Here is a 100,091-nt window from a genome sequence, read left to right as displayed (position 1 = left end):
AGAGGACAGATAGGGAACTAATCCCTATCTTCCTACTCGATTTTACATTCGTTGTTGAAATAAAGGTGAATATTGTAACAGGAGATGGGGTCAGTGAGATTATTAAAAATGCTGAAGATGCAAGCAACGCTAGGCCGTATCGGTCGAATTACTTGGATGGTGGTACTGCTGGCAGGTTTGCTGGTTTTTCCTGGCTTTGGGCAGGACGACGATATTTTCGGGATCGAGCGCAAGCTAAAAAGTAGAACCCGAAAGAGCGAAAGCGAGCTGGGAAATGTCTTCCGCAACATGATTGGCAGTATAGCTTTTGAATTAGGAACCGGCTCGGGTTTTCACGCCAATACCCTGAATTTTGGCAGCCTGGAGCCCAAGGAGTATCCGATTACCTCTGTCATTACAGAATCCGTCACGGATATTGGGTCGGAAGATACCCTGATGTTTCGGGGCGGAAATTTCACATTTCCTTTTCATGTCGGCGTCCGTCTAAACCTGTTTGACCTCCTCGAAGTGGGGGGCGGATACGGTCGGGAATGGGGATCCATGAATGCACTCAGGGTGCAGGATTACCGTTTCAACTTCGATAGCGATCGTTTCATGTTTGATAGGTTGTATGGCACAGTGGGGTTGGTTTTGTACGACGCGGGCAAAAGACGTTCATTTCTAAACTACCGCTACCGGAAGTATTCAGGCGCAAACCACTATATGCAATCCGAGCGTCGTCTTCGTATGCAACAGGATTATCCCTGGCGTTTTTTACTGGATGGCGAATTTGGCAGGCTTTTTTTGCGGCAATCCTTCGACCATCGATTGGAATCGTCTCTGCCTTATTATGCTGCAGGACTTCGCATTGAAAGGGAGTTTTCGGAGTACACGAAAATGTTTGTTCGTCCGGGTATTATGGTACGGGAGTTTGGGTATAACCCCGGATTGGAAAGTTTGGAGATGCAGGCATTGCGTCAACAGGTATTCACCGTTCAAGCAGGTGTGGCTGTTCGGCTACCTGCCACCAAGCGGTGCAAAGTTTCCGGATGTGGGGTTGTAATGAAACATATGCATAATGGCGTGGAGTACCGCGGAAGTTCGATTTGGCATATGCAAAACCGAAAAGTGGGACAGTGGTAATAATTCTAGGGTAATTTAAGTAGACCTTTCTTAAAAACTAACTAATTTAACTCCATGAATATAAATTAAATACCATGGTTTTTGCCTTTAAGTAAAATTATATTTTTTCAAAAACCATCATTTATGTGTATATTGCCATTTATTATTGAGATTAATTTTGATTATGGCTCAAGGAGAAAACGAGAACATTATTCCAATCAATATTGAAGAGGAAATGCGCGGTGCTTACATCGATTATTCGATGTCGGTGATTGTTTCCCGTGCGCTGCCGGACGTCAGGGATGGCCTAAAACCTGTTCACAGGAGGATTCTTTTTGGCATGCAGGAATTGGGGGTCACCCATAACAAACCCTATAAGAAGTCGGCGAGGATTGTAGGTGAGGTATTGGGTAAATATCACCCCCATGGAGACTCCGCCGTATATGAAACGCTAGTTCGGATGGCGCAACCTTGGTCGCTTAGGTATCCGTTGGTTGATCCTCAAGGAAACTTTGGATCTATCGATGGTGACAATGCCGCCGCCATGAGGTATACCGAAGCCCGCCTACGTAGGATTGCCGAGGAGTTACTGATCGATATAAACAAAGAAACGGTTGATTTCCAGCTGAACTTTGACGACAGCCTAAAAGAACCGGTAGTGTTGCCGGCAAAAATTCCCGCCCTTTTGTTGAATGGCGCCTCCGGCATTGCGGTAGGCATGGCTACCAACATGGCTCCCCACAACCTTTCGGAAGTAATAGATGGTATTGTTGCCTACATCGACAATCGGGATATTACCGTTTCCGAGCTAATGCAGCACATTACTGCCCCCGACTTTCCTACCGGTGGTATCATATATGGATACAATGGGGTAAAGGCTGCCTTTGAAACCGGAAGGGGACGTATCATTGTGCGCGGAAAAGCCTCTGTGGAACTAAAGGACAATGGAAAGGAAATGATTGTCATTTCCGAAATTCCCTATATGGTGAACAAAGCCGGGATGGTGGAAAAAACTGCCCAGTTGATCAATGAAAAGAAGCTGGACGGGATTTCGGCCATTCGGGATGAATCGGATCGGCAGGGAATGCGCATTGTTTACGAGCTCAAAAAGGACGCCGTACCCAACGTGGTATTGAACAACCTTTACAAGCATACGCAATTGCAGACTTCTTTTAGTGTCAACAATGTGGCACTGGTAAAGGGTAGGCCTTATACGCTCAATCTGAAGGATTTGATCGTTCATTACGTAAGCCATCGGCACGAAGTGGTGGTGCGGCGTACGGAGTATGAACTCAAAGAGGCAGAGAAACGTGCCCATATTCTGGAAGGCTACCTGATCGCGCTGGATCATTTGGACGAGGTGATTACGCTGATTCGGAATTCGAGGGATCCCGAGACCGCAAGAAATGGGCTGATGGAACGGTTTGCACTGTCGGAGATCCAAGCCCGGGCGATTTTGGATATGAGACTTCAGCGGCTTACCGGCATGGAGCGCGAAAAAATCCAGAAGGAATACGACGACTTGATCAAACTCATCGAAGAGCTTAAGGATATTCTGGCAAACCAGGATCGTAGAATGGAAATCATCAAGTCCGAGCTGGCGGAAATGAAGGAACGTTACGGGGACGAACGCCGGACTGCGATAGAACACAATGCCGAGGATTTCAACTACGAGGACATGATTCCCAACGAGGAGGTTGTGATCACGGTAAGTCACCAAGGCTATATCAAACGGACTGTCCTAACCGAATACAAAACTCAAAGCAGGGGTGGGGTAGGATCAAAAGGGGTTACTACCAAGGAGGATGACTTCACGGAATACCTGTTCACCGCGATGACCCACAATTACCTTCTTATATTCACCGATCAGGGCAAGCTCTTTTGGTTAAAGACCTATGCCATCCCTGAAGGTGGCAAAACATCCAAGGGAAGGCCTATTCAGAACCTGATGAATATCGAATCTGGTGATAAAATCCGTTCAATTATTCAGGTTTCCGACCTAAATGATGCAGATTATATCAACAATAACTATATTGTGATGATAACCAAAAATGGTATCATCAAAAAGACCACCCTGGAACAGTATTCCAGGCCTCGAACCAACGGAATCATTGCGTTGAATATTCGGGACGAGGATCAGTTGGTAAACGTAGAACTCACGAATGGAGACTCCCATATTGTAATAGCGGCAAGTTCCGGCCGTGCTGTCCACTTCCATGAATCGACGGTTAGACCTATGGGAAGGACGGCAACAGGCGTGAAAGCTATCAACTTAGAGGAGGGGAATTACCACGTTATTGGCATGGTTTGTGTATCCAGAGAGGATGCCACATTATTGGTGGTTTCCGAAAAAGGATACGGCAAGCGTTCTTACCTGTCGGAGTACCGGGTTACAAACCGAGGCGGCAAAGGGGTGAAAGCAATGAATGTGACCGAAAAAACCGGTGGACTGGTAGCCATCAAGGAAGTCGTTGACTCCGATGACCTTATGATCATTAACAAGTCGGGCATTGCCATACGTACACCGGTATCAGGAGTAAGGGTAATGGGACGGGCTACCCAAGGCGTGAAGCTTATTCGATTGAATGAGAACGACGAAATTTCCTCTATCGAGAAAATAGAAAACATTATGGAGGAGGGATTGGACGAAAACAACCTAGCGGATCAAAGACCAGACAATCTGCCAGATAATGATAACCCGGACTCCGAAGAAGCTTTAAATTAGAAATTTACTTAATAGTTAGTTAACCTTAAGAACCAATCGAATTAGATTAAAAACTGCAAACATGAAAAAGTTAATTTTATCATTAGCTTTGGTTGGAATAGCCACTACGCTAGCATTTGGCCAAAAGAAAGTAGTCAAATCCGCTGAACGCAATATGAAGCGGGGAAATTTGGAGCAAGCCTATGAGGAGATTCAGGCAGCGCTTGATGATCCGGAAACGGGGGATCTGTCCACGACATACCTCTTGAAAGGCAAGATCGAGACCCTGATGTTCGAAGCTGACTCTTCAAACACGATGCAGACGTTGGATTACGGTATTTCTGCCAAAGAAAGCTTTACTACCGTTTTTGACAAGGAGGGAAGGGATTCTACCACCAAAGTTGGGAAGGATCTCTTTAAGGAAGTGTTGCCGGATATGCCTGAGAATTTTCAGGGACAAGGCGTGTACCGTCTAAAAAGTGCTTCCTTCAATAAGGCAATAGAACGGTATGAAGACGAGGACATGGAGATGGCGTTTGAGTTTTTTGCGCTCGCAGCGGAACTGGATCCAAAAGATACATCGATCGTTTTCAACGCAGGATACGTAGGCAACATGGTAGGAGAGTCTCAGAGGTCGAAAAAATTCTTCACATCGCTGCTTGACATCAAGGAGTATAATAAGCTAAATGCGTACTACTTCTTGATCCAAATCGCTTCTGCCGAGGATAACGATCCGCAGGAGGCATATAGGCTAGTCTCTGAGGCGAGGAAAATCTACGAAGACGACAAGGGTCTGGCAGAATTTGAAATCCAGTTGTTGCTTCAGTTGGACAAGATGGATGAAGCCATGGCCTCCATTGAGTCGGCACTCGTAAATGACCCGGAAAATACGGCCATCCTGTTGAGATATGGATACTTGAAAGAGAAGTCAGGAGACATTGATGGAGCCTTGACAGAGTACAAGAAGACGGTTGCGGTAGACCCAGACTTCTTCGAAGGTAATTACTATGCGGGTGCTTTGTATTTGGAGAAAGCGCGAAATATCATCTCTGCGATCAATGACCTTTCGGATGAAGAGTGGGACAAACAATCTCCCATAATGGTGAAGGAGGCTGATGATCTGTATGCGGATGCACTTCCCTATTTTACCCGGGCGTCTAACTTGCGGCCAGACAATACCGATATCATGGAGATTCTTTACCAAATCCACTCTAGGTTGAAAAACGAGGCAAAAGTGGAAGAATACAACAAAAAGCTCAGCGAACTAATTGGTGCTGATTGGATGGAAAGGTAATAGATCGGCTTGATTCATCTATAAAACCCCTCTGGAATTACTTTCGGAGGGGTTTTTCGTTAAATTGGTTTTACATCCTTATTTTTCCAGGGCCACGATCGTCATGACCGAACGATTGGGAACCGCTAGTTCACTATTATTTTTATCCGCGGCAAAGGGTTTAAGATTAGATTGTTTGTCCGTGAGGTAGCAGGTAAGCTGGAAATTTTCTAGGTCAATAGATGAAAAATCGACCGGGATAGTAGTTTCCGCAGGATTGACGATTACGAAGACCATTTCCTTGGCCTCAGTGCTCCTAAACCCTGACACCATCAAGGTTTGATCGCCATGTTTATGCTGTGTTTCCACATCAAAACGTTGGAAGCCAGGCTTGATAAACCTACTATAGTTCCCCAGTACCCAGAGCATTTTGCTCTCGTAGATTTCACCGTCGTGTTCATTTTTGTCTACGTATATCAGACCATCCTTGTAGTCGTATGGGGAAACAGCCAGCCACCAGTGCCATGCCGAAGCGTTTGCAAGGGTTAAATCCTGGTGGATGACCCTTGCCATATACAAGGCGGCATCCATCCCTAGGTCGCGCTTGTTGCCCCTGATTTCTCCAGCGTTGTCACCGAGAATACAATATTCCGACATCCAGAAGGAAAGACCCGAAGCAGCTGAAATTGCGGATCGCAACTGCAACCTTTTGGCTCGGGAGTCCTCGGCTGGTGAGGTGGTGAAATAGCTATGCCCAGAGATTGACTTGCTTACCCGGGGAAGGTTGCCAAGGTAGAACTCACTTTCCGGTTGGAAAAAGGCGTTGATCTGATCGGATCTTCCCGGTCGATTATAGGTTTCGTACAGGTATTGGATTTGCCCTGCTTCTGCCAGATCAATCTGGGCAGTAAGGTTTTCCGTTTCCAGGGCGCTGTTTAGGGCGTGTGTTATGGAGGCGATTTCTTCATTCCAAAAAGGGGTTCCTTCCTGCCCTCCATCTTCCCAATCCCACTGAGGCTCATTTACCGGGCTAATGTATTGAACCGATAATCCCATGCCCTCCATACCAGCGATGGCTTTTGCCATATACGTCCCAAACTCGGCATGCTTAGATGGGGGCAGATTCGATTCGTTTCCCGAATCGGTATATGCCTTTCCATTTCTGGTTAGCCAAACAGGAGGGCTGTTTAAAAACACCAGTAGGTTTTCGACACCTCTATCTTTTGCTGCACGGGCAAACCATAATTGGCCTTGTTGACGGTCCGGGTCGAAGTCTCCGCGTTCATCCATTACCGATGGGGCCCTTCGCCAGGGATCCCGTATACCACTTGCCACACCTTGGGATGCACTACCCGCACCCAAGTTAAACCGCCACAACGAGAGCCCAATGCCTGTAGGGGAGCCGTCTGCTTCGAATGACCTGCTGAACAATAAATCGGCAATCCGATCCCTTTTCCCATCGGGCCAGTTCCCTACAAATTGACAGGACCAAGCATCCGAGGCACCAAAATGAGCGATGGTCTGATGGGTTTCCGATAGGTTGACCTGAATGACAACTGATTCCGACATGGGGTCATACGGATCTTTGCCCACCTGAAAGGAACAAGCGATAAAGGCCAACGAAAACAAGTAATAGGCTATCCTCATAACAGAAATATAGGGTAAATTGCATAAATGCTTAGCGCATCGAGTCTGGAAATGCATGCAAATCAATGCCCCACAACCTGGGAAGAAGGGTAAGGATTACGATGAATATCAACAAAACGGAGATAAGATTCATCCAGAATCCGGCACGCATCATGGCCGGGATGGTCAGAAACCCCGACCCAAACACAACCGCATTGGGCGGCGTAGCTACGGGGAGCATAAAGGCACAGCTTGCCGCCATTGTAGCTGCAACCATCAATCCGAAGGGATGAACGTTCATGGCCAAGGCTACCGCCGCCAAGATAGGTAGCAGCATGGATGCAGTGGCCACATTTGAGGTGATTTCAGTAAGAAAGTTTACCGACAGAATTATCAACAAAAGAAACAGCCAGAAACTGACGTTTTGCAGCAGCACAAACTGATTGCCTATCCATTGCGCTAGGCCCGTTTGCTGGAATCCGATTGCCAACGCCAAACCACCACCAAATAGGATCAAGATGCCCCAAGGAATGCTTTCAGCCGTTTTCCAATCCAGCAGACGAGGTCCTGAACCCTTCTTGGCAGGAATAACAAACAGCAATAAGACTCCCAACAGGGCTATGATCGTGTCGTCCAATACAGGAACAAGCTCCTTGAACAAAAAAGAGCGGGAGATCCACGATCCCGATACACCCAGAAAGATATAGAGCACCCGCCTCTCTTCTACCGTAATTTTGCCAAGTGTCTTTAGCTGCTGAACAATTTCCTCCTTTCCTCCCGTTACTTTTGCCGCTGGCCGGAGATCAAATGCAACGTAAACTAAGAAATACCAGCATACTCCCAGCAGCAGCAAGGAGAGGGGAAGACCAATCATCATCCAATCGCTAAAGCCAATCTCTATGCCATAGGTTTTTTTAATTACCCCTACCAGAATGATATTGGTGGGGGTGCCTATGATGGTGGCCATTCCTCCTATACTGGCAGAATAGGCTATACCCAGCATCAGGGATCGGCCCACCGTGTTTTCTGCATAGTACTTATCCGGCAGCTGGGTGGCCATCTGGGAAATTACAGCGACTGCGATGGGGAGCATCATGAGAGAAGTGGCGGTGTTTGATATCCACATGGACAGGAAGGCGGTAGCCAGCATAAATCCAAAAATGATCCGCCTCATATCCGTTCCCATAAATGCTATGATATTCAGGGCGATCCGCTTGTGCAGGTTCCATCTTTCGATGGTCACCGCGATCATAAAGCCCCCCATGTACAGCAATACCATGGGATCCGAATAGGCAATAGAGGTCTCCTTGATTCCCAGAATTCCTGTCAAAGGAAACAACACAAGGGGCAACATGGCAGTGGCCGCAATGGGTATTGCCTCCGAAATCCACCAAACTGCAATCCAAGCCGTTATGGCCAACAGGGAGACACCCTCTGAGGACAAACCGGCAGGTTGTACAAGGTAAGTAATCGCCAGGAATAATAGCGGACCCAAAACGAGTCCCAGTTGGGAAATTTTCATAGGAATTAAAAAATAAGGATAGGCACTTTTCGTGAAAATTCAAAGGTAACAATGGTCGAATACCCAATCCGGCAATATAATAGGTGTTGGAAAAAAGGCGAAATTATTCTACTATTGAAAGTTGGGCTGTATTGATATTCTGGAAACAGGTAAGTACAGGATGGTATTTCGAAAATATAGCCCTTTATTGGTGGCAGTATGGGTACCATTTCGGCTTGTTTATATACCAGACCACTGAATTTGGACCTGGCACAGGTAATGCAAGGGGAATACAATCAACAAACGGGATTTTCCGTACATCCTGCGCCATCGTACAATGTATACGACCATTGAAAACACAATTATAAACACATGAAGACAAAAATCAATTTGGTGAAGGGGCTGTCGCTTCTGTTCGTACTGGGCTTGCTGTTCAGCTGCGGCACGGAAGAGGAAACACTAGACCTTCGCAAAGATCAACATATCATGTTGATCGGCAATAACCTGGGTTCCCGTATGATGGAATATGGTCTGTTTGAAACCGAAATGCATGTTAGGTATCCAGATTCACTGCTTTACATCCGCAATATGTGTGTACCAGGGGATACGCCCGGCTTCCGTCCCCATTCGGGAAGGAATACCCCTTGGGCATTTCCTGGTGCCGAAAAGTTTCAAACAGAACTGGCCAAATCCTCCGGAAGCGAAGGACACTTGGACTACCCTGACCAATGGCTTACAAACCATAAGGCAGATGTGATCGTCGCCTTTTTTGGGTATAACGAGAGTTTCGGCGGACTGGATGCCCTGGAAACCTGGAAGGATGAACTTCAGGCATTTATAGACCATACAAAAGGACAAAGCTATAACGGACAGCTGCCCCCCCAATTGGCGTTGGTTTCCCCGATTGCCTTCGAAGATCTATCGGATCGGTATGACTTGCCCAATGGAAAGAAGGAGAACGAAAACCTAAAGCTGTATACCGATGCCATGAGAGAGGTGGCAGAGAGAAACCAAGTGTTTTTTGTCGACGCCTTTGAACCTTCCAAAAAATGGTACGACTCAAGCAGGGAGCCCCTTACGGCTGATGGGTTCCAGCTCAACGAAGAAGGGTATCGTAAGTTTTCGGTCTTTCTGGCCGACAAGCTCTTCGGAAAGACGAAGGCCCGCGCCGAAAAGCACCGCACTGCCATTCATGAAGCAGTAATGGAGAAAAACTGGATGTGGCACAATGACTACAAGATACCCAACGGCGTTCACGTGTTTGGCAGAAGGTACAATCCGTTCGGTCCGGACAATTACCCCTATGAATTGGAAAAAATACGTCAAATGACCGCCAACCGTGATCAGGCAATCTGGGCGGCAAACAGAGGGGAGAAATTTGATTTGATAGCTGCCGACGCCAACACAAGAGAGCTTCCCGAAATCGAAACCAACTACAATCCGGAGCGAAACGGTAGCCTTGAATACCTGTACGGCCAGGATGCGCTGGACAAAATTCAGGTACCGGAGGGCTATAAATTGGAGCTTTTCGCTTCTGAAGTGGAGTTTCCAGACCTAGCTAACCCGGTTCAAATGACCTTTGATACCAAGGGGAGGCTTTGGGTAGCCGTGATGCCCAGCTATCCGCACTACAAGCCTGGAGACCCGAAACCGAACGACAAAATTTTGATATTGGAGGATACCAATGGAGACGGAAAGGCCGATAAGCAAACAATATTTGCCGATGGGTTGCACCTTCCCATAGGTCTGGAAATTGCACCCGAGGGGGTCTATGTTTCCCAGGGGACAAATCTGGTTCTGCTGCGGGACCTGGACGGCGATGACCGCGCAGATACGAAGGAGATTCTGCTAAGTGGTTTTGACGATCACGATACCCACCACAATATCAGCGCCTTTGTAGCAGATCCTTCCGGGGCGATCTACATGGGGGAGGGCGTGTTCCTCCATACCAACGTTGAAACCGCCTATGGTCCGGTAAGGGCAACCAACGGTGGATTCTATCGCTATAATCCCGCAAGAAGACATCTGGAGCGTACAGCCCAATTGGCCATTCCAAATCCGTGGGGAATTGCGTTTGATGACTGGGGTCAGAATTTCTTTGCGGAGACCTCAGGGCCGGATGTCCGATGGATGATGCCGGGTTCGGTAAAGCCACGGTATGGTGTTGCCACGCATAAGGGACCCAACCTGATAGAAGACGCCCACCGCGTACGGCCCACTTCCGGGTTGGAGTTTGTATCCAGTAGGCACTTCCCCGATGAGCATCAGGGCGACCTCCTAATCAATAATACGATCGGATACCTCGGGATGAAGCAACATGCCATCGAAGATGATGGAACCGGCTACCATAGCCGACATCGGCTGGATTTGGTCAAAAGCGACGACCGCAACTTCCGCCCGGTAGATATGGAGTTTGCACCGGATGGATCGCTATATTTTATCGATTGGCACAACATCCTGGTAGGACACATGCAGCACAACGCGAGGGACCCACTTAGAGACCATGTGCATGGCAGAGTATACCGGATCACCTACCCATCCCGTCCCTTGGTAACCCCTCCCAAAATCCACGGGGCCTCCATCGACGAATTGCTGGAAAACCTGAAATTGCCGGAATTTAGGGCAAGGTATAGGACAAGAACGGAATTAAGGGGCAGAAATGCGAACGAAGTGCTCACAAAGATGAAGACCTGGGTGGAAGGCTTGGACAAAAATGATCCAAAGTACGAACACTATGTGCTCGAAGCACTTTGGGTTTCTTGGGGATTGAACAAAGTGGATCAGAATCTACTAAAGCAAATGCTTAATGCCAAGGACTTCAGGGCAAGGGCTGCCGCAGCGAGGGTTCTGCGGTATACGGGGCATCAGGTTCCTGACCAGGTCACGCTTTTAAAGCAAGCGGCAGCCGATGAACATGGAAGGGTACGGCTGGAGGCAATCGTAGCTGCTTCCTGGCTGGACAAGGAAAGTGGATTGGAGATACTTGCCGTAGCAAACGAACATCCCAAGGATGACTGGATGATCAATGCATTCGAGACGTCGCTGGCACACCTGAACGATGTATCCATCAGCGAGGTGATTATCAGTGCCTCCGGCAGCATCGAATTCAAAAGCAAAACACCTGAACCTGCAAAAGAAGCACCGAAGGCTGTCAATAACCTGTCCAGTGCTGATATGGCCCTTTACGAAAAAGGAAGAGTCATCTATGGCAAAGAAGGCTTCTGTATTACCTGCCATCAGGAAGATGGCAAAGGCCTCGCTGCGGCTGGATTCCCGCCATTGGCCGGAACCCGCTGGGTAACAGGCAGTGAAGAGAGACTGATCAAAATCATACTCAACGGGCTTATGGGTCCAATAGAAGTACTGGGCAAGGAGTATCCGGGCCAGGTTCCCATGACGCCCTATGGTGGCATGCTCAACGACGAAGACATTGCATCGGTGGCTACCTATGTGAGAAACTCCTTTGGAAACAACGCATCTCCTATAGCTCCGGCTAAAGTGAAAGCGGTAAGAGAAGCAACCAAAGGTAAATCCGGCTTCTATTCGCCCACGGAGCTATTGCAACAGCATCCGTTGGAAAACCGGAATACGCAGACGGCTAGTAGGTAAACAACACCTAACTGCTGAAATTGCATACAAACAACAAAGAGCTGCTTCAATCTTGACGCAGCTCTTTGCTGTTTTACTAGGGTATCGACTGGCAGTTCCCAAAGCTATTTTCCGGTTTCCGGATACTCATCGATGATATCCCCTTTTTCATTGATCATCAAAAAATGCTGGTGGGGGCCGTGTAAGGTTACGATGATTGCCGAATTTTCCTGGGCTGACTTCTGCAGGTACCAAACTTCTTCTGGCGTCTTGGGGTTTCGCTTAGACACCCCCCAAGAACCGTCCCCGATGTACACAATACCCTGTGGATCTACCTGGTCACCGCGGATGGGAAAGGTACGCTTGTAAGTATGGTCATCGTTTTCGAGGGCTACCCGCACCCCATGACTTTCAAATAGCGGAACCCAATTGCGAAGTACCTCCTCTGACCAAAACTGGTTTCTTTTTCCACCAGGCTGTACCCTCGACGAAGGATAGGCCGGTTTATGGTACACGGGTAGGAGATGGGGGACATGTGTCCTGTGTGCCAGTACCTGCTTGAGCCATGCGGTCTGTGTACCGCTGATCAGGTTGCTGTGCGAACTGTCCAGGATAATCAAGGAAAGGTAATCGCCAAAATCCAGCACGCCATAGCCCGGCTGTCCGGGAAACGCAAACAACCGGTAAAAAAAGGGGCCTTTGGTCAGGCGCGACTCATTGGTAGCTTCCTCCATGCGGCCCTGCCTTACCTTGGCGATAAAACCGGGCATACCGGATTCTTTGTTGTCAATCTGAGACTCGGATCCGGGGTAATGATGGTCAATCACATCGTGGTTGCCAATGCCCACGACGATGGGAATCACCCGACCTTCCGGGGAGATCAGGTCTGTTTTAACGCGGTCAAACCAACGGTGCCAGAGATCCACGTTTTCCGCCAAGCCGTTGGCATAGGCCAGATCACCTCCCCAGACGATGAAATCCAGGTCATACTGCATCACCGCCTCGTTCATTTGCCGGAACATATCCCCGTGGGAGGTATCGCCACCCGCTGCAAACCGTACTGGCTGGAAATTGTGCAAAGGAAGGGTACGGAAGGAATAAATACGGCTGTAGCCTTTTAACCTAAACTCATAGGTGGAGTAGGGGGTCAATTGATCCAATTCGACCCGATGGATGGTACGGTCGCTATGGGGAAATGGAAATTGCCTACCACTGGCGTCCTCCCACTCACCTCCGAGCGGTCTGACCTGAAGCAGGGATTCGCTTGGTTCGGAAGGACCGGTATGCCAGTCGATCGTGATGGTCGTACTTGGATCCTGCTGCCAGGTCAGGAAAATCCCCTTAGGCTCGTGCTGAGCCATAGAAGTAACGAAAAGAAGCAGCAGCAATAAGTGGGTAAGCAAAAGGCGTCTATAAACCATTTGGAAGGAAGCTATCATAGGGAAAAAGAATTGGTCGTACAAGTATACCCAATAATCGTCTGAATGGCCTATTTGGGGGGATAATTACAAGTGGGATGTGGGATGTGAGATGTGAGATGTTGGACATAAGACTTAAGACGCATGTACTTCGCAAAATTTACGACTCTACATCCTTTCCAAAACCATGAATCCAAAGCGACCCTTCCCTCCAGAACGTAACCCAATATATCGCCGGAGGCATATATCCACTTATTTCGCGTAGCATATATCATTCAAGATCAGGTAAGGAATCGACAAAAGGACGGAAATTAAGAAATAGGGGAGGTTGAAAGTTGGCCAGTTAAGATTCAAGATCAGATAAAAGGTAGTAAAGAACAACAGAAAACCTAAAAACAACGGTAGCGACAAACGGGTGGTTGTGCCCTTTTGAATAAATTGGTAAAAAATCGACACGACCAGAGGAGTCACGATAAGGATAAGTTTATCTCCCAGTAGGGTTGTTAAATTCGAATTGTATTTAATAGCGAAAACAATTAGAAGGACGTTTAATGAGACCTTGTATATTAGGTTTGTATTCATCGTATTTGGTCAAGCATGAACCCCATAAAATTTGTAGAAGCATGTACAATAGTGACAGAAATAAACGCATTCATACTCACATTATATTTAGCAATTAGGTAAAATATGGCGTATAGGATGCCAATCAAAGAGGCTGAACAAATGTAATATACATTGTAGTCGTGTGACATACCGAACGCAATTGCTGACACAGTTATTGGGATAAATAATGGGATATGAATCCATTTTCGGATGAATAGTAGTACTTCAATAATCAGAAATTGATAAAGGAAGGTCTCAATTAATGGTGCAAATACTACCGTAATGGCGAACACAGCAGTTGCTGACAGATCATCTAAATAATCAATATAAAATACACCATCTCCGGCAAAATAGCTAATAATTACTGAAGTTGATAAAGTTATAAAAAAACTTATTAAAACCATAAATACTAAAATAATTGATCTTTCCTTATACCTAAAAATATTAATTAAATATTCGGTTTTATAATTTGAATAAATCATAATTAACTACTTTTAAAAAACAATATTTGTACTAAATATTCCAAAAAACAAACATCGATATCAATTTTTGTTATCGATGTTTGTTGGAGATTATTTAGAATCCATAACTTCTTAGAGATCGACTACTCCAATATCCATCAGGAGTAGGGCTAACGGGACTATGTATTATTTCCTGAAAAAAATTTCTAGTTCTTGCGAGGATTGCTCCCGCTTTAACTCCCGCGTTATAAAACCAGCTATCTCCACCTTGTATAGAAAGGAGTTCTTGTTCTGAAAGAAAGGTAAGTCCATTTAATTCTCTTGTAGTTTCCATGGTTCAACTGAGTTATATCCATCTCTAAATCCTTGACCAAATTCATCTATTGCTTGTCCAATAGAAATAGTTTCGACACCTTTTCTTATCCACCGCCACACAGTGCCGATCCAACGAATACCGCCATTAATCTGCTGCATTTCGTCAAAGCTTAACTCTTTAAATTTGTCCATAATATAACTAATTTTGTCTATTTTTCCAACCTTTGCCGGGCATTGGATTTTCCCATTCTCGATCAACTCAATCTTATTAGCTAGCATTGAAAATTGCCGATCGATCATGGTTTAAAGTAAGGGTATTTCCGTCTAAAAAATTAGACGCTCGCAACAATTTCCCACCGTTCCGGCAACTATTTTTCTAGATTCTTCGAGCCCCAATACACGTATTGAAAAGCCAATAGAAATGCCATCACAATTCTCAAAAACAAACGAATTGATCCGCTTGGAATACCGGATTTTTGCGCCTTCATCTTTGAGCTCGTCCAGCATTAAATACAACTTGGCACGACTTACCCCGAGTCTACTCGCCAATTCATCCGGACTTCCGGTACGCTCTTCTTTGATTAGCTTGCTTAGTAGCTGAAATCGCTCGATTTGTTTTATAAATTCCATAGTTGTTGGTTATTCGTTTACAACTCTATAATAGATAAGATAGCTTCTCTATGAATAAATCGTTATGAACGAAGAATAAGCTGTTTTCGAACCATATCAAGGTACTTTCCTTCCCTTTCGAGTAACTCGGAATGCGTACCTTCTTCTATGAGTTTGCCTTTATCTAGGACAAAAAGCCTGTCAAAATCCTGCACTGTGGCTAATCGGTGGGTTATAAAAATAACCGTCTTTCCCTCTTTTGCTAACAATCGGATGGTTTGCTGGACAAATTGTTCGGAAACCGGATCCAATGAGGAGGTTGCTTCGTCAAGAATCAGAACTTCTGGATCCCGATACAGGGCCCTAGCAATGGCGATCCGTTGCTTTTGTCCCCCCGAAAGTGAAGCCCCGTTTTCTCCTAGATAGGTACCAAAGCCATTAGGAAGATCTTCGATAAAGTCCATCATGCCTAGTTTATTACAGATGTGAACAATCTTTTGCATGTCAGGTTGATAATCCCCTAAGGCAATATTTTCCAGTACATTGCCGGCAAATAGGTCAATACGCTGTGGCACGACAGAGACGATTTGTCTTAAACTGGCTTTAGCGATAAACTTGATATCGTATTCACCGATGTAAATATTACCTGATTGCAGGGGATAGAGATTTTGCAGAAGCGAAACGAGAGTGCTTTTCCCTGAGCCACTTTCACCTATCACTCCAGATACCTTTCCTTTCGGGAAAACCAATTCCAAATCTTCAAAGACGTTGGCTCTCGAGCCATATCGAAAATTCACACCTTTGAAACGAATGTCTCCAACTTCTTCCTTTTTGATTGGGAAGGTATCTTCCCCAGTTTCAACGTCCAGGTCCATGATTTCAAACAGTCTATCTGCAGCAATTAATGCGTTTTGGATAGTTTTGTTCATTCCTATTAGGCCGGAGACCGGTCCAGTCAAATAGCCCGTAAGTGCATAAAAAGACATTAACTCCCCGGGCGTGATTTCGTTTTTCAATACATACCCTGCACCCACCCATAGTAAAATAATCGTGAACACTCTGGAAATGGTTTCTGAAGAAGTCCCAGAAAAGATGTTATTCAGTCCAGATTGATATACCGTTTTAAGTAGGGAAACAAATCGAATTTCTGTCTTTATATTGGCATGATCTTCCGCACCAAAACGCTTTATAGTTCCCGCTGCAGTGATAGATTCAACCAGCTGGGACTCCAGCTCGGCAGATTCTTCCATTAATCTGCGCTCTATCTTCTTATTCAATCCGTTTGTGATCAAATAAAGGACAGCATAAAAGGGTATGACCAGTAGCATGACCAAGGCCAATTTCCAATAGAATGTAAACATCAACGCAAAAGAGAAAACAACAATGAACAGGTTGACCAAAAATCCAATAGAGACATCGTTGATGAATGCCCTGATTTTGACGGCATCGTTGATTCGAGAAATAATTTCCCCCACGCGCATGGTATCAAAAAATCTCTGGGGAAGGCTAAGCAGGTGTTTATAGTAACCTAAAATCAATCGAGCATCGATTCGCTGACCTACTTTGATGACAAATAGCGTTTGAAAGACCCCAATTACAATCTGGATGATCAGTAAGACAATCATTGTGACCGAAAGGAGATTTAGCAAATTCACATTTCTTCCGATAAAAACATGGTCGATGATCTTTTGCACGTAAATAGAAGTGGATAAACCTAAAACAGTAAAAATAATAGCTCCTATGAGTGACTGAAACATTATCCGTCGATGGGGACTTACCAAAAACCAAAACCTACTCCAAGTGCTCACTTTTTGGTTGATAGCTCTGAATTCATCATTGGGCATCATTAAAACCAAAACACCCGTCCACATTTCCTTGAAGGAATCAGAGCTCACTTTGTGCAGTTGGCCATCTCCAGGATCCATGTATTCGACCGTCCTCTCCGACACCCTATACAATACAACGTAATGATGCAGAACCTTTTTGACAATCACGTGTACAATCACCGGCATAGGAACTTGAATAAGTGCATCAAAGTCGCCTCTCACACCCTTAGCTGAAAAGCCCATTTTAGTTGCCGCTTCGATCAAGCCAAGGATGTTTGTTCCCTTTTGGTCTGTAGAAGCCATTTGCCTTATTCTAGCAACCGGCATCTCCAATTTAAAATGCGCAGCAACCGAGGCGAGACACGCTGCTCCGCAATCGGTTATATCTCTTTGCTTAATCTTGATTCCCATAATGATAAGAGTTAAGATGGCAATTGAACTTGCGGATTTATCCAATTATCGACTTTGTCATAAAGTAGCTGAAACAGAGACCTTCTTGCGATGACAAACCGAGCGTTGAAAGTCATACCTTTTTTTACATATCCTAATTGGCCACTGGGAAGCGTTAGGTAAGGTGCATCAAGTAAACAAGTGACCAAATACCCAGCTTCACGTTCGCTCAAAACGGTAAGGTCGTCTGCGATATCAATTACCTTTCCCCTTGCAACACCCCATTGGTTATAGTTGTATGCATCTATTTGAAAACTGACTTCTTGTTCCGTATCGATAAAAGCAATGTCGATGGGTGAAATATAAGTGATAGCAATTATCGTTGTGTCAGGAGAGATCTCAGCGAGTTTTTGCTGGGGATGAATAAAATCACCTTCATTTAAGTTTTGAACATTGATAAGCGTTCCATTGGTCCCCGCTATGATTTTAAATTGATCCATCTGTTCAGACAGGATATCAAGTTGGCTTTTCAAGCGGATACTCTCGTTTTGGTAATTGACTAAGTCCTGCCCCCATAAATTTACCTGGTGTTTTTCAAGCATTTCGAGTTGCGTCAATGCCTGTTTGTACTGCACCTCTACATTGTCAAATTCAGCAAAAGCTACAGACTCACTCTCGAACAAGATCTTCGCTCGCTCATAATCCCGCGTTAGTTTTTGTAGCGTAGCCGTATGGTTGGAGACTTTGGCTTGATATTCGAGATAGGAGGCTTGATAATAGTTGGATTTTAGGTCAAGTAAGAGAGAATTAGACTCCTCCATATTTAACTGTGAAAGCCGCCGCAGATCGGACATAAAATTGTGGATCAGATTTAACCTTTCCTCAACACCTTTAATTTCGAGCTGAACCTGTTCACTTCTTACAACCGCCAGGATATCACCTTTACGGACCTTTTGGTTTTCAAAAACATCCCATTTCTCTAATCGTCCGCCAACAGAACTGGTCAGGGTGTTTCGTTGAAGCGCAGATTGGAGAGTACCTCTAGACAGTATTGCAACATCCACATAAATAAATGGCAACGCAACCACCATCGATATAAATGAGGCTAAAAGGATTAAGTAAATAATATTAGATTTTACACTTATCCTAGATTCGTATACCTCGATAGAATGGTTGACGACTGTAGCGGGAAAAATCTTTTGATAGCTCATAGGTTAACAGCTTTATAAAACCAAACTAGGACATCGCATCAAAGTATTATTCTGTAAATTTAAGTTGGCTCACTGAAAAAAAATTTCAGTAGTGCCAAAAATATGCCTATTGTTTCTGGGTAGGTAGAACAAAGAATCCTAAAATTGGTGGTCATTCTGAAAGGGCCAATAATAGCTTATCAAGAATTTATTTTAAATGGCTAGGTCAACAGTTCGCTAAAAGAATAGAATGGGAGAGAAACAGGTTGGTTGTGTCAAATAAGGTACAGCAAACCTGGGGTAAATGTAAGAGTCTTGACTTATATTTAACATAATATAAATTATACAACAAATCGAATACTGTACGTATATCGCATACCCGGAATCATTCAAAAATCACTAATTTCGATAACTGATTAGAATCCGTTTCCCAAATTCACCTAAACAAAAAACGTGAAAGCCTCATCTCATGCAGATACCAAATAACAACCCCACAGAAAATTGGATGAGCGCAGCAATCGCCCTCGCCCAATACGGCATGCAGCATGGACAAGGCGGGCCGTTCGGCTGTGTGATTGTCAAAGATGGCAGGATTGTCGGAAAAGGTTACAACTCCGTACTCAGCACCAACGACCCCACCGCACATGCCGAAGTGATGGCCATACGGGATGCCTGCAAATCCTTGGGGTCTTTTCAGCTAACGGGATGCGACCTGTATACCTCCTGTGAGCCCTGTCCCATGTGCCTTGGAGCCATTTACTGGGCACGCCCCGATCGCGTATTCTACGCCTGTACCAAAGAAGAGGCGGCTGAAGCCGGCTTCGACGATGCTTTTATCTATAAGGAACTGGATCGGGCTCCCACTGAACGTAAAATCCCGTTTATTCCTCTCCGAATTGAAGCATCTGATAAACCCTTTCAGGATTGGAAAGAAAAGGAAAACCGTACAAATTATTGATTTCTCGCAAGCGAATTGCTCAAACTTTGCAGACCGAATCTTCTATTGGGTACAAAAACCTAAATAGGTATGATCCTGTTTATTGCTGGTCATTTATGGGGATCATCTGAGGCAAACAAGGTCTCGTAAACTACAAAAGCCCTCTTCTATCCACGGAAGAAGGGGGCTTTTTCTATTCATAGTTAATCTATTAATCCAAACCACCTAACCGCATTTTGGTAGAAAACTTTATCTACCACCTCTCTGGGCAAATCCAGCCCTTGAAAAGGCGTATCAATCAGCGAACTCTCCATCGTATTGGCGGTCACAAAAAACTCCCAATCCCTTTTCCAGTTTTCTTCCATGGCCTGATTGAGTTGTTCACGGGTTCGTTCGCCGTCGTCTGCCAAGTCTGTTCCGTACAGGATGCGATCCTGGTATTGGATAAAAAAGGTACGCACCTTTTCCCTATTCTTCGCTGTTTGGTAAAACACCTGCCCCATCCTAGCGGCCAAGTCCACCGTCATATTGGGGAAGCGATCCAGCCGCTTGGCCAACTCATCCACGTCATATTCCAAACTGCCCAGGTGGGCACCTACAAACTTCAGGTCTGGGTTTTTCTCCAATACCCGGTCCCTTCGTCCTATTAACTCCTCATGGGAGGGCATATCTGGTTGCAGGTACATGTGGTATTCGGGATGCCGCCCGTAATACCTGCGGTCGTTGTTGGTTGTCATTTCTTCCAGTGGCAACCAGCAGTTTTTGGGTTCGGCCAAGTGCCCCATCAGCACCTTGTCCCGATTCTGAATATGGCTAAAGATTGGATCAAACTTCGGGTCGTCGATCTGAATAAGGTTTCCCGCCGTGTCTCGGGATACCATGCCGATATTTTTCCACACCTTCACCCCTACCGCTCCTGCATCAAAGCAGGAATCCAGCCAAGCCAAGGTTTTCGACTCCCATGCAGGGTCATCCCAATCCGACACCGCAAAAGCAGTGACCATCTCAACCCATGCCGGTGCTGCCTGATGTTGCTTCAACCCATAGGAAAATTTACCATATACATCGTCCCAACCCTGCGTATATTCCAACGAAATATTCACCAATCGGAAATTTTGCACTTTGGCCAAATCCACAAATAGGTTACGCTCGGTCTCAAGGTGCACATGGACATCGAACTTCTTAACCTGAGAGTATTCATCAAGTTTGTAATTGGCTGATCTCTGATCGCAGGAACCAAACAACCATGAAAACAGCAAAACCGTTAGAACTATATTTTTAGAAACCACAGCGGGTAAATAAATGGATTAAAGGCCGGTAAGATAGCAAAAGTAATCCAAACACGAAAAAAAATTCTATCCGTCTCTTTTTCTGAACGATAGGAGTATAAAAACGAATAGGGTAAAATCTTTTATGCTACTAAAATAGTGGTAAATTTTAGTAAAATATTAATTAGTTTATAATTTTGACCCAAAGCTACCGAGGCATTATGGTAACGAAGGGTTTTTTGGCTTTTTTTTGTTTGCTAGGGGCTCATAATTTAAAAATTTGAATTTTGTTTTTTATTGACGATTTCCGGAAAAAATGGTAAAAGAAACGCTAGAAGAAATCCCTAGGCCTTTAAATCCTGTAATAGTTAAACCGAAGAGATTACACGTTCTAGACGTAATGCGTGGCTTTACGCTGTTTGGGATACTTTTGGTACACGCCTTTAATGATTTTTATGCGATCAGGGAGGCATTTTCAAGTAATCCGATCTGGAGTTTTCAAGATAATTTGCTTCGGGGAGCGATTACCTATTCCTCCTCGTAGGTTTTGTTTAGTATTTTTTCGTTTCTTTTTGGATTGAGCTTTGCGATTCAACTGAGGAGTGCCAGCCAAAAAGGTCAGACCTTCGCTGGCAGGTATTTATGGAGACTGTGTATTCTTCTGCTGATAGGTTATGCACATAGCCTGTTTTTTCCCAGGGATATTCTCCAGCTCTACGCCTTGTTAGGTATTGTTTTGTTATTTGTCAGAAACCTTAGCTGTAACGGATTACTTTGGTTTTCGGGGTGCTTCTTTTTAATGAGTTTGGCTCTTAGGCTAATCAGCGAGGAGTCGCTCCAACAACTTCTGTCCTTTTCGTCTTATGGCAGGGAGCTAATACTTTTAAAAATAGTTGGGCTTGCCAAGTTAGATTATCTGCTGGTTTCGGGGCGGCTATTTTCCGTTTTTTCCATGTTTTTATTGGGATACTATGCGGGACGGAAATCTCTCTTTTCTTCAACCAAAAATAATAGCCAATTTTTCAAACGGGTATTGATTGGCAGTTTTGTTGCTACGTCGGTATTCGGAATTTTTTATCTGATCGTGAAAAACGCTGCGATCGTTACAGATCGGGAGGTGGATGCCATCTTTGCGGTGCAGCGCATTACCCAGTCTTTTTTATATGTTGCATTGCTGGTAAAACTGTACGAGCTCAAGATCGTTGAAAAGTTGACAGCTTGGTTGATTCCTGTTGGGAGGATGGGTCTTACCGTGTATGTAACCCAATCCTTTTTCTTAGTCTGGTTTTTTTCTAGGGATCCATCCTATGTACTGGGGATTGGATTGGGAGGTGCTATGCTGGTCACTGCTTCGTTTTTCTTACTCCAAATAGCCTTGGCCTTGCTTTGGATGTCACGTTTTCACTATGGACCTTTGGAGTGGTTGTGGCGGTCGGCTACGTACCTACGCTTTTTTCCAATTCGGAAAAGGTAATAGGAAGAGATCCCTGAACGGTTTTACACCTTGAAAACCGCTGTTTTCGTTTGCACCGCTCATTTTTACCCAAGTGGTCTAAACAATTTTCAAAAATTCCCATAATTTAGCGTCATGGGGTTTCTGTCTAGAAAGCCTTTCGCAATGAATACACCTGTCTTTCTCGCTTTATAGTAATGAATTATTCAAAAATTGTCGTTTACAGCGTTTTCTTAACATTTTTCTTAATCATTTCCTGTAACAAACCTACCCGTCCCATCGAGGAGTCCCCATTGGCTCGGCTTGACCCAAAGCGTGCGGAGGCTCCTTTTCCCCAAATCCAGATTCCAGAAGGTGTAGATTTGGAGTCACCCAGATGGCAGGGAATTGACCTCTCGCCCGTGCCACCGGTGATGCCGCTTTCGGCTTCCCGGCAAAAAGAAACCTTCATTCTTAAGCCGGGCTATCGGATCGACCCAATCCTTACCGAACCGCAAATAAAGGAGCCTGCGGCCATACAATTTGATGGAAACGGCCGCATGTACGTGTTGGAGCTACGAAGCTATATGCAGGACATAGATGCCACCGGAGAGCTGTTGCCGATCTCCCGTATTTCCAGGTGGGAGGATAAGGATAACGACGGCTATTACGAGACGGGAGTTGTCTTTTTGGACAGCCTGGTATTTCCAAGGTTTGTGGTTCCTTTTGGCCCAAATACCATCCTGACCATGGAATCCAACGAAGACCATGTATATAAATACACCGATACGAACAACGATGGAAAAGCTGACAAAAAGGAGCTTTTTGCCACCGGCTTGGGAAGATCTGGCAATGTAGAGCACCAAACCAGTTTCCTGACCTGGGCGATGGACAACTGGATGTACAGTACGTACAATGCCAAGCGTATCCGTTGGACTCCCCAGGGTGTGATACAGGAACCAACCGGAAATCCGTATGGACAATGGGGCGTCACACAGGACAATTATGGGCAGGTTTGGTTTCAGGACGGAGCAGGCGGTGTGCCCCAAAACTTTCAGTTTCCGCTGGTTTATGGTAATTATCGAGTAGAAGGACAATTTCAGGAAGGTTTCCGTGTGCCGTACAGTTTGGTTAAGCTTGCCGACTTCGAACCAGGGATGCGTGAAACCAAGCCCGATGGGTCACTAAACAACGTAACCGGTGCTGCAGGGAACGATGTTTTCCGCGGAGATCGCCTACCAAAAGAATTGGTTAATCAATATTTTTATGGCGAGCCGGTTGGGCGCATTATTCGTCAGGTACGATCCGACAAGAAAGAAGGACTTACCTATGTTCAGAATGAATACATTGATTCGGAAAGTGAGTTTATCCAATCAACCGATCCCTTGTTTCGACCGGTAGATATTGCAACCGCGCCGGATGGGACCATGTACATTGTAGACATGTATAGAGGGATCATTCAAGAAGGAAACTGGACGCAGGAAGGCAGCTACCTACGTACTAAACTGCTTCAGTACCAAATGGATGACATCATAGAAAACGGTCGTATCTGGCGCGTTACCTACGACGGAATGCCCCGAAGCAAGGAAAAACCCCGAATGTACGAGGAAACCTCGGCCCAACTGGTCAGACACCTCTCCCACCCCAACGGCTGGTGGCGTGACATGGCGCAGCAGACCATCATCCTAAACCAGGATAAATCAGTCTCCAAAGAGTTGGAAAAACTGGTAAAATCTTCTGACAACGAGTTGGCACGTATCCATGCACTCTGGACGATGGAGGGTCTTGGGGTACTAAACGTACAACTTTTAAATGCCCTGTTGAAAGACAGAAGCCCCAAGATGCGGGTGCAGGCGCTTCGGGCCGCAGAAACGCTGTATAAATATGGCGAAAAGAGTTTAGAGCAGTCTTTCAAGGAATTGGCCCGTGATTCGGACCCAGAAGTGGCCATTCAAGCCATTCAAAGCTCCTATGTACTGAAAATCAATGGCTTGGAAGAACTTTTGAACACTACCCAGCTATCTGCTAAAGCGAAAGGACCAAAGCTAGTTGCTACCCAGTTATCGGAGCGCATGGAAGAAGCCAAAAAGCTGGCTGCCACCCAATATACTGCGGACGAACGATCCTTATTCGATCATGGAAAAGCTATTTTTGATAGCTATTGCGCTACCTGTCACGGCGTAAAGGGACTGGGAACCCCAACGGGAGCTACAGGGGAGCTGATTGCTCCTGGTTTCTCGGGTTCTCCCCGTATTATGGGACATCCCGAATACGCGGTCAAAACCTTGTTGCACGGGTTAACGGGAGCGATCGAAGGAAAGGAGTACGAGGGCGTGATGATTCCTATGGCGGAAAATGACGACAAGTGGATTGCCTCGGTAATTTCCTATATCAGAAACGATTTTGGCAACAAGGGAAGTTTCGTATACCCTGATTACGTGGCCGAAGTCAGAAAGAGCACTGCTAACCGAAAGGAGAACTATAGTTACGATGAGTTGGTGCAGGAAGTCCCAAAAGCCATGTTCCCACAAGATAACTGGCGGGTGACCGCAAGTAGTACGGCGTTGCAAGGCGTAGGGTCCACAAGGGATCCCTCCTATGCATTCACCTACAAAGGATGGAAAACTGACGGACCCCAGCGGGAAGGTATGTGGTACCAAGTAGACTTACCTTCCGCAGCCACCGTCACTGAAATTCAGTTTGATACAGAAGGAGATCAGTTTCCGATGTCCTTCAGCGTTGCGGTATCACCAGATGGGCAGTCTTGGCAGGAAGTGGCACAAACAACCGGATCCAAAGGATTGAATTTTCTGGCGTGGAATCAGGAAACGCCGGTAAAGTCAGTAAGAATCCGCTCCAAGCAGGATGGAGAACATCCCTGGGCCATGAAAAAACTGACGATCTTTGCGCGGTAACCGATCAATAGACGATTGCCGGATTGACCTTAGTTTAAATCAAGTAAACTAAGGTCATTTTTGTTTTGTGTTTCACCCGATAACAGTTACCTGGCTAAGATTGTATGATGTTTTTGACCCAGAGTTTGAACCAAAACGCATACAAGGAAGCTCTTAGTGGTATCACGAAACGCTCCGCCGTTACCATCATCCGTACGTCGGAAATAGAGACGCCTGCATCAACCTTTGCGTTCATCTGTGCCCGTATAGCACGCTTTTGGACATTAAAGATTTTTTCGTATTTAGCCCAATTAAGTAGCACTTGGAGTCGGTGACGCATGTGGGATGCTTTTTTTATACCGAATCCAATCTGTAACAATGCGTTCGTATTAGTCTGTAGGTTTAAGCGTTGAAAGGCTATCTGTCGCAGCGCCACCCCGTCTTGCTTTCGGTATTTACCGAGTTCATTTTTCATTTCCGATTTTGAAAAACGCCGCCTAGCAAAACGACCGGAACAGTTGTATCGTACAAAGTCGGAAAAATTATCGGGCTTCAAGTAGCCATCCCCCAGGTTGCCATTGTACGAGCGCTTGTCAAAAAGAATACAAGGACGCCCGCAAGCCATGGCATCGTATACGGATCGCCCTATCCCAATTACCAAATCGGCGTTGTTTATCTCCTTGTTTACCCTAAAGCTGGGATTTCGGTGTTTATTGATGGCGGTGAACTTCAGGTTTTCTTCCTCACAAATTTCCGACAGCCATTCGTTTGCTTCCTTGCTTTGACAAAGTGAGAGCACCCGCTGCGGTTTTTCAGAGATGGGTACTTCCTGGGTAAACGTATCCATATCAATTCCGTTGAGTACCACAGTAGATGGAAAGCCCAAAGAAGCCAAATGGGCTTTCACCTCCTCCGAAACTGCTATATGATAATCCGCCAAGGGCGAAGGCTGCTCCATATCCGGGATCGGGCCATGGCAAACCTGCAAAATCCGCCCCTGCCCGAAAAGAAAATTAACAGTAGTATTGTGGCTCGCAATAATCAGGTCAAATTGGCTGCCTGATTTAAACGGTACACCCAGTTCTTTTTCGATACGTTCAGAAATAATACCCTTGGAATGGGTAAAATACGATACTTCGTATTTCCTAAGCTTTTTTAACGCCTTGATCAGGTAAAAGGTATATAGCTCTGAACCTCCCACCGTCGCCAGGTGATTGCAAGCCACCAGAATTTTTTTTCTCCTTGGTGTGGTCATCCAATTGATAAATGGGTAAGTTTATTTTAACGTAGGTTGGCTACTAAAAGTTACCCACTTGATGCTATTGCTTCGAGCCAGACCAAGTGCCACTTAAGCCATTGGTCGCATTTTCCCAGGTTCCGTTGCCACTAGTGGCAGTTAATGTACCTGTAAAAGTGGTTCCGGTAGTGGCAGAACCAGCGGTGGCGTGGAAGTCCCCATCGTCAGAAACCGTTCCACTTACCCCGTAGGTTTTGGACATGGGTGTGGAAGTTGCGCTGCCCGTAATGGTACCGTCCTCGCGGATGGTGACCTCCCAAGTACCGCTGTCTACATTTCCGGAATAGGTGCCGGACCAAAGCCCTGTAAACCGCTCCACGCCTTCTTCCGGATCATTGTCTTTGACGCAGGAGGTAGTAAGAATTGCCAGCATGCCGTAAGCTGTAAAGATCATTATTCGGACAATAGTCGATGTTTTCATTCTATTTATCGGATAGGTTATCTACCTTCACATCGCCTACCGGCTTGTTTGTCATCAAAAAAACTTAAAAATTTTCGTTCGAAAGATCGCTATTTCGGTACAATTGAGATTCATTAAAACCAAAAAATCACGTTCCATGCCAGCAAGACTGATTATCTGCCTAGTTCTTTGCCTTTCCGTCCATCAGGTACATGCCCAGGAGCCTGCAAAAAATGACTCCATTATGATCACTATTTTCATGAAGCACCACCAGGACAAAAATATCGATGAGCTGACCGAAATACGGGAGCGAAATGGGTTTACCGAAAACTTTCCACCTGCATCGGCAAGGGTTATGTCCTGGTATGTCATGATGGGTATCGGACAGGTGGTCACTGTCAAAATTCCGGCATCGGAGCTTCGTAATCTGAACATTTCGGTTGAGCGAAGTGTATGGGGTGCCTTTTCTACGGAGTTTTATCCGACTTATGATCTGTATCCGGTGATTCTTGAAAATAAGGCGACGCTGAAGAAAGACTGAGAGGCTAGTGCATCTTCCCCTCCTTACTCAGCTCGTTCTTGATTGCCTGAATGATCTGGTCTTTTTTGATTTCGGTATCTCCGGCTGCGAGGGTTTTAAGTCCCACCTGTTGGATGATATTCACGATGTTGGCACCGCTTAGGGTAAACCTGCGGGCCAGTTCCTCTATCTCCAGTCCTTGTTCCCAAGGTATAGTCCGTGGCAGGTTGTTGTTCCACAGTGCATAGCGTTCCTTATAGCTTGGCATTTCAAAATCCACTACCGTCTGAAACCGCCGCAAAAAGGCTGTATCGATATTTGATTTGAAGTTGGAAGCCAGGATAACCAAGCCCGGATGGCTTTCTACTCGCTGCAAAAGATAGGAAACTTCTTGGTTGGCGTATTTGTCGTGGGCATCCCGAACAGATGTTCGTTTGCCGAATAAGGCATCTGCTTCATCGAAAAAAAGGATCCAATCTTTGTTTGCCGCTTTGTCAAATAGCTGGGAGAGTTGCTTTTCCGTCTCTCCTATATACTTGGAAACCACCAGCGATAGATCTATGCGAAACACATCCCTACCGGTATGTTTACCCAGTAGACCTGCCGTAAGCGTTTTACCCGTTCCGGGGGGACCAAAGAACATGACCCGATATCCGGGTTTCACAGCCCGACCCAAGCCCCATTCTGCCATCAATCGCTCGTGGTATTGAAGCCAATGTTCGATTTCACGGATTTGCTCCAAGGTCTTTTCAGGAAGTACCAGATCACGCCAGTTCAACTCGGTTTCGATAAGCTGAGCGGGGAAATGGCTATTGAAAGTTGGTCGCTGGATTCCTCCAAAAAGAATTCTTTCGGTGATTTCCCGATCAATTTTCAAGGGGCCGGCCAAAAAAGGCTCTTCTTCGGCAGCAGCACCGATCGAAAGGATCCCTTTCCTAAACAAAATAGAATGGGTAAACAAAGGGATGTATTTTGCTCTTAGGGTTGGGTCGGTTCCTGCCAAGACATATAAGAGGGTCTCTCCGGTGGGAATAATACCCCGGTGGCTTTTTCCCCGCATACCGCCAAATTCAGGAAGCTCCCCTCCTTTTGGGATGTATTGGCCAATTTTAGTTGAGAGGTATTGGGGGGCGATGTAGGGCAACAACGCAAGAAAAAGAATAAGCATATCCTGATTCTGTAGGTTATATTCTTCGATCAGCTGCGCGAGAGGTCCCTTTTTTTCCAAAACCACGTTGATGGTGGGCTTTTTCAATACCTCTGTCTTTCCAAATTCTTGGTCTAGCCGTGCGGTCAGGACAGCATCTATATAGGTCATTATTGCCTCCATGCTACCTCTGTTCGAGCTCTTCTATCTTTTTTTTGTAGGCCTTGGCTTTGGGGTATTCGGGTTTTACAGCCAATGCCCGGTTCAAATATCCAGAGGCTTCATCGAATCGCTCCAGGCTACATAACACCACTGCCAGGTCGGTCAGGATCTCATGGTCTTCTGGGAATAACCGGGAGAGTAACAGGTATTGTTTCAGTGCTTCCTCTACCCTGTTCATGGCCAATAAGTTTACCGCGTAAAAATTTCTGGATGCTTTATCGTCCGGATTTTCCGCCAATGCTCGCTTAAACGCCGAATCGGCCAAACCATGGTTATTCGATAGGTATTCGGCTCTCCCAATCTGAAACCAATGGGCCGTAGAAGGCTGGTTTTCCGCTAGAGGATACAGTATGCGCAGTGCATCCCCAAATCTTTCCAAGCGGATGAATACCAGAGCCATCTCAAAAAGGTAGATGGGTTGATTGGAAATACCTGTCAGCTGCTGGTAGCGGGCAGCGGCTTCGTCCAATCTGCCCTGATGCGTATAGAGCTTTGCAAGGGAGGATAATGCAGTCTCGTGGTTCGGCTGCATTGATATGGCTTCTAGGTAAAGGCTTTCGGTTTCGGTAAACATTCCCATCATGGCACGGGAGTTGGCTTCATTGACCAGATAAACCGGCTTCTTGTCCAATACATTGGCCTGTTGAAAATAGGTGCAGGCTTCCAAGTAGTTTTTTTGCTGGTGTGCAAGCAGTCCCAGATTGTTCCAAACCGTGGGATTCTTATCATCCAATTGCAGTGCCTTTTGGTAGCAGGCATGGGCTTTTTCCCAATCCTGCTCGAAAAAATGCGTTACTCCTTGGTTGTTCCAGTTTATTGCTTCTTCTGTCATTTACCCAAATAAGTCATTTTTAATCGATCGAGCAAGGCCCACAGCGGTATCTACCACCTGAATATCGGGATAAATAACCTGAATGTCATCCAACGACATGTCAAATGGTTCCCCTTCCTCGTAGTGAACGGGAAAAACGATACCAAACTGAATGTCCGGCCCCCAATTAAAGGAGGCAAGATTATGCCGCCAGGTTTCGGAAATGGAAAACCAACCAATACCCAAGGAGGCTCGGGCAAACGCATTAATATCAAAGGTAAACTTGGGATTAACCATGACACTGCCACGGGCATCTAAGGTAAGCCCCGATTGCGGCGTCCAATTTACATCTACTCCGGCGGCGGCCTCTCCTTCCAGCCCTAAGGTACCCGCTATCTCAATTCCGCCTGATAAACTGGCGATGGCGACGCTGATCCCAAGACCCAAATCGCCGCGAAGTGTCAAGCCGGCATCCGCTGGTATAACAAAGCTTCCACTGCCTCTTACGCTGGTTTCTTCCTCATGATCTGGATTATAGGTGATCTCAGCCGATAAATTTCGAAGTTGGCCGGGGCCAAAACCCGCTTTGAAGTCCAGTCCGCCACTTATCTGGGCCACCAGGCCTAAACTACGGGGGCCCAGCGGAATCGCAAAGAGAGGTATCTCTATTGTAGGTGCCCGAAACAGGTTTTTGGTATATTCCTTTCTTGGAAAAACGTCATACGTATCGGTTGCCAGTCGTGCGGTAACCTCCATTTCTCCGTTGGGAAGAAATTTCACGCCGGCAGTAGCGGCAAGCCAAGGGGTAAGCTGAAGGGTGAGCGTACCGCCGCCAAATACCCGCATGGTATCATCTGGATCCCCCGAGGGCTGACCGTCTTCCCCGATGGTTCGATTGGTAGCACCGACTTCCAAGGATCCGCTAAGCATACCCCGGGAATAGGCAGCGTTGCCCATAATGGTCAGTGCTCCATTTTCGTAGGTCACGGATAGGGTCGAGTTGACGCCGGGAATATCGGGTTGGGCCGTGCCGGAGACAAACACGCTGTACCCTTCGTCATCATTGCTTTTGGATACCCTGGCTTCGACGGTGCCGCCACGAATGCCGGGGACGTCACCACTGATAGCAAAATTACCGCCAATAGAAAACCCGTCGGCTCCGTAGGCAACACTCATGGATCCTTTTTCAATTCCGGGCAGGTCGAGTTCCGCGTCGCCCTCTGCACTGAACGTATTTTCAGTGTAGGTAGCGGTGATCGTAGCATTCTTCACCCCCCTCACCTTTCCCGCCGGTATGCCAATGGTACCACCGATTGTCCATACGTTGTCTTTATACTCCACATTTATTTCAGCAGGATCAAAAAGTTGGGAGTCAAAGTTGAATTTTCCGGCAAGTTCAAAACCACCGGAGGTAGAGGCAGAGGCACCTATATAGCCCTCCCCTACATTTTCTATCCCGAAATCAATCTGCCCCTCAATCCCCAACCCCTCAGTACCTGCAAAAACCGTCAAAGACGAGTTCTTTACCTGAAATGGCGATGGAACTTTAAATTCTCCTGTGTTAAACGTTTTGGAAATCCTTACGCTGTTTCCATCGATCAAAATGTCTATTTCAACATCTTCAATCACTGGCAAAGAAGCTTTTATAACACCAACGGCATAAATCCCTTTTTCTGGAATAAAATCAACCTGTGAGAATTCGATCGGACTGAGGTGTTCTGCTATAAGTTTATTCGCTTCGTTTCTTAGACTGCTGCCAGAAACCACTCCTCCGTATTCCACTATTGGAGAGGTAACCAAATCTATCGTTAAGTCTTTATCTTTTACAAATTTATTTCCTTGAAAGGCCCTGCCCGTAATGCTTCCTCCCTGCCCATGGGTATAATTGATAGCGGTTAACTGAAAATTTGAACCAATAGTTGCGCCACCACCTACATCCGACATATCTGTTTTTTGGGTCATGTCGGTTTCCCAGGGCACTTTCCGAGAGACACCTCCCAGACTGTTAAAAAACAGGACGATTTCATTAGGGCTTCCCCTTAAGGCAATCAATTCATCGCTGGTCAACGCTTCCAATCCTTCAACTCCCGTTCCCGCCAGCGCTTCTGATACATCGATTGTTTTTGGCGTAAACCCAGTTGGATCAGAAGATACGTTCTCAACCATGACTGTAAAATCATCGCCTCTCACGTCTTTTACAGCACTTGGAACTGTGACATCAAAAACGTTGGATTGTTTAGCTCCATCCAAAACCTTTTTGATTTGATTGTCCTTGTTTGTTTTTATCAATCGGCCGGAGTCAACGTTTGATTTTTCATCCAACAACCAATAGTTTGGGATATCATCCTCTCCACCTAACTGAATTTCTGTTTTATGATCAACGTGAAAACCTTGAAAAGCACCTGCAGAGTCCCAAAATGGTCTCAATATCCTGTTTTTTAGCTCACTTTTTGTTCCGATCAGATTGTACGGCACCGACTTTAGCTTGAGGTAGTACCTTGGTTCTGTGGTTGTACCGGTCTCAGCGGGAATTTGCGCTGATAGGATTTCATCAAGCTTTTCGGTTATACCCGTTTCGTTTTGCCTGATATGGGTATCCCACTTGTTTCTTTGGTCGGTATTTCTCTCGCTCTTAGGTGGCAATCTAAATGGGACTGATTTATGATATCCCGCATTCTTTTTAAAATCCGGTAACGGCAAATCTTTTATTTTTAGGAGCTTACTTGTCCCTCTTAAATCCAACTCCCCATCCTCCGAGACATAATGATTGGTTATCGTATTGTTCGGTGTATCCGCATCATCTTTTTGTACCAACCTCCTAACCGATGCCCCCTGCTGCAAGGTATGGGTCAGTTCGTGGGCCAGTAGGCGCTGCCCGTCCTTTGACCCGGGATTGTAGTTTCCTTCGTTAAAATATATGTCATTACCGTGGGTAAACGCCTCGGCTCCCAACTCACGGCTCATTTGGACCGCACGGCTATCGGTATGGATCGTTACACCGCCAAAATCAGCCCCAAAGCTTTGCTCCATCTGATGCTTTTCGCTGCTTCCCAAAGGGCTCCCACTTCCCTTGGTCGACTGTATGCCTTGTTCAACCGAAGGGCTTACCGGCCCACCGGATGACGCGCTGGCCTGAACAGGCTCCTCCTCCTCTTCTTGCTGAACCTGTTCTTCTGCCTCCATAAAGCCCTCCCCCTTCGTCTGAATTGCCGCTTCCTCCTCAGATGAATCACGTTGTACCGTGGGCTCTACGGGAGTTTCCTGCGGTTCCTCCACGTCCCTTTGAACGGGAACTTCCTCTTCCTTGCCAAGGGATTCAGCACCATCTGCCTTTGATTGAATGGACTCTTCTCCTTCATCCACCTCCCGCATGAGGGAAGTGCTGCCAAAGAAAGCACTATCGACCGGTTTTCGGGCAACAACCTGTTCTGCCGCTGCGTCTGCCTCCTGCTCGAAGGCATCATCAGGCTCATTGACCTCCATTTTGGCTTGTGGAAGAAAAAAATCCGGTGCACTACTACTCTTTCGAAAGTAATGTGAGCCTTTTGGTTTGGGTTGAGGACTGGACTTTTCCATGATTACGATCGATAAATCACCATTCAATAAATATCAACTTCTTCTGCCACGGCAATTTGACCACCCCTAACGAATAGGGCAGCCCCTCCAGCAGGATGTCCTGCGTTTTTCTCTCGACAATTAGACGGTAGTGGCCAGGTTCCTCCACTAACTTCCCTGAACGTTGTAAAAACTCAGCGCGAAGGGTGTCCTTACCGGTATTTTTCAACCTTTTCCAGTTTTTCAGCAATGATTCGAGCAACTTATCGGCCTTTTCACGCTGACTTTCCCTTAACACGACATTTCGGGTATAGGGATAGCCCTGCCTCCATCCTGTCAAAAACTTTTCAAAACCCAGTTCAAACTCATAGGGCTGATGATTCCCTGTGGCCACATAATTAAGCAGATGAACGGCTAAATGGGAGTCCACAAATTCCTGTTTCTCGTTGATTACACCGACATCGGAGAAAAAAGCCGGAAGAAATGGGTGAAGGAGGATAAGCCCGGCGTTTGAAAGCGGTAGCTGAGCCTGTATCCCTGTATCCTTATCAGATTCATTTTGGAGACTACTTTTTGTTCCCGAAACCTGATTTGGAAAATTGATAGACTCGTCAGATCGCCTATTAAACCCCTGTCCGGACACCTGTCCAAGGGAATCTAGCCACTTGGCGGTTTGGTCAAGTTCCGGTTTAAATGGTCGGATTTGAGGTAGTAGGTTCCAAAACCGTAGCCAGTTTTCTACCGAAATTGTAGGGATACCCAGTACCGGAACGATGCTTTTTAGTTCGGTGAGGCAATCGGACCAACTTCTACCTATCCCCTCCCTTCCGGCCCGTATCCATAGGAAAAAGAGAATCACCCGATTGATCCGTTGTAGGCTTGACTTAAAGCGACCGTTCAATCTGGCAAACTCAGGTAGATCCACGAAATCTCCCAATAAATGATACATCAGCAGGGTTACATCCTTTTGGCTATGTTGAAGGAAAAGCCTGCCAATCGACTCGGGTTGGCTCATTACGTTCGCTGTCAGATCCTTAAATTCGGGCAGTTGAATCCACTTTTCGCTGTTAGATGGAGGCATGAAATCAACGGCGGTCATATGCGCTGCAAACCAAGGTTTGGTACCGTGTCGAACAAAATGGAGCCACGCAAAAAGGGATTTTTTCTCGTCGGAAATTAATCTATATTCAGCTGGTTTACAATTATATAAATGGTTTGAATTTAAGTTATTTTTAGTACTAGGGCTGTCCCACCTATCAAGATACTCGATTGAGCTGGCTGTATCCGGGCTGTTTAAAAGCCGGTCTGTTTTACTTTTCAGAACCCCATGCAGCTGGGTTTCCAGCTGATCAATCCAGTCGAGTTCGGTGCTCTGGACGGAAAAGTCGAGTAGCGACGAAGGTGAGTTTACCTGAACCGTTAGCGAAAGTTCATCCAGTTGAAGGCTTTGATTTGGAGGTAATGACCACTTCTCCCTAAGTAGATCCTCCAATCGGGGGAAGACCTGTCTCTCTAAAAATTCATGGATGTTTTGTTCAACCGACCGACCTGCGTCCATCGTATGCGTGATGACTTCCACATTTACTTTTTGGATCAATATTTCATCACGATTTGCCTTCATAAAATTTGTTTTCTTCTATCTTTTTGCTACATTTATACCGCGGCGAGAGTCGATTTTACTGGCAGAGTTAAGCAGAGAGGGAAAAGGTCGGTACGTTCACAATCTGGGTTTTTGGCATACACGTAGAGCAGAGCATCAGGCGGTAAGTTCTTGACTTCAGGTGATAATGTGGCAGTAACAGACGGAAGTACAAGGAAGCATGCCCATGAGGGGTCATTCACTATCCGGAAATCAGGTGAATGGCCCCTTTTCATCTTCTCAGTGGGTTAGCAATCGCCGTCGCAGTGCCAGTTGATCCTGTGATCTGAATACGGGCGATTGTATCGATCAACAATACCCTTCTTCCTACTCTAGGACCATCGATATACATATCTACGGTCTCGGTGAGTGTACTTGCCAAGTTTTCAAAAAATTCCCGGTCTGCTTCCCTTCCAAGCACCAAAAACAGCGAGGCTTTGGTGGCTTGGGTTTTGTGGTGCAGGGTCTCTCTTATCCTCAAAAACCGGACAATTGGATCATTGGTATTTCTACTGCTTCCATACCGGGTGATCATCTCTGTGCTTACCCAGCTGCCATCCAGCCAATCACCGGTCAAAAAAAGCTGAAACGGCCTTCCCGTTGCATTCAGCCGATTAAACACGCCCGTAACAAGGGTTCGTACCGATGCAGGTAATTGATTTTGTCTGCTGATCAATCTCGGCGTTACCAGGGCATTGCCCGACCTCCCGAGCTGATCAATGAGTCTATACCACTCTGCCCATTTTCCCTGATATTTTCCAAAATCATCATCCTTGTTTTCCGGGGCAAATTCGGACTGCAACTGCCTGTAGGTACTTTCACGATACCTGCGACGCTCTTCGTTTCGGATCGCATTTATCCTAAACTGCCTGTCCGATCTAAACATGCCCTCCTCGGTGTAGGTAAACGCCGGTGCATTCAAGGAAAGCGTGGTATCCGCAAAGGTGATCCTAAACTGATCATCAAAAGCACGGACGATGGAAAACCGCTTCAATTGCTCATTAAAATCAAAAACAAGTCCTGCCGGAAACCGCCTGTTTAGGGCATCCGTGATTGCGTGCATCCTCCTGACCAAAATTTCCTCCAGTGGAACCAGCAGCTCGGTGATGCCGGCAATCTGTGATACACCATTGATGCTATATTCCCTTACTATCAGCCGATAGAACCGGGGCATGACACCTACTCTCCTTGGAGTACCCCGGAGGCTTCTTGCCAGGTTGTTGAGGTAACTAAGCGTACTGATCCAAGGGTACCGTGATTCAGCGACTTTTATGTGGCTGATCGCATTAACAGCTTGCTGTTCGACCACCCGGTAGCTCAATGCCAAATCGCCGATCACCTCGTTGCCCCTGCTCAAAAGTATCAGCGTACCCGACTTGGGAACGCCTGCCCGGTGCCTACAAGATCCATGGGACCGGAGGAACCTGGCAAATTCCCCGAATTGATCATAATCAAATCGATAGATCGTAAAATCCAGACCAAACTGCAGTTGGATATTGGTTATTGCCTGAAAGACATTTTCTGCATTTCCCCGTAAATGCCCGCCAAGAAAATAGAAGTCAGCATGCTCGTTTTCAATCAAAAGGGGATTCTCCCCTAGGTTATAGGAGTACCGTATGGCATCTACCCCCGGAGTTGTCGACCAATTCTCCCTAAGCCCTATAGTTGACTGGTAATAAAAGGGAATGCTGGGAACCAAGCCGGATGCTGGATGTTCCCCGGAGGGAACCAACCGTACTTCATTTGCATGGGTCAGGCTGAATGTGTCCAACATGAAACAGATCTTTCTCAGGTAACTGTTGATCCGGTGCTTCTTTTCCCGAAAATCCGAAATAGCTGGAGAAGGATAAAACCCATGTCGGAAATTGGTGCCTGCCAAGTCTCCCAAAAAAAGATGCTTTGGAAATGCCCGTATGGAAGGGTTCTCCAACCCCGCAAAGGAGGCCAATTCGCTAATTAACCGACGATAAACCTCCAATAAATCAGAAAGCAAACGGTATCGATACTGATTATATTGAAAGGGGGCATTTGCCGGAAACGAAAAGTGTTGGGAAAGCCTAGCTGCGAGTTGTTGGGACAACCGTTGGATATCCGAGTCACCCTCCCAAAGAAATTGGGTATTGTTTAATATCGTTGAAACAGCGTCAGTAAACTCAGCGATGCTGTTTCCCTGGATGATGGCGTCTCGGTACAATCTGTCCAACTGAACTGGTGACTGGGCGTTGGCCGCTGTTATCACCACATTCAATGGATACAGTGGCGTCAGGGCAGATACCGCAAGCCGCAACTGCTCGAAACGCCGGTAAATAGGGTCCGCATTCAACAGGTCATCAGCGACATCCCGATCAATAAGCAAAAAATGGTGTGCTGCTATCTGTTCGACTCCCTGGGTATCACAGTTGATATCTCCACATAGGTCTGCATCCCTGGAATAGCTTTCCAAATACAACATAAGCACCATGTCACCGCCATTAACCAACTGCTGGAGAGGCAGGGCTCCCTCTTCGGTAGGTCTACAGAGTTGCAGAAGAGGAACCGTTTGGATGCCGTTTTGGTGGAAAAGTGGATACCTCGCTTTGTCATCTTCAAAAGGGCGGTAATGGGAAAAGGAAAGCTGATCTATTTCTATTGATTTTTCTTTACGGTTGGCGTCGGGAATATCTGTCCGCAACGTAATCAGGTCGCCATCAGTGGTAATGCCATAGCCTTGGCTTATTTCTATAAACCGCTGAACTCCCTCCTGTCGCATCGAAACCGCTAGACCATTCACGATGCCAACGCCGATCAGTCCAATGCGCGTTAGCCTGTCCTGATCCTCAAAAAAGGCAATGCTTTCATTCAACTGGGTGTGCGTCAACACCTGATCTGCCTGGTATTGACGGTAATGGGTGAGTATAGAGGACAACTTGCTAGCCATGGCCATCGTCTGTTAAAGGGTTCCTAAATTTGTTCTGCCTAATATGATTTTTTCTTCCCAGCCGCTTTCGTCCTCTACCGAGCAATCAAAAAGGCTGCCCTCCGGATACACGGACCTAAGGTTGGAAAGCACGTCAATAAATGCTGCATTAGCAGCTTTGCTGCCCCTACCCAAATGCTCAAGAAAAGTCCGAAAGGAGTTCTCAAAGATAATCAAGGGGTTTTGGTCATCCGGTAGCTCGGGATTTGAAGCACCGATCCAGCAAACTTTCGCCAGGATGTGGCTGGGTAGCTCCTCCCGGATAAGGTTTTCGAGGTAGTCTCTAAAAACCAAATCCGCCAATCGGAAGCTGCTTCCCGGTAGCACCACGGAAACCCGAAATGAATAAGGGTCTAAGACACCATCCGGCTGACAATCTTCCGCACAGAACGGCAAGAAAGGAGAATCTGCCTCAGCGTCAAACGATGGCCTCAAGAGGATGTGCTCCACCAAAAACACTCCCTCATCCAAGGAGTTCTCGGAGATGAACGCCATAAACCGTAGGATTGCATTCTTTATGTTCTGTTTCGAATAATACCGGTACTGACTGGCAATTATTCTTCGGGAATCCCGGGGTCGTTGGATCGCCGGATTAATGATGCTAAAGGAATACCTTCCGGATGGCGACTTCGTGATCCGGAAACAACCCACGTCCTCTGTTTCGTATCCCGCCTCTTCGGTCTGTAGGAAATGGTTTTCGATTTGGTCTGTTGTCATCTGGAGCACTAGCTGCATGACCAGGTAGATTTCCTCATAGGCTTGGGAGGTGCTTCGGTAATTTTCGGTGGCCGATAGGATGATGCTCCTATTTCTTTCAAGCATCCTCCAACGGTATACCTGCTCGTTTCTCGAACTTGTAAAACGGTAAAGCTGTACAAAGGAACTGGAGAGATGCCTTCTGAGATAACTTCCAAACCCCGCCAACAAGGAAATCCTTTTCTCAAATCCGGAAACATTTGGACTGTCCCAAAGCTGTTCCGGCCGCTTCCTGTGGTAATCAAAGGCATTGCCCGTTTCATAGCTGATGGCACCGTATTCCCGTAAGAAATAGCTTTGTGACGCCAATACCTGAGTCTCCGCAGCGTCTCCATACCGTTTTTTCATCACGAATGCATATTCGCTAAAACGCTCTGAAAACCTGGCCAGTAGGTGGTCCAACAGCATCTTCCTTCGAGCCGCAGGCTGATCCATAACACCCATAAGCAGCTCCGTAAGGTCGGTATTGTCATACCAGTCGCCCAAGTATTCCCGGTTATCCTCCATATCCAATACAGCTTGGGTAAAATACGTCTTATCCCTAGCACCATCTATGGACAATAGATCCCGTACCTGTGACAAATGGCTAAAGTAGGATGCCATGATTTGGTCAAAAAATTGGAGATAGCCTTTCAACTGTTTTGCCTGTGATTTTCGAAGGGGCGATGCGGTCTCAGGAAGCCCGATTTTGCCTATGCCATAATTTTCCGGAAAGTCATTCCTCACACTGTAATAGCTATTTACGGCTGAGGGAATCGAAACCGGCAGCGAAAAACTATCTGTCGGGTTCCCAAACCTGCGGGCCAAAAAGGCCTGTTCTATCTGTGTCCTATAGGAGTTTACCTTATCCGCATCCACATTTAAGGGGAGTAATCCCTTGGAAAAATTGAACTTGCTCCTGTCACATAGGTAGGGCTTACAGCCGGATCTCACGGGAACAACCCATCTGCCCTCGTCGTTTGCCAGGTCGCAGTCCCCCAGCTGAATATCCTTTACGAGCTTTACGCCGGGAACATCCATGATCCTCCGGATGATATCGGAAAGCCTTACCTCCGTCCGAAGTCTTGCCTCTACTACCTCTACAGGATCCAAAAATCCATAACGTAACAAAGGGCCTTCAAATAGCTGATCTACGCTGTAGCCCTTTTCCAGCATCTCCGCCAGCGTGTATGAATTTACAGGAGGCGAAAAATAGCGTGCTATTACCGTTTCTATCTGCGCATGGATAAGCTCTTCATCAGCGGTGGGCTGGATTTCTATGAGGGCACACACCCTGATAGGATGTCTCCCTACTTCCACCACTTCCACCAGATCCTCGCAAATGTTCCGGTTTTGATGGTACCGCTGAGCTACTTCTCTGGTAACCTGAGCAAGCGGAACGCTGCCGTCCAAGTCCAGCATGATCCTGTAAAGACCTTTCAGTTCAAAAGATTTTTGGTCTTTGGGCTCCAACCCCTCCCAAATTGCGGCGTCATAGGACATTCGGCTATTCTTACAGTCCACAAATACCTGTTTTTGAAACGGGTTGATCCAAGCGTTACGTACACCACGGCAATCGATAAAGAGCTTTCGGTAGTCCAGTTCGGTAATCGCTTTTGCGGGAAGGATATTTTCAGCAAGGTGGAACTGCTGCTCCCAGCCTTGCTTCTGTTCTCCTGCCAGTAGCTGCTCCATCGGCAATGATAACCTATACTCCAAATCCGTTATCGCATAGCAGAGGGTTTCCAAAATGGTTATACCCGGATCGTGTGTATTGTAATCCGTCCATAATTTGGAGGACAGGGATTCGATATAGGCAATACCCCTCTCCCTCAAAAAATTGAAGTCTGTTCCGTCGTTTCGCCGGACATTTTTAGGTAAGGTTATTGGGTCTTTCTTGCTTTCCATGTCTTTTGGATCTTTAGGTAAGCAACGTTATGGAATGGGATTTACTGGAAACCAAGATATGCCTTGGACTGGTGGCCATAACGGCCTTGCGTACGGAAATGTTGTTTTTCAATAAAACCAGATCACTGATATATGCCACATAGGGAATACTCTCCAGAAAATGTATAAAAGGACTCTCGTGGAGAGATACCCCAAACTCAATCGAATTTCGTCTTTCTATAGCCCATGGAGAAAGGTAACCGATAATCGCCTGCTCCAATAGGTTACGATGGTGGGCAGGATCAAACCCCTTTCTAAACTTCACCCCCAGTCTTACGTGGATTTCTTCATAATTGGGGCTTTCCACGTGGAGGGTTAGGGACGGGGATATTTTGTCTACCAAATAAGCATGTATCTCATTCAACCGCCCGGTGCTAAAGCGAGGCTTAAACCGATCGTACACATTCTTATCTACGGTATCCGGAATAACAAGAAGCGTGACATGCCCCGGAGAAAAAAAACCACCCGGACTCACATGATTCAAGCATTTTACTTTATAGACATCCGGAAAGGCTTCCAACACCAAATGCTCGTAATCCCACAGACTGACTGCCCGGTTCTTGTGACGTAACCGTTCGCTTATCCGGGTGTAAAAGGACCGGTCACTTTCCTCAGGTCTCCCAGAAAAGGAATTAAAGGGCTGGAGGACTGATTTCACTCCCGCAACTCGTTCTACCATTTTTGAAATGGTCTTTGCCGGTAGCCCTTGATTCAGATGATCCAACCCGTTTTCATCGTTTTCAAAGGCAACCTCAAACGCCTGGGGCAATACGTCCATCAACTGGCAGGTGGAATCAAAGGGACTGGTAGAAACGGCACGAATCCAAACACCAGGTCCACCCATGCGAGTGTTTTCTTCAAATGCCGCATCCGGAATTTGCAAACGAAGGATTCCTGACCTGAGGAGGTTGTCGGTTCCATCTGCAATGATCTGCTGATTACCGAGTCTAACCCAATGATTTTTGATCAGAACCTCCCAGCGAATCCCATTTTGAGTAGTAAATCGGGAGTTTAGGGGATTTTCGCTACCATCCAGTACTTGGAATAACAGCGATATCAGCTGTCCTGGTACCAAATCCAGGATCTGTATCATCAATTCCCCACTCACCTGACGGGGAAAGGAGGTAACGAACACTTGTTGGGAAGTAGTTGGGAGATGTTGTTTTCGCGAAATATTTTCTTCGTAATAGCCGAAATCATCAGAAAGAAACAGCTTGAGCCGGTTCGGTTGGTTTAGCTGATAGGTTTCAGAAGTCTCGTAGCTCAGCGAAATCTGTTCGGCAAGAGGCGTGTAGGGTTCGTTGGGTATGAGCGTTTCGGGATGCTCGCTTGCCATAGCCATCGCATAAAACCTCGGAAACAGTTCGTGCAAGAAGGATTGGTTCAACGACAGCCGAATCCCCTGATTGATCTCCAATTTACTGGTGGATCCAAGCGTTAGCTTGGTTTTATAGGTTTCCCCTTCCTTTGAAAACAACACGCGTCTGCCGGGTTCCACCTTATTCCAGTTTACATTGTCCCGTGTATACAGGTCGTAGGTGAAATAGCTGTCGTCCTCCACGATCAAATTTGACGGGGCGACATTCACTTGAACCTTCGATTCCTGCAAGGCTTTGTTAAGCGCAAGGGGCGTCAACAGAACATTCTTGATATTGCCGATGGAAGTATGCTTGGCAACGAAATGCTGCGCAACATAGGAAACCTTACTGAAGTTTTGGCTGGTGAGATTTCGGTAGCCAAAGTATTGCTCTCTGAAGTTCTTCGGCGTATTTGCCCAGCTGATATCCACAGAAACCCTGGTGACGTTTTTTCCCTCCCAGGTGGGTTCGTGGATGTAAAAGCCACTTCCTTGTTTCGGATAGGAAGAAAAGGGCATAAACGGCTTAGTGGCCTGCAATACCCCCATGTCACTCTCAATTTTGGGTAAACGAATTCCCTGTACGATGGATCGAACTGTAATAGATTGGCAGGGGTTTTCGGCTAGTCGAAGCAGGAAATCAACAATCCGCGGATTAGACGCCTTAAATCCCAGTCGAACTAATGGTATACCGACTATTTCTACCTCCTCGTGTATTTTTGGATCAGCTTTGGCAATTCCAGGAAGAATTTCCTCCATGGTAAAGGCAAGCTGAAGTGTTCTGCCTTGACATCGACTGGCAAACCCTGCCGCTAGTTGGACAGGATTTACCTGCACCCATTCCTTCTCACAGGTCCAATCGGCTGAAATAGAATGGGTGAGTTCAGCAGGTGTCAAAACCGGTGAAAGGGGATTTCTAAAAGTGAACTCAATGGAAAAATGGCGCATCGTACCCGTTGGGCTAAGGAAGTTGGCATCTGCCAAGGTAATGCCAAACCTTGCCACATCCAGTCCTGGGTTCCCAAAGGGCCACCATCGCGGAAATCCGTCCGAAAATGGCTTTCCCTTTCCGTCTAAGGAATTCGCATTCTGACCTTGGAAGACTTTTTTTAGCGTATGGTCAATATATCTGTTCCTTAAAGTGCCTATCTTGGCTTGGTTTGCCGTAAATCCCTGTAGAGTCCGATAAACCCGCCTTTTACCAAGTGTATCCTTTCCACCATCAAACAGCGTTCCCTCAGGTAGGTGTACCTGAGGGATTTTTGCCAACTCCAATGTCAAGAAGGCGTGATCTGACGAAAACGATTTCTTTTTTAAATGGAGAATTCTTTTGTAATAAAAATCCAAATGACGCTTGGTCAACTGATTCATGGAGTCGGTTGGCCACCGCATAAGTTTCAAAAAAGCACAAAACAAACCCATGTGCGGTGACAGCTCTCCTGTAGTTTCAAATATCCGGATTTTGGTGGCAAGTTCATCGACTAAAACCCGGTAAGCTTCGGTTCGGCGATCCGGCAGTGTATCGGAAGGCAGCAACGACCCAAAAAACCTGCCCCAGTCCCCAATCACCTGATCGGGAAATTGCGTACTGAAGAAAGGGATATAGCTGGAAAAATTTCTCGCAAACAACAACCAATCTTCAGGAGTAAGATCCATCAGCCTCACATGAGACGGATCCAGCTCGGGTAGCCACCTATTTGCCTGCGTGGTGCCGGGTCTCCAAAATGGTTTTATTTTATCGAGTTGTTCACTACTCATGATCAAGTCATCTTGCGTTGGCCTCTATTTTGTAAAAGGGATACACCAGGTTTTTTCGGGAGTTTGTTGACCGAATGATATAATCCAACTCTATCAGAACGACCCCCGGTTGACCGGGAGCTTCTTGCATTTTAATTTTTTCCACAGCGATTCTTGGCTCGTGGTAAAGAATGGCCGTTTCTATCAGGTCGGATACATAGGTGACGGTAGTCCGGTTGAGGGGATTAAACTGAAGTTCATCCAATTGGCACCCATAGCTGGGCTGCATCACGCGCTCGCCCAGCTTGGTTGATAACAGGATCTCCAAACTGCTTTCGATATCCGCTTCTCCACTTAGTAGTTCGACCTCTCCCGTTCGGTGGTCAAACGTGGGAGGAAAACTCCATCCCCTTCCCAAAAACGCATATTCACTGTTCATACCGCAATATTTATCCGATTAAAACGGTGGGATCACCTCCTAAAATACTCCCTCCATGGGCCGTGCTATCTCCCATTCTGGCCGCGGGCATCCCGCCTATCAATACCGTAGCCGATCCTGCCACTATGCTATCCGGGGGTCCGGTACAGGTAGCGAGATCACCTACTCGTGCCGCAGGCATACCACCTATGAAAACGGTGGGTTCACCAGGAGGTAACACAGGACCTCCCACATGGGGCACTGTTCCTGTAACCATAGGGCACACGTGCATATCTGTAATTCTTGCTGCGGGACTTCCCATAAGCTCGGTTTTTTCAGTTTATTTGAACCAAAGATCCTTTTAGTACTGCAGTGCCGGAAGTGCTTACTTCAGCTCCGGCACCGCCTTCCATAGTGGCCTGCTGTTGCGCCTTTACCGTTACGTTGTTTCCCTCCAGGACGATATCTCCCGCAGATTTTACGCTTATGTCCTTTTCACTTTCCACCGAAATACCCGATTCCGACAAGACCACTTTGTTTCCGTGTTCATCCTCCATCGTTGCGATTCCTTCGTCTTCATTGACGTGGATCCGCTTGCCTCCAGGGGTTTCAAGCAGGATGGATTTCTTATCGTCGTCAAAGATAAGCCTGAGCCCATCCCTGCTTACATAGCCTTTTTCATGGTTATCGTCAGATGCAGGAACCGGCGTTGGGTTCGCACTGCTATGCACCATGCCAAGTACGATCCCCTGGTTTGGATCCTCGTTTATAAATCCCACGATAACTTCATCTCCTATTTCCGGTCGAAAAAAGGCCCCCCTGTCTTTGCCTGCATCCAGGCAAGTCAGCCGGCACCAAATCCCTTGTTCTTCTTCGTTGACGATAGGTATCCGGACCAATATCCTATCCTCTCCCTCTGGGTCATCCCCAAGCTGGGTAACCAGGCCTGTCTGCAAGCCCTTCACTGATGCATACAATCCAGCTGCCGGGGCAGAGTGGATTGCGTAGGTATCGGTAAACCATTCCGGATTTATCCCAAACTGAATATCAAGGATCCAACTACCCTCTGCATACCGATGGGAAACACCGGAGACGAAGACCTTGCCGCTAAATCGGTCTCCTACCCCCTCCAAGGCGATCATACTTCCGGGATTGACATGGGAAACCCCTTGAATCCGGACCCGTCCACGGATCTTGGCAAGCTGCTGGAACAACCATTTGGCATCCGCCCATTCCTGAAGCTGTGCTTCGCTTAACTTTCCTCCATGCCTAAGTTCCAATGTGCCGATTCCCATGGCATCGGCAATATCGGCAGCAGAGAGATTACCATTCAAGGCCAGGTTAGGGTCGGATCCCTCCTGTATGGTCACTTTCTGGTCTGCCAAGCTCCAGCCAATCGCATTAATTCCACTAAATTGGTTTCTACCATCCAGATCTGCATCAAACTCGAGTATGTTGTTACCAAATGAAGCGGTACCGAGGCTCTCCTGGGTTAAGTCAGGACCACTGATGGTTATTTTCCCTCCATCTACTGCGCATAGCATCCCATTTGCCTGTGCTCTAGCTACCATAAAATCCCAATCTGTGCAGTCAAATTGAACAAGTTCTGCATGGGCGTATCCCGTATCAGAAACTTCGGAAGCCAATCGGTTGCGTGTGATCAATGATTCGATCACCTCGCTGTCCTTACTGTCATAGTAATAGCCGCTTCTTTTTCTAAGCGTCATTTTGGTAGCCTTATCCCGGCATTCGACAAGTAGCTGACTTCCACCCTCTCGAATCCGAATACGTTGACTGGTAATTATACCCTTGAAGACGGTTTCTGTAGATGCGTGGTACCCCAAGGCTATTTCTATTTCCTGCCCGGGCAAAAAGATTGACTCATTGCTCAGGCTGAAATCGGCAGAGGCTGGATCCCCATCCAACACGGTAATCTTAGCATAGGGAATTCGGTTTAGCTCCTTTTGGATGGCTATGGAAGCGACCTGAACCGCAGCTGGCAACTCGGCACCTCCTACTTTGATCGTATGGGATACCAAGTCCATGCTTTGCTCCGCTGCCAGTGATCTTCCATTGCTCATGGTAACTTATTTTTGAATCGGAGGAAAATAGATCTCTTGGCCTGGCCTTAGGTTCCTGAAGTCCATCAGCTTATTTGCCTTTGCTACTTCAAGGTAATAGGAGGCATCGCCATAGATCCGAAAGGCCATAAGTGGAAGGGTATCACCTGCGCGGACTATTCGGAAATGGGTTAAATCGGGGGATTGGTTGTTTTCCCTGGCAACTCTCAGATCATCCTCGACAAATCCCTTGAACTTGGCTTTTGCGACTGCCCTTAAGGGGGTACCATCGGGACGAAAGAGCTTAAATTCCACATTCATCTCCGTCAGTGAGCCTTTAAATAGAAGGCTACCCCAAGAGATCATCACATAATTAGGCTTATGCTGATCGCCATTGTAATCCAGAACCACTTTCTTGAAGTGCTCCAGATCATCTATGATGCCATCATCGGTTTTTGGTCGCTCCGGGATGATGCCGGTACGGTCAAACACAAAGTCCAACTGAAGTTCCTCCGGAAGCTTCTTATTGAAGCGTGGCGATGCAGAACTTGTTCCCGTCGCCTGCTGCTTATCCTGTTCGATTTTATACGTATAGGCATACTTTTCCGGGTTTAACAGAGTGGTAAACTCACCATCTCCCACCTTATTGTTAAACTTTGGGTCGCTGTAAGCTACCAATTTCAGTTTTTCCAATTTCCCTTCTCCCATACGACTAGCGCTCCTTCAGACGTTTCATTACTTCCATGACATCTTCCATTACCTCCGCTTTGATTTTTTGGACTTCCTCTGCCTGCTGACTTGGTTGCCCGGCTGTTTGCCCTCCTCCCTGATCTGCTACATGAATTCGAATGGTCAGTTCCTTTATCTCTATCGGCATTAGCTCAATGTTTTATAATATTGATAGGCAAGCTCAATCGATTCCACGACCAGTTTACTTTCCTGCGCGTTAAATTCATCCACAGACCACTTTATCGGAAAGGCGTGGACTACATTCCAGGTCATCAAGGGCTCATGCTCTTCGTTCAGCAGCTTGATGGTCAAATCACGTAGCTCAAATTCAAAGTTCTCCAAGCTATCCCTGCACCAATCAAGCAGCTTCGAGTCCACTACCAAACCGCGCTTCAAAACGAGATTCGTATACTTGGATTTCAGCGGAAGCCTGTGTTTAAAGCGGTTCTCACCCCCTTCTGCCAGTTCCTCTGTATCCATGGAAACCGATAGGCCGGATACCGCTTGGAATTGGGAATCGGAAGTTCCCCCTTCCAGCCCGGTAAACTCCACGCTGAAATGAAAACCAACAGGAGGATAATCCCCAGCCATGATCAGTCGTTTTGTATGCTCAATCCTTCATGCACCAATTCCATCGACTCGATGGCCACCTCGTTGCCATCTGCTTTCAGGTCGGTTGACTGTACTTTGGTAGGCCATGCGTTTTTCACTTTCCAGCTGACTACAGGCTCGTGCTCTTCGTTCAGCAGCTTTATGGTGATGTCACGCCGCTCGATTTTGTTGAGCGACACGGAATTCCACCATTGATAGAACTCATTATCACTTTTAAAGGTACCTCGCTTTAAGGTGATATTGCTATATTTTTGAAGGCCGGGCATTTTGACCTTGCTGTATTCCGGACTTGCTCCGTGACGGTATTCGATCACCTCGGTTTCAACATCCAATCCAGAAACTTCCGTAAAACCGATTTTTGTACCTCCCCAATCCACGGAGAAATGAAACTTTGACAAAGGGTAACTCATGATTGAAATAGTTTAAGGTGAAACGCTTTAAGACTCCTGCATTTTATGTGAAAACTTCAATATGATGAACTCCGCGGGTCTGACCACCGCCATGCCGATCTCTACATTCATCCGGCCCTCTAGAATATCCAGTGCTGTCATGGTCTGTCCAAGACCGACTCGCACATAGAAAGCATGATCCGGCTTGGCCCCAGCCAACGCACCGGCTCTCCATTGCAACACTAAAAAGTTTTCGATCATGGCCCGCACTTTTACCCAAGTATTGGCGTCATTCGGCTCAAAGACAAACTGTTCTGTCGCCTTTTTGACAGATTCCTCCACCATGTTGAAAAAGCGTCTCACCGGTACGTACCTCCACTCGTTGTCATTTCCGGCCAAAGTTCTGGCACCCCAAATCAAAGTTCCCTTTCCGGTGAAACTCCTGATCGCATTGATTGATTTTCCAGAGGTAGTATCCACGTTTAGCCTGTCCTGCATTTCATTGGTAACCTTTACGGTAGGCTTCACCACAAAATTCAACGAGACGTTCGCAGGTGCCTGCCACACACCGCGGGTGCTGTCCACCCTCGCATATATTCCGGCCACCAACGAGGAAGGAGGAAGCACAACTTTGAGCTTGTTGATTCCGGATTTGATCTTGTTGTACGTGGCACTGTCCACTTCCTCGATTTCGCTCATTGCCATACCATCCAAGATGCCGTCTGATTCCATGTCCATTCCTTCTATTTCGAGAAGCGCATCGATCAACGTGGGGTCAACCAAGTCCATGATTCCCTGCAAGAGTGCGGGGATATTTGCCATGCTGATCGCAGAGGCAGCGTCGGCGGAGGCAGTCTTGACATCTGCACCGTCGCCGGCTCCCGAAATGGCGGTCTGAAAGTCTGTCAACGTTTGTATCAACGTGCCGAGGTCTGAAGCAGCCTCCAATTCCGCTGCAACGGCTGCCGCTGCATCAGAAGCCGCATCGGCAAGGTCTGTATTGGACACGGCCATCGCGGCCACGTTATTGCCCTGATCCACGATCTCCTGCATAAGCTCACTGAATTCTGAAAGTCCGGTCAATAGATCTCCCAGTGGTCCAAGCGCCGCATTTCGGTTGGTAAGTGCGTCGGCGTCGGTATCGGCCTGTAAGGAGGTATTTGCATCGGAAAAAGCAGTCACCAACCCCGGAATACTGGAAATGATCCCGTCGCCCTCGGAGATAATATCATCAACCTCATCAAGGATGTCCGTGACCGGAGATGAATCTACAACGACGTGGTTGATGGTGATTTCCTCTGGATCATATGCATAATTGAGTATGGTTTCCAAATAGGGATAATAAACAGCTCCATATTTTCTGAACTCGATATCCGAGGTGATCAAATCCCTAACGCCTTCGGGCGCGCCGATTTCCGTGGCGAGATGATCAGTATAGGTATCGATGATCGTAAACCGATCCCGTAGCTTTCTGCATTGGGAAAGTGCACTGTTGTAAACCGCGTAAAAATCAGCAGAATCCGGAAGAGAGGTGGCGTCAGGAAATAGAAGAAGCGTGGGTTCATCCTCCTTCTCGATGGCATCCAATCCCGATAACAATGCCGCACGGGAAACGGGATCTACGTCGGGCGCATCCTCATAGACGCCCACAGACACAATGTAGCATGGACCGCCTCCATTCGCAAAATAGGCCTGCATCGCATAAAACATCAAAAAGGGAGATTTATCCTCCGAGGGCGGGGCTTCTACCAATACACTGCGCTCTCCATTCTCCTCTCTAACCCGTACCTGAATGGCAATTTCTGCTTCTGGGCCTCCAAACATTGTTTCGTATTCCAGCATGGATACAATTCTTGTCGGAACGTTGATCAGGGTATGGGATGTGTCCTCCTCCTGAGCCTTTGCTTTTTCGGTGTAACCGATAAAAGCAGGAATCGCTGTCTCTACTTGTGCAACAGAAGGAGGAAACTTGGATATCTCCTCGATGTACACGCCTGGGGTTCTGTAGTTAGTTGCCATGATGCATCGTATTATAGATAGATTTCAGAAATAAGTTTATTGTCTTCATGTTTCAAAAACCGTACGTCTGGATTGGGAAAGGCAAACTCACCTGGCCAATCCGGATCCCCGGAAAAATCGGCTTGTTGATCTAGGGTTACATACCCATCCCGTGTGAGCGGCTTCACCTGCTCCGTTTCCGCAGAAAATGCCAGTTCTGGTTTGATGTAGCGCCAGTTTGTAGACCGATTGGAAAAATTCATATAAAACTCGGTAGGATGCTGCTTAAGCGTGCCATTGCCATTTAGGATATTAAAATCGCCACTCTGACCTTGCATAGACAAAAGAAGCAGACCTTTACATCCTACCGGAAAAGATATCCCAAGTCGCTGACAAAGGTTATCTACTTCTGAAATAGTGGCAAGGAAGCTGGAACTGAATTCGTTGGAGTCTTGAACAGGAAACGGAAGTAGGCCATCCGATACATAGTGTCGCTCCAGGTTATTGCACCAGACCATTCGTCGGTTATCTAAAAAGGGCATGTCCGTGTAATTCTCAAAAAACATGTCGCGGTAATACAGGCCAAACACCAGCGTAAGATCTTGCAAAATCGGTATAAACGACCGCTGCCCTTCCTCCGGGTCACGGCGCACCCTTACCGTAAAATGGGTATTGCTGACTTGGGTTAGCATTTGGTGGCCTCTTAGCAATTTAAGGGTGTTTCCCAAGGGCTCTATAGCTATAAAATCCTGCCAACGGTAGCGTGATAGCTGACGTTGCCTATCCGACTCAGCCAAATCTTCGAACATCACCTCACCAACGTTTAGATAGAAGCGGTGATAAATCCGGATAGATGCCAACGTATGAAACTCAAAAACAGCCATGGTTAACGGTGCTTAAGGGTATTTTCTACTGTCTCAATCAATGGGCCTGTGCCAGAGACCTTGTCCGCCTGAATAGGCAGCAGGCATATTTTGTAAAGTACCGAGGGCAATTGCCTTCCACCTAGGGTTCCCCATATGAAGTTCACCTCTTCAAACGACGGGCTAAAAAGATCCACCGTAAACCGAAAAGGCCCAACAGCAGCCATGGAACTGATTTCCCGATCGTACAACGTATTCGCCTGTGTAAACAGCCTTTTGGATTGAAAAAAAGCCATTATCGTAGAAACATCCCTAAGTGCATGCGCATAAGAGGTTCTGTTGGCGCTGAATAGTGCAAAAACATGGATGTTTACGATTGGATTACGGTAGATCGCTTGGGTATCCTGCATCGAATGATTGGGGAAATTTTTCAATGCAGCTTCTTCCTGAAAATTGACAAGGGTCATCACCACTTTATCCCGCATCGCTTCTGCTACTTCCGACGCACCGTCCACAAATGCTATATTGTCTAATATTACCTCGGAATCGTTTAATCCAACGTCTCTAAAGTAACGGTTTACATCTTCTGACAATATTTGAAAAATTTCGAAAATCATGCTACTAACCAAATTAATTGACTTTCCGTGAAACTTCGTTTACAATGGATCAAAATAGGTTGATAGGAAATAATTAGCGTATAAAGGCTCAATTTCTGTTTGTCAATGGCAAATAGCCATACAAAAATTCAGAATTTACTGCCTAATGGATATTTGAAATAGGGTCATTATTCCAAATAAATATAACTGCCTTGTCAAATTTGACATTATTAATTTAGAAATCCTAATGGGGTAAAAAATATTTTTCAGCTTTTGATTATTTTTCTTTCGGTGCAAAAAAACTTCATATATTAACCAATGACTTATTAAAATTTTTATATTACCCTAAAAATATTATACTTTTCGTTCCTTTGAGCAAACGGGATATCACCGAAAAAAATTAAGGATCTACGTTGGCTTTCGTAGACCCTTTGCAAATAAAAACAGAACGCTAACCTTTGATCAAAAGGTCTCACCAATCTTCTCAAGAATTTTATAGGTAATCAAATAGGTAGGCCGGATTCCCTCCATCCCAAGTGCACCCGATGCGAGGGTGCTTCCAGTCTCCAAGGGATTATCAGATGCGTAATAGGCGTACAGAACCTTCACATTTTTTCTGATGTTGTTTCTGATTTTGCTGGAAGATTGGATGGCTTTTTGGTAATGGGCACCTTCCATTTCCAGGCCAACTGCCCGCCACGAAGACTCCATAAAGTACTGAAGCACATCCCGGTTTTGAAGCGATGTCCCCAGCACCGTGATCATGGGGCCTTCAAATAGCTGCAATCCATATCCATGAAAATCAGCGGACTTCAGCTCATTCTTAAATGGATAATTATCTGCGGTTCCTTCAAAAACATGGCTTGTGGGAATCATAATATCACCCTTTGATCCCTTCAAGATCCCGGCCTTACCCATAATCGATGCCGTGACCACGTCTAATGGAATCTTCTTTCCCTCTTTTTCATACGGCTTAAGCAGTTCATCAAAGCACTCATAGGCCTGCTCGCCAAAGGCATAGTCCATGACGATAAGGACGGGCTTCTTCTTTGTTTCCTCCGGTAAAACAACGGCCGGAATCAATGATTTTACCGCCATTTTGCCCGTATCGATGATTTGAACGCCGATGTTGGTACCGCTGAGGTCGGGAAGCTCGATAAGTCCGTGGTTTTTTGCATAGGATTGAATCTCCCTGCCTTTATTGTTTTTACCTGACATCCCTATCTCAAGTGCCTCCTTCTCGATCTCTTCAAAACCGCCAAGACCCAGTGCCTGATGTCCATATATGGTATTTGTAAAACTATGGAGGTTGGCACTTATGATATGGATAGGCCTTTGAATCAGCCCTTCATCATCCAATACTTTCTTGATACGTTCGGCCCACAGTTCCCCATACACATGGTGGCCTACCCGCTCCCTCAGCGTTGCCGAAAAACTGATCTGCCTGTCTTTGCCTTCTGCCAGCTCTTGCATAGACAAGCTTCCCAAGTTGTAAACTATTGAAAAGAGGCTATTGGTATGATGGGAAGATTCAAACTTTTCCACGGCCTGGTGGGTCTCTTCAAAGGTCCTCCCGGTTATGTGGCTAAGATACGAGCAGGCGGCCTCCCGGTTAAACTCCTCGTCCCGTCTCTCTTTTTCCACAATTTTCTCCAGCATCTCCCAATTTAGGTTGATGGCTCCCTTGGGATCCATACTGTTTCGGGCGATCTTTTTTGATTCGATAAACAAAAACGTCAGGTGGGTCAGTATGTCGTAGATGTCACTTTTTCCACGGGTCATCTCCACGTACATTTGATCCTCATCTACCCGATAGCAGTTCCTACGTCTCTTGGCAGGCACAATGGGCGTAAACCCGGAATTCTCGTAGCCTTCCCTGCTGATCAACCTAATATACCTGCATTCTTCTATACCCCTTGGAAGCCGCTCCATGACGTACAGCAAACCATCCAGTTCGATTTTTTCCGAATCGGTTACCAGTCCATAAATCTCCGGACTGAGTATCAGCAAAGATTCGATCAGCGACTCACCGGAAACACCGGTAGGCTTATAGTTTCCCCTTGTAAAAAGGTGCCGCATGGTGATATACAGCCGTTCAATGGCAGATCTGGATTGTTGCGCTTTGGTTCTTTTTATCATAGTCGTCTATTTCTTCTACAAAGATAACCAGTGGGGGTGGGTAACCCCTAAAGAATGTAGATGATTTTACCGGTAGGGTCTATTGGATCCCCCATTAAAACCAGTTTACCACTCCGATCACCTTTTGATTGGCGATGTTTTCCGTCAGGCCCTACCGATTTCGTACCCTACTTCAGTCTCTCTTTGAAGAGCTTTTTGAATTTCTCGACTTTCGGTCGAACGACAAACTGGCAATAGGGCTGGGTGCCGTTCAATTCAAAATAGTTCGTGTGGTAGTCCTCGGCTGGATAAAAATTGGAAAACGGTGTAACCTCAGTAACAATCGGATCATCAAAGGTTCTTTGGTCTTCCATTTGTTTGATTGTGTCCTTTGCAACCCGTTGTTGGGCCTCACTGTGGAAGAAGATGGCAGAACGGTACTGGGGGCCTACATCGGCTCCCTGCCGGTTCAGGGTCGTTGGGTCATGGATGGCAAAGAATACCGAAAGGATTTCCCCATAGGATATCACGGTAGGATCAAACTGAATGTGGACAACCTCGGCGTGGCCCGTGGTACCCGTGACCACCTCCTTGTAGCCGGGCGAGGCTATATGGCCGCCAGAAAAACCCGACTGCACCGAGGTTACTCCCCGAAGTTTCAGGAATACAGCTTCCGTACACCAAAAGCAGCCTGCCCCTAAGGTGGCAAGCTCCATTCCTGGTTCCGCTGAAACGATTGTAAATGGTATGGATGTCATGCTTATCTCTTTTTTGTGATTGGTTGGATTCTAACAGGTCCTTTGGGCAAAAAGTTTTTATCCACCTCTACCCCTTTCTGTGTCACCGAGATCCGGTTATCTCGATAAAGATTCATCATGGATTCCCGCACCTCGGGCATAAAATCCCGCCAATCCTCTGGATAAAGCCACCGGGCTATTTCCGATGGGCAAAAGCTGCTGTTACCACGTACCCGGCACATCTCAAGGATGGCAATCTCCATCACATCGGGAATCATACATCGAAAAGGTTTAGTTGGCCGCCACGAACAAACTGGGTAAAATCATAGTCCGGCATGGTTCGTCCTGGTAAATGCCTGGAAACCGCCCGCGTGAAAAGTTGCTGAATCACCTGGGCCAATACTCCCTCCCCTTTCATTCTCCTTCCCCATACTGAGTCATTGACCGATCCTCCATGCAACTCCCTTATCTGATTGATCACCTTTGTGACGCGGTCGGGAAAATGGCGCTGGAGCCATTCTCTAAAAAGCTCCTCCAACTGCCCATTCAAGCGTACAACAGTGTAACCCGCTCCCAAGGCGCCAGCTGCCGCACTCTTGGCTATGATTTGGTCTATATCCTGCATGTTGATCCCCGGAATGATGGGAGCCACCATCACCCCGCAGGGAATGCCTTTGGCACTAAACTCCGCCATTAACTTAAACTTTCGATCTGCAGTTGCGGTGCGGGGCTCCAGCAACGACTTCAGTCCATCATCGACGTGGTTTATCGAAAAATAGATATGCACCAAGCGATGCCCGGCCATTTCCTCCAGTAGGTCTATATCCCGGCGCACAAGTACGTTTTTTGTTATGATGCTGACAGGATGTCTAAACGCCAGACAGGTTTCCAACACACGCCTCGTCAGCTGGAATTTCTTTTCCGCCGGCTGGTAACAGTCCGTATTCCCTGATAGAAGAATTGTGGCCGGTTGATAGTCCTTTCGCCGGAAGGCTTTTTCCAATGCCTTATCTATGCCCTGCTTGACCAAGATAGTCGTTTCAAAACCCAGGCCGGCATCATAGCCCCAATACGTGTGGCTGTTTCTGGCATAACAATAGATGCATCCGTGTTCGCACCCCTGATAGGGATTCACCGAATAATTTAGACGAAGGTCGGGGCTGTCATTTTTGCTCAGCGGGTTTACTGTCCCCACGATGATAAATTCTGTCTTGGGCCTGCCCGAGATCAACTCCTCGTCCAATCCCTCTGGGAACTCCTGTACCACATGTTGTTTCAAAAACAGGTTGGATGGAGCATATCCCGCTGCCCGGCCTTTTAGAAATTCTGGATTCATACACCCTAATCTACCCTATTTTGGCGTAATAACCAATCGGCAGGACCGTATTATCGCTCACAGATCATTATGAGTGTTGGCGGAAAATTCTTTAGGGTAAAGGTGGTTTTTATTTGCTTAAAATAGGGGGCTAAATGGTATTTGAGGGAATAGGCGTAAAGAATCTGGATAAACCTGCCCTTGTCATGCAGGAAAGCGCTTGATTTTTCTATGATGCGGGTTCGGACGTCTTTGGGAATAAGGGAGAAAGGCAAAGAAGAGAGGATCAGATCAGCCTTGTTTCCGTTCAGGTAATCATCCAGCTTTTCCGCTGAGTCACAAACGATTTTTACATTGGGTTGTGTAAACTGCGCTTCAAGATTTTTGCAGAAATGCTCGTTAATCTCAAAAACCAACAGTTTTGCATCGGGACGCATTCGCTCGACGATCCCCTTTGTGATACTCCCATCACCGCCTCCTAATTCAACGATCAATGTTGCCTCCGAAAAGTCTGCAAACGACAACATTTTGTTTACAAGGGATTTAGAGCTAAACGTTAACGCACCGGTTGTTTTGATGTTGAAAAAAAGCTCCTTGACAAGCGACCCCTTACCCATATAGTTTAGTTTGAATGAAAGGCAAATATAAAAATTGGATTATAAACCTGATCAACCACCTCAATATATTATGGCACGCAAGGCCATCAGACGGCTAGCTGCGTTGGGCAAGGCATTGCCTAAAGATTGAGCGTTGCCACTCCTCCCCTGATTTGAACTTTTGCGGAAAATCCTTTTTTCCATGTCCTGGATACCGTTACCTTGCAGGTTGATGTTGATTTAGCAATATGGCTTTAAAAAGACCAAGGAAAATCCTGTTTTTTTTATGTTTTTTTCTGCCTTTCCTTAGTGGGTTTGGACAGAGTGATCCTACAGGTAAGCGAGCGGTTACGCGAACCTATCTGATACGGAATGCTACGCTCATCATCGACCCAAAGACCACGCAAACCGGCCAGGATGTATTGTTCTCCGATGGAATAATCAAGGCCGTTGGAAAAAATCTTAAGTTCCCCCCCGAGGCGGAAATCATTCAGGGAGACTCCCTGTACGTGTATCCCGGCTTTATCGATATGGCAAACAAAAGAGGTGTTTCCACGCCCCCTGCCATGGAAAAGCCAAAAAACTTTGACAGCTCTAAGCCCGAGGACTACCTGGCGGGGATCCATCCGGAAGTCTCTGTCCTAAACCATTTCAATCCCGCCTACCCCCAGATTAGCGAATGGAGGAAACTTGGATTTACCTTAGCCCAAGTAATCCCTATGGGCATGGGGATGCTTCCTGGAAACTCGGCACTCGTAGGCTACGATAATTCGGATAAGTCAGCCTTGGTTGTTAAGGAAAGGTCTTCTGTGTACGCCAGGTTCAGTGCGGTTGGAGGCATGTACCCTTCCAACAACCTGGGGATAATGGCCAAATTCCGTGATCTGTTCGAAAATGCAAGGGTTTTGGACGTTCACCTAGCACGTTTCAACTCAAATGTTGGGGTTTCCATCCCGGAGAAAAATCCGGTTTTAGAAAATCTGATTCCTCTTGTCAAAGCGCAAAAGCCTGTTTACTTCGAGACAAATTCCGCTTTGGACGTAGGCAGGGCACTAAGGCTCAAGAAGGAGTTTGGGTTTGACCTGATATTGGGTGGCATCTCAGAAGGCGAAGAATACCTGAATGATATCAAAAATTGGAACGTGGGTGTGGCATTGAGTCTTAATCTTCCGGTGGAACCTGACCTCTCAAAAAAATCCTCCGAGACAGGTGGAGAGTTTGAACGCTTAAGCCAACGCGTATTGGAGGCGTATGAAGATAGGCTGTCGTTGCCTGCTAAATTCGAGGCAGCGGGCATTCCATTTGGATTTACAACCAAGCAATTGGCCAGCGACAAGTTTCTATCAAATCTAAGGATAATGATAGCCCATGGCTTATCGGAGGAAGCTGCTTTGGCCGCACTCACCGTCAATGCCGCCAAGCTACTGAAAGTGGATCAACTTACCGGGGACATCAAGGCTGGAAAAATGGCCAATTTTGTTGTGACTACCCGGCCGATCTTTGATCCCGAGGTTCAGATCAGTCAGGTAATTGTCAATGGTCAGGTGTTTGAATACGAGAAAAAGGAAAAAAAGGAGAATGCAGATACCAAAACAGCAAAAACGGAAGTCTGGCGATACCAAGCCTCTACCCCTTCCGGGAAAGCTTTTGGAGATTTTTCCCTCTGGCAGGAATCCGGAAAATGGGTGGGCGAAATAACGATAGACGATCCCGAAAAACCAGGCCATAAGACCATCCTGTTGGAAAACGTTCGAAAAACAGCCACTATGATGAGTTTTGGACTTACACTAAGAAGCGGAGATCGGGACATTCGTCTAAACGTTAAAGGTGATGTCTCCAGCAATTCCTTCAGTGGTATCATGGACATTATGGGGAACGATCGCTTTCCGTTCAACGCAAAGAAAACCGATAAGCCAAACATATGAATAGAGGCTTTTTACTCATGCTCGCTGCTTTTTGGAGCACTTCCGTCCTGCCCCTTTTAGCGCAGGACCAATCGAAGGATAGTTACCTCATCAAAAATGCGACGGTTATTACCATCACGCAGGGGACATTGGAGAATACCGACGTATGGATTCAGGATGGAAAGATCAAACAGATAGGTAAAGGCATCCGACCTACCGGTAACCCAACTGAAATTGATGCGTCGGGGCAGTTTTTGATGCCCGGGATCATCGACGCGCATTCACATATTGGCTTGGAATCCATCAACGAAGCAACGAGTCCCATTACCTCGGAGGTCAAAATGCGCGATGTGATAAATCCCTTTGATGTGGGCATCTACAGGGCACTTGCCGGAGGCGTAACGATCTCCCACGCCATGCACGGGTCAGCCAATGCCATTGGAGGTGAAAATATAACCCTGAAACACCGCTACGGCACCAAAGATCCGGAACGCTTGGTAATGGCCGACGCGCCAAGGACCATCAAATTTGCCTTAGGCGAGAACCCCACCCGAGTACACGGCAGGGGAAAGGGTTTGCAGCCGAAGAGCCGTATGGGGGTTGAGGCAGTGATCAGGAACGGATTTGAGGAAGCCCTACAGTACAAAGCGGCGTTAGAAAGATACTACCGCTCACTTTCGCAGAAGAACACTACCGAGATCCCGCCGAAATTCGACGCGAGATTGCAAACCATCAGCGATATTTTGGACGGAAAGATCATCATACATTGCCATTCCTACCGGGCGGATGAAATCTACATGCTAATCGAGCTTTGCAGGGAGTATGGGATAGAAAAGATAGTTTTCTCGCATGTAAACGAGGGATTCAAGGTAGCACCGGAGCTCGCGGAGTACACAATGGGTGCGTCAATTTTTTCCGATTGGTGGGCCTACAAGTTTGAAGTGTACTATTCTACCGCTTACAATGCAGCTGTGCTGGCCCGAAACGGGGTGATCACGTCGATAAATTCCGACTCGGGTGAGGTCATTCGGCATCTTTACCATGAAGCGGCCAAAACCCAACGCTATGGGGGACTAAGTGATGAGGAGGCACTCGCAATGATCACCATCAATCCCGCAAAACAACTGGGAATAGACCGTTTAGTCGGTTCGATAGAGGTAGGAAAGCAGGCTGACTTGGTTTTGTTTGATAAGCACCCACTTTCTGTTTATACCATTCCGCAAATGACCTTTGTCGACGGTGTCAAGTACTTCGACCGAAGCAACGACCGTGAGGATCAGCGTTTGAAAGTTAACCCCTCCGAACTGGTGGAACCAATATTTCTATATTCACAAGACCATAGCTGTATGCAGGATGTGTCCTTTTATTTCAGCAACTTTGGCAGAAATCTATTCGAGCATCGGCACTGATCCAACGTAAGACCATCCATTCAATCCGCCTATCCATGAAGTTTTATTTTCGCCACATAACCCTCCACGTTTTATTGCTGGCCTTCCTGGCAACTCCGTTATATGGCCAAGAAGAAGGTGCGGTATTAAAATCTGAAAAGGGTCCCTTTTTGCTGAAAGGAGGGACGTTGGTCACCGTATCGCAGGGTGTATTGGAGGCGACCGACCTGCTGATAGACAACGGGAGGATTGAGCGCATAGGCAAGGATTTACCAGAGGGTGATGTACGGGTAATAGACTGTACAGGAAAATTTGTTTATCCTGGGTTTATCGACTCCGGAACCCGGCTTGGATTGGTTGAGGTAAACTCGCTCGAGGAAACCAGAGACTATCAGGAAATCGGGCATGTCACCCCCAATATGCAGACGCTGATCGCGGTGAACCCAAATGCTGTCGCCATACCGGTGACCCGTGTAAGCGGTGTAACCACTACCTTGGCGCTACCATCGGGAGGCCTGTTTCCCGGCACTACGGCCCTGATCCACCTGGATGGCTACACGCCAGAGCAGATGTACGCTGGGTTTAAGGGCGTGATGCTGGCATTTCCCAATACAGGACGGACGGGGCCAAATGACAACAGAAACGAAGAAACCGTTAAAAAGGAAGCAAACGAAGCCATCCAACAGCTTGATGAGGTGTGGAAAAATGCGGTTCGCTACGCACATCTTACGCAGGCAGGAGCGAAACTGGAGTACTTTCCTGAAATGGCACAGCTGGCCCGCGTGGTTCGAGGGGAAATGCCTTTGATCATCGAGGTCAATACAGCCGCAGATATTTTGCGTGCGATCGACTGGACGAAGGAAAAGCACATTCAACCCATTTTTAGCGGCGTAGCAGAAGGGTGGCGTGTTGCCGACTCCATAGCGGAAGCAGGTATCCCGGTCATTACAGGGCCTGTATTGGCGTTGCCCACCCGGCACTCAGATCGGTATGACGTGTCCTATGCCAATGCCGGAAAACTGGCGGCGGCCGGGGTGAAAGTAGCACTCCGCACAAACGAAGCCGAAAACGTTCGGAACCTACCTTTTCATGCCGGATTTGCGGCAGCCTATGGATTGGGTGGTGAGGAAGCCCTCAAAGCCGTAACCATAAACGCAGCTGAAATATTTGGATTGGAAAAGGAAATCGGCTCGCTTGAAGAAGGCAAGCTTGCCAATCTGTTTGTTGCCGATGGGGATCCCTTTGAACCCAAGACCCAGATCCCCCATGTGTTTATTCAGGGATATCGGGTTCCGATCACCAACCGACAGATTAGGCTCTACCAGGAATTTATCGACAGAACTCCCGGATTGTCACGATGATTTTTACAGTTTGTCGCGCCAAAACAACGATTATCTCCAAATGACGGGTATATTTGCCCTGTTGCCTATTCTGCAAATAGCCCACTTTTAATTGCCGAGTAGACACTGTCAAAAACCAAGCCTGTCATGAACCACTACTTGAAAACCGCGGTCACTTTATTGTTACTTTCCTTTTGGGCTGCCTGTGCGCCAGATAGCGAATATTCCAGGGTGGAGGAATTGATAACGGAAGTTAGATTATACCACGCACCCGATAAGCGGATTGCCCTTTGGGAGATTAGTTTTCAGGACGGAGTGCTTCAGGGGGAAACCAATCTTCCAGAAGCGATCAATTCCCTCACCACAAAACTGGATCAGGAAAGCATTTCGTACCAAAACAGCATTGCCCTGCTTCCCGAGGAAGCACTTGGTGATCGGAATCAAGCATTGGTCACCATCTCCGTCGCAAATATTCGCAGTGCTCCCCGCCATTCTTCCGAACTTGCCACACAGGCATTGCTGGGCACCCCCCTTCGCGTATTAAAGAAGGAAGATACCTGGTATTTGGTTCAAACACCGGAAGGATATATTTCCTGGGTAGATGCTGCCGGCATAGCACTGAAATCCAGTGAAGAAATGAACGAATGGATCGCGTCGGAAAAAGTGGTATTTACCGAAATGCTGGGCACATTGTACCAGGAAGCGGCATTCAACTCTCTGCCCGTTTCCGATTTGACGGCAGGGAATATGGTCAAGCATATAGCTACCGAGGGAAACTTCCATCTGGTTGAGTTGCCGGACGGTCGTAGAGGTTTTGTACCCCGATTGGAAACCATTGCCTACGGGGATTGGATAGCAACCCGTGAACTCTCTGACACCAATTTGATAAAAACGGCTAAGCTGATGATGGGGGTGCCCTACCTTTGGGGAGGAACATCACCCAAAGGAGTCGATTGTAGCGGTTTCACAAAAACGGTTTATTTCCTAAATGGGATGATCATACCACGGGATGCATCCCAACAAGTCCGCGAAGGTGAGGACATAGACACCTCTGCGGGGTGGGATAATTTAGAAGTCGGAGATCTGCTCTTTTTTGGTGTTCCCGCCTCGGAAGATGCCCCCGAGCGAGTGGTCCACGTAGGCATGTGGATCGGAGACAACTCCTTTATCCACTCCAGGGGAAGGGTTCGCATCAGTAGCTTTGATCCGGATGACGAAAACTACGACGAATACGAGCTCAACCGATATCTGCGTAGCAAACGGATACGGAACACCACCGGGAACCATCTGTGGAAAGTTAATAGCCTAATCCAATAAACCACTACAAAACATGAAGTTTGCCTTTCTTGCTCTCTTTGTTACAGGATTCACCCATCTCCAAGCACAAGAGCTACATGTTGGCTTTTCTTCCAATTCATTGGAGAAGCAGTTGAAGACGGAAGAACGTTTCCTGCAACAAGTGGATTTCTCCAGATTCCGACATCATCTCGAACGGATCAGTTCGGAGCCGCACATCGCAGGCAGCGAGGCCAACCACAAAGTAGGTCGATACCTTGCCGAAACCATGGAGGCGGCCGGATGGAAGGTGCAGGCCTATCCGTATGATGTTTACCTTGCTCCAGAACCCGGAGAATCCAGCGTCGAGATGGTGACACCCATTCGCCAGCCATTAAATCAGCAGGAGTTTATTTTCCCTGAGGATCCTTATTCAAGCCACCCCGAACTCAAGCAAGGATGGAATGCCTATTCGGGCAGTGGAGACGTGGTCGGTGAGATTGTCTTTGTCAACTATGGTACCAAAGCTGATTTTGAACTGTTGGAATCTATGGGCATATCCGTAAAGGGAAAGATTGTCCTTGCCCGCTACGGCGGTAATTTCCGGGGATACAAGGCTAAATTTGCCGAGGAGTATGGGGCCATCGGCCTACTGATCTTTACAGACCCGGGAGATAGCGGATACGCAAAAGGATTGGTTTATCCCGAGGGCATCTATTACAATGAGAGTTCCGTACAACGCGGATCCTTGTTGACGCTGCCCTTCACTGGAGATCCGTTGACCCCATTTGTGCCGGCCCTCCCTTTGGACGGCAAGGAGCAGGTAAAAAGGCTAAGTCCAGAAGAGGCGCCTCTCCCAACTATACCCGTAACCTCCATTCCCTATGGATCTGCAAAAGAAATCATAGGTAAGATGACCGGGACACCGGTACCTTCAGGCTGGCAGGGCGGCCTTCCCTATACGTATCGCCTGGATGGCGGGAGTGACCTGACCGTTCGCCTGAAGGTAAACCAAAAACGGGAGCTGGTACGAATCAATAACGTGGTGGGGGTATTGGAAGGCAGTACCTACCCCGATGAGTGGGTCATACTGGGCTGTCACTACGATGCCTGGTCCTTCGGAGCCACGGATCCCAACAGTGGTACAGCCATGTTGTTGGCCCTGAGTGAAACATTGGGTAAACTGGCCAACAACGGAGACCGACCTAAACGCTCCATCCTCATTGCGCATTGGGATGGCGAGGAGCATGGGGTGATCGGTTCATCCGAATGGGTAGAGCAATTCAAGGAAGAGCTTCAGGCAAAGGCGGTAGCTTACATGAATTTCGATGCGGGGGTTTCCGGACCAAACGTCCGGGGAGCCTCCTCTCCCACCCTTAAACACATCATGGCCGGTGCCACCCGCTCGGTGAAGCTACCTGATTCCGAACAGACTATTTTTGATTCTTGGGCCGGAAAAAATGCGGAGCCGTCCATGGGCTCGTTGGGCGGTGGGTCGGACCATATTGCCTTTTACATGTTTGCCGGAATTCCCTCATTGAGTGGTGGGGCCGGGGGGCCTACGCTTTACCATACGAACTACGACAACCTCTTTTTTTACGAGAAATTTGCGGATCCTACTTTTAAAATGGGCGGCGCAGTAGAGCAATGGGTCGGCATAATGGCCCTGCGAACAGCCAATGCGGATGTGGTACCCTACAGGCCAAGCCGGTACGCCGAAGATTTGACAGTTCACTTCGAAGCTGCCGAAAGACAGATTTCTTCATTTTCCATTGATTTTAAGGGATTTAGCAAGTCGGCCGAATCTATCAAAAACCTGGCATCTGTGGCGTTGACCTTTGAAAAGAAACTTCAGGAAGTACTAGCCAGCAACCGCCTTTCTACCAGACAGGCCAAGGCTTTAAGTCGGGAACTGCTTGGCTGGGAGAAAAGTTTTTTGCGTCCGGAGGGGATGCCCTTTGGCAATTGGTACCAGTCCCTGTATGCTTCCACGGATCCGTTTAGCGGGTATGCGTCTTGGGTACTTCCCGCCATACAGTATTCAATCGAGTTAAAGGATGTTGCTTCCATGGATACATGGGATTCAATCTACTCGCAAGCCATCGATACACTGTCCGATCGAATTAGGGCTGCCCAATTCCTGATTGATAATGAGTGAAGCAATAGAAGATAAACCCCGGACTGCTGCCCCATCGGCTGAATCGACGGTATATCCCATACTGTTTACGATCAGCTTTGCCCACCTGCTGAATGACTTGGTCCAATCGGTCATTCCGGCTGTTTATCCCCTTTTAAAGGAAAACTATCTTCTGAGTTTAACCCAAATTGGTATGATCACACTGACGTTTCAGGCCACCGCTTCCTTATTGCAACCCTTTGTAGGTTACTTTACCGACAAAAAACCCCAGCCCTTTTCGCTTGCGGTTGGCATGGGGTTTTCTTTGCTGGGGCTGTTGGTGCTGGCTTCGGCAAACTCGTTTTGGGTAATTTTGGCCTCAGTAGCGTTGGTGGGGATGGGGTCCTCCGTTTTTCACCCGGAGTCTTCCAGGGTGGCCTATCTGGCCTCTGGTGGCAGAAGAGGATTTGCCCAGTCGGTTTTCCAGATAGGTGGAAATGTAGGATCGGCAATAGGCCCCTTGTTGGTGGCCTTGGTGGTAATGCCCTATGGGCAGGGAAATGTACGTTGGTTTGCGCTGGGTGCGCTACTGGCAATCCTGGCACTATCCCGGGTGGGCTATTGGTATAGAGCCAATATCGAAAAGAGAAAGGCATCCGTAGGGAAAACCTTTACCATCGTTAAGCACGGTCTTTCCCCTGGCCGTGTAAAAGCATCCATTGCGATTCTCTTGGTTTTGATCTTTTCCAAGTACTTCTACATGGCCTGTATGACCAGTTATTTCACTTTTTTCCTGATTGAAAAATTTGGTGTTCCTGTCGCCACTTCGCAAATCTACCTGTTTATTTTTTTGGCAGCCATCGCAGCGGGAACCTACCTGGGCGGTCCATTGGGTGATAAATACGGAAGGAAATACATTATTTGGGCCTCCATTTTGGGTTCTGCACCTTTCACCTTGTTGTTGCCACACCTGGGCCTTGGATGGGTGATTGCCCTATCCGTGGTAATCGGCGTTGTGTTGGCGTCTGCCTTCTCGGCCATTTTGGTGTATGCACAGGAGCTTCTTCCCGGTCGGATAGGTATGATCTCAGGACTGTTCTTTGGTTTTGCGTTTGGGATGGGAGGCCTGGGCTCAGCATTACTTGGCAAGTTGGCCGATCTCACCGATATACAGTTTGTATTTTGGGTTTGCTCCTTCCTGCCCCTACTGGGTCTTGTCACCTGGATGCTTCCCAATCTGAAAGAAACAAGATAGGACTGAGCTATGCTTCCGGTAAAGTCTAATTTCTTCCCAACAGCTGAGTGGTCTGTGTCAAGTTTACATCGTATTTTTATGGGTATCCCATAGTTACCATCAAACCCGAACCTCCCATGAACAAACTATTTCGCCGAATCAAAGCCTGCCTCGTTGCATTTTTGGCCACAGCGCTCGTAGCCTCGTATGCCTTCGGATTTCAAACACCCATTTCAAACGGCCCGGTACAGGGTAGTGCCAGCGACACAGTGGGGCAGATTTCCACGCTTACCTACCAAAACCCATCCATCACCGTAGATCTTGGTGTGGGCCTATGGGCCTGGCCATTGCCCATGGATTGGAACGGGGACGGCCTGCTGGATCTTGTCGTCGCATGCACCGATCGGCCGTCCAACGGGATCCACGTATTTCTGAATACCGGAAACATAGATCCCTCTACGTTACTGCCGCTATTTGAACCCAGCTTCAACCTGGGCCCTGCCGGAAGGTCACCGCAGATCTCCTACGTCAAGGATGGCTGGCGAGTGACTACATCGGGTGCCTACTATCCGGATTTTCGCCAATCGGGCTTTGATCATCCATATTCCATCGGTGACCCCGAAAAAATCCATCTGGAGGATGGCAGAGTGCGTGCAAATCAGTGGAAGTATGTTGACTTCTCCGGAAATGGTGTATTGGACTTGGTCGTGGGCATAGGTTTTTGGGGAGAATATGGCTGGGACGATGCCTGGGATACAAATGGCGAGTGGAAAAATGGCCCCCTGAGAGGGTATACCTATCTGTTGGAAAACCGAGGTACCGATGAACAGCCCGACTACGCAGATCCGACGAAAATAACCACAACAGACGGTAGCCCCGTCAACGTTTTCGGCATGCCCTCTCCTAATTTTGCCGATTTTGACGGGGATGGCGACCTGGATTTGTTATGTGGGGAGTTTCTGGATGGCTTTACCTATTTCGAAAACGTGGGAACCCGTGAACATCCCAGGTACGCTCCCGGAAAAAAGCTTATGGTTGCCGGTGTACCCCTCCAGATGGAATTGTGCATGATCACCCCCACGGCGGTCGATTTTACGGGTAATGGCATTGTCGACTTGGTCGTGGGAGACGAGGACGGTCGGGTGGCGCTGATAGAAGGGACAGGAATCCTTATAGAAGGTGTTCCGCAGTTTCTACCCCCCAGGTATTTTAAGCAATACGCCCATAGGGTGAAGTTTGGGGCACTGGCGGCTCCGGTAAGCGTGGATTGGGATGGAGATGGATGGGAGGACCTGATCGTAGGAAATACGGCGGGCCATATTGGCTTTATCAAAAACCTCGGGGGAGATCCTCCGAGGTGGGCACCTCCGGTATACCTCAGTGACGGGGAAAAGGTGATACGGGAGCAGGCCGGGTACAATGGTTCCATTCAAGGGCCTGCCGAAGCCAAGTGGGGATACACCAATCCTTCTGTGGCCGATTGGGACGGAGACGGACTGCTGGACATCGTCACCAACGGTATATGGGGCAATGTGCTGTTTTATAAGAATATCGGGACAGAAACCCATCCAAGGCTTGCCCCAGCCCAAGCAGTGACCGTGGAATATCCCGGAGATACCCCCAAGCCTGCTTGGACATGGTGGCAGCCTCAATCAAATGAACTCGTGACCCAATGGCGGACCACGCCTTTTCTCATAGACTGGAATGGCAACGGTCTGACCGATCTGATCATGTTGGATCAGGAGGGATACTTGTCCCTTTTTGAGCGTCGCCGAAACCAGGACGGAACCTTGGCGTTAATGGCGCCGAAACGGGTGTTTTGGGGAGAGGGTGTATCCTCCTATGACGGCAGTGGCCGACCCCAAAACAACGTATCCGGGTTGTTGCGAATGAACGAACGACGGGCCGGTGGAAGCGGCAGAAGAACCTTCACTTTCTTTGATTGGGATGGAGATGGGGTATTGGATATACTGGTCAATAGCGCCACCAATGTGAATGTGCTCAGAGGACTCGGACAGGATCCGACCGGAAAATGGCGGTTTAGCGACGTAGGCCCTGTACACCATCACCCCTTAGCGGCCCATTCTACTACGCCTACCATCGCTACCTGGGAAGGTAAGCGGTACCTGCTCATAGGGGCGGAAGATGGCTTCTTTTACTATCTTCCTACTCCCAAGCAGGAATAGCGTCAGGCCCCTGACACAATCTTTCCATCTTTCATGGTAAGCATGCGGTCGGACATTAGAGCCAGGCTCTGATTGTGTGTCACGATTACAAAAGATTGACCAAATTCATCCCGTAGCCGGAAAAAAAGTTCGTGTAGCGACTGGGAAGACTGAGTGTCCAGGTTGCCGCTGGGTTCATCGGCAAAAATCACCGTCGGGTTATTGATCAGTGCCCGAGCAACGGCAACCCGCTGCTGTTCCCCACCCGACAACTCGGATGGCTTATGCTGTAGTCTGGACCCAATCCCCAGCAGCTCCGCCAATTCGGCTGCCCTGACTTTTAGCGGGGCCTCCTTGCCCCCGGCAATCAGACCCGGTATGATGATGTTTTCCTCTGCGGTGAATTCCGGAAGAAGGTTATGGAACTGAAAGATGAATCCAATCTTGGCATTCCTAAAAGCAGCCAGTTTATCCCCTTTAAGGCCGGACAGGTCGTTGTCGTCGATGAGCACGGTTCCTTGATCCGCTTGATCCAACGTCCCTAAGATATGCAGCAGGGTACTCTTGCCGGCTCCCGAAGCGCCTACGATGGATACGATTTCTCCTCTTTTGATTTCAACGTCCACTCCCTTCAACACATGGAGATCACCGTAATACTTGTGTATGTCCTTGGCTACTATTAACATGAATAAACAGTTTGAACGGATCGAACCGTCTCCGACAATCCAGGGTAGTTCTTGGAACGCTAAAAGTAACGGTTTTTCGGTTAATTCACCCAATCAACATACGGAAACCATGTTTAAAATTGTAGTGGCTTGAATCAGAATAAGATAGAAATAAGGGATGAATACAAAAGCGTGTATTTTGTGTGATTAAACGTAAAAAGCGCAAAGGAAACCTTGAATTATCGGACTTTAGCCATTAACTTCGGGCAAAAATTTTAGGGGATTAAAGCCGGGAAACGCAAAAATGTCCTTTTGGACGGTGGCTACTATCCGGTTCTTATCCTGCACACTCACTGGGAAACAATTACTAAGCAGATGAATATACACGAATATCAGGCAAAGGAAGTTCTTAAGTCATACGGCGTAAAGATTCAGGAAGGGATCGTGGCGTCGAGCCCGGAAGAAGCACTGGAAGCAGCAAAAAAACTAAATGCTGAAACAGGAACTTCCTGGTACGTATTAAAAGCCCAAATCCATGCGGGCGGTCGTGGCAAAGGAACGATAAAAGAAACCGGATCCAGAGGGGTGGTTTTGGCCAAGTCGCTGGAACAGGTGCCTGAATTGGCGGATAAAATCCTTGGAGGTACTTTGGTCACCATACAGACAGGTGAAGAAGGAAAGAAAGTCAAAAAGATACTTGTAGCCCAAGATGTATATTACCCGGGGGATTCAGAGCCCAAAGAATACTACCTCTCTATTCTACTTGATCGTGCTACCGGCAGTAACGTAATCATGGCTTCCGTAGAGGGTGGCATGGACATCGAAGAGGTAGCGGAGCATTCACCGGAAAAAATCATAAAAGAGTGGGTGGATCCCCAGCTTGGCATTCAGGGTTACCAAGCCCGCAAAGTTGCGTTTAAACTTGGATTGGAGGGCAATGCCTTTAAAGAAATGGTGAAATTCATCCTTTCGTTATACAAGGCATACGAAAATACCGATGCCTCCCAAGTAGAGATCAACCCTGTCCTTAAAACCTCTGACAATCAGATTTTGGCGGTTGATGCCAAAGTAAATCTGGATGACAATGCCCTCTACCGAAATAAGAATCTGGCCGAAATGAGGGATTTGGATGAAGAGGATCCCTTGGAAGTGGAAGCAGGCAAGTCAGGTCTGAACTACGTGAAGCTGGATGGAAACGTGGGCTGTATGGTAAACGGTGCAGGTTTGGCAATGGCTACTATGGACATGATCAAGCTTTCAGGAGGAGAACCAGCCAACTTCTTGGATGTTGGTGGAGGAGCCAATGCCCAAACCGTGGAGGCTGGATTTCGGATCATCCTGAAGGATCCCAAAGTGAAGGCAATCCTGATCAATGTGTTCGGTGGAATAGTAAGGTGTGACCGTATCGCGAGTGGTGTGGTGGAAGCCTATAAGTCAATAGGTGACATTCAAGTGCCAATCATCGTTAGATTACAGGGTACAAACGCCGAAGCGGGAGCCAAAATTATTGATGAGTCCGGATTGAAGGTAACCTCCGCGATTACGCTGAAGGAAGCGGCGGAAAAGGTGCAGCAAGTTCTTCAAAACAATTGATAAACATTTTTGAAAGCGCAAAGAAATCCATACCTTTGTGCTCGGTTTTGCACCCGTAGTTCAACTGGATAGAATATCGGATTTCGGCTCCGAGGGTTGAGGGTTCGAATCCTTCCGGGTGTACTTTCCTAACGGCGCTTCATCATTGATGGGGCGCCGTAGTTGTTTAGTAGATGATGGGTTCATTGCTGGATAAAAACGGCACCACTACCGAAAATTGGAAACCTAGTCTACCCGCTTATCAATTAATCAGGCTGTCCTGAATTAACCTATTAGCGGCGAAGGATTTTTATGCCAATGTCCCGCCCTTGGCCTTGAACCATCGCCAGGTTTATCCAAAACCAGGCCATTTGTTCCATTAAAGCGAACCGGTCATTGCCCCCTACATCGTAACATTCGGCAAACCCCGCATCTTTCGAAAGTTGCCTTGCCACCAGTTTCCCCTCCAGACTATCCCCGGCCATAAACATATCCAACGTCTCCGCTCCATAGACCGGATCTGCCATATTGTTGTACCCGGTGGTGTTAAAACATTTGACCACGTCTCTGCTTGCCGTGTTGGCCAGAATGGCTTCCGATACCGTTGCAAACCCTTGAGGGCCCCTACCCAGGATTATGTTGCCCGCATCCAAAATGATTTTGCCTGTCGTGTCACCCAATGCATGGGTGATTTCAACGACATTTGTAGCAGGCGTAGCCATTAGGATAATATCACTCAGGTTCACTGCTTCGGATATGGAATGGACGGTCGTATTCGGATTGGAAAGAAGCTCCATTCCTTTAAACCGTTGTGTATCCCGAACACCCAGTCTTATCTCATGCCCTTTTAGGGCCCAACTGGTCGCCAACGCCCCTCCGACGTTGCCCGTACCTATAATGGCTATTTTCATGTGTGTTAGCAATTTCCTGTTTTAACCGCTTTTTGCGGGCTCTTTTTTCTTTAGGAAGATACGCAGAATAATCTGTAATCTTGTTTACTACCAACGGTGTTTTTTTTAGGAAAATACCCTTTTTTGTTTATGATCAATTGATGGATAAAAGTGCTGAAAAGCTCCCAATTCGACTGTATCGAAATAAATCCGAAATTAATTATTAAATAATTAGGTAAAACTAAATATTTAAACGTATATTTATCCAACCGATTGAAAGATTTAGTTTCCTAAAAAGTTGCATACTAAAAACTAAGTGGTTAAGTTGTAGCACAAACAGTGATTCGATTAGGCAGCGGTGCGAAAACCGGGTTGTCAAACCAAGACCTGTTTATCACCCGTCTGGCAAGTGCCAGGTAGAACCAAAAACTCAATATTAAACTGATGAAGGCATTAACCAAAGCAGAAGAACAAATCATGCAGATCCTATGGGATCTGAAAGAAGGGTACGTGAAAGAGGTACTGGACAAAATGGACGATCCCAAGCCGGCATATAATACCGTCTCCACGTTTATACGTATTCTGGAAACAAAAGGCTTCGTAAAGCATCGTCCCATTGGCAAATCACACCAATACTATCCGATCGTGACCAAAGACGAGTACCGTAGTTTCTCGATTCGCAGACTGTTATCCGGTTATTTCGGAGGATCGTTTACCAAAATGGCGAGCTTCTTTGCCAAAGAGGAGAATTTGGATGCAAAAGAAATCGAGCGGATCATGGAAGAGGTAAAAAAGGATGTAAAATGATCCGCTAATGGCTGCGTTTATCAACTATTTTTGGCAAAGCTTCTTCTGCCTAGGTTTCTTTTTCGGGATCTATTGGGTGTTTCTTCGCAACGAAAAAACCTTCCGGTTCAACCGGATTTATTTGTTGCTGACACCTGCTCTTGCGCTGCTTTTCCCATTGGTGGAAATCCCTGTTAGCTTTGATAAACCCAGCATTTCGTTGGAAAACACACAGCTGCTCCAGTCCTTATATAGTCTCGACGAAACGGAGACGATCGGTACCATCGGTCTACCTGAATTTACCGTAACCGACACCAAGCTTCCGATTCTTTGGGAAATGAGGGACTATTTCTTTGCAGGCTACCTGATGGTAGTTTTCTTTCTGGCTTTTAAGTTGTTTTGGCAGTATCTATTGTTACGGCAACTGGAGTTACGGGGTTGGTATCAGACAAAGTACAAGCTAAAAGGTGCCTATTTTCTGATACCAACCTTTGGTTTGGCACCGGTTTTCTCTTACTTCGATAAGCTGTTTTGGGATGATACGCAGAAGCTTACGCAAGAGGAGGAATCCCAGATTATACGTCATGAATTGGAACACATCCACCAAAAGCATTCCTGGGATGTGATGTATTATCAGGTGCTCAGCATTTTGTTTTGGTTTAACCCTATCATCCACCTCATGCGGATGGCATTGGTTGACTTACATGAATATTTAGCAGATGAAAAAGTGTTGGGTAGCGTAGAGGACAAGTCCAGCTATCCAAAACTCATTGTCAAGATGGCTTTTAAGGGGCTAGATCTTCCAATCGGCAATTACTTTATCCGATCTACAACCTTAAAAAGAATTATCATGATGAAGAAGTCCGCAAAAATAAATTGGTTCAAGCTAGTGATGGTGGTTCCGTTGACCGCCATGCTTTTTGGACTTGTCAGTATGAAGACTGAAAAGGGTCTGGCGTTTTTGACCAACCACCATACCCTGGCACCGCATGCGATCAAACAGCAGGTATTGGGATTTAAGGATTCTCTCGATATTGGAATCAGCGTGCGAACGCTAAAGCGCACCGAACACTATGAAAAAATCGGCAGCCTGGAAGAGGGTACGTTAAGGGCCCAGCTTGGTGAACTTGAGTATGTGTTTACGGGAATCTCCTCCGATGACGAATACCTAAAAGTCAGGGAACTGATCCAAATTCTACGGGCGAATTCGCAGACGCGAAAATCCTATGAAAACGCCTATCAACGAACCGCGGTCGAAAAGGAGCCAAAGCCGGAGAATGGATGGAAGGAACTGGAGGAATTCCTTCGATCCCATGTCAACGTTCCGGAAAAAGTTCAGGAACTGGGTTTAAGCGGAGTAGTGGAACTGGAGTTTTTGGTAAAAGAAGATGGAAAAATCCACTATCCGGTGATCCGCAGAAGCTTTGGCGCAGGCATCGACGAACAGGTGCTACAAGCGTTGACCAGGATGGATGCCCCTAAATGGGAACCCGGCCTAGTCAATGGAAAATCGGTTTCCGTCATTATGAATTTTCCGGTCGGATTCAACTTTACCAAGCAAAACCAACAGGCAGCATCCTTTTTCCCTAGGTCAAATACAGCAATGCGCCTACCCGCTCCCTCCTCGATTGCAGACGATGAGGTTTTTGAAGTAGTGGAATCCATGCCAGTACCTGCTGGAGGAATGGAGGGTTGGAACAACTATGTAAGCGAAAACCTGAAATATCCGGAACGGGCTAAACAGGGCAATGTACAAGGTACTGTCTACGTGGTATTCGTCGTAGACCGAGAGGGAAATGTCACCAATCCAGAGATATTGAGGGGCATCGGTGCTGGATGTGACGAAGAAGCACTCCGTCTTGTCCAAAATTCACCCAGGTGGACACCAGGGATTCAGAGTGGTCAACTTGCTAACGTACAGATTCGGATACCCATCCGTTTTAAACTACCAGATAGCCTAGGTACGAATTCATCCTTTGACGAACTAGTCGCTCTAAATCAAGATAGGCAATTGGAACGAATAGTCCCAACCGATGAATTTAACAAACATCTTCAAAAAAACCTTAAATACCCCACCGCAGCCAGGCAAACCAACACTACCGGAACTGTACTTACGAAATTGGTATTCGATAAGAACGGAAAGATCACCGACTACGAGGTGGTGAAGGGAATCTCGGAAGAGTTGAACGAAGAGGCTATTAGGTACTTTAAGAATGCACCAAACTGGAATGTGAAAAGTATGCAGGATGGCTACCAAGCTATCTATCCAGTGAAGTTTAAATTAAATGGCATAGAATCCCATGACCAACACTACGAAAGGCTCCTTGGGACTGGTGTAGTGGTCGTTGGGTACGGCGCGGCTTCCAGCCTCAAATCCGGTAAAGTAGCACAAGGAGAAGTGATGACGATTCGCGTAGTGAATGAGAAAATTGTCAACTTGGGAGGAGAGATTCTGACAATTGATGGGGGGTTATCCAAGGCAATCGCTTCGCTGCTAAAGGAGCACGACTTGGATCCAAAGCAGATTACCGCACGTTTTGAAGCGGAACCTGAGGTGAAAATGGGAACCATTCAGGATGTTCAAACGGCATTGAGGCAAAATGACATCAATCGAATCCTATATACGATTTCAAGCCACCAAGATAACAAACCAATAAACTCCTTGCCACATACCCAATCCAATCAACCGCTAGTAATATTGGATGGGAAAATTGGAGTTTCTTTGGATAGTATAAACCCTAGCGACATAGAGTCCATCAGCGTTATAAAAGATGCTGCAACCATCAAACTGTATGGTGATGCGGCCAAAAACGGCGCGATTATCATAACCTCCAAAAAATAGTCTTTGAACCAACCTCCACCCTCGATAAACACCTATCGGGGATGGAGATTTTTTTTTCATTGGTTCCCCTACTGCTCGTTTTGGATGTGAACTTTACGGTTAGACACTTTTAATTCCGACACATAATTATCACCCTCTTCTGATTGAGCAGAGGTTTCTCCCCACCATCCGCCCTTTAACAGTTACTTCTTTTGAGATTCCAGTAAAATACGCTATCTTAACTCCCATATCCCGCTAAATAAAAAGGCGACGTCAGTAGATGAAAAGGCTTTCCGTGCAGGTTTCCGAATGATAATAGATGCAATGTTGAGAAACCTAGGTGCATGGTTGCACGATCAATTCAGCAACTCAATTTAACAAATCATAAACAGATGCAATACCCAATTTTCCCGTCCTTTTTTTGCCTAATCGCTCTTTGGGGGACCATTCACCTAGCCACTGCCCAACACGCTGTCTTCAACTACGAGGAAGCCAAGGTACCCTCCTACTCCCTTCCCGATCCGTTTGTTAGCACCAAGGGAAAACCTATTTCATCCATTGATGACTGGAACTTCGTGCGCCGTCCGGAGATTATCCGGCTTTTTGAAGATCATGTATATGGTCAAGTTCCCAAAGACTTGGATGGTATGACCTTTACCACGGTAAACCTACAGAAAGATGTTATGGATGGCAGGGCGGTTTTAAAGGAAGTTGATGTCTTGGTTTCAAGAAAAGGAAATTCGCTCACCATGCGTCTGACGGTTTTTGTTCCGTCCCGGACAGCGAATACTCCCAGTCCCGTATTTCTGCTTATCACCCATCGTTCTCCCGATAACATCGACCCTACGCGCATGGTCAAGTCTGATTTTTGGCCGGCTGAAATGCTGATCGAACGTGGCTACGCAGTGGCGGCTTTTCACGTACAGGACGTCTCTGATGATAACAAAGAGACCTTTCGGGAAGATATTCTGGAAACCTTGTATCCCGAGCAGCTGGCAATGGCCAATGGCATGCGGGGACTAGGGGCTTGGGCATGGGGAGCCATGCGTGCCATGGACTATTTCGTGCAGGATCCCGATATCGACGAAAAACGGGCTGCGGTGGTGGGCCACTCCAGGGGAGGAAAGGCGGCGCTTTGGACCGGGGCACAGGATACCCGCTGGGCCATTACCATCTCCAATGAGTCGGGTTGCGGTGGTGCCGCCCTGTCGCGTCGCCGATTCGGAGAGACAGTAACCCGGATCAATACCAACTTTCCCTATTGGTTTACCGATAACTTTGAGCGGTATAGCGATAACGAAGATGCCCTGCCCGTTGACCAACATATGCTTATAGCTTCCATCGCGCCGAGAGCTGTTTACGTGGCAAGCGCTCAGGACGACCAATGGGCGGATCCCAGAGGCGAGTACCTCTCTCTACTGCTAGGTTCTAGGGTCCATAAGTCTATCTATAATTTCCCCTATGCCTTGCCGGATGAGCCGCCTGCGGTAAATAACCCAATTCATCTGGGGCCCTTGGGATACCATATGCGGGAAGGTGCACACAACCTAACCGCAGTAGACTGGGCAAACTTTTTGGATTTCGCTGATAAACTATATCAAAGATAGCTGACCAATGATGGCAAGAAATCGCAGAGACTTTCTCAAAAAGGGAGCCGCAACCGTTTGTATTGCAGCCGGCGCCGTCAGTGCCATCCCGCTTGTCGCTAAGCAAGTACCTAAAATGGCCGAACCGATGCAAGACATGGGCTTGGATATGTGTCTGGCCTATTTTTGGGGAATCGAGCCACGCAAAGTTGCTCTTGCAAAGCAAATGAATGTACTCGGCGCGGTAGGTGGTATCAATCCTGCGATGGCGGGCATGCCGGACACAAACGCCTGGGATTTGGCTGTTATTAAAGGCGTGCAGGACGCTTGGAGGAGACAGGGACTAAACCTGAGGGTGATCGAGGGCCCTCCCTCATTGGGTACGGCAATCAAGCTGGGTCTTCCGGGAAGGGATGAGGAAATAGCCCATTTTATAACACTGATGAAAAACCTAGCCTCGGTAGGAATTGATACCATATGTTATAATTGGATGCCGGTAATTAACTGGGCCCGAACTACCCTGGACCGCCCCAGTAGAGGTGGTGCCCTGGTGAGTGCGTTTGACATAGAAGATATTTCAAACCAGGAGAAGTTTACGGAATTCGGCCCGCTGAGCCCCGAGATCATGTGGGAAAACCTCGCCTATTTTCTACGGGCCGCTATCCCGGAAGCTGAAAAATATGGCGTCAAGCTAGCGTTACACCCAGATGACCCTCCTATCGATGAAATCCGGGGCATACCTCGGATAATGACTTCCGTAAAGGCATTTGAGAGACTCCTTGACCTTTATCCCAGCCCTTCTAATGGTATTACGTTTTGTCAAGGGAGCTTTGCCTCCATGGGCACAAATAATATTGGTGTAGATATCCCGGCTACAATACGATCTTTTGGTAAGAGGAATGCAATTCATTTTGTCCACTTCCGCGACGTTCGGGGGCATGCAACCAATTTTGAAGAAACTTTTCACGATGATGGCAAAACAGATATGTATGAAGCGATGAAGTGCTACTATGAGGTGGGCTACAAGGGTCCGATCAGGCCCGATCATGTGCCTACCATGGAAGGTGACCCTAACGATAAACCGGGTTACAGTACCATTGGTACGCTTTTCGCCATTGGATACATGCGGGGATTGATGGAAGGTGTGGTTAAGGAGAATGCTAAACCAATATCCATGCAATAAAAAAAAATCGTGGCCTGTTTTAAGGGCCACGATTTGGATTACTTTCGCATTTTCTCAGGAACAGCTATTAAAACCTATCAAGGTTCATTACTTTGTTCCACGCAGCTACGAAGTCGTGAACAAACTTCTCCTTGGCATCGTCGGTAGCATATACTTCGGCAATGGCACGAAGCTCTGTGTTTGAACCAAAGATAAGATCCACCCGGGTACCTGTCCATTTTACCTCTCCTGTCTTGCGGTCTTTGCCTTCGAAGACATCTTGCGCATCAGAAGTTGCTTTCCAGGTAACACCCAAATCCAACAGGTTCACAAAGAAATCGTTACTCAGGACACCTGGGGTTTCGGTGAATACGCCATGAGCAGCCTGACCGAAATTAGCATCCAAAGCACGCATACCACCCACCAACACGGTCATTTCCGGCGCAGTAAGGGTCATTAATTGCGCTTTGTCGATCATCAGCTCCTCGGCCTTTACTGACAAACCAGCCTTGGCATAGTTACGGAACGCATCCGCAACCGGCTCCAGCACCTCAAAGGATTCCACATCGGTATGCTCTTGGGTAGCATCACCCCTACCAGGCGTAAAGGGCACGGAAACGGCGTATCCCGCATCCTTGGCTGCTTTTTCGATGGCCGCATTTCCACCCAATACAATCAGATCGGCAATGGATACTTGTTTGGTGGACTGTGCCGCGTTGAACTCCTTCTGAATACCTTCCAATACCTCCAATACCTTGGCAAGCTGCGCAGGTTGGTTCACCTCCCAATCCTTCTGAGGTGCCAAACGTACCCGTGCACCATTTGCACCACCCCGCTTGTCAGAACCTCTAAAGGTAGCGGCTGATGACCAGGCGGTATATACCAGCTCAGATACAGAAAGACCGGAAGCCAGCATCTTTTCCTTCAGCGTGGCAATATCTGCATCGTCGATCAAATCGTGGGTCACCGCAGGTATGGGATCTTGCCAGATAAGGTCATCCGCAGGTACTTCCGGTCCTAGGTACCGGGATTTCGGCCCCATGTCCCTGTGCGTCAGCTTAAACCAAGCCTTGGCAAACGCATCGGCAAACTCGTCCGGATTGTCCAAGAAATGCCTTGCCACCTGCTCGTAGGCTGGATCGGTCTTCAACGCGATGTCGGTAGTGAACATAATCGGCGTGTGGCGCTTCGACTTGTCGTGCGCATCTGGAACTGTTCTTGCTCCCATGCCGTGTTTTGGAATCCATTGATTCGCACCAGCAGGGCTTTTGGTCAGTTCCCAGTCGTACCCAAACAGATTCCACAGGTAGTTATTGCTCCACTTGGTCGGTGTAGTCGTCCATGCGCCCTCCAAACCACTGGTGATGGTATATTCGGCGTTGCCTGTACCGTAAGAATTCATCCAACCCATGCTTTGCTCCTCGATGCCCGCTGCGGCAGGTTCCCTACCTACGTATTCACCTGGGTCTGCGGCACCATGGGCCTTACCAAAGGTGTGGCCTCCCGCTATCAGTGCCACGGTTTCGTAATCGTTCATTGCCATGCGGCCAAAAGTCTCGCGGATATCTTTCGCAGCGGCCATCGGGTCAGGATTGCCATTGGGACCCTCTGGGTTAACATAGATCAACCCCATCTGTACGGCACCGAGCGGGTTTTCCAGTTCCCTGTCTCCTGTGTAGCGCTTGTCACCCAACCACTCGGTTTCAGATCCCCAATAGATATCCTCTTCCGGCTCCCATACATCTTCCCGGCCGCCGCCAAATCCAAACGTTTTCAAGCCCATGGATTCCAACGCCACGTTTCCGGTCAACACCATAAGGTCTGCCCAGGAGAGTGCTTTACCGTACTTCTTTTTTATCGGCCATAACAGCAAGCGGGCTTTGTCCAAGTTAACGTTGTCCGGCCAGCTGTTTAGCGGCGCGAAACGTTGCGTACCGGTTCCTGCACCTCCTCTACCATCGTGAATACGATAGGTACCGGCACTATGCCATGCCATCCGTATCATGAAAGGGCCATAGTGTCCGTAGTCGGCCGGCCACCATTCCTGGGAGGTGGTCAATACTTCTTCAATATCCTTCTTTACCTCCGCCAAATCCAGTGACTTGAATGCTTCCGCATAATTAAAATCCTTATCCATGGGATTGGATAGCGAAGAATGCTGGCGCAAAATGTTCAGCTTTAATTGGTTTGGCCACCAATCTCTATTTCCGGTTCCACCACCGGCAACCTGATTCAACGCTCCATTTAAAAAAGGACACTTACCGGCAGACCCATTCAGGTCGCCTATTTTCGCATTTCCATTCGTGTATTGTTCCATAAATTAACGGGTTTTTGTTCACCTTTTTGCACTGCTAAGATACCTAATTAAAATCAACAACTAACTAGAAATTCAATAGATAATATCTATTGAGTATATGCTTTTATCTATCCATGCTGACTCTTACCTCCTTACTGATGGGTATTCGAACCTATTTGGTTAAATTGCTACCTGATGACTTATGAACCCAGCAGTGTATTCAGCAGAATTCTCATTTCATCTGCCAATTTGCGTTCCTCTCTTACCAGGTTGTACCGCTGTTCAGGATCCTTGCTGAGGTCAAATAGTTCATCGGGCTCATCATGGGGTACCACTCCTCTATTCCGTTCATATTCGTTAAACCAAAGTTTGGTTCCCCATGGGAGCCTTCCGGAATTCGCATTTATATACACCCAGTTCTTGTGCCGAAGTGCAAAAACCCTATCCTTTCCGCTTCCGGTGCTTTGAACTAAGTATTCCCGTGGCGCAGCCGTACTCTCTTGTGTAAGCAGGGGAAGAAAATCGTAGCTGTCTCCGGACATCTCCGGAGGCAACGGAACCCCTACAAGCGATGCCAGTGTTGCCATGATGTCCAATTGACTGATCAACGCATTACTTTTGGTGTTGGGCTTCACCACGCCGGGCCAATGAACAATGAAAGGCACCCTATGGCCGCCTTCATAGACATCCCATTTTACACCGCGAAAGGCTCCCATACTGCGATGGCCATGATTGGCAACTACATCCTTTACAATGGCTTCAGGCCCATTGTCACTGGTGAAAATGATCAGCGTATTTTGTAACAGATCGGTTTCTTCCAGCACCCTCATGATCTCCCCCACTTCTTTGTCAAGCTGCTGTATGTAGTCCCCATAAAAACCGGCTTCACTTTTGCCATGGAATTCGCTGACCGGAACCACCGGCGTATGTGGTGAGGTGGTAGAGAACAAAAGAAAAAAGGGCGTTTCCGAATCTTTCATTTCCCGTAGATACCTTACCGCCCGCCCTAAAAGTTTTGGCATGACCTCGTCGAACCGCCACCCCGGTTCTCCGGGGCCATCGCCATGAATATTGCCCCGAAAAGCAGTGGATTCAATCTCTTCCGCTTTTAGTTGAACCAGGTCCTTACTTAGAAATCTTCCGTTTTCCATCCAGGCATAGGGCGGAAAATTTGGGACATCCTGTCCAAAGTAATAATCAAAACCTGCCCCCATGGCACCTCCCGTAACCAACTGTCCGAAATCAAGGAGATCAGCGGTAACCAGACTATTTCCTCCCGAGGTGATCTGATCCTCAGGTGGTCGAACGCCACCCCGCCAATTCCAATCCCAGCCAAGGTGCCATTTTCCGATCAGTGCGGTTTGGTATCCTTTTTCCTTCAGCATCTTGGGAACCGTTAGTTCGTCTTCCCCTATCAACGAGGGCCCAAACGGTAATACAATGCGATCAATACGGCGCCAAGGATATCGTCCGGTCATCAGGGAATACCTGCTGGGTGTACAGATTGATGCGGAGCTATGTGCATCCGTAAACAGCATGCCATTGGAAGCCAAACGGTCGATATGGGGGGTTGCAATTTTTGATTCCGGGTTGTAACAACCGACATCGCCGTATCCCAGATCATCCGTGTAAATTACGAGGATATTTGGATAGGAGTCAGCAATGGAGTCAACGACCGATGTACACGCCTGCATCGATAAAAATAACAACATTGTAGAAACCAATCCGACCGCAATGAATGCCATAGGTTCTTTTGGATCTAGGTATTCCAACCTTTTCCTTCTCTCCATCTATTATTTATTTTAGGTGACCCAAGATACGACCATAACCCTAAAAAATCCGCAAACCTTTTCCGGTAATTATAGGCGGCTCTCCGAAGAGTTCGGCAGCAACAAAACGATCTATTACCAAACCGTTAAAATATTGATGAATCCTTCGTTATTGTAAATATAAATAAATACTTTTAGCTGGTAAACACCTTTCCTACTCTAACTTAGCCAGTTGTGATGCGAAATTTTCGATGCGTAGTTCTGTTACTGTCTATACTGATTTCATGTCGCTCCAAGCAGCCTGCCGATCCAAGATTTCAGGTGGCATTGGAAAACGGATATCTAGCCCATGAAGGATTCGTACGCTCCTTGGGTTTTGTACGTGCATGGCTTGGCCACATAGATCCTGCGACCGGGCTGATTCCAAGAAACCTGTCGGAATCGGGGAATTATTGGAATGCAAAAGATGCCGCCGCGGACAATTATCCCTTCATGGTGCTAACGGCTTATCTACTCGACAAAGCGTTGTTTGAGGGAAAAATGAAGGATATCCTCCGGGTAGAACAGCAACTGACCAACCGCGTAGGGCGACTTCCGGACGATTATAACTTTCAAACCCAAGGTTTTTGGGCCAAGAACATAGACATGGACGAAATCATCTTTGGCAGTTCAGAATACATTAAGGATGGACTACTTCCCCTTACCGAGTACCTAGGTGCCAGCCCTTGGTCTGATCGAATGATCGACCTGCTCGACGATATTTGGAAATATGCCCCCTACGATACTCCTTTTGGGAAAATTCCCTCCTTCGATGTAGAGGTGAACGGTGAACTTTTGCAAGCCTTATCCCGGGTTTATTGGATGACAGGAGATCGCAAATACCTAGATTGGGCCATACGATTGGGTGATTATTATTTTCTGGGAGAAAACCACCCCACCCGGGATGCGCAGGTAATCAGGCTGAGAGACCATGGCTGCGAAATCGTGTCTGGTCTAAGTGAACTGTATGTGAGCTTGGCCTTTGTTGACAAAGAGAAACAGGAAAAGTACCGGCCCCACCTCTATGAGATGCTCGACCGCATTTTGGAAGTGGGACGAAACGAACATGGGTTGTTTTATAATCAGGTAAACCCGATCACCGGCGATATCCTGAACGAGGAGATTGCCGATACCTGGGGCTATACCCTAAACGCCTACTACGCGGTCTACCTCGTGGATGGCCATGAACCTTACCGGGAACCTGTCCTCAATGCATTCAAGAACCTGCACCATTACGAGTTTTTCGATTGGGAAAATGGCAGTGCAGATGGGTATGCAGACGCCATAGAAAGTGCCCTTAATCTGGTAAATAGAGAAGCCAGCCCGGAGGCAGAAGCCTGGATAAATTCACAGATTCAGGTGATGTGGTCCATGCAGGATTCCTCCCACAGGAGTGGTACCGAAGCGTTCCGAGGCACGGGAATCATAGAGGGATGGCATGGGGATGGCAATTTTGCGCGAACAACTATCATGTACTCCCTATGGAAAACACAGGGCACTACCTTAGAGCCCTGGGAGAAAAACGTATTCTTGGGAGCAGAATTAGACGGAGACGAGTTGGAGATTTCCCTGATGTCCGAACATTCCTACTCGGGATTGCTAAAATTTGATTTTCCCAGACATCGAGTCCATTTCAATCTGCCGATAGATTATCCCCGAATCAATCAGTTTCCGGAATGGTTTGTAGTGGAGGAGGACATTTCTTACCTAGTTCACTTCGTAAACGAGGGAAAGACCCGTAACTATCTAGGGAAAGACCTGTTGGCGGGCATTCCCATCGAGTTACAACCCAATACTGGATTTTACCTGATCGTGGAGCCTGCAGACCAAAGGTAGCCGGAAAGTTCCGGCCACCTTTAGAGCAGTTGAAACGTCTTTCGTAGGGCGAATGTCTTCCGAATTTGCGCTGCCAATAGGGCACTTTGTTGAAAATTGAGCGTTTGCTGGCCATCGGAGTAGGCCTTTTCAGGGTTTTCGTGGGCCTCATAGATAATCCCGTCCGCACCGGACATGACGCCCGCTAGTGCCATTTGTGGCACAAACTCCCGAATTCCGATCCCATGGGAGGGATCTACGATTACCGGAAGATGTGACTTGGATTTTAGGATAGGCACGGCGTTCAGATCAAGGGTATTTCTGCTCGCCCGTTCGTAGGTGCGAATGCCTCGCTCACACAAAATGATCTTCTCGTTACCGCCGGAAAATACGTATTCTGCAGATTGCAATAACTCCTCAATCGTTCCGGAAATACCCCGTTTGATCATCACTGCTTTGTCCACTTTGCCAAGCTCGTCCAAAAGGTTGAAGTTTTGTGTATTTCTGGCACCAACCTGAAAAATATCCACGTAGTCCACCATCTCCTCGATTTGGGACACCTGCATCACCTCCGTGACAATCTTAATTCCGGCAGCCTTTGCCTGTTCATACCACCATTTCAAACCATCCAGACCCAGGCCACGAAACGCATAGGGGCTGCTGCGGGGTTTAAACACGCCGCCGCGCATCATTTTGATGTTGTTTTCCTTAAGGTGTTGGATTACCCGGGCGATTTGTTCCTCGGACTCGATGGAACAGGGCCCTGCTATGATCGCCATGGATCCGTCCTCTATCCGAATGCCGTCTCCCAAATCAATGCTGGTGGGTTTTACTTTCCATTTCTTGGATACCAGTTTATAGTCATCCGAGACGATATGAATGTCCTGAACACCCTTCAGGTGGCCTATTTTCCGGATATCAAAGTCCTTGTTGCCAATACCGATCAGGTAATCCCCCATTTGCGTACGTACTTCGGTGACCTTTATGCCAAAGGTTCCAATCTTTTGTTTCAAATCCTCTTTCTCAGAGAGATCTGTATTCTTAGCTAGCTGAATAATCATTGCTCTTCGGTAATTACTCCCTGTATGAAATGCGTGATTGCCTGGTCCAAATGATCAGCACCTTTTCGCAACACGTTTATAAAAGCACTGCCTATGATGGCACCATGCGCGTAGGTTGAGGTGGTCATGAAACTAGCCCTATCGGATATGCCGAACCCGATCAATCGCGGATTGGAAAGATTCATGGCACGGATGCGCTCGAAATAGGCGATCTGTTCATCCGTGATTCCCTTCTTTGCACCGGTTATGCTTGCGGATGAAACCATGTAAATAAACCCATCGGAATTTTCGTCTATTTCTCGGATTCGGGCCTCGCTGGTCTGCGGGGAGATCAGAAAGGTATTCCTCAATCCATACCGATCAAAGATTTCCTTATACTCCCGCAGGTACTGCTGCATGGGCAGGTCAGGTAAAATAACTCCGTCTACGCCTACTTCCTGGCATTTTTGGCTGAAACGCTCAATGCCAAACTGCACGACAGGATTCAGGTATCCCATTAAGATCACGGGTATGCTGACCTTGGTTCTCATTTCCCCCAGCTGGTCAAACAACTTTTTCATGCTCATTCCATTTGCCAGCGCCACCATATTGCTTTCCTGAATGGTAGGCCCATCGGCAATGGGATCCGAATAGGGTATCCCTACCTCGATGATATCAGCCCCTGCCGCCTCTATGGACTGCATAATGGGCAAGGTATCCTCCAATGTGGGGAATCCGGCGGTAAAATAAATAGAAAGTATTTTTTCGGTCTTTTCCCGAAATAATTTATCGATACGGTTCATTTCTTTTTTGTTAATATTGGCCCCACTTGATATAGGTTTCCAAATCTTTGTCTCCCCTGCCCGAGAGATTGATCACGATCACATCATCTTTACTGTAGCTGAGTTGGTGCAGCGCGGCAAACGCATGGGCAGATTCTATCGCGGGAATAATTCCCTCCAACCGGCTCAACTCGATTCCAGCGACCATGGCCGCTTCATCCTCTACTGCAATGAACTCTCCCCGACCACTGTCAAATAGATGGGCATGTACGGGGCCTATCCCCGGGTAGTCCAACCCGGCGGAAATGGAATGTGGTTCTACCACCTGTCCGTCTTCGGTCTGCATGAGCAGCGTTTGGCTGCCATGTAAAATCCCGATTTTTCCCAGTGCCGTCGTGGCCGCGGATTTACCGGTGTGAACACCCAGTCCGGCCGCCTCCGCAGCTACCAGTCTCACCGATGGCTCGTTGTAATAATGGTAAAAAGCACCCGCAGCGTTGCTCCCACCACCCACACAGGCAATGACAATGTCCGGATTAGGCCTTCCTTCTTTTTCCAGCATTTGCGCTTTGATCTCCTCGCTGATCACCGACTGAAACCGTGCAACCATCTCAGGATAGGGATGGGGTCCTACCACTGAACCAATGATATAGTGTGTATCTACCGGATTGTTGATCCACTGCCTCATAGCTTCGTTTGTGGCATCCTTTAGGGTCTTGCTTCCGGACGTGGCGGGAACCACCTTGGCACCCAAGATCCGCATGCGCTCCACATTCGGCTTTTGGCGCTCCATGTCTACCGAACCCATGTATACCGTGCATTCCATGCCCATAAGCGCACATACGGTTGCGGTGGCCACCCCATGCTGACCGGCACCCGTTTCTGCGATGATCCGCTTCTTGCCGAGCTTACGGGCCAAAATGATCTGCCCAATGGTGTTGTTCACCTTGTGTGCACCCGTGTGGCACAGGTCCTCGCGCTTTAGGTATATCTTTGCCCTGTACTTCTCCGACAGACGAGAAGCCAAAAACAACGGCGTAGGCCTTCCTACGTAGTCCCGTAACAGGTACCGGAATTCCTGCTGGAATTCATCGGTTTCGATGAGCTGAAGGTAATTCTCACGCAGCTCTTCTATATTTGGGTACAACATTTCCGGAATGAAGGCACCGCCAAACCTTCCGTAAAACCCGTTTTCATCAACTTTGATCATATCAAACCTATTTTCTACCCCACTTGGAGTGTATTAGCTTAATCTTAGTTCTTGTATAAATGTTTGGATTTTGGAAACATCCTTCCTTGCCGGAGCCAGTTCAAATTTCGAATTGATATCCACGCCCAGCATCGATGGTACCTCCTTCATCAGTTGCCTGATTTCCACCGCGTGGGCTTCGCCAATTCCCCCACTTAGAAGGAAAGGGACTTGGTAGGGGTACCTTCTCAGAAGATCCCAAGAAAAGGTCTTTCCTGAACCACCAAACTGCGGGGTTGCGGTATCAAACAGAAACCAATCCGACTCATGAAGGAAAGGATCCACTTCAGCCCAATCCCAATCGGAAGCTATCCGAAATACCTTTATTATTTTTACCGGACTCGATGCCCGTAGCGCCGCTACATAGGCTGAGTCTTCATCTCCGTGCAGCTGTGCATACCCCAAACCATACCGGGCGACCTTATCCAGCAATTGATCCAGCGGTTCCTGTACAAATACCCCGACCTTTGTCACATCCAACTCCCTGTAAAATTCCGGATCTGCGGTCCCGTTCATCACATACCTGGACGAACGTGGGTAGAAGATCAGGCCCATCAAATCCGGCTTGGCCATTGCCAACAGATCCCGAATATTCTCCGGATCGCGCATACCGCAGACTTTTACGATCATGGCGTCGCGGCTGAAGCGCTTTCAGCTAGAAGGTCTCTATAGGCATTCATGAAGTTGTAGGCCGCTTGGTGTGGCCGTATGCTTTTCATGAAGTTTTCACCGATCAAAAACCCCTGGAACCCGGCTTCCTTTAACTGCACGAGCGTGCCCGGATCAGATAGGCCACTCTCCGAAATCTTTACGAACTCATCGGGAATCCTATCCAAGAGGTTCAATGAAGTTTCCACAGATACGTCAAAGGTTTTAAGGTTCCGATTGTTTACCCCGACCACGTCCAAGTAGGGATTTAGAGACCGATCCAACTCTTCGGCATCATGCACTTCCATCAACACTTCGAGGCCAAGGCTTTTTGCGAATTTCGCCAACTCTTCCAGTCGCTTAGGTTCGAGGATGGCCGCTATCAACAACACACAGTCTGCCCCGATGGATTTAGCCTCTACGAACTGGTACTCATCGATCATAAAATCCTTTCGAAGGATAGGGCAAAAATTGAATTTTCGTGCAGCAATCAGGTCCTCGTTGTCTCCACCAAAATATACCTTATCCGTCAGTACCGACAGTGCGGAGGCACCTGCCTGCATATATCCGATGGTGGTTTTCTCCACCTTGGCAGTCGCATTGATCCATCCTTTGGAAGGCGATTTTCGCTTAAACTCCGCGATGATGCCTGTTTTCTCCGGATTGAGCAGGTATTTTCGCATGGAAACGGTTTTTCCATCAAAAAAGGGGCTTTTCTCCAACCGCATCAAAGGTACCATCGCTTTGTTTTCGGCAACTTCCTTTTTTTTGTCGGCGACGATTTGATCCAATATGTTCATCTGATACTATTTTGTTCTTTAATGGTCGCAGGTTTCACGACCGTTCCTCACGTTGTCTCTCGGATCGTGCTCGCTTTAATATTAATCCACGGCTAAGGTGGTTTTGGGATTTATAAGAGCTTTAAACACACTCAGGGCACGCCCCGATTTTAACGATTCCCGGGCTTTGGCAATACCTTCTTCAAGGCCCAGATTCAGGTCGGCGGTGGCAAGCGCTGCGCCGGCATTCGCTACAACCACACTTTCTTGGGCAGTCGTTCCGTTCCCTTTCAGAATTTCCAGAAATAGACCGGCCGATTCGGCCACCGTAGCACCGCCCAAAATTTCCGTTGGGGCCAACTTCGACATCCCTACGGCTTCGGGAGTTAAAAGCCTTTCCCCATGGTTGGATATCAACTTAAAGCTACCCGTGAGGGAGATCTCATCGTACCCATCCAGCGAATGGATGATGCTGAACTGGGTATGGCTCTTCTGGTACAGGTAAGCATACATCCTTGCCAGCTCCAAACTGAACACACCCACGAGCTGCCTGCGCGGAAAGCTCGGATTAACCATAGGACCCAGCATATTGAAAAACGTCTTCACCCCCAATTCCCGCCGGATAGGCCCCACATTTTTCATGGCCGGGTGAAACAGGGGCGCATGTAGAAAGCAGATGCCCGCTTCGTCCAGACTCTTGCGGATCTTGTCCATATCATTGGTAAACTCATAGCCAAAATGCGCCAACAAATTGGAGGAACCACAAACGGACGAGACGCCCACGTTGCCGTGTTTGGCCACATTCTGCCCGGCTCCGGCCACGATAAAGGATGCCAATGTAGAGATATTGAAGGTATCCTTCCCATCGCCACCGGTTCCGCAAAGATCGATGGCGTCGTACTCATCTATTTCAACGGGAATACACATTTCCAGCATCGCCTCCCTGAACCCCATCAGCTCCTCTACCCGAACGCTGCGCATCAGAAAAACGGTCATAAACGCGGCCATTTGACTGGGGTTATACGCACCTGAAGTAACTCCCTTCAACACCTCCTTTGCCTGCTCCTTCGTCAGCGTCTTATGCTCAATTAGATGGTTTAATATATCCTTCATCTCGTTATGATTAAGTTGATTAAAAGCCGGAACTTGTCTTCCCTACTCGTTTTTGTATCCCCTCAGTGGTCCCTGCCTAGTCTATGAGGCCTAATTTGCCGTCCAAGGAATTGCTATGACCCAAGCCAATTTTGCATCATGGCTACCCCGTGCTCCGTAAGGATACTCTCAGGATGAAACTGCACACCCCGAACCCGGTGCGCAACATGCCTGACTGCCATGATCTGCCCATCCGGAGTCTTGGCTATTACCTCCAGTTCGGAGGGAAGCGTACTTTCATCTATCACCCAGCTATGGTACCGCCCAACCGTGAACGATTCCGGAAGCCCCTTGAATAGCAGGTCTTCTTTGACCTTTATCTTGGAGGCCACACCGTGTACCACCTCGGTGAGGTTGATCAACCCGGAACCATAGGCCTCTCCTATGGCCTGATGGCCCAAACAAACGCCTAAAATATCCTTTTCGCTGCCATATTGTTTCAGCAGTGCAGGCATGATGCCCGCATCTTCGGGGACACCCGGACCGGGAGAAAGGAGTATCTTATCGTAACCAGCCACATCTTCCAGGCGGATTTTGTCGTTTCGGTAGATATCCATGTGCTTGCCATATCCCAGTTCACGGACGATGTACACCAGGTTATAGGTAAAGGAATCGTAATTATCCAAAACAAGTATCTTCATTTGTGTCTTATTGTCGTTTATTGGCGGTAATCATCCGGTATTCCAGAGGTCAGCAGATTTAAGTTATTCTGTTACCTCAATCGTTTTGCGTTGTTTTAACCGCCAAATCCATTGACGGTATCTGCGGGCGATGTCAAATCTCCTCGGCACGGAGCAATGCAGCCCGAAGCGCAGCCAGTTTATTGCTCACCTCCTGCAATTCCGACTCTATGGAAGACTTGGCCACCACGCCCGCTCCTGCCTGAAATTTTAATCGGTTGCTTTCGGAGACAAAAGAACGGATCAGAATGGCATGGTTAAAGTCTCCATTGAAGCCCAAATAGCCGATTGCCCCACCATAGAAACCCCTGGCACTGTTTTCCAGCCCGTCTATTAGTTCCATCGCCCGGTATTTGGGTGCGCCTGAAAGCGTCCCAGCGGGAAAAGTATCCGCTACGAGTTGCAGTGGATTTGCACCTGCGGGCAAAACCCCCGTGACCTTGGATACCAAGTGAATGACATGGGAATAATATTGTATTTCCTTAAATACCTCTACCTCAACTTTTTCAGATGACCTACTTAAATCATTTCTTGCAAGGTCTACCAGCATTACATGCTCGGAATTTTCTTTTGGATCGTCGTAGAGTTTGATGGCAAGCTCTGCATCTGCCTGATCATTGCCTGTTCGGCGAAAGGTTCCGGCTATCGGATAAATCGTCGCCTTGTTTCCCTTGATCACAATCTGTGCTTCCGGGGAACTTCCAAACACCTTGTAGGATCCGTAGTCAAAGTAGAACAGGTAGGGAGAGGGGTTAATGGATCGCAGGGCACGGTACACGTTGAATTCGTCTCCCGTGAAGCCCGCCGAAAAAGACCTGGACAAAACAATCTGGAAAACATCTCCCTTAAAACAGTGGTCCCTACCTTTGCTCAGAATGTCCAGAAATTCAAGATCCGTATAATTGGATGTTTCCTCCCCTTCCAACTGGAATGAATAACTCGGGATATTTTTGTTGTTTAGGATCATCTCTATCCGGGGGATGCCCGACTCCCCATCCTCGCCCTCAAGGTAATGTTCGATAATGTAAAGCTCGTTTTTGAAATGGTCTACCACAATCATGTTCCGGTACACCGCATACTGCATAATTGGCTGCTCACTTGCACCGGGACGCGTCAAGGTGATATCCTCAAAATGCGAAACCGCATCGTATTGGGTGTAACCGAACAATCCGGAGGTAATGAATTTGAAATCCAGTTTTTGATCTTGAAACCTTCTTGAAAACGCCTGCAGGGAATCCATAACCCGGTCTCCTTTTTGAAGGGTATAGGTATGACCGGAGAGATCCGGATAGGTTTCCCGGATCTCTCCGTTGACCAACGAAAAAGTAGCAATGGGATCACAGCATATATAGGAATAACTGTTGTCATTGCCATGGTAGTCGGAACTCTCCAGCAGGATGGGATTGGAGTACCGATCCCTAACTTGCAGATAGATGCTGACCGGTGTCAGCGTATCTGCCAAAAGTCGTTTAAAGCGGGTTTTTATAGTGAACGTTTCCATACTTTACACTGGTTTGAATTAAAAAAGGCTTACTGGAAGTCCAGCAAGCCTCTATGTTATGGTTCAAAAAGGGCAATAAGCAGCTGAACTTCTGTTATGAGAAGCTAAACCACCACCAATTTTGAACATCAAATGCCTTTTTCATAATGTAGGGCAAATATAGAAAGCCCATTGAATTAAAAAAACAATTGACATTTTTATTTGACCCAAATCTATGGGATACCCTATCGGTTTACTGGAGGATTCTCTTCCATAATCCGCTGCTGCTGCCAAATGGGAGCCAGTTCCCTTTCTTCTAATTGGGTAAGTACCCCGTTTTCAAAAGTGACGAGTAGATAAAAACGCTCATCGGAATTAACACGATATACCTTCTGACCATCACCCAATTGGCTGATAACAGCAGTACGGTTCTGGCGTAAAAATTTGGATTCGGACATGCCTATCCTATAGGGAATACGCGGCTGAAAAACAGCACAGCTTCCCATGATGATCAGAAACGAAAAAATAAGTATGGATTTAATTACTCGCATAGTGTGTGTTTTTTGTTCTTTAACTAGTAATGAAGGAATACCCATTGGGAAACGATTTCCGCCAGCCGGAAACGGTTCTTACCTACGAGTTCCTGGTAAGTCAGCTTGCAATTTTGATGCCGAAGTAGCTACTTGTAGACAAATGTACAAGAACCAATCCCCTACCCGGTGACCCTTTATGCGGAGCCTGTAAAATAATATCTGTCCGTATTTCTATATTTTTTGGCGTGATAATGAGTTTTTTACGCCTTTTTGATAGGAAAACACAAGGACTATATTGCAGTGATATCCAAAATATGTACCTTTGTACCAAGCGGCACGACCAGCTCCTGCTGAATCCCCCAGGTCCGGAAGGAAGCAAGGGTAGGCGGTTGTAGCGGTGCGATGCCGCTTATTTTTTTGCCAAAGATATTAGCCCAACACCTTGTTGACCACAGCATTATCAACCAAATAAACCATAACTAGCATGAAATTCTTTATCGACACGGCCAACCTTGATGAAATCAGAGAAGCCTATGATCTAGGTGTATTAGATGGGGTGACGACAAACCCGTCCTTAATGGCAAAGGAAGGTATCAGCGGAGATAGCAACGTAATGGCACATTACAAGGCCATCTGCGATATTGTAGACGACAACGTGAGTGCGGAAGTCATTGCGACAGATTTTGAGGGCATGGTCAGAGAGGGAAAGGAACTGGCCAAAATCGACGACAAGATCGTAGTAAAAATTCCTATGATCAAGGAAGGCATCAAAGCGATCAAGTATTTCCACAGCGAGGGTATCCGAACCAATTGTACCTTGGTTTTTTCAGCCGGACAGGCGATATTGGCGGCCAAGGCAGGGGCCTCCTTCCTGTCTCCGTTTATCGGCAGACTGGATGATATTTCGTTTGATGGATTGGACCTTATCGAACAGATCGCCCACATCTACCAAAATTACGATTTTGAAACCCAGATACTTGCCGCATCGCTACGCCATACCATGCATTTGGTCAAATGTGCCGAGATCGGTGCCGACGTGGTAACTTGCCCTTTAAAGGTGATCACCGGTCTGCTCAACCATCCGCTGACAGACAAAGGGCTGGCGCAGTTTCTGGCAGACCACGCAAAAGTAAATAAAGGTTAATGGAGAACGTTTTGGGTGAAGCACGAAGCTTTACCCTTTTTTTGTTCCTATGGACAATTCAAAACCCGCGATTGTATCAAAATACCCCCTTTTTTCGTTACTTGCACCATAGCATACACCTAGGGCCATGTACATCATCAAAGTAAAAGGAAAAGCCAAGATACCGGATTACATTCAAATCAGGGATGAAAATTTCGTCTTGGTTGCGTACTTCCGCGCCGATCGCCCCCTCAAAAACATCGAAAAATTCGGCTGGGAGGGCAAGGAGGAGATGCTGGAGGCACTTATCAGAGACATGCCCTTCGGAAAGCTTCAAAAACTAGCCCTTTAATCGCATGGTTTTTTCCAGTGACCCCGTTGTAAGCGTTTCCAACGCGAGTATATTCCAAGGTATCCATACCGTCCTCTCCGATTTGAATTTTTCCATCGAAAAAGGTGAGTTTGTCTTTTTGATCGGGCGGACGGGAAGCGGCAAGAGTTCGCTGCTGAAAACACTGTATGCCGACTTACCCCTCATCATGGGAGATGCCTATATTTCCGGTTATCAATTGAATGGCATCACACAAAAAAATATTCCATTCCTGCGGAGAAAGCTCGGCATTGTGTTTCAGGATTTTCAGCTATTCCCGGATCGATCGGTGGCCGAAAATTTACATTTTGTCATGCGGGCCACCGGATGGAAGGATAAAACCAAAATGAAAAGCAGGATGATCGAGGTGCTGATGGGCGTGGGGCTAGGCGGTGCATCGAACAAATTCCCCCACCAGCTTTCCGGAGGCGAGCAACAGCGGGTGGTGATAGCCAGGGCATTGCTAAACGAACCATCCATCCTACTGGCCGATGAGCCTACCGGCAACCTGGATCCGGAAGTGTCGGATGGGATCTTCAAGTTGTTTCAGGAAATCAACAAACGGGGTACAGCCATCTTGATGGCCACCCACAATTATGAGTTGCTCAAAAAATACCCCTACCGAATCCTCAAATGTGAAAATGGCAGGCTTTTGGACTCGAAAACGACCAAATTCCAAATAGGCCAAGATTGGGCTTTGTAGGAGGTTTGATAGCGTTCGGTATTTGGGAATTCCGTCCATTTGCAATTGCAAAGGATAGAACAAGTACCCTTTCATTCTAATTCTCATAAGGGCTAACGCCCCTAAATTTGGGGATATTGATTTCTTTTTCCGATTAGTTAAGGACTAGGCATTTTTGGATTGTATTTGCATCCCCACTATATGTCTGTAAAAGCTTCTACACCCTCCTATTCCCAACCTCCTTTGCTTTCGCCATCCCATTTATGTCGTTTGCAATGGCTTCCATAGAAACATGTTCGTAGAAAATACGCTGATGGTCAGGCTGGATTGGAGGCACTGAAAACGGCGATAAAGTAACACAAAAAAAGTACTCTATACCCCATAAAAAAAGACCGCGAACTACGGTCTTTTTTTGTATTAAGTTCGGTGTTGAGAAGGAGCTTACTTCACGAAAAACCCTTACAGGATACGGCTACATCATAGTGAGGCAAGGTTGGTCTTTGCCAATTCAAAATCAGGATTTTTCTGGAGGGCTTCCTGAAAGGCCGTTCTTGCCTCGTTGTTACTTCCCTGATCTTTATAGATCAAGCCCTTCAGGTTGAGTGCAGCCGCAGCCATAGTAACCTCTTGGGTCTGATTGTTTTCCGTGGGGAAGGTCACGTTTTGTTCGCCGGCTTTTGAATTCTTGATGAGCATGTTCACGGAATTCATCGCCTCGTCATACTTCTTTAAGGTATATTGGAGATAGGAAGTCTTGTAAAGGCTAAACAAATCACCGGAAAGGAGGTGAAGACTTTCAAAATGGGGAAGCGCCCGCTCCAACGCCCCTACCTGTTCCAAGGAATACGCGGCAATCTCCAAGGCCGAAATATTCTTGTCGTCCCGCTCCAACATATCAAGCGCTACCAACGCAGAGGAACTGTATTGTTCCATTTCAAAATACAGCGAGGCCAGTAACTCCGGGTACCGTAGATTCCGTGGGTTACGTTCCATTAGGTCGTACAGTTTTGCTTTCGCTACATTGATATCGTTGTACCTCAGTGCCATTTGGTAAATCCGCTCGTCGGCTTGATTTCTAACCCTATTTGACTCGGATACTTCCGCAGGTGGCTGCGTACCGGATTCCTGTGCCCAAACAGCTCCTATTACGACAAATTGTACGAGTAAAATCAAAACACTCTTTTTCATATTTTTCAACCTGTTATTTTACGCTCGCTTTAATCCCTTGGCTTCCGCCAACCGATACATTAACTCTAATGCCTGGATTTTATTGTTTTGAATTTTGCCATCCAGAATGGCTTCTTTGATTTCTTCCTTAAGCTCTCCCACCACCTTTGAAGGGCGAAGTCCAAAAATAGACATAATTTCATCTCCTGAAACAGGTGGCTGAAAATTTCTCAACTGATCTTTTTCTTCCACTTCTGCCAGCTTGGCCTCTACCTTATCAAAATTGGCAAGGAATCGTTTTACCTTTGCATTGTTTTTTGAAGTCACATCCGCACGGCACAGCTTCATTAGATCATCAATGTCCTCTCCGGCCTCAAACAGCACACGGCGGAGCGCGGAATCCGTAACCTCATCCTTTACCAGCGCGATAGGCCGCAAATGGAGGCGAACCAGCTTTTGCACATACTTCATCCGATCGTCCATGGGAAGTTTCAGCCGACGGAAAATACCGGGGGTCATCCTTGCTCCCTTGTCTTCATGTCCATGGAACGTCCAACCCACTTTTTTGTTAAATCGCTTGGTGGCAGGCTTTGCAATATCGTGCATAATAGCCCCCCATCGCAGCCAAAGGTCATCTGACACTGCTGCCACATTGTCCAAAACCTGAAGCGTATGGTAAAAGTTATCCTTATGCGACTTGTCCCCCACCGAATCCACACCTTGCAATTCGACCATCTCCGGGAAAAATTCCTGTAACAAACCACTGACAAACAGTAGTTTAAAACCATAGGAAGGCTTGTCGGTTAGGATAATTTTATTCAACTCATCTATAATACGTTCTCCAGAAATAATCGAAAGCCGGTGGGCATTATGCATGATGCCATCAAAGGTCTCCGCTTCAATGTCGTATGAAAGCTGGGAGGCAAAGCGTACGGCCCGCATCATCCGAAGTGGATCATCGGAAAACGTGATATTTGGATCCGTGGGTGTTCGGATGATCTTTTTTGCCATATCCCTAAGCCCATCAAAGGGATCGATCAACGCTCCAAAGGTGTTTTGATTTACACTGATTGCCAACGCGTTGATGGTAAGATCCCTGCGTTCCTGATCTTCCTGGAGGGTTCCCGCTTCCACCACGGGTTTTCTTGAATCACTGCGGTAGGATTCTTTCCGGGCACCCACAAACTCCACGTCCAAATCATCCACTTTGATCATGGCGGTGCCGAAATTTTTGAAGACAGTCACCGGTACATGCCCTCCATAGGAGGCGGCTACTTTGTTGGCCAATGCAATGCCGTCTCCTATGCAGACGAAATCTATGTCTTTGCAGGGTCGTTTTAATATCAAATCACGCACATAACCCCCTACCACGTAGGTTTCCAGCCCCAATTCATCCGCGCAGCTTCCCACGCGGGCGAAAATATCCAATTCCTCCAATAGCTCTTTAAAATTCATCCACTTACATCAATTTCACCTGGCCATCCGCAGACAGATAAAGCTGCTTTACCGATTTGGCAGAAAGTGGCAGATTCTGTAAAAGATCCCACGTAGTATCTTCATTCTGTCCCGGCAACCATACGACAATTTCGCCGATCTTCCGAAGACTGTCCCGCCAAAAGGGGGCCTTAAGCAGAGCAAATTTAACCATTTCACCGGAAAAGCCGGACTGTCTGAATAAGGGATTGGGATCTGTGTGGAAAATAACCGCATCCTCCGCCCACTCCACAATATCCAGTGAAATGTCCGAAAAGGGCCGAGAGATGGCTCTAAGCTGAAAACTATCAAAAAGTAGAAAAACAGACTGGTGCGGGACAGGAAACTGCACCGAACTTAGCTTGGCCAAATGGATCACTTTACCGTCTGGCAGCGATAGCGATGCTTTTCCAACATCTTTGATTTGTTTGACCCAAGGTTCGATGGTTGCCTATTTTTTTGTGCAAATAAAGTGGATTTTACGGGTAATTAAAATAAATTACCGATTTATCGGACTCCTCGATGATTGGTACCACTCGTATAACCCCCGCTAACTGAATCGATCCCATGGTTTACAGACTGCCACCCTTCTTTTCACTTCCTTCGCTCTATCTTCTGATTACCCTTTGTTTGGCAAGCGCCTGCGGTAGCGAACCCCGATTTCCGGACCTCGATGCCAAGGTTACTGTCATTACAGATACGCAAGGAATAAGCCATATTTTTGCTGAAAGCGAAGAAGATCTCTTTTTCTCCCAGGGGTACCTTGCGGCAAGGAACCGTTTGTTTCAGTTTGAACTTTGGAGGCGGCAGGCAACGGGAACGCTTTCTGAAATCCTGGGGGAACGGGAACTGCTGCGGGATATTGGCGTTAGGCTGTTTCGGTATAGAGGAGATAAGGAACAGGAACTAAGCCACTACCATCCCCGTGGCGTGGCCATTGTGGATGCTTTCGTAAACGGCATAAACGCCTACATAGATGAAGCGCTACGAAATCCCGAGGACCTGCCTATAGAATTTGCCATGCTGGGCATACAGCCTGAAAAATGGACCTGGGAGGTAGTCATTTCCAGGCATCAAGGGCTGCTCCAGAATGTGCAACAGGAACTTAACTACTCCCGCATCGTCAGCCTTATCGGTCCGAAAAAAACAAAGGAGCTGTTTCATTTTCACCCATTTGATCCGGACCTACGGCTTTCCCCTTCCATTCCAAAGGAATTGCTGTTCAAAGATATTCTGGCACCCTATGCGGCCTTTAGAAGTCCGCTTACATTTCTTCCAACTGATATTGAGGCTGCGTATCGGTCTCAGGAGACCTCTGCACAGGAGTCCGGCCTATTGGATCTGGAGCAGGTTGCTTTGGAATCTGCTGACGCCGCATCCATAGGAAGCAACAATTGGGTAATCAGTGGTGAGCTTTCGGCCAGTGGGTTTCCGATTATGGCAAACGATCCCCATCGCGCACAGGCGGTACCCTCGCTGCGGTATTGGGTGGGCCTACATGCACCGGGTTGGAACTTGGTCGGAGGTGGCGAGCCCACCATTCCAGGGGCATCGATCGGACATAACGGATTTGGTGCCTGGGGACTCACCATTTTTCAGACCGATATGGAAGACCTTAGGGTGTACGATATTGACCCCACCGATCCACATCGATACCGGTATCAAAACCGATGGCACCGCATGGAAAAAGTAACGGACACCCTACGGATAAAAGACAAAGCGGACACCATCGTCCATCACCTGTATACGGTGCATGGCCCCGTAACCTTTATCGATCAGTCTCTTCACAAAGCAGTGGCCGTAGAATGTGCCTGGCTGCGGGTAGGCGGAGCACCCTATCTGGCAAGTCTGCGAATGGGACAGGCCCAAACCTGGGAAGAGTTTAGGGATGCCTGTACCTACAACCACGTGCCGGCCGAAAACATGGTTTGGGCAGATAAAGCCGGCAACATCGGCTGGCAGTCCACAGGGATCTCTCCCATTCGCTTATACCACTCAGGCCTGGTAGCCAGTCCGGGCGATGGTACGGCAGACTGGGAAGGTTTTTTGCCCATGCTGGATCGACCCTCTTCGTTCAACCCTGAAGTAGGCTTTATCGCTACGGCAAACGAAAACCAAGTAGATACCAACTACCCCCATCCGGAGGCACTCGGATTTACCTGGGCGGATTCCTTTCGGGGTGACCGCATAAAAGAGGTGTTGGCGACAAATAAAAAATTCACCGTCGAAGAAATGGGCAACCTGCAAAATGACTACCTCTCCCTTCCGGCACGAGTATTGGTTTCAGAACTCCAAAAAATCGAATCCACGGATACCGACGTAAGTAACGTAAAGTCCCTGTTTGGTACCTGGGATTATATGCTAAATCCCGAGTCAGTTGCAGCAGGGATCTATGTGATGTGGGAGCGGAAAATCAGGTCAAACATGGCAACAAAACTCATTCCAAAAGAAGTGGCCCCCTACCTGACCGAAATTTCCATGACAAAAACCCTTCAGTGGATTTCCTCAAATGATCCCGGGGTGTTCGGGGTTGGCGAAAAGGAGGAGCTCCTGCGAAATTCCCTTCATCAAGCCCTTAATGACTTGACGGAACGTTTTGGATCCGATTGGAATGATTGGAAGTATGGACAAACAGGATACAAACACGCGTTGATACGGCATCCACTGGGCAGTGTCGTGTCGGATGAATGGAGGGAAAAACTGGAGTTGGGACCCGTACCTAGGGGTGGATACAGCTTCACCCCGGGCGCAAATGCGTATGGAGACAACAATACCACCGGGGCATCCTTTCGTATCGTGGTGGATACAGGGGACTTTGAGCAGACCTTGGGAGCAAATAACCCCGGTCAATCCGGAAGGCATGACAGCCCGTTTTACCGAAACATGTTTGAACTTTGGTGGCAAGATCAGTTCTTTCGGGTGCCATTTTCAAAGTCCAATGTGGAGAAAAAAGCCCACAGCAAAGAGACTCTCTATTAGCGGTTTAGATGGTGTTCTTACCAAAGCCATAAATTCATGGATTCACCCATCTCCATCCGGTTCGCTTCTACCTTGGAAGATTTTCACTCCTCCCTCTGGCGGTACCACATTCCTGTTCCCGACGATATTGCGGTTATGTTTATCGACGGCGACAACAGAAGGGTATTGGTGTGGGTAGAACACTCAGAGAGGCTGCACCTCGCCTTGATGAAGCAAAGCGATTATTGGTTTATTTTGATCAATAAGCCCCTTGTGGCTTCCCTTGAAATTAAAGAGGGGCAAAGCGTACGGGTTCGAATGGAAAAGGATAACTCCCTTTACGGCCATGAAATGCCGGCAGAATTTGAAGAACTTCTCAAACAGGAAGTAGAGGCCAATGAATACTTTCAACGGTTGACCAAGGGAAAACAGCGGGCCTTGATTTACTTGGTTGCAAAGGTGAAAAATCCCCACAGTAGGATAAATAAAGCACTTGCCATTTGTAGCCACCTAACCGAAACAAGCGGAGTGTTGGATTTCAAACAGTTGAACGAAAAAATAAAGTACTTCAACAACTTGGGCAAGTTTTAGGGATCGCCATGGTTTCTTGAGGTCCATTTAAACCGAAAAAAAGAAACCCAAACCAATTCGAAATACCGATTTTTGGTTTAGGTTGTCCATTTTAACCATAAATGACCTACCAACGGATGGTTTCAAATTTCCAGCCCGGATGGTATTTTTGCATTTCGGCCTCGTCGTCCCGTTTGGTCAGGCCACATGCCAGGTAGTCGGCATGCAGCTTTGCCAGCATAGACCGATCCAACTCGACGCCTAGACCAGGGCCGGAGGGCACTGCTACCGCCCCGTCCACTATAGGGAGTTTTCCGCCGAGAATCACGTCCTCGGATTGCCACGGATAGTGGGTATCCAGTGCATAGGGCATCTCGGGTAGCGCCGCTCCCAAGTGGGTCATGGCAGCCATGGAAATGCCCAAATGGCTGTTGGAATGCATGGAAAGATCCCTGCCAAATGTTCTGCACATTTTGGCCAGCTCCATGGAAGACCTCAAGCCACCCCAAAAATGGTGATCACTTAAAATGATGTCTTCTGAACCAAGCCTTATACTGCTCGGAATATCCCCAAAAGAAGTGGTACACATGTTGGTTGCCAACGGAATGCCCAACTTTTTCCGTAAATCGGCCATGTTCTGCTGACCGCGAACAGGGTCCTCCAGGTATTCTAAAATCGGCTCCAATTCCTTG

Annotated in this window: 75 protein-coding genes, 1 tRNA gene and 1 other RNA gene (1 of these 77 cut by a window edge); 28 read left to right on the top strand and 49 right to left on the bottom strand. The window is 47.4% G+C overall.

Annotated elements, in window-relative coordinates; all coding sequences use genetic code 11:
- Positions 1-117 precede the first annotated feature (117 nt).
- The 3 genes from ADIS_RS06515 (at position 118) to ADIS_RS06505 (ending at position 5,099) form a co-directional block, all read left to right on the top strand.
- Positions 118-1,122, top strand: coding sequence for a hypothetical protein (locus tag ADIS_RS06515; protein ID WP_238325395.1), 1,005 nt, complete (start codon positions 118-120; stop codon positions 1,120-1,122).
- Positions 1,123-1,285: 163 nt separating this feature from the next.
- A complete protein-coding gene (gene gyrA, locus ADIS_RS06510) occupies positions 1,286-3,826 on the top strand; it encodes a DNA gyrase subunit A (RefSeq protein WP_010853590.1) in 2,541 nt (846 codons plus the stop codon).
- Positions 3,827-3,887: 61 nt separating this feature from the next.
- Positions 3,888-5,099 carry a tetratricopeptide repeat protein gene (locus tag ADIS_RS06505; protein ID WP_010853589.1) on the top strand — a complete coding sequence of 404 codons (1,212 nt, stop codon included), beginning with the start codon at positions 3,888-3,890 and terminating at the stop codon, positions 5,097-5,099.
- Positions 5,100-5,177: 78 nt separating this feature from the next.
- Here ADIS_RS06505 and ADIS_RS06500 read toward each other — a convergent pair whose 3' ends face one another.
- Together ADIS_RS06500 and ADIS_RS06495 are read right to left on the bottom strand one after the other, a co-directional pair.
- Entirely contained in the window at positions 5,178-6,725 is a 1,548-nt protein-coding gene (locus ADIS_RS06500; protein WP_010853588.1) for a glycoside hydrolase, read from the bottom strand.
- Between the two features lie 31 nt (positions 6,726-6,756).
- Positions 6,757-8,226, bottom strand: coding sequence for an SLC13 family permease (locus ADIS_RS06495; protein WP_010853587.1), 1,470 nt, complete (start codon positions 8,224-8,226; stop codon positions 6,757-6,759).
- A 351-nt stretch (positions 8,227-8,577) separates the two neighbouring features.
- Here ADIS_RS06495 and ADIS_RS06490 point away from each other — a divergent pair, with 351 nt between their 5' ends.
- Positions 8,578-11,814, top strand: a complete 3,237-nt coding sequence (locus ADIS_RS06490) for a PVC-type heme-binding CxxCH protein (RefSeq protein WP_010853585.1) — start codon at positions 8,578-8,580, stop codon at positions 11,812-11,814.
- Positions 11,815-11,918: 104 nt separating this feature from the next.
- Here the strand turns inward: ADIS_RS06490 and ADIS_RS06485 are convergent, their stop codons facing one another.
- From ADIS_RS06485 to ADIS_RS06455, 5 genes are all read right to left on the bottom strand, one after another.
- Complete coding sequence (locus ADIS_RS06485; RefSeq protein ID WP_010853584.1) at positions 11,919-13,232, bottom strand: fibronectin type III domain-containing protein; 1,314 nt, start codon at positions 13,230-13,232, stop codon at positions 11,919-11,921.
- 1,355 nt (positions 13,233-14,587) lie between these two features.
- The gene (locus ADIS_RS06470; RefSeq protein WP_035804908.1) at positions 14,588-14,890 is read right to left on the bottom strand and encodes a bacteriocin class II family protein; all 303 of its coding nucleotides are present in this window, start codon (positions 14,888-14,890) and stop codon (positions 14,588-14,590) included.
- A gap of 24 nt (positions 14,891-14,914) precedes the next feature.
- Positions 14,915-15,220 (bottom strand): helix-turn-helix domain-containing protein, encoded by a 306-nt coding sequence (locus tag ADIS_RS22235; protein ID WP_010853582.1) that lies wholly within the window; start codon positions 15,218-15,220, stop codon positions 14,915-14,917.
- A 62-nt stretch (positions 15,221-15,282) separates the two neighbouring features.
- On the bottom strand, positions 15,283-17,436 hold the full coding sequence (locus ADIS_RS06460) for a peptidase domain-containing ABC transporter (RefSeq protein ID WP_035804906.1): 2,154 nt from the start codon (positions 17,434-17,436) through the stop codon (positions 15,283-15,285).
- Positions 17,437-17,447: 11 nt separating this feature from the next.
- Positions 17,448-18,626, bottom strand: a complete 1,179-nt coding sequence (locus tag ADIS_RS06455; RefSeq protein WP_010853580.1) for an HlyD family secretion protein — start codon at positions 18,624-18,626, stop codon at positions 17,448-17,450.
- 484 nt (positions 18,627-19,110) lie between these two features.
- Between ADIS_RS06455 and ADIS_RS06450 the strand changes: the two genes are divergently transcribed.
- On the top strand, positions 19,111-19,563 hold the full coding sequence (locus ADIS_RS06450; protein WP_010853579.1) for a nucleoside deaminase: 453 nt from the start codon (positions 19,111-19,113) through the stop codon (positions 19,561-19,563).
- A 182-nt stretch (positions 19,564-19,745) separates the two neighbouring features.
- Here ADIS_RS06450 and ADIS_RS06445 read toward each other — a convergent pair whose 3' ends face one another.
- Entirely contained in the window at positions 19,746-20,801 is a 1,056-nt protein-coding gene (locus ADIS_RS06445) for an amidohydrolase family protein (protein ID WP_238325394.1), read from the bottom strand.
- Positions 20,802-21,357: 556 nt separating this feature from the next.
- Between ADIS_RS06445 and ADIS_RS06440 the strand changes: the two genes are divergently transcribed.
- Together ADIS_RS06440 and ADIS_RS06435 are read left to right on the top strand one after the other, a co-directional pair.
- Positions 21,358-22,284 (top strand): DUF418 domain-containing protein, encoded by a 927-nt coding sequence (locus tag ADIS_RS06440; protein ID WP_010853575.1) that lies wholly within the window; start codon positions 21,358-21,360, stop codon positions 22,282-22,284.
- 176 nt (positions 22,285-22,460) lie between these two features.
- A complete protein-coding gene (locus tag ADIS_RS06435) occupies positions 22,461-25,157 on the top strand; it encodes a DUF7133 domain-containing protein (protein ID WP_010853574.1) in 2,697 nt (898 codons plus the stop codon).
- 94 nt (positions 25,158-25,251) lie between these two features.
- On the opposite strand, the gene ADIS_RS06430 is transcribed toward ADIS_RS06435, so the two are convergent.
- Both ADIS_RS06430 and ADIS_RS06425 read right to left on the bottom strand, forming a co-directional pair.
- Entirely contained in the window at positions 25,252-26,391 is a 1,140-nt protein-coding gene (locus ADIS_RS06430) for a glycosyltransferase family protein (protein ID WP_010853573.1), read from the bottom strand.
- Positions 26,392-26,455: 64 nt separating this feature from the next.
- On the bottom strand, positions 26,456-26,854 hold the full coding sequence (locus tag ADIS_RS06425; protein ID WP_155907188.1) for a hypothetical protein: 399 nt from the start codon (positions 26,852-26,854) through the stop codon (positions 26,456-26,458).
- A gap of 136 nt (positions 26,855-26,990) precedes the next feature.
- Between ADIS_RS06425 and ADIS_RS06420 the strand changes: the two genes are divergently transcribed.
- Positions 26,991-27,374: a hypothetical protein gene (locus tag ADIS_RS06420; RefSeq protein ID WP_035804897.1), complete on the top strand. Its 384-nt coding sequence runs from the start codon at positions 26,991-26,993 to the stop codon at positions 27,372-27,374.
- 4 nt (positions 27,375-27,378) lie between these two features.
- Here ADIS_RS06420 and ADIS_RS06415 read toward each other — a convergent pair whose 3' ends face one another.
- The 22 genes from ADIS_RS06415 to ADIS_RS06315 all read right to left on the bottom strand — a co-directional run bounded on the left by ADIS_RS06415 (position 27,379) and on the right by ADIS_RS06315 (position 55,911).
- On the bottom strand, positions 27,379-28,683 hold the full coding sequence (locus tag ADIS_RS06415) for an ATP-binding protein (RefSeq protein WP_010853570.1): 1,305 nt from the start codon (positions 28,681-28,683) through the stop codon (positions 27,379-27,381).
- A gap of 1 nt (position 28,684) precedes the next feature.
- Positions 28,685-29,554, bottom strand: a complete 870-nt coding sequence (locus tag ADIS_RS06410) for a tetratricopeptide repeat protein (protein WP_010853569.1) — start codon at positions 29,552-29,554, stop codon at positions 28,685-28,687.
- Positions 29,555-33,109: an eCIS core domain-containing protein gene (locus ADIS_RS06405; protein WP_010853568.1), complete on the bottom strand. Its 3,555-nt coding sequence runs from the start codon at positions 33,107-33,109 to the stop codon at positions 29,555-29,557. It lies immediately after the preceding gene.
- Between the two features lie 16 nt (positions 33,110-33,125).
- Positions 33,126-34,709 carry a contractile injection system tape measure protein gene (locus ADIS_RS06400; protein WP_010853567.1) on the bottom strand — a complete coding sequence of 528 codons (1,584 nt, stop codon included), beginning with the start codon at positions 34,707-34,709 and terminating at the stop codon, positions 33,126-33,128.
- Positions 34,710-34,959: 250 nt separating this feature from the next.
- Positions 34,960-37,644 (bottom strand): hypothetical protein, encoded by a 2,685-nt coding sequence (locus ADIS_RS06395; protein ID WP_010853566.1) that lies wholly within the window; start codon positions 37,642-37,644, stop codon positions 34,960-34,962.
- Between the two features lie 12 nt (positions 37,645-37,656).
- Positions 37,657-40,326: a hypothetical protein gene (locus tag ADIS_RS06390; protein ID WP_010853565.1), complete on the bottom strand. Its 2,670-nt coding sequence runs from the start codon at positions 40,324-40,326 to the stop codon at positions 37,657-37,659.
- A 13-nt stretch (positions 40,327-40,339) separates the two neighbouring features.
- A complete protein-coding gene (locus ADIS_RS06385; RefSeq protein WP_035804892.1) occupies positions 40,340-43,480 on the bottom strand; it encodes a baseplate J/gp47 family protein in 3,141 nt (1,046 codons plus the stop codon).
- A 7-nt stretch (positions 43,481-43,487) separates the two neighbouring features.
- Positions 43,488-43,898, bottom strand: a complete 411-nt coding sequence (locus ADIS_RS06380; RefSeq protein ID WP_010853563.1) for a GPW/gp25 family protein — start codon at positions 43,896-43,898, stop codon at positions 43,488-43,490.
- Between the two features lie 10 nt (positions 43,899-43,908).
- Complete coding sequence (locus ADIS_RS06375) at positions 43,909-44,199, bottom strand: PAAR domain-containing protein (protein WP_010853562.1); 291 nt, start codon at positions 44,197-44,199, stop codon at positions 43,909-43,911.
- A 13-nt stretch (positions 44,200-44,212) separates the two neighbouring features.
- A complete protein-coding gene (gene vgrG / locus ADIS_RS06370) occupies positions 44,213-45,958 on the bottom strand; it encodes a type VI secretion system tip protein VgrG (RefSeq protein ID WP_010853561.1) in 1,746 nt (581 codons plus the stop codon).
- 6 nt (positions 45,959-45,964) lie between these two features.
- Positions 45,965-46,645, bottom strand: coding sequence for a CIS tube protein (locus tag ADIS_RS06365; RefSeq protein ID WP_010853560.1), 681 nt, complete (start codon positions 46,643-46,645; stop codon positions 45,965-45,967).
- A gap of 4 nt (positions 46,646-46,649) precedes the next feature.
- A complete protein-coding gene (locus tag ADIS_RS22915; RefSeq protein WP_010853559.1) occupies positions 46,650-46,814 on the bottom strand; it encodes a DUF5908 family protein in 165 nt (54 codons plus the stop codon).
- Positions 46,814-47,257 (bottom strand): phage tail protein, encoded by a 444-nt coding sequence (locus tag ADIS_RS06360; protein WP_010853558.1) that lies wholly within the window; start codon positions 47,255-47,257, stop codon positions 46,814-46,816. The genes ADIS_RS22915 and ADIS_RS06360 overlap by 1 nt, the downstream gene beginning before the upstream one ends.
- A 2-nt stretch (positions 47,258-47,259) precedes the next feature.
- Complete coding sequence (locus ADIS_RS06355) at positions 47,260-47,688, bottom strand: phage tail protein (protein WP_010853557.1); 429 nt, start codon at positions 47,686-47,688, stop codon at positions 47,260-47,262.
- Positions 47,689-47,715: 27 nt separating this feature from the next.
- A complete protein-coding gene (locus tag ADIS_RS06350) occupies positions 47,716-49,686 on the bottom strand; it encodes a phage tail sheath C-terminal domain-containing protein (protein ID WP_035804890.1) in 1,971 nt (656 codons plus the stop codon).
- A gap of 11 nt (positions 49,687-49,697) precedes the next feature.
- Positions 49,698-50,549: a hypothetical protein gene (locus ADIS_RS06345; RefSeq protein ID WP_010853555.1), complete on the bottom strand. Its 852-nt coding sequence runs from the start codon at positions 50,547-50,549 to the stop codon at positions 49,698-49,700.
- Between the two features lie 2 nt (positions 50,550-50,551).
- Positions 50,552-51,145: a DUF4255 domain-containing protein gene (locus ADIS_RS06340; RefSeq protein WP_010853554.1), complete on the bottom strand. Its 594-nt coding sequence runs from the start codon at positions 51,143-51,145 to the stop codon at positions 50,552-50,554.
- Between the two features lie 441 nt (positions 51,146-51,586).
- On the bottom strand, positions 51,587-53,263 hold the full coding sequence (locus tag ADIS_RS06335) for a DUF6909 family protein (protein WP_010853553.1): 1,677 nt from the start codon (positions 53,261-53,263) through the stop codon (positions 51,587-51,589).
- A 167-nt stretch (positions 53,264-53,430) separates the two neighbouring features.
- Positions 53,431-54,000 (bottom strand): peptide-methionine (S)-S-oxide reductase MsrA, encoded by a 570-nt coding sequence (gene msrA, locus ADIS_RS06330; protein WP_010853552.1) that lies wholly within the window; start codon positions 53,998-54,000, stop codon positions 53,431-53,433.
- A 2-nt stretch (positions 54,001-54,002) separates the two neighbouring features.
- Positions 54,003-54,257 carry a DUF3253 domain-containing protein gene (locus tag ADIS_RS06325; protein WP_010853551.1) on the bottom strand — a complete coding sequence of 85 codons (255 nt, stop codon included), beginning with the start codon at positions 54,255-54,257 and terminating at the stop codon, positions 54,003-54,005.
- A complete protein-coding gene (locus tag ADIS_RS06320) occupies positions 54,254-55,315 on the bottom strand; it encodes a PA0069 family radical SAM protein (protein WP_010853550.1) in 1,062 nt (353 codons plus the stop codon). Before ADIS_RS06320 ends, ADIS_RS06325 begins: the two co-directional genes overlap by 4 nt.
- Positions 55,316-55,365: 50 nt before the next feature.
- A complete protein-coding gene (locus ADIS_RS06315) occupies positions 55,366-55,911 on the bottom strand; it encodes a class I SAM-dependent methyltransferase (RefSeq protein WP_010853549.1) in 546 nt (181 codons plus the stop codon).
- A 227-nt stretch (positions 55,912-56,138) separates the two neighbouring features.
- Here ADIS_RS06315 and ADIS_RS06310 point away from each other — a divergent pair, with 227 nt between their 5' ends.
- From ADIS_RS06310 to ADIS_RS06280, 7 genes are all read left to right on the top strand, one after another.
- Positions 56,139-57,815, top strand: coding sequence for an amidohydrolase family protein (locus tag ADIS_RS06310; RefSeq protein WP_010853548.1), 1,677 nt, complete (start codon positions 56,139-56,141; stop codon positions 57,813-57,815).
- A gap of 17 nt (positions 57,816-57,832) precedes the next feature.
- Positions 57,833-59,203 carry an amidohydrolase family protein gene (locus tag ADIS_RS06305; protein WP_051113276.1) on the top strand — a complete coding sequence of 457 codons (1,371 nt, stop codon included), beginning with the start codon at positions 57,833-57,835 and terminating at the stop codon, positions 59,201-59,203.
- A gap of 35 nt (positions 59,204-59,238) precedes the next feature.
- Positions 59,239-60,543, top strand: a complete 1,305-nt coding sequence (locus tag ADIS_RS06300; RefSeq protein ID WP_010853546.1) for an amidohydrolase family protein — start codon at positions 59,239-59,241, stop codon at positions 60,541-60,543.
- 126 nt (positions 60,544-60,669) lie between these two features.
- Positions 60,670-61,839 carry a C40 family peptidase gene (locus ADIS_RS06295; RefSeq protein WP_010853545.1) on the top strand — a complete coding sequence of 390 codons (1,170 nt, stop codon included), beginning with the start codon at positions 60,670-60,672 and terminating at the stop codon, positions 61,837-61,839.
- Positions 61,840-61,852: 13 nt separating this feature from the next.
- Positions 61,853-63,955 carry a M28 family peptidase gene (locus tag ADIS_RS06290; protein ID WP_010853544.1) on the top strand — a complete coding sequence of 701 codons (2,103 nt, stop codon included), beginning with the start codon at positions 61,853-61,855 and terminating at the stop codon, positions 63,953-63,955.
- Complete coding sequence (locus tag ADIS_RS06285; RefSeq protein ID WP_010853543.1) at positions 63,948-65,168, top strand: MFS transporter; 1,221 nt, start codon at positions 63,948-63,950, stop codon at positions 65,166-65,168. The genes ADIS_RS06290 and ADIS_RS06285 overlap by 8 nt, the downstream gene beginning before the upstream one ends.
- A gap of 116 nt (positions 65,169-65,284) precedes the next feature.
- A complete protein-coding gene (locus ADIS_RS06280; RefSeq protein ID WP_155907186.1) occupies positions 65,285-67,333 on the top strand; it encodes an FG-GAP repeat domain-containing protein in 2,049 nt (682 codons plus the stop codon).
- Positions 67,334-67,335: 2 nt separating this feature from the next.
- Here ADIS_RS06280 and ADIS_RS06275 read toward each other — a convergent pair whose 3' ends face one another.
- The gene (locus tag ADIS_RS06275; RefSeq protein WP_010853541.1) at positions 67,336-67,998 is read right to left on the bottom strand and encodes an ABC transporter ATP-binding protein; all 663 of its coding nucleotides are present in this window, start codon (positions 67,996-67,998) and stop codon (positions 67,336-67,338) included.
- Between the two features lie 354 nt (positions 67,999-68,352).
- Between ADIS_RS06275 and sucC the strand changes: the two genes are divergently transcribed.
- Together sucC and ADIS_RS06265 are read left to right on the top strand one after the other, a co-directional pair.
- Positions 68,353-69,570, top strand: coding sequence for an ADP-forming succinate--CoA ligase subunit beta (gene sucC, locus ADIS_RS06270; RefSeq protein ID WP_010853540.1), 1,218 nt, complete (start codon positions 68,353-68,355; stop codon positions 69,568-69,570).
- Positions 69,571-69,619: 49 nt separating this feature from the next.
- A tRNA-Arg gene (locus tag ADIS_RS06265) sits at positions 69,620-69,693 on the top strand.
- Between the two features lie 149 nt (positions 69,694-69,842).
- Here the strand turns inward: ADIS_RS06265 and ADIS_RS06260 are convergent.
- On the bottom strand, positions 69,843-70,460 hold the full coding sequence (locus tag ADIS_RS06260) for an NADPH-dependent F420 reductase (protein ID WP_010853539.1): 618 nt from the start codon (positions 70,458-70,460) through the stop codon (positions 69,843-69,845).
- 423 nt (positions 70,461-70,883) lie between these two features.
- On the opposite strand from ADIS_RS06260, the gene ADIS_RS06255 reads away from it, so the two are divergent.
- The 4 genes from ADIS_RS06255 to ADIS_RS06240 all read left to right on the top strand — a co-directional run bounded on the left by ADIS_RS06255 (position 70,884) and on the right by ADIS_RS06240 (position 76,815).
- Positions 70,884-71,246, top strand: a complete 363-nt coding sequence (locus tag ADIS_RS06255) for a BlaI/MecI/CopY family transcriptional regulator (RefSeq protein WP_010853537.1) — start codon at positions 70,884-70,886, stop codon at positions 71,244-71,246.
- Between the two features lie 7 nt (positions 71,247-71,253).
- Positions 71,254-74,067, top strand: coding sequence for a TonB family protein (locus tag ADIS_RS06250; RefSeq protein WP_010853536.1), 2,814 nt, complete (start codon positions 71,254-71,256; stop codon positions 74,065-74,067).
- A gap of 371 nt (positions 74,068-74,438) precedes the next feature.
- Positions 74,439-75,653: an alpha/beta hydrolase family protein gene (locus tag ADIS_RS06245; RefSeq protein ID WP_010853535.1), complete on the top strand. Its 1,215-nt coding sequence runs from the start codon at positions 74,439-74,441 to the stop codon at positions 75,651-75,653.
- Between the two features lie 7 nt (positions 75,654-75,660).
- Complete coding sequence (locus ADIS_RS06240) at positions 75,661-76,815, top strand: mannonate dehydratase (RefSeq protein WP_238325393.1); 1,155 nt, start codon at positions 75,661-75,663, stop codon at positions 76,813-76,815.
- A gap of 67 nt (positions 76,816-76,882) precedes the next feature.
- Here the strand turns inward: ADIS_RS06240 and katG are convergent, their stop codons facing one another.
- Both katG and ADIS_RS06230 read right to left on the bottom strand, forming a co-directional pair.
- Positions 76,883-79,111: a catalase/peroxidase HPI gene (gene katG, locus ADIS_RS06235; protein ID WP_010853533.1), complete on the bottom strand. Its 2,229-nt coding sequence runs from the start codon at positions 79,109-79,111 to the stop codon at positions 76,883-76,885.
- Positions 79,112-79,290: 179 nt separating this feature from the next.
- The gene (locus tag ADIS_RS06230) at positions 79,291-80,880 is read right to left on the bottom strand and encodes a sulfatase family protein (protein ID WP_010853532.1); all 1,590 of its coding nucleotides are present in this window, start codon (positions 80,878-80,880) and stop codon (positions 79,291-79,293) included.
- Positions 80,881-81,096: 216 nt separating this feature from the next.
- On the opposite strand from ADIS_RS06230, the gene ADIS_RS06225 reads away from it, so the two are divergent.
- Positions 81,097-82,734 (top strand): glycoside hydrolase family 88 protein, encoded by a 1,638-nt coding sequence (locus ADIS_RS06225; RefSeq protein WP_035804888.1) that lies wholly within the window; start codon positions 81,097-81,099, stop codon positions 82,732-82,734.
- A gap of 20 nt (positions 82,735-82,754) precedes the next feature.
- Here the strand turns inward: ADIS_RS06225 and aroF are convergent, their stop codons facing one another.
- The 9 genes from aroF to ADIS_RS06180 form a co-directional block, all read right to left on the bottom strand.
- Positions 82,755-83,774 (bottom strand): 3-deoxy-7-phosphoheptulonate synthase, encoded by a 1,020-nt coding sequence (gene aroF / locus ADIS_RS06220; RefSeq protein WP_010853529.1) that lies wholly within the window; start codon positions 83,772-83,774, stop codon positions 82,755-82,757.
- Positions 83,771-84,556 (bottom strand): tryptophan synthase subunit alpha, encoded by a 786-nt coding sequence (gene trpA, locus ADIS_RS06215; RefSeq protein ID WP_010853528.1) that lies wholly within the window; start codon positions 84,554-84,556, stop codon positions 83,771-83,773. The genes aroF and trpA overlap by 4 nt, the downstream gene beginning before the upstream one ends.
- A 10-nt stretch (positions 84,557-84,566) precedes the next feature.
- Positions 84,567-85,745, bottom strand: coding sequence for a tryptophan synthase subunit beta (gene trpB, locus ADIS_RS06210; RefSeq protein ID WP_010853527.1), 1,179 nt, complete (start codon positions 85,743-85,745; stop codon positions 84,567-84,569).
- 33 nt (positions 85,746-85,778) lie between these two features.
- Positions 85,779-86,414: a phosphoribosylanthranilate isomerase gene (locus tag ADIS_RS06205; protein WP_010853526.1), complete on the bottom strand. Its 636-nt coding sequence runs from the start codon at positions 86,412-86,414 to the stop codon at positions 85,779-85,781.
- Entirely contained in the window at positions 86,411-87,232 is an 822-nt protein-coding gene (gene trpC, locus ADIS_RS06200) for an indole-3-glycerol phosphate synthase TrpC (RefSeq protein WP_010853525.1), read from the bottom strand. Before trpC ends, ADIS_RS06205 begins: the two co-directional genes overlap by 4 nt.
- A gap of 81 nt (positions 87,233-87,313) precedes the next feature.
- On the bottom strand, positions 87,314-88,324 hold the full coding sequence (gene trpD / locus ADIS_RS06195; protein WP_010853524.1) for an anthranilate phosphoribosyltransferase: 1,011 nt from the start codon (positions 88,322-88,324) through the stop codon (positions 87,314-87,316).
- A 113-nt stretch (positions 88,325-88,437) separates the two neighbouring features.
- Positions 88,438-89,004, bottom strand: coding sequence for an anthranilate synthase component II (locus tag ADIS_RS06190; protein ID WP_010853523.1), 567 nt, complete (start codon positions 89,002-89,004; stop codon positions 88,438-88,440).
- A 133-nt stretch (positions 89,005-89,137) separates the two neighbouring features.
- On the bottom strand, positions 89,138-90,544 hold the full coding sequence (locus tag ADIS_RS06185) for an anthranilate synthase component I family protein (protein ID WP_010853522.1): 1,407 nt from the start codon (positions 90,542-90,544) through the stop codon (positions 89,138-89,140).
- 224 nt (positions 90,545-90,768) lie between these two features.
- Complete coding sequence (locus tag ADIS_RS06180) at positions 90,769-91,074, bottom strand: hypothetical protein (RefSeq protein ID WP_010853521.1); 306 nt, start codon at positions 91,072-91,074, stop codon at positions 90,769-90,771.
- A 308-nt stretch (positions 91,075-91,382) separates the two neighbouring features.
- Here ADIS_RS06180 and ffs point away from each other — a divergent pair.
- The 4 genes from ffs (at position 91,383) to ADIS_RS06165 (ending at position 93,252) form a co-directional block, all read left to right on the top strand.
- Positions 91,383-91,473: signal recognition particle sRNA small type (gene ffs / locus ADIS_RS22645), an RNA gene on the top strand.
- A gap of 67 nt (positions 91,474-91,540) precedes the next feature.
- Positions 91,541-92,200 carry a fructose-6-phosphate aldolase gene (fsa, locus tag ADIS_RS06175; protein ID WP_010853519.1) on the top strand — a complete coding sequence of 220 codons (660 nt, stop codon included), beginning with the start codon at positions 91,541-91,543 and terminating at the stop codon, positions 92,198-92,200.
- Between the two features lie 127 nt (positions 92,201-92,327).
- Positions 92,328-92,531 carry a hypothetical protein gene (locus ADIS_RS06170; RefSeq protein ID WP_010853518.1) on the top strand — a complete coding sequence of 68 codons (204 nt, stop codon included), beginning with the start codon at positions 92,328-92,330 and terminating at the stop codon, positions 92,529-92,531.
- Between the two features lie 4 nt (positions 92,532-92,535).
- Positions 92,536-93,252, top strand: a complete 717-nt coding sequence (locus ADIS_RS06165; RefSeq protein ID WP_010853517.1) for a cell division ATP-binding protein FtsE — start codon at positions 92,536-92,538, stop codon at positions 93,250-93,252.
- Positions 93,253-93,708: 456 nt separating this feature from the next.
- Here the strand turns inward: ADIS_RS06165 and ADIS_RS06160 are convergent, their stop codons facing one another.
- From ADIS_RS06160 to ADIS_RS06150, 3 genes are read right to left on the bottom strand one after another with little or no spacing between them, the layout of a single operon-like run.
- Positions 93,709-94,419 carry a tetratricopeptide repeat protein gene (locus ADIS_RS06160; RefSeq protein ID WP_035804886.1) on the bottom strand — a complete coding sequence of 237 codons (711 nt, stop codon included), beginning with the start codon at positions 94,417-94,419 and terminating at the stop codon, positions 93,709-93,711.
- 18 nt (positions 94,420-94,437) lie between these two features.
- Positions 94,438-95,853 (bottom strand): CCA tRNA nucleotidyltransferase, encoded by a 1,416-nt coding sequence (locus tag ADIS_RS06155; protein WP_010853514.1) that lies wholly within the window; start codon positions 95,851-95,853, stop codon positions 94,438-94,440.
- Positions 95,854-95,857: 4 nt separating this feature from the next.
- Positions 95,858-96,241, bottom strand: coding sequence for a hypothetical protein (locus ADIS_RS06150; RefSeq protein ID WP_155907184.1), 384 nt, complete (start codon positions 96,239-96,241; stop codon positions 95,858-95,860).
- Positions 96,242-96,438: 197 nt separating this feature from the next.
- Here ADIS_RS06150 and ADIS_RS06145 point away from each other — a divergent pair, with 197 nt between their 5' ends.
- Both ADIS_RS06145 and ADIS_RS06140 read left to right on the top strand, forming a co-directional pair.
- Positions 96,439-98,850, top strand: coding sequence for a penicillin acylase family protein (locus tag ADIS_RS06145; protein ID WP_010853512.1), 2,412 nt, complete (start codon positions 96,439-96,441; stop codon positions 98,848-98,850).
- A 36-nt stretch (positions 98,851-98,886) separates the two neighbouring features.
- Complete coding sequence (locus tag ADIS_RS06140; protein WP_010853511.1) at positions 98,887-99,420, top strand: YdeI/OmpD-associated family protein; 534 nt, start codon at positions 98,887-98,889, stop codon at positions 99,418-99,420.
- 106 nt (positions 99,421-99,526) lie between these two features.
- Here the strand turns inward: ADIS_RS06140 and ADIS_RS06135 are convergent, their stop codons facing one another.
- On the bottom strand, positions 99,527-100,091 hold the final stretch of the coding sequence (locus ADIS_RS06135; RefSeq protein WP_035804939.1) for an enolase C-terminal domain-like protein. The gene runs 707 nt beyond the window's last position; only the last 565 of its 1,272 coding nucleotides appear in the window; its start codon lies off the right edge, out of view; its stop codon occupies positions 99,527-99,529.

Source organism: Lunatimonas lonarensis (genome assembly GCF_000390185.1).
Classification (GTDB): domain Bacteria; phylum Bacteroidota; class Bacteroidia; order Cytophagales; family Cyclobacteriaceae; genus Lunatimonas; species Lunatimonas lonarensis.
The sequence above is the reverse complement of the archived record's forward strand: the minus strand, read 5'-3'. Positions and strand labels throughout refer to the sequence as shown.

What these genes read in the sequence shown, in the direction of transcription:
- ADIS_RS06355 (WP_010853557.1), bottom strand. Translation starts at nt 47,688, where the DNA reads ATGAGTTACCCTTTGTCAAAGTTTCATTTCTCCGTGGATTGGGGAGGT.
- ADIS_RS06335 (WP_010853553.1), bottom strand. Translation starts at nt 53,263, where the DNA reads ATGATAAAAAGAACCAAAGCGCAACAATCCAGATCTGCCATTGAACGG.
- ADIS_RS06160 (WP_035804886.1), bottom strand. Translation starts at nt 94,419, where the DNA reads ATGAAAAAGAGTGTTTTGATTTTACTCGTACAATTTGTCGTAATAGGA.
- ADIS_RS22915 (WP_010853559.1), bottom strand. Translation starts at nt 46,814, where the DNA reads ATGCCGATAGAGATAAAGGAACTGACCATTCGAATTCATGTAGCAGAT.
- ADIS_RS06420 (WP_035804897.1), top strand. Translation starts at nt 26,991, where the DNA reads ATGCCAGCAAGACTGATTATCTGCCTAGTTCTTTGCCTTTCCGTCCAT.
- ADIS_RS06140 (WP_010853511.1), top strand. Translation starts at nt 98,887, where the DNA reads ATGGATTCACCCATCTCCATCCGGTTCGCTTCTACCTTGGAAGATTTT.
- ADIS_RS06500 (WP_010853588.1), bottom strand. Translation starts at nt 6,725, where the DNA reads ATGAGGATAGCCTATTACTTGTTTTCGTTGGCCTTTATCGCTTGTTCC.
- ADIS_RS06165 (WP_010853517.1), top strand. Translation starts at nt 92,536, where the DNA reads ATGGTTTTTTCCAGTGACCCCGTTGTAAGCGTTTCCAACGCGAGTATA.
- ADIS_RS06470 (WP_035804908.1), bottom strand. Translation starts at nt 14,890, where the DNA reads ATGATCGATCGGCAATTTTCAATGCTAGCTAATAAGATTGAGTTGATC.
- sucC (WP_010853540.1), top strand. Translation starts at nt 68,353, where the DNA reads ATGAATATACACGAATATCAGGCAAAGGAAGTTCTTAAGTCATACGGC.
- ADIS_RS06400 (WP_010853567.1), bottom strand. Translation starts at nt 34,709, where the DNA reads ATGAAGGCAAATCGTGATGAAATATTGATCCAAAAAGTAAATGTGGAA.
- trpD (WP_010853524.1), bottom strand. Translation starts at nt 88,324, where the DNA reads ATGAAGGATATATTAAACCATCTAATTGAGCATAAGACGCTGACGAAG.
- ADIS_RS06515 (WP_238325395.1), top strand. Translation starts at nt 118, where the DNA reads ATGCAAGCAACGCTAGGCCGTATCGGTCGAATTACTTGGATGGTGGTA.
- ADIS_RS06505 (WP_010853589.1), top strand. Translation starts at nt 3,888, where the DNA reads ATGAAAAAGTTAATTTTATCATTAGCTTTGGTTGGAATAGCCACTACG.
- ADIS_RS06290 (WP_010853544.1), top strand. Translation starts at nt 61,853, where the DNA reads ATGAAGTTTGCCTTTCTTGCTCTCTTTGTTACAGGATTCACCCATCTC.
- ADIS_RS06205 (WP_010853526.1), bottom strand. Translation starts at nt 86,414, where the DNA reads ATGATCGTAAAAGTCTGCGGTATGCGCGATCCGGAGAATATTCGGGAT.
- ADIS_RS06315 (WP_010853549.1), bottom strand. Translation starts at nt 55,911, where the DNA reads ATGGGTAAGGGGTCGCTTGTCAAGGAGCTTTTTTTCAACATCAAAACA.
- ADIS_RS06310 (WP_010853548.1), top strand. Translation starts at nt 56,139, where the DNA reads ATGGCTTTAAAAAGACCAAGGAAAATCCTGTTTTTTTTATGTTTTTTT.
- ADIS_RS06365 (WP_010853560.1), bottom strand. Translation starts at nt 46,645, where the DNA reads ATGGGAGAAGGGAAATTGGAAAAACTGAAATTGGTAGCTTACAGCGAC.
- trpC (WP_010853525.1), bottom strand. Translation starts at nt 87,232, where the DNA reads ATGAACATATTGGATCAAATCGTCGCCGACAAAAAAAAGGAAGTTGCC.
- ADIS_RS06170 (WP_010853518.1), top strand. Translation starts at nt 92,328, where the DNA reads ATGTACATCATCAAAGTAAAAGGAAAAGCCAAGATACCGGATTACATT.
- ADIS_RS06405 (WP_010853568.1), bottom strand. Translation starts at nt 33,109, where the DNA reads ATGGAAAAGTCCAGTCCTCAACCCAAACCAAAAGGCTCACATTACTTT.
- aroF (WP_010853529.1), bottom strand. Translation starts at nt 83,774, where the DNA reads ATGATTATTCAGCTAGCTAAGAATACAGATCTCTCTGAGAAAGAGGAT.
- ADIS_RS06260 (WP_010853539.1), bottom strand. Translation starts at nt 70,460, where the DNA reads ATGAAAATAGCCATTATAGGTACGGGCAACGTCGGAGGGGCGTTGGCG.
- ADIS_RS06240 (WP_238325393.1), top strand. Translation starts at nt 75,661, where the DNA reads ATGATGGCAAGAAATCGCAGAGACTTTCTCAAAAAGGGAGCCGCAACC.
- ADIS_RS06300 (WP_010853546.1), top strand. Translation starts at nt 59,239, where the DNA reads ATGAAGTTTTATTTTCGCCACATAACCCTCCACGTTTTATTGCTGGCC.
- ADIS_RS06460 (WP_035804906.1), bottom strand. Translation starts at nt 17,436, where the DNA reads ATGGGAATCAAGATTAAGCAAAGAGATATAACCGATTGCGGAGCAGCG.
- ADIS_RS06385 (WP_035804892.1), bottom strand. Translation starts at nt 43,480, where the DNA reads ATGAGTAGTGAACAACTCGATAAAATAAAACCATTTTGGAGACCCGGC.
- ADIS_RS22235 (WP_010853582.1), bottom strand. Translation starts at nt 15,220, where the DNA reads ATGGAATTTATAAAACAAATCGAGCGATTTCAGCTACTAAGCAAGCTA.
- ADIS_RS06450 (WP_010853579.1), top strand. Translation starts at nt 19,111, where the DNA reads ATGAGCGCAGCAATCGCCCTCGCCCAATACGGCATGCAGCATGGACAA.
- ADIS_RS06225 (WP_035804888.1), top strand. Translation starts at nt 81,097, where the DNA reads ATGCGAAATTTTCGATGCGTAGTTCTGTTACTGTCTATACTGATTTCA.
- ADIS_RS06485 (WP_010853584.1), bottom strand. Translation starts at nt 13,232, where the DNA reads ATGATAGCTTCCTTCCAAATGGTTTATAGACGCCTTTTGCTTACCCAC.
- ADIS_RS06285 (WP_010853543.1), top strand. Translation starts at nt 63,948, where the DNA reads ATGAGTGAAGCAATAGAAGATAAACCCCGGACTGCTGCCCCATCGGCT.
- ADIS_RS06380 (WP_010853563.1), bottom strand. Translation starts at nt 43,898, where the DNA reads ATGAACAGTGAATATGCGTTTTTGGGAAGGGGATGGAGTTTTCCTCCC.
- ADIS_RS06185 (WP_010853522.1), bottom strand. Translation starts at nt 90,544, where the DNA reads ATGGAAACGTTCACTATAAAAACCCGCTTTAAACGACTTTTGGCAGAT.
- ADIS_RS06410 (WP_010853569.1), bottom strand. Translation starts at nt 29,554, where the DNA reads ATGACAGAAGAAGCAATAAACTGGAACAACCAAGGAGTAACGCATTTT.
- ADIS_RS06490 (WP_010853585.1), top strand. Translation starts at nt 8,578, where the DNA reads ATGAAGACAAAAATCAATTTGGTGAAGGGGCTGTCGCTTCTGTTCGTA.
- ADIS_RS06305 (WP_051113276.1), top strand. Translation starts at nt 57,833, where the DNA reads ATGCTCGCTGCTTTTTGGAGCACTTCCGTCCTGCCCCTTTTAGCGCAG.
- ADIS_RS06350 (WP_035804890.1), bottom strand. Translation starts at nt 49,686, where the DNA reads ATGGCAACTAACTACAGAACCCCAGGCGTGTACATCGAGGAGATATCC.
- ADIS_RS06250 (WP_010853536.1), top strand. Translation starts at nt 71,254, where the DNA reads ATGGCTGCGTTTATCAACTATTTTTGGCAAAGCTTCTTCTGCCTAGGT.
- ADIS_RS06180 (WP_010853521.1), bottom strand. Translation starts at nt 91,074, where the DNA reads ATGCGAGTAATTAAATCCATACTTATTTTTTCGTTTCTGATCATCATG.
- ADIS_RS06425 (WP_155907188.1), bottom strand. Translation starts at nt 26,854, where the DNA reads ATGAAAACATCGACTATTGTCCGAATAATGATCTTTACAGCTTACGGC.
- msrA (WP_010853552.1), bottom strand. Translation starts at nt 54,000, where the DNA reads ATGACATCCATACCATTTACAATCGTTTCAGCGGAACCAGGAATGGAG.
- ADIS_RS06320 (WP_010853550.1), bottom strand. Translation starts at nt 55,315, where the DNA reads ATGAATCCAGAATTTCTAAAAGGCCGGGCAGCGGGATATGCTCCATCC.
- ADIS_RS06340 (WP_010853554.1), bottom strand. Translation starts at nt 51,145, where the DNA reads ATGATTTTCGAAATTTTTCAAATATTGTCAGAAGATGTAAACCGTTAC.
- ADIS_RS06145 (WP_010853512.1), top strand. Translation starts at nt 96,439, where the DNA reads ATGGTTTACAGACTGCCACCCTTCTTTTCACTTCCTTCGCTCTATCTT.
- ADIS_RS06255 (WP_010853537.1), top strand. Translation starts at nt 70,884, where the DNA reads ATGAAGGCATTAACCAAAGCAGAAGAACAAATCATGCAGATCCTATGG.
- ADIS_RS06495 (WP_010853587.1), bottom strand. Translation starts at nt 8,226, where the DNA reads ATGAAAATTTCCCAACTGGGACTCGTTTTGGGTCCGCTATTATTCCTG.
- ADIS_RS06415 (WP_010853570.1), bottom strand. Translation starts at nt 28,683, where the DNA reads ATGGAGGCAATAATGACCTATATAGATGCTGTCCTGACCGCACGGCTA.
- ADIS_RS06155 (WP_010853514.1), bottom strand. Translation starts at nt 95,853, where the DNA reads ATGAATTTTAAAGAGCTATTGGAGGAATTGGATATTTTCGCCCGCGTG.
- ADIS_RS06190 (WP_010853523.1), bottom strand. Translation starts at nt 89,004, where the DNA reads ATGAAGATACTTGTTTTGGATAATTACGATTCCTTTACCTATAACCTG.
- ADIS_RS06295 (WP_010853545.1), top strand. Translation starts at nt 60,670, where the DNA reads ATGAACCACTACTTGAAAACCGCGGTCACTTTATTGTTACTTTCCTTT.
- gyrA (WP_010853590.1), top strand. Translation starts at nt 1,286, where the DNA reads ATGGCTCAAGGAGAAAACGAGAACATTATTCCAATCAATATTGAAGAG.
- ADIS_RS06325 (WP_010853551.1), bottom strand. Translation starts at nt 54,257, where the DNA reads ATGATTCCCGATGTGATGGAGATTGCCATCCTTGAGATGTGCCGGGTA.
- ADIS_RS06360 (WP_010853558.1), bottom strand. Translation starts at nt 47,257, where the DNA reads ATGGCTGGGGATTATCCTCCTGTTGGTTTTCATTTCAGCGTGGAGTTT.
- ADIS_RS06280 (WP_155907186.1), top strand. Translation starts at nt 65,285, where the DNA reads ATGAACAAACTATTTCGCCGAATCAAAGCCTGCCTCGTTGCATTTTTG.
- trpB (WP_010853527.1), bottom strand. Translation starts at nt 85,745, where the DNA reads ATGATCAAAGTTGATGAAAACGGGTTTTACGGAAGGTTTGGCGGTGCC.
- ADIS_RS06275 (WP_010853541.1), bottom strand. Translation starts at nt 67,998, where the DNA reads ATGTTAATAGTAGCCAAGGACATACACAAGTATTACGGTGATCTCCAT.
- ADIS_RS06245 (WP_010853535.1), top strand. Translation starts at nt 74,439, where the DNA reads ATGCAATACCCAATTTTCCCGTCCTTTTTTTGCCTAATCGCTCTTTGG.
- ADIS_RS06345 (WP_010853555.1), bottom strand. Translation starts at nt 50,549, where the DNA reads ATGGCTGTTTTTGAGTTTCATACGTTGGCATCTATCCGGATTTATCAC.
- ADIS_RS06375 (WP_010853562.1), bottom strand. Translation starts at nt 44,199, where the DNA reads ATGGGAAGTCCCGCAGCAAGAATTACAGATATGCACGTGTGCCCTATG.
- ADIS_RS06430 (WP_010853573.1), bottom strand. Translation starts at nt 26,391, where the DNA reads ATGACCACACCAAGGAGAAAAAAAATTCTGGTGGCTTGCAATCACCTG.
- vgrG (WP_010853561.1), bottom strand. Translation starts at nt 45,958, where the DNA reads ATGAGCAATGGAAGATCACTGGCAGCGGAGCAAAGCATGGACTTGGTA.
- ADIS_RS06435 (WP_010853574.1), top strand. Translation starts at nt 22,461, where the DNA reads ATGAATTATTCAAAAATTGTCGTTTACAGCGTTTTCTTAACATTTTTC.
- ADIS_RS06390 (WP_010853565.1), bottom strand. Translation starts at nt 40,326, where the DNA reads ATGGAAAGCAAGAAAGACCCAATAACCTTACCTAAAAATGTCCGGCGA.
- ADIS_RS06230 (WP_010853532.1), bottom strand. Translation starts at nt 80,880, where the DNA reads ATGGAGAGAAGGAAAAGGTTGGAATACCTAGATCCAAAAGAACCTATG.
- fsa (WP_010853519.1), top strand. Translation starts at nt 91,541, where the DNA reads ATGAAATTCTTTATCGACACGGCCAACCTTGATGAAATCAGAGAAGCC.
- katG (WP_010853533.1), bottom strand. Translation starts at nt 79,111, where the DNA reads ATGGAACAATACACGAATGGAAATGCGAAAATAGGCGACCTGAATGGG.
- trpA (WP_010853528.1), bottom strand. Translation starts at nt 84,556, where the DNA reads ATGAACCGTATCGATAAATTATTTCGGGAAAAGACCGAAAAAATACTT.
- ADIS_RS06395 (WP_010853566.1), bottom strand. Translation starts at nt 37,644, where the DNA reads ATGGCTAGCAAGTTGTCCTCTATACTCACCCATTACCGTCAATACCAG.
- ADIS_RS06455 (WP_010853580.1), bottom strand. Translation starts at nt 18,626, where the DNA reads ATGAGCTATCAAAAGATTTTTCCCGCTACAGTCGTCAACCATTCTATC.